Origin of the sequence: Sphingopyxis sp. MG, assembly GCF_002953155.1 — a bacterium.
GTDB lineage: Bacteria > Pseudomonadota > Alphaproteobacteria > Sphingomonadales > Sphingomonadaceae > Sphingopyxis > Sphingopyxis granuli.
Genome location: NZ_CP026381.1, coordinates 1 through 112424, shown reverse-complemented (window position 1 = coordinate 112424; position 112424 = coordinate 1). Strand labels below are relative to the sequence as shown.

105 protein-coding genes, 1 tRNA gene and 2 pseudogenes (1 of these 108 running past the window's edge) are annotated in these 112424 nt (G+C 67.4%); 67 read left to right on the top strand and 41 right to left on the bottom strand.

The window, feature by feature from the left end:
- On the top strand, nucleotides 1–893 hold the 3' portion of the coding sequence (locus C3E99_RS00540; protein WP_104959286.1) for an autotransporter domain-containing protein. It extends 3844 nt beyond the left edge of the window; 893 of the gene's 4737 nt are visible here — the last part of the coding sequence; its start codon lies off the left edge, out of view; the stop codon is at nucleotides 891–893.
- Nucleotides 894–914: 21 nt separating this feature from the next.
- Here C3E99_RS00540 and C3E99_RS00535 read toward each other — a convergent pair whose 3' ends face one another.
- Together C3E99_RS00535 and C3E99_RS00530 are read right to left on the bottom strand one after the other, a co-directional pair.
- A complete protein-coding gene (locus C3E99_RS00535; protein ID WP_104959285.1) occupies nucleotides 915–2567 on the bottom strand; it encodes a DUF885 family protein in 1653 nt (550 codons plus the stop codon).
- Between the two features lie 43 nt (nucleotides 2568–2610).
- Nucleotides 2611–3786, bottom strand: a complete 1176-nt coding sequence (locus C3E99_RS00530) for a pyridoxal phosphate-dependent aminotransferase (protein WP_234002545.1) — start codon at nucleotides 3784–3786, stop codon at nucleotides 2611–2613.
- 132 nt (nucleotides 3787–3918) lie between these two features.
- On the opposite strand from C3E99_RS00530, the gene C3E99_RS00525 reads away from it, so the two are divergent.
- The 7 genes from C3E99_RS00525 to C3E99_RS00495 are packed head-to-tail and all read left to right on the top strand — an operon-like array spanning nucleotide 3919 to nucleotide 10268.
- On the top strand, nucleotides 3919–6219 hold the full coding sequence (locus C3E99_RS00525) for a bifunctional salicylyl-CoA 5-hydroxylase/oxidoreductase (protein WP_076073700.1): 2301 nt from the start codon (nucleotides 3919–3921) through the stop codon (nucleotides 6217–6219).
- 16 nt (nucleotides 6220–6235) lie between these two features.
- Nucleotides 6236–6997: an SDR family NAD(P)-dependent oxidoreductase gene (locus tag C3E99_RS00520; RefSeq protein WP_076073697.1), complete on the top strand. Its 762-nt coding sequence runs from the start codon at nucleotides 6236–6238 to the stop codon at nucleotides 6995–6997.
- On the top strand, nucleotides 6994–7491 hold the full coding sequence (locus tag C3E99_RS00515) for a MarR family winged helix-turn-helix transcriptional regulator (protein ID WP_234002544.1): 498 nt from the start codon (nucleotides 6994–6996) through the stop codon (nucleotides 7489–7491). Before C3E99_RS00520 ends, C3E99_RS00515 begins: the two co-directional genes overlap by 4 nt.
- Nucleotides 7488–8297 carry an enoyl-CoA hydratase family protein gene (locus C3E99_RS00510; RefSeq protein WP_076073694.1) on the top strand — a complete coding sequence of 270 codons (810 nt, stop codon included), beginning with the start codon at nucleotides 7488–7490 and terminating at the stop codon, nucleotides 8295–8297. The genes C3E99_RS00515 and C3E99_RS00510 overlap by 4 nt, the downstream gene beginning before the upstream one ends.
- Nucleotides 8297–9463 (top strand): acyl-CoA dehydrogenase family protein, encoded by a 1167-nt coding sequence (locus C3E99_RS00505; protein WP_076073692.1) that lies wholly within the window; start codon nucleotides 8297–8299, stop codon nucleotides 9461–9463. Before C3E99_RS00510 ends, C3E99_RS00505 begins: the two co-directional genes overlap by 1 nt.
- Nucleotides 9463–9867, top strand: a complete 405-nt coding sequence (locus C3E99_RS00500) for an acyl-CoA thioesterase (protein WP_076073689.1) — start codon at nucleotides 9463–9465, stop codon at nucleotides 9865–9867. The genes C3E99_RS00505 and C3E99_RS00500 overlap by 1 nt, the downstream gene beginning before the upstream one ends.
- Nucleotides 9864–10268 (top strand): RidA family protein, encoded by a 405-nt coding sequence (locus C3E99_RS00495; RefSeq protein ID WP_076073687.1) that lies wholly within the window; start codon nucleotides 9864–9866, stop codon nucleotides 10266–10268. The genes C3E99_RS00500 and C3E99_RS00495 overlap by 4 nt, the downstream gene beginning before the upstream one ends.
- 40 nt (nucleotides 10269–10308) lie before the next feature.
- Here the strand turns inward: C3E99_RS00495 and C3E99_RS00490 are convergent, their stop codons facing one another.
- Entirely contained in the window at nucleotides 10309–11634 is a 1326-nt protein-coding gene (locus tag C3E99_RS00490) for a M24 family metallopeptidase (protein ID WP_199775048.1), read from the bottom strand.
- Nucleotides 11635–12041: 407 nt separating this feature from the next.
- Between C3E99_RS00490 and C3E99_RS00485 the strand changes: the two genes are divergently transcribed.
- Nucleotides 12042–12515: a MarR family winged helix-turn-helix transcriptional regulator gene (locus C3E99_RS00485; protein ID WP_067105366.1), complete on the top strand. Its 474-nt coding sequence runs from the start codon at nucleotides 12042–12044 to the stop codon at nucleotides 12513–12515.
- Between the two features lie 222 nt (nucleotides 12516–12737).
- Here C3E99_RS00485 and C3E99_RS00480 read toward each other — a convergent pair whose 3' ends face one another.
- Nucleotides 12738–14141: an amidohydrolase family protein gene (locus tag C3E99_RS00480; RefSeq protein ID WP_104959284.1), complete on the bottom strand. Its 1404-nt coding sequence runs from the start codon at nucleotides 14139–14141 to the stop codon at nucleotides 12738–12740.
- A gap of 78 nt (nucleotides 14142–14219) precedes the next feature.
- On the opposite strand from C3E99_RS00480, the gene C3E99_RS00475 reads away from it, so the two are divergent.
- The 4 genes from C3E99_RS00475 (at nucleotide 14220) to C3E99_RS00460 (ending at nucleotide 20494) form a co-directional block, all read left to right on the top strand.
- A complete protein-coding gene (locus C3E99_RS00475; protein WP_076073679.1) occupies nucleotides 14220–16082 on the top strand; it encodes a tetratricopeptide repeat protein in 1863 nt (620 codons plus the stop codon).
- A gap of 65 nt (nucleotides 16083–16147) precedes the next feature.
- Nucleotides 16148–16927 (top strand): cyclase family protein, encoded by a 780-nt coding sequence (locus C3E99_RS00470; protein WP_076073676.1) that lies wholly within the window; start codon nucleotides 16148–16150, stop codon nucleotides 16925–16927.
- A 7-nt stretch (nucleotides 16928–16934) separates the two neighbouring features.
- Nucleotides 16935–19058 carry an indolepyruvate ferredoxin oxidoreductase subunit alpha gene (locus tag C3E99_RS00465; protein ID WP_076073674.1) on the top strand — a complete coding sequence of 708 codons (2124 nt, stop codon included), beginning with the start codon at nucleotides 16935–16937 and terminating at the stop codon, nucleotides 19056–19058.
- A complete protein-coding gene (locus C3E99_RS00460) occupies nucleotides 19058–20494 on the top strand; it encodes an indolepyruvate oxidoreductase subunit beta family protein (RefSeq protein WP_104959283.1) in 1437 nt (478 codons plus the stop codon). Before C3E99_RS00465 ends, C3E99_RS00460 begins: the two co-directional genes overlap by 1 nt.
- Before the next feature lie 79 nt (nucleotides 20495–20573).
- Here C3E99_RS00460 and C3E99_RS00455 read toward each other — a convergent pair whose 3' ends face one another.
- Complete coding sequence (locus C3E99_RS00455) at nucleotides 20574–22313, bottom strand: DUF885 domain-containing protein (protein ID WP_076073671.1); 1740 nt, start codon at nucleotides 22311–22313, stop codon at nucleotides 20574–20576.
- An 81-nt stretch (nucleotides 22314–22394) separates the two neighbouring features.
- Between C3E99_RS00455 and C3E99_RS00450 the strand changes: the two genes are divergently transcribed.
- Entirely contained in the window at nucleotides 22395–22865 is a 471-nt protein-coding gene (locus tag C3E99_RS00450; RefSeq protein WP_076073668.1) for a MarR family winged helix-turn-helix transcriptional regulator, read from the top strand.
- A gap of 123 nt (nucleotides 22866–22988) precedes the next feature.
- Here the strand turns inward: C3E99_RS00450 and C3E99_RS00445 are convergent, their stop codons facing one another.
- The 6 genes from C3E99_RS00445 to C3E99_RS00420 form a co-directional block, all read right to left on the bottom strand.
- Entirely contained in the window at nucleotides 22989–24293 is a 1305-nt protein-coding gene (locus tag C3E99_RS00445) for an NAD(P)/FAD-dependent oxidoreductase (protein WP_076073666.1), read from the bottom strand.
- Nucleotides 24294–24432: 139 nt separating this feature from the next.
- Nucleotides 24433–25332: a bile acid:sodium symporter family protein gene (locus C3E99_RS00440; RefSeq protein ID WP_067180816.1), complete on the bottom strand. Its 900-nt coding sequence runs from the start codon at nucleotides 25330–25332 to the stop codon at nucleotides 24433–24435.
- 12 nt (nucleotides 25333–25344) lie between these two features.
- Nucleotides 25345–25824: a DUF3830 family protein gene (locus tag C3E99_RS00435; RefSeq protein ID WP_067105356.1), complete on the bottom strand. Its 480-nt coding sequence runs from the start codon at nucleotides 25822–25824 to the stop codon at nucleotides 25345–25347.
- 8 nt (nucleotides 25825–25832) lie between these two features.
- Nucleotides 25833–27506: a DUF885 family protein gene (locus tag C3E99_RS00430; RefSeq protein WP_083674962.1), complete on the bottom strand. Its 1674-nt coding sequence runs from the start codon at nucleotides 27504–27506 to the stop codon at nucleotides 25833–25835.
- A gap of 1 nt (nucleotide 27507) precedes the next feature.
- Nucleotides 27508–29745 (bottom strand): S9 family peptidase, encoded by a 2238-nt coding sequence (locus C3E99_RS00425; RefSeq protein ID WP_076073662.1) that lies wholly within the window; start codon nucleotides 29743–29745, stop codon nucleotides 27508–27510.
- An 83-nt stretch (nucleotides 29746–29828) separates the two neighbouring features.
- Nucleotides 29829–32672 carry a TonB-dependent receptor domain-containing protein gene (locus tag C3E99_RS00420; protein ID WP_158682036.1) on the bottom strand — a complete coding sequence of 948 codons (2844 nt, stop codon included), beginning with the start codon at nucleotides 32670–32672 and terminating at the stop codon, nucleotides 29829–29831.
- A 461-nt stretch (nucleotides 32673–33133) separates the two neighbouring features.
- Between C3E99_RS00420 and C3E99_RS00415 the strand changes: the two genes are divergently transcribed.
- Complete coding sequence (locus C3E99_RS00415) at nucleotides 33134–34834, top strand: DUF885 family protein (protein ID WP_076073656.1); 1701 nt, start codon at nucleotides 33134–33136, stop codon at nucleotides 34832–34834.
- A 117-nt stretch (nucleotides 34835–34951) separates the two neighbouring features.
- Nucleotides 34952–35623 carry an alpha/beta fold hydrolase gene (locus C3E99_RS00410; protein ID WP_076073654.1) on the top strand — a complete coding sequence of 224 codons (672 nt, stop codon included), beginning with the start codon at nucleotides 34952–34954 and terminating at the stop codon, nucleotides 35621–35623.
- 179 nt (nucleotides 35624–35802) lie between these two features.
- Here C3E99_RS00410 and C3E99_RS00405 read toward each other — a convergent pair.
- Nucleotides 35803–35879 (bottom strand) — tRNA-Arg (locus C3E99_RS00405).
- 72 nt (nucleotides 35880–35951) lie between these two features.
- On the opposite strand from C3E99_RS00405, the gene C3E99_RS00400 reads away from it, so the two are divergent.
- Complete coding sequence (locus C3E99_RS00400) at nucleotides 35952–36713, top strand: queuosine precursor transporter (RefSeq protein WP_076073651.1); 762 nt, start codon at nucleotides 35952–35954, stop codon at nucleotides 36711–36713.
- Between the two features lie 6 nt (nucleotides 36714–36719).
- A complete protein-coding gene (locus tag C3E99_RS00395; RefSeq protein ID WP_076073648.1) occupies nucleotides 36720–37118 on the top strand; it encodes a hypothetical protein in 399 nt (132 codons plus the stop codon).
- Here the strand turns inward: C3E99_RS00395 and purQ are convergent.
- Both purQ and purS read right to left on the bottom strand, forming a co-directional pair.
- A complete protein-coding gene (purQ, locus tag C3E99_RS00390; protein ID WP_067105326.1) occupies nucleotides 37080–37745 on the bottom strand; it encodes a phosphoribosylformylglycinamidine synthase subunit PurQ in 666 nt (221 codons plus the stop codon). The two genes, C3E99_RS00395 and purQ, sit on opposite strands and share 39 nt — an antisense overlap.
- A gap of 27 nt (nucleotides 37746–37772) precedes the next feature.
- On the bottom strand, nucleotides 37773–38003 hold the full coding sequence (gene purS, locus C3E99_RS00385) for a phosphoribosylformylglycinamidine synthase subunit PurS (protein WP_067105325.1): 231 nt from the start codon (nucleotides 38001–38003) through the stop codon (nucleotides 37773–37775).
- Nucleotides 38004–38207: 204 nt separating this feature from the next.
- Here purS and C3E99_RS00380 point away from each other — a divergent pair, with 204 nt between their 5' ends.
- From C3E99_RS00380 to C3E99_RS00370, 3 genes are all read left to right on the top strand, one after another.
- On the top strand, nucleotides 38208–38381 hold the full coding sequence (locus C3E99_RS00380; protein WP_067105324.1) for a (2Fe-2S)-binding protein: 174 nt from the start codon (nucleotides 38208–38210) through the stop codon (nucleotides 38379–38381).
- 99 nt (nucleotides 38382–38480) lie between these two features.
- A complete protein-coding gene (gene bfr / locus C3E99_RS00375; RefSeq protein ID WP_067105323.1) occupies nucleotides 38481–38963 on the top strand; it encodes a bacterioferritin in 483 nt (160 codons plus the stop codon).
- A gap of 222 nt (nucleotides 38964–39185) precedes the next feature.
- Nucleotides 39186–39614 carry an addiction module antidote protein gene (locus tag C3E99_RS00370; RefSeq protein ID WP_067105322.1) on the top strand — a complete coding sequence of 143 codons (429 nt, stop codon included), beginning with the start codon at nucleotides 39186–39188 and terminating at the stop codon, nucleotides 39612–39614.
- 298 nt (nucleotides 39615–39912) lie between these two features.
- Here the strand turns inward: C3E99_RS00370 and C3E99_RS00365 are convergent, their stop codons facing one another.
- Both C3E99_RS00365 and purC read right to left on the bottom strand, forming a co-directional pair.
- Entirely contained in the window at nucleotides 39913–42807 is a 2895-nt protein-coding gene (locus C3E99_RS00365; protein ID WP_104959282.1) for a M16 family metallopeptidase, read from the bottom strand.
- 100 nt (nucleotides 42808–42907) lie between these two features.
- Nucleotides 42908–43684: a phosphoribosylaminoimidazolesuccinocarboxamide synthase gene (gene purC, locus C3E99_RS00360; RefSeq protein ID WP_067105320.1), complete on the bottom strand. Its 777-nt coding sequence runs from the start codon at nucleotides 43682–43684 to the stop codon at nucleotides 42908–42910.
- Between the two features lie 431 nt (nucleotides 43685–44115).
- Between purC and C3E99_RS00355 the strand changes: the two genes are divergently transcribed.
- Nucleotides 44116–45039 (top strand): crotonase/enoyl-CoA hydratase family protein, encoded by a 924-nt coding sequence (locus C3E99_RS00355; RefSeq protein ID WP_076073643.1) that lies wholly within the window; start codon nucleotides 44116–44118, stop codon nucleotides 45037–45039.
- A gap of 105 nt (nucleotides 45040–45144) precedes the next feature.
- Here the strand turns inward: C3E99_RS00355 and C3E99_RS00350 are convergent, their stop codons facing one another.
- Together C3E99_RS00350 and C3E99_RS00345 are read right to left on the bottom strand one after the other, a co-directional pair.
- Nucleotides 45145–45465, bottom strand: coding sequence for a DUF1801 domain-containing protein (locus C3E99_RS00350; protein ID WP_156482931.1), 321 nt, complete (start codon nucleotides 45463–45465; stop codon nucleotides 45145–45147).
- A gap of 91 nt (nucleotides 45466–45556) precedes the next feature.
- A complete protein-coding gene (locus C3E99_RS00345; protein ID WP_076073638.1) occupies nucleotides 45557–46681 on the bottom strand; it encodes a DUF3667 domain-containing protein in 1125 nt (374 codons plus the stop codon).
- A 77-nt stretch (nucleotides 46682–46758) separates the two neighbouring features.
- On the opposite strand from C3E99_RS00345, the gene C3E99_RS00340 reads away from it, so the two are divergent.
- The 10 genes from C3E99_RS00340 to C3E99_RS00300 all read left to right on the top strand — a co-directional run bounded on the left by C3E99_RS00340 (nucleotide 46759) and on the right by C3E99_RS00300 (nucleotide 54700).
- Nucleotides 46759–48042: a glutamate-5-semialdehyde dehydrogenase gene (locus C3E99_RS00340; RefSeq protein WP_104959281.1), complete on the top strand. Its 1284-nt coding sequence runs from the start codon at nucleotides 46759–46761 to the stop codon at nucleotides 48040–48042.
- Nucleotides 48039–48671, top strand: coding sequence for a hypothetical protein (locus tag C3E99_RS19570; protein ID WP_158682035.1), 633 nt, complete (start codon nucleotides 48039–48041; stop codon nucleotides 48669–48671). Before C3E99_RS00340 ends, C3E99_RS19570 begins: the two co-directional genes overlap by 4 nt.
- The gene (locus C3E99_RS00335; RefSeq protein WP_076073633.1) at nucleotides 48668–49321 is read left to right on the top strand and encodes a nicotinate-nucleotide adenylyltransferase; all 654 of its coding nucleotides are present in this window, start codon (nucleotides 48668–48670) and stop codon (nucleotides 49319–49321) included. The genes C3E99_RS19570 and C3E99_RS00335 overlap by 4 nt, the downstream gene beginning before the upstream one ends.
- Nucleotides 49318–49728: a ribosome silencing factor gene (gene rsfS, locus C3E99_RS00330; protein WP_104959280.1), complete on the top strand. Its 411-nt coding sequence runs from the start codon at nucleotides 49318–49320 to the stop codon at nucleotides 49726–49728. The genes C3E99_RS00335 and rsfS overlap by 4 nt, the downstream gene beginning before the upstream one ends.
- Before the next feature lie 143 nt (nucleotides 49729–49871).
- Complete coding sequence (locus tag C3E99_RS00325) at nucleotides 49872–50300, top strand: 23S rRNA (pseudouridine(1915)-N(3))-methyltransferase RlmH (RefSeq protein WP_076073630.1); 429 nt, start codon at nucleotides 49872–49874, stop codon at nucleotides 50298–50300.
- Nucleotides 50297–51511, top strand: a complete 1215-nt coding sequence (locus tag C3E99_RS00320) for a murein hydrolase activator EnvC family protein (RefSeq protein WP_076073627.1) — start codon at nucleotides 50297–50299, stop codon at nucleotides 51509–51511. The genes C3E99_RS00325 and C3E99_RS00320 overlap by 4 nt, the downstream gene beginning before the upstream one ends.
- 86 nt (nucleotides 51512–51597) lie before the next feature.
- Entirely contained in the window at nucleotides 51598–52986 is a 1389-nt protein-coding gene (locus C3E99_RS00315; RefSeq protein ID WP_067112776.1) for a S41 family peptidase, read from the top strand.
- A 21-nt stretch (nucleotides 52987–53007) separates the two neighbouring features.
- Nucleotides 53008–53490 (top strand): disulfide bond formation protein B, encoded by a 483-nt coding sequence (locus C3E99_RS00310; protein ID WP_067112779.1) that lies wholly within the window; start codon nucleotides 53008–53010, stop codon nucleotides 53488–53490.
- A 26-nt stretch (nucleotides 53491–53516) separates the two neighbouring features.
- On the top strand, nucleotides 53517–54008 hold the full coding sequence (locus C3E99_RS00305; RefSeq protein ID WP_199775047.1) for a demethoxyubiquinone hydroxylase family protein: 492 nt from the start codon (nucleotides 53517–53519) through the stop codon (nucleotides 54006–54008).
- A 77-nt stretch (nucleotides 54009–54085) separates the two neighbouring features.
- Nucleotides 54086–54700, top strand: coding sequence for a hypothetical protein (locus C3E99_RS00300; RefSeq protein ID WP_076073622.1), 615 nt, complete (start codon nucleotides 54086–54088; stop codon nucleotides 54698–54700).
- Nucleotides 54701–54728: 28 nt separating this feature from the next.
- On the opposite strand, the gene C3E99_RS00295 is transcribed toward C3E99_RS00300, so the two are convergent.
- The gene (locus C3E99_RS00295) at nucleotides 54729–55355 is read right to left on the bottom strand and encodes a DUF937 domain-containing protein (protein WP_104960272.1); all 627 of its coding nucleotides are present in this window, start codon (nucleotides 55353–55355) and stop codon (nucleotides 54729–54731) included.
- A 181-nt stretch (nucleotides 55356–55536) separates the two neighbouring features.
- Here C3E99_RS00295 and C3E99_RS00290 point away from each other — a divergent pair, with 181 nt between their 5' ends.
- The 3 genes from C3E99_RS00290 (at nucleotide 55537) to C3E99_RS00280 (ending at nucleotide 58838) form a co-directional block, all read left to right on the top strand.
- Nucleotides 55537–55944, top strand: coding sequence for a DUF3597 domain-containing protein (locus C3E99_RS00290; protein WP_067112792.1), 408 nt, complete (start codon nucleotides 55537–55539; stop codon nucleotides 55942–55944).
- 123 nt (nucleotides 55945–56067) lie between these two features.
- Nucleotides 56068–57918, top strand: a complete 1851-nt coding sequence (locus C3E99_RS00285; protein WP_076073617.1) for a DUF885 domain-containing protein — start codon at nucleotides 56068–56070, stop codon at nucleotides 57916–57918.
- Nucleotides 57918–58838, top strand: a complete 921-nt coding sequence (locus tag C3E99_RS00280) for a DUF2268 domain-containing putative Zn-dependent protease (RefSeq protein WP_104959279.1) — start codon at nucleotides 57918–57920, stop codon at nucleotides 58836–58838. Before C3E99_RS00285 ends, C3E99_RS00280 begins: the two co-directional genes overlap by 1 nt.
- Before the next feature lie 218 nt (nucleotides 58839–59056).
- On the opposite strand, the gene nudC is transcribed toward C3E99_RS00280, so the two are convergent.
- From nudC to C3E99_RS00265, 3 genes are read right to left on the bottom strand one after another with little or no spacing between them, the layout of a single operon-like run.
- Complete coding sequence (nudC, locus tag C3E99_RS00275; RefSeq protein WP_076073615.1) at nucleotides 59057–59929, bottom strand: NAD(+) diphosphatase; 873 nt, start codon at nucleotides 59927–59929, stop codon at nucleotides 59057–59059.
- Nucleotides 59929–61215, bottom strand: coding sequence for a serine hydrolase domain-containing protein (locus tag C3E99_RS00270; RefSeq protein WP_076073612.1), 1287 nt, complete (start codon nucleotides 61213–61215; stop codon nucleotides 59929–59931). The genes nudC and C3E99_RS00270 overlap by 1 nt, the downstream gene beginning before the upstream one ends.
- Complete coding sequence (locus tag C3E99_RS00265) at nucleotides 61212–62267, bottom strand: A/G-specific adenine glycosylase (RefSeq protein WP_442800476.1); 1056 nt, start codon at nucleotides 62265–62267, stop codon at nucleotides 61212–61214. Before C3E99_RS00265 ends, C3E99_RS00270 begins: the two co-directional genes overlap by 4 nt.
- A gap of 26 nt (nucleotides 62268–62293) precedes the next feature.
- On the opposite strand from C3E99_RS00265, the gene C3E99_RS00260 reads away from it, so the two are divergent.
- The 4 genes from C3E99_RS00260 (at nucleotide 62294) to smc (ending at nucleotide 67979) form a co-directional block, all read left to right on the top strand.
- Nucleotides 62294–62860: a DUF721 domain-containing protein gene (locus C3E99_RS00260; protein WP_067113561.1), complete on the top strand. Its 567-nt coding sequence runs from the start codon at nucleotides 62294–62296 to the stop codon at nucleotides 62858–62860.
- A gap of 18 nt (nucleotides 62861–62878) precedes the next feature.
- Complete coding sequence (locus C3E99_RS00255; RefSeq protein WP_076073608.1) at nucleotides 62879–63604, top strand: DsbA family protein; 726 nt, start codon at nucleotides 62879–62881, stop codon at nucleotides 63602–63604.
- A gap of 34 nt (nucleotides 63605–63638) precedes the next feature.
- Nucleotides 63639–64385 (top strand): thioredoxin domain-containing protein, encoded by a 747-nt coding sequence (locus C3E99_RS00250; protein WP_067113556.1) that lies wholly within the window; start codon nucleotides 63639–63641, stop codon nucleotides 64383–64385.
- 150 nt (nucleotides 64386–64535) lie between these two features.
- On the top strand, nucleotides 64536–67979 hold the full coding sequence (gene smc, locus C3E99_RS00245; RefSeq protein WP_076073606.1) for a chromosome segregation protein SMC: 3444 nt from the start codon (nucleotides 64536–64538) through the stop codon (nucleotides 67977–67979).
- Between the two features lie 9 nt (nucleotides 67980–67988).
- Here smc and ubiA read toward each other — a convergent pair whose 3' ends face one another.
- From ubiA to C3E99_RS00225, 4 genes are all read right to left on the bottom strand, one after another.
- Nucleotides 67989–68897, bottom strand: a complete 909-nt coding sequence (gene ubiA / locus C3E99_RS00240) for a 4-hydroxybenzoate octaprenyltransferase (protein ID WP_076073603.1) — start codon at nucleotides 68895–68897, stop codon at nucleotides 67989–67991.
- A gap of 66 nt (nucleotides 68898–68963) precedes the next feature.
- Nucleotides 68964–69647, bottom strand: coding sequence for a TadE/TadG family type IV pilus assembly protein (locus tag C3E99_RS00235; RefSeq protein WP_104959278.1), 684 nt, complete (start codon nucleotides 69645–69647; stop codon nucleotides 68964–68966).
- A complete protein-coding gene (locus C3E99_RS00230; RefSeq protein WP_076073598.1) occupies nucleotides 69644–70213 on the bottom strand; it encodes a TadE/TadG family type IV pilus assembly protein in 570 nt (189 codons plus the stop codon). Before C3E99_RS00230 ends, C3E99_RS00235 begins: the two co-directional genes overlap by 4 nt.
- A complete protein-coding gene (locus C3E99_RS00225) occupies nucleotides 70210–72171 on the bottom strand; it encodes a TadE/TadG family type IV pilus assembly protein (protein WP_104959277.1) in 1962 nt (653 codons plus the stop codon). The genes C3E99_RS00230 and C3E99_RS00225 overlap by 4 nt, the downstream gene beginning before the upstream one ends.
- Nucleotides 72172–72375: 204 nt before the next feature.
- On the opposite strand from C3E99_RS00225, the gene C3E99_RS00220 reads away from it, so the two are divergent.
- On the top strand, nucleotides 72376–73146 hold the full coding sequence (locus tag C3E99_RS00220; protein WP_076073595.1) for a 16S rRNA (uracil(1498)-N(3))-methyltransferase: 771 nt from the start codon (nucleotides 72376–72378) through the stop codon (nucleotides 73144–73146).
- A 3-nt stretch (nucleotides 73147–73149) separates the two neighbouring features.
- Here C3E99_RS00220 and C3E99_RS00215 read toward each other — a convergent pair whose 3' ends face one another.
- Complete coding sequence (locus C3E99_RS00215) at nucleotides 73150–75096, bottom strand: CshA/CshB family fibrillar adhesin-related protein (protein ID WP_234002543.1); 1947 nt, start codon at nucleotides 75094–75096, stop codon at nucleotides 73150–73152.
- Between the two features lie 118 nt (nucleotides 75097–75214).
- On the opposite strand from C3E99_RS00215, the gene C3E99_RS00210 reads away from it, so the two are divergent.
- Entirely contained in the window at nucleotides 75215–76588 is a 1374-nt protein-coding gene (locus tag C3E99_RS00210; RefSeq protein ID WP_104959275.1) for a glutamate--cysteine ligase, read from the top strand.
- A 128-nt stretch (nucleotides 76589–76716) separates the two neighbouring features.
- Here the strand turns inward: C3E99_RS00210 and C3E99_RS00205 are convergent, their stop codons facing one another.
- Nucleotides 76717–78114, bottom strand: coding sequence for a methyltransferase family protein (locus tag C3E99_RS00205; RefSeq protein ID WP_076073587.1), 1398 nt, complete (start codon nucleotides 78112–78114; stop codon nucleotides 76717–76719).
- Between the two features lie 509 nt (nucleotides 78115–78623).
- Here C3E99_RS00205 and C3E99_RS00195 point away from each other — a divergent pair.
- Nucleotides 78624–79847 (top strand): M23 family metallopeptidase, encoded by a 1224-nt coding sequence (locus tag C3E99_RS00195; RefSeq protein WP_104959273.1) that lies wholly within the window; start codon nucleotides 78624–78626, stop codon nucleotides 79845–79847.
- A 1-nt stretch (nucleotide 79848) separates the two neighbouring features.
- Nucleotides 79849–80247 (top strand): bactofilin family protein, encoded by a 399-nt coding sequence (locus C3E99_RS00190; protein WP_067180702.1) that lies wholly within the window; start codon nucleotides 79849–79851, stop codon nucleotides 80245–80247.
- Between the two features lie 12 nt (nucleotides 80248–80259).
- Here C3E99_RS00190 and C3E99_RS00185 read toward each other — a convergent pair whose 3' ends face one another.
- The 3 genes and pseudogenes from C3E99_RS00185 to C3E99_RS00175 form a co-directional block, all read right to left on the bottom strand.
- Nucleotides 80260–80631 carry an STAS/SEC14 domain-containing protein gene (locus C3E99_RS00185; RefSeq protein WP_076073584.1) on the bottom strand — a complete coding sequence of 124 codons (372 nt, stop codon included), beginning with the start codon at nucleotides 80629–80631 and terminating at the stop codon, nucleotides 80260–80262.
- Nucleotides 80632–80652: 21 nt separating this feature from the next.
- Nucleotides 80653–81126 carry a GFA family protein gene (locus tag C3E99_RS00180; protein WP_158682034.1) on the bottom strand — a complete coding sequence of 158 codons (474 nt, stop codon included), beginning with the start codon at nucleotides 81124–81126 and terminating at the stop codon, nucleotides 80653–80655.
- 140 nt (nucleotides 81127–81266) lie between these two features.
- Nucleotides 81267–82148 (bottom strand): annotated as a pseudogene (locus C3E99_RS00175) (YifB family Mg chelatase-like AAA ATPase); the annotation flags it as partial.
- Between the two features lie 1183 nt (nucleotides 82149–83331).
- Between C3E99_RS00175 and C3E99_RS19565 the strand changes: the two are divergent.
- Complete coding sequence (locus tag C3E99_RS19565; protein ID WP_158682033.1) at nucleotides 83332–84267, top strand: hypothetical protein; 936 nt, start codon at nucleotides 83332–83334, stop codon at nucleotides 84265–84267.
- A gap of 21 nt (nucleotides 84268–84288) precedes the next feature.
- On the opposite strand, the gene C3E99_RS00165 is transcribed toward C3E99_RS19565, so the two are convergent.
- The 5 genes and pseudogenes from C3E99_RS00165 to C3E99_RS00145 all read right to left on the bottom strand — a co-directional run.
- Nucleotides 84289–85436, bottom strand: a protein-coding gene (locus C3E99_RS00165) for an IS3 family transposase (protein ID WP_104959270.1) whose coding sequence is annotated in 2 segments (ribosomal slippage) — nucleotides 84289–85178 and nucleotides 85178–85436 — 1149 coding nt in all. Because the reading frame shifts where the segments join, the coding sequence is not laid out codon by codon here.
- 27 nt (nucleotides 85437–85463) lie between these two features.
- Nucleotides 85464–86030 carry a recombinase family protein gene (locus C3E99_RS00160; protein WP_104959269.1) on the bottom strand — a complete coding sequence of 189 codons (567 nt, stop codon included), beginning with the start codon at nucleotides 86028–86030 and terminating at the stop codon, nucleotides 85464–85466.
- A 161-nt stretch (nucleotides 86031–86191) separates the two neighbouring features.
- On the bottom strand, nucleotides 86192–86380 hold the full coding sequence (locus C3E99_RS00155; RefSeq protein ID WP_104959268.1) for an H-NS family nucleoid-associated regulatory protein: 189 nt from the start codon (nucleotides 86378–86380) through the stop codon (nucleotides 86192–86194).
- 34 nt (nucleotides 86381–86414) lie between these two features.
- Complete coding sequence (locus C3E99_RS00150; RefSeq protein WP_104959267.1) at nucleotides 86415–89291, bottom strand: type ISP restriction/modification enzyme; 2877 nt, start codon at nucleotides 89289–89291, stop codon at nucleotides 86415–86417.
- 54 nt (nucleotides 89292–89345) lie between these two features.
- Nucleotides 89346–89984 (bottom strand): annotated as a pseudogene (locus C3E99_RS00145) (magnesium chelatase domain-containing protein); the annotation flags it as partial.
- 325 nt (nucleotides 89985–90309) lie between these two features.
- Here C3E99_RS00145 and C3E99_RS00140 point away from each other — a divergent pair.
- The 18 genes from C3E99_RS00140 (at nucleotide 90310) to C3E99_RS00055 (ending at nucleotide 101795) form a co-directional block, all read left to right on the top strand.
- Nucleotides 90310–90951 carry a TetR/AcrR family transcriptional regulator gene (locus tag C3E99_RS00140; protein WP_076073579.1) on the top strand — a complete coding sequence of 214 codons (642 nt, stop codon included), beginning with the start codon at nucleotides 90310–90312 and terminating at the stop codon, nucleotides 90949–90951.
- A 49-nt stretch (nucleotides 90952–91000) separates the two neighbouring features.
- Nucleotides 91001–91432 carry a VOC family protein gene (locus C3E99_RS00135; protein ID WP_083674953.1) on the top strand — a complete coding sequence of 144 codons (432 nt, stop codon included), beginning with the start codon at nucleotides 91001–91003 and terminating at the stop codon, nucleotides 91430–91432.
- Between the two features lie 21 nt (nucleotides 91433–91453).
- Nucleotides 91454–92128 (top strand): glutathione S-transferase family protein, encoded by a 675-nt coding sequence (locus C3E99_RS00130; protein ID WP_076073574.1) that lies wholly within the window; start codon nucleotides 91454–91456, stop codon nucleotides 92126–92128.
- A gap of 53 nt (nucleotides 92129–92181) precedes the next feature.
- A complete protein-coding gene (locus tag C3E99_RS20310) occupies nucleotides 92182–92901 on the top strand; it encodes a DUF1428 domain-containing protein (RefSeq protein ID WP_067110563.1) in 720 nt (239 codons plus the stop codon).
- Between the two features lie 36 nt (nucleotides 92902–92937).
- Nucleotides 92938–93735, top strand: coding sequence for a VOC family protein (locus C3E99_RS00120; protein ID WP_076073572.1), 798 nt, complete (start codon nucleotides 92938–92940; stop codon nucleotides 93733–93735).
- Nucleotides 93736–93785: 50 nt separating this feature from the next.
- A complete protein-coding gene (locus C3E99_RS00115) occupies nucleotides 93786–94211 on the top strand; it encodes a VOC family protein (RefSeq protein ID WP_076073570.1) in 426 nt (141 codons plus the stop codon).
- On the top strand, nucleotides 94208–94693 hold the full coding sequence (locus C3E99_RS00110; RefSeq protein WP_104959265.1) for a VOC family protein: 486 nt from the start codon (nucleotides 94208–94210) through the stop codon (nucleotides 94691–94693). The genes C3E99_RS00115 and C3E99_RS00110 overlap by 4 nt, the downstream gene beginning before the upstream one ends.
- A gap of 4 nt (nucleotides 94694–94697) precedes the next feature.
- Nucleotides 94698–95150, top strand: coding sequence for a hypothetical protein (locus C3E99_RS00105; RefSeq protein WP_104960270.1), 453 nt, complete (start codon nucleotides 94698–94700; stop codon nucleotides 95148–95150).
- The gene (locus C3E99_RS00100; RefSeq protein ID WP_199775046.1) at nucleotides 95150–95803 is read left to right on the top strand and encodes a glutathione S-transferase family protein; all 654 of its coding nucleotides are present in this window, start codon (nucleotides 95150–95152) and stop codon (nucleotides 95801–95803) included. Before C3E99_RS00105 ends, C3E99_RS00100 begins: the two co-directional genes overlap by 1 nt.
- Before the next feature lie 19 nt (nucleotides 95804–95822).
- A complete protein-coding gene (locus C3E99_RS00095; RefSeq protein WP_076073564.1) occupies nucleotides 95823–96287 on the top strand; it encodes an SRPBCC domain-containing protein in 465 nt (154 codons plus the stop codon).
- 83 nt (nucleotides 96288–96370) lie between these two features.
- Nucleotides 96371–97171 carry an alpha/beta hydrolase gene (locus C3E99_RS00090; protein WP_076073562.1) on the top strand — a complete coding sequence of 267 codons (801 nt, stop codon included), beginning with the start codon at nucleotides 96371–96373 and terminating at the stop codon, nucleotides 97169–97171.
- Between the two features lie 93 nt (nucleotides 97172–97264).
- Nucleotides 97265–97573 carry a hypothetical protein gene (locus C3E99_RS00085; protein WP_067110582.1) on the top strand — a complete coding sequence of 103 codons (309 nt, stop codon included), beginning with the start codon at nucleotides 97265–97267 and terminating at the stop codon, nucleotides 97571–97573.
- 101 nt (nucleotides 97574–97674) lie between these two features.
- Nucleotides 97675–97809, top strand: a complete 135-nt coding sequence (gene rpmH / locus C3E99_RS00080) for a 50S ribosomal protein L34 (RefSeq protein ID WP_003046693.1) — start codon at nucleotides 97675–97677, stop codon at nucleotides 97807–97809.
- A gap of 41 nt (nucleotides 97810–97850) precedes the next feature.
- Complete coding sequence (rnpA, locus tag C3E99_RS00075) at nucleotides 97851–98189, top strand: ribonuclease P protein component (protein WP_067110584.1); 339 nt, start codon at nucleotides 97851–97853, stop codon at nucleotides 98187–98189.
- Nucleotides 98190–98352: 163 nt separating this feature from the next.
- A complete protein-coding gene (yidD, locus tag C3E99_RS00070; protein WP_054586362.1) occupies nucleotides 98353–98565 on the top strand; it encodes a membrane protein insertion efficiency factor YidD in 213 nt (70 codons plus the stop codon).
- Between the two features lie 47 nt (nucleotides 98566–98612).
- Nucleotides 98613–100361: a membrane protein insertase YidC gene (yidC, locus tag C3E99_RS00065; protein ID WP_076073560.1), complete on the top strand. Its 1749-nt coding sequence runs from the start codon at nucleotides 98613–98615 to the stop codon at nucleotides 100359–100361.
- Nucleotides 100358–100999, top strand: a complete 642-nt coding sequence (yihA, locus tag C3E99_RS00060; protein ID WP_067110590.1) for a ribosome biogenesis GTP-binding protein YihA/YsxC — start codon at nucleotides 100358–100360, stop codon at nucleotides 100997–100999. Before yidC ends, yihA begins: the two co-directional genes overlap by 4 nt.
- A gap of 124 nt (nucleotides 101000–101123) precedes the next feature.
- Nucleotides 101124–101795: a glutathione S-transferase family protein gene (locus tag C3E99_RS00055; protein ID WP_067112534.1), complete on the top strand. Its 672-nt coding sequence runs from the start codon at nucleotides 101124–101126 to the stop codon at nucleotides 101793–101795.
- 24 nt (nucleotides 101796–101819) lie between these two features.
- Here the strand turns inward: C3E99_RS00055 and C3E99_RS00050 are convergent, their stop codons facing one another.
- Nucleotides 101820–102287 carry a cupin domain-containing protein gene (locus tag C3E99_RS00050; RefSeq protein WP_067112537.1) on the bottom strand — a complete coding sequence of 156 codons (468 nt, stop codon included), beginning with the start codon at nucleotides 102285–102287 and terminating at the stop codon, nucleotides 101820–101822.
- A 120-nt stretch (nucleotides 102288–102407) separates the two neighbouring features.
- Here C3E99_RS00050 and dapE point away from each other — a divergent pair, with 120 nt between their 5' ends.
- A complete protein-coding gene (dapE, locus tag C3E99_RS00045; RefSeq protein ID WP_420894030.1) occupies nucleotides 102408–103541 on the top strand; it encodes a succinyl-diaminopimelate desuccinylase in 1134 nt (377 codons plus the stop codon).
- A 2-nt stretch (nucleotides 103542–103543) separates the two neighbouring features.
- On the opposite strand, the gene C3E99_RS00040 is transcribed toward dapE, so the two are convergent.
- The 3 genes from C3E99_RS00040 to C3E99_RS00030 form a co-directional block, all read right to left on the bottom strand.
- Nucleotides 103544–104119, bottom strand: coding sequence for a Smr/MutS family protein (locus tag C3E99_RS00040; protein WP_076073558.1), 576 nt, complete (start codon nucleotides 104117–104119; stop codon nucleotides 103544–103546).
- Nucleotides 104120–104124: 5 nt separating this feature from the next.
- Entirely contained in the window at nucleotides 104125–105426 is a 1302-nt protein-coding gene (gene mltA, locus C3E99_RS00035) for a murein transglycosylase A (RefSeq protein WP_324787696.1), read from the bottom strand.
- 119 nt (nucleotides 105427–105545) lie between these two features.
- Complete coding sequence (locus C3E99_RS00030) at nucleotides 105546–106214, bottom strand: Tim44/TimA family putative adaptor protein (protein ID WP_082797202.1); 669 nt, start codon at nucleotides 106212–106214, stop codon at nucleotides 105546–105548.
- Nucleotides 106215–106459: 245 nt separating this feature from the next.
- Between C3E99_RS00030 and secB the strand changes: the two genes are divergently transcribed.
- The 4 genes from secB (at nucleotide 106460) to C3E99_RS00010 (ending at nucleotide 110510) form a co-directional block, all read left to right on the top strand.
- Nucleotides 106460–106975 (top strand): protein-export chaperone SecB, encoded by a 516-nt coding sequence (secB, locus tag C3E99_RS00025; protein WP_067112542.1) that lies wholly within the window; start codon nucleotides 106460–106462, stop codon nucleotides 106973–106975.
- 94 nt (nucleotides 106976–107069) lie between these two features.
- Nucleotides 107070–108677, top strand: a complete 1608-nt coding sequence (gene murJ, locus C3E99_RS00020; protein WP_076073556.1) for a murein biosynthesis integral membrane protein MurJ — start codon at nucleotides 107070–107072, stop codon at nucleotides 108675–108677.
- A 3-nt stretch (nucleotides 108678–108680) separates the two neighbouring features.
- Nucleotides 108681–109697, top strand: coding sequence for a tryptophan--tRNA ligase (trpS, locus tag C3E99_RS00015; RefSeq protein WP_076073554.1), 1017 nt, complete (start codon nucleotides 108681–108683; stop codon nucleotides 109695–109697).
- Between the two features lie 114 nt (nucleotides 109698–109811).
- Nucleotides 109812–110510, top strand: coding sequence for a DUF4136 domain-containing protein (locus C3E99_RS00010; RefSeq protein ID WP_076073552.1), 699 nt, complete (start codon nucleotides 109812–109814; stop codon nucleotides 110508–110510).
- Nucleotides 110511–110564: 54 nt separating this feature from the next.
- Here C3E99_RS00010 and dnaA read toward each other — a convergent pair whose 3' ends face one another.
- A complete protein-coding gene (gene dnaA / locus C3E99_RS00005) occupies nucleotides 110565–111926 on the bottom strand; it encodes a chromosomal replication initiator protein DnaA (RefSeq protein WP_083674952.1) in 1362 nt (453 codons plus the stop codon).
- Nucleotides 111927–112424: the final 498 nt, after the last annotated feature.

Below are 112424 nucleotides of genomic sequence, written 5' to 3'. Positions count from 1 at the left end.
GCGCGGTCAGCGGGCTGACCGACGAGAGCCGCCATCTGCGCGGCGCCCTGCTCGGCCTTCCCGTCCCGGACGAAAGCGGCCTGTTCGTGTGGGGATCGGCCTTCGGCGGCTGGGGCGATTTCGATGCCCGCGGCGGCCAGCGCGCGATGGACACCGATCACAAGGGGCTGGTCGCCGGCGTCGGCATCGGCGGCAACGGCTTCGCGGCGGCGCTCTCCGCGGGCATCGGCAACTCCGATTTCCGGCAGGGCGGCCGCGGCGACCATGCGGACGTCGACAGCAAATATCTGGCGCTCCATGCCCGCTACGGCACCGGCGCGGGCTTCGGCGGCGCGCTCGGGGTCAGCTATGGCTGGCACGCCATCGACACCAGCCGCACCGTCACCGTCGCGCCGCTCGCCCAGACGCTGACCTCCGGCCGCGACGCCGACACGCTCCAGCTCTTCGGCGAAATGGGATATGATCTGGCGGCGGGCAGCGCCGCGATCACGCCCTTCGCGCGCCTCGCCCATGTCCGCATCCGCAGCGACGATTTCGCGGAGACGGGCGGCAGCGGCGCGCTCGCCGTCGCCGACGCGGGGCAGGACAGCAGCTTCCTCAGCCTCGGCGTCCGCGGGCGCCTCAACGCCGACGCGCCGGGCTTTCAGCCCTATGCGTCGCTGGCGTGGAACCGCGCGTTCGGCGACCGCGCCGCGCTGGCGAACGGCCGGTTCGTCGCGGGCGGACCATCGTTCGCGATCCGCGGCAGCGCGATCCCGAAGAATGCGGCGGAGGTCGAGGCCGGCTTCGACTATCGCGCGGGCGGCTTCCACATCGGCGCGGCCTACAGCGGCGCCCTCGCGTCGGGCCGCCAGAGCCACGGCGCGCGGATCACGGCGCGGGTCGCCTTCTGACGGGGGTGGCCGCGCGGCGGCTTACCGCAGCGCCCGGATCTCGTCGTCGCGGCCGGTCATTTCCCAGCGGATGAGCGAGATCGGGATCGACCCGGCGGCGCGGAAACGGTCGTGGAAGGATTTGATGTCGAACCTGTCGCCTTCCTGCATCGCGACGTCGGCGAGCAGTTTCTCGAGCTCGACCTTCCCCATGTAATAGCCGATGCCATAGCCGGGCTGGCGCAGATAAAGCTCGATATCGAACTGCGCCACCGCGTCGCCGGGCTCCATCCACTTCGGCGTGCGCGCGATCAGCGAGGCGTTGGCCTGCTTCCAGGTCCATTCGTTCGCCTGCATCTTCAGCTCGGGCAGGATGCGCGCGGCGCGCTTCGCGCCCAGGATATAGTCGATCTCGCGCGTCTTGGGCCGGTCCTCGAGCAGCCCGGCCTGCAGGATCATCTCTTCCAGGTAAAAGGCCCAGCCCTCGTTGCGCAGGCCGTTGACGAAGAACAGGCGCGGCTTGCCGCGGATCGGCCGCGTGTCGCGCGCCGCCTGCAGCGCGTCGAAGGCGTGGCCGGGCAGGTTGTGCGCGCGCAGCGGGCGCCCGTCGCGGAACTCCGCCTGGAAGAAGAAATGGAGATGCAGCGGCGGATCGAACAGCCCCGGCTTGGCCGGGTCCTTCTCGAACGGGAACTGATACGGCCCCTCCTCGGGATCGTGCTGCACATAATCGGGGATCGTCACCCAGTCGCCGTCGCGCAGGAATTTCAGCAGATCCTCGTCCTCGGCCTTGCGCTTGGCGTCGAATTCGGCGCGCGTCTGCACCGGCTCGGGCATCGCGATGTGGCGGTTGCGATGCTCCTCGATCTTCAGGAAGGCCACCTGCCGCTGATATTCGCGCTCGCCGATCACGGCGATGTCCTCGGGCGTATAGGGCAGCAGCAGGACGTTCTTCAGATACCAGGCATAATTGTCCCGGCCGACGCCGCCGTGCGCCGGAAGCCCCGCCTCGATGCTTTCGAGCCACGCCTTGAACTCCGCGGCGGCGGCCTGCGCCCGCTTCGCCGGTGCGACCAGCGCGGGCTGCACCTGCGCCGCCCGCGCCGCGAGTTCGCCATAGACGTTCATCTCGACCTGCTTCTGCGCGATTCCCAGCCGGGCGAGGTCGCCGCGCGGCTCGGTCAGGTTGACGCGCGCCTGGCGCAACGCTTCGGGCACGGCGTTCAGCCGCGCCGTGAACTCGGCCAGCTTGTCCTTGGGCAGCGGCAGTTTCGGGATCGCGATCGCGCCGTGCATCTTCGGCCCGAAGCCGAGGTTGGTGGTGCTGTAGAAAGCGGGGTCGCGCTTCCACGGCTGAACGACGCGGTGCTGGAATTCCAGCCCGCGCATTTCCGCGAGCACGACCATGTAATCGACGCGCTCGGACACCGGCCAGCCGCTGTCGTCGATCGCCGCGAGCCGGGCCTGGAACCGCTTCAGCTCCTCATATTGCTTCGCCATCGCCGGCGGCGAATAATCGGGGACGCCCTTCACCATCGGCGGCGGCACGAAGGCGCGGAACGCGTCGTAGAGCGCGACGAGCGCCCCATGGTCCGGGCGCGCGGCCTGTTCCTGCGCGGCGAGCGGCGCCGCCGCGGCAAGCGACAGCAGCGGCATCGCGGTCAGCGCGGCGGCGAGGTGGAGCGTCTTTCTCATGGCATTTCCCTTTCGTCCTTCCGTCGCGGCGCGCACGGCCGGGCTACAGCGTGTTGAAGAAGCGGGTGAGCCGGTCCATCGCCTCGCTTACGCGCGCCTCCGATTCCGATCCGAAACAGATGCGCAGGTGGCCTTCGCCGCTCGGTCCGTAAAAGCTGCCCGATTCGACGACGACATGCGCCTCCTGCAGGATCGCCATCGCCAGCTCCTGCGAACCGCGCCCGGTGCCGCTGATGTCGGGAAAGGCATAGATGGTGCCTTCGGGCTCGGCGCAGGTCACGCCCGGCATCTGGTTGAGCGCCTGGACGACGATGTCGCGCTTGCGCCGGTCGGCCTCGACCAGCGCGTGCATCGCGTCCTGCGGCCCCTCGACGGCGGCGCGCGCGCCCTCCTGGACGAAGACGTTGACATGCGTCACGTCGGTCATGGTGATGCGCAGGATCGCGGGCATCAGGCGGGCATCGGCGGTCAGATAGCCGACCCGCCAGCCGTCCATCGAATAGGCCTTGGTGAAGGCGAAGCAGGTGATGGTGCGCTCGCGCATCCCCGGCAGGCTCGCGATGCTGACATGCGGCGCCTGGCCATAGGTGATATATTCATAGACCTCGTCCGACAGCACGAGCAGGTCGTGCGCGATCGCCAGGTCGGCGACCGCCTGAAGCTCGGCGCGGCTATAGACGCGGCCGGTCGGGTTGGCGGGGTTGATCAGCACGATCATCCGGGTCCTGTCGGTGATCTTCGCCGCGATCTTCTCCTTCGAGATCGCGAAATTGTCGGCCTTGTCGAGCTCGGCGATCACTACCTTGCCGCCGGCGAGTTCGGCCTTGCCGACATGCTGCGGATAATAGGGATCGAGCAGGATGACCTCGTCGCCCGGGTCGAGCGCCGCCATGAACGCGGCGAACGACGCATGCGTCAGCCCGTTCGTCACCAGCACCTCGTCGACGCCGTAATCGAGGCCGTTGAAGCTGCGCAGCTTTTCGACCAGCGCCTGCCGGAACGACAGCGTGCCGCGGAAATCGCCATAGTGGACGATGCCCGCGTCGAGCGCCGCCTTCGCCGCTTCCTTGATATGCACCGGCGTGTCGGCGTGCGGCCGTCCGAATTCGAGGTGGATCAGGTCGGCGCCCTGCGCATCGAGCTTCGCCGCCTCGTCATACATGCCGAAGCTTTTCTTCGATCCCGTCGTCAGACGCTGTGCCGGCCACTTCATCATCATGCCTCCAATGCTGTCCATACACGTGAATAATTGCATGATATATGATATTTCAAGCTTAAAATTTTAGGCTTGAAGCTTTTCCGGCATGGGCTTAGGAATCGCCGCATCGTCAACGGTAGGGAGTCGTTCGCAGTGAAGATCGCATGCGTGGGCGGCGGCCCGGCCGGCCTCTATTTCGCCATCTCGATGAAGCTGCGCGACCCCGCGCACCAGGTCGACGTGTTCGAGCGCAACCGCGCCGACGACACCTTCGGCTGGGGCGTGGTCTTTTCCGACCAGACGGTCGAGAATCTGATGGCGAACGATCCCGTCAGCGGGGCGACGATCCGCGACGAATTCGCGCATTGGGACGACATCGACGTCCATATCCACGGCGAATGCATCCGGTCGACCGGGCACGGCTTCATCGGCATCGGCCGCAAGCGGCTGCTCCGCATCCTGCAGGACCGCGCCCGCGAACTGGGCGTCCGTTTCCATTTCGAAACCGAGATGGGGCCCGATCTCGCCGACTGGGTCGATTACGACCTCGTCATCGCCGCCGATGGCGCCAACAGCCGCATCCGCGACGCCTATGCCGAGCATTTCGACGTCGACATCCAGACCCGCCGCAACCGCTATATCTGGCTCGGCACGCACAAGACGTTCGACGCCTTCACCTTCGCCTTCGAGCAGCTCGAAGAAGGCTGGGTGTGGGCGCATGCCTATCGCTTCGACGACAATCTCTCGACCTTTATTGTCGAGATGGCGCCCGAAACGTGGGAAAAGCTGGGCCTCGACCGGCAAGGCCCCGACGAGGCGATCGCGTGGAGCGAGCGCGTGTTCGCCAAATATCTCGACGGCAACAAGCTGATGTCGAACGCGTCGCATCTGCGCGGCTCGGCCGCGTGGCTCAACTTCCGGCGCATCATCACCGGCCAATGGTCGCACGACAAGTTCGTCCTGCTCGGCGACGCGGCGCACACCGCGCATTTCTCGATCGGATCGGGAACCAAGCTGGCGCTCGAGGACGCGATCAAGCTTGCCGAGGTGCTCAACCGCCCGGGTCTCGCCCGCGCCCAGGCGCTGGAGGAATATCAGGCCGAACGCAGCATCGAGGTGCTGAAGCTGCAGAACAGCGCGCGCAACTCGACCGAATGGTTCGAGACGCTCGACCGCTACCTGCCCTTCCAGCCGATCCAGTTCGCTTACTCGCTGCTCACCCGCTCGCAGCGCGTCAGCCACGAAAATCTGCGCCTGCGCGACAAGCGCTGGCTCGAAAGCGTCGAACGCTGGTTCCAGGCGCAGGCGCCCGGCGGCCGCGACGCCGGCGCGCCGCCGATGTTCGCCCCCTACAAGCTGCGCGACATGCAACTCGAAAATCGCATCGTCGTGTCGCCGATGGCGATGTATTCGGCGGTCGACGGCACGCCGGGCGATTTCCATTTCGTCCACTATGGCGTTCGCGCGCAGGGCGGCGCGGGGCTGGTCTATACCGAGATGACCTGCGTCTCGCCCGAGGCGCGGATCACCCCGGGCTGCCCCGGCATGTACACGCCCGAACACGCCGCCGCGTGGCGCCGCATCACCGAGTTCGTCCACCGCGACAGCAAGGCGAAGCTATGCCTCCAGCTCGGCCATTCGGGCGCCAAGGGATCGACGAAGATCGGCTGGGAAGGGATGGACGAGCCGCTCGACGAGGGCAACTGGCCGCTGATCGCCGCGTCCGACGTGCCGTGGAGCGGATCGAACCAGACGCCCCGTCCGATGACGCGCGCCGACATGGACATGGTGCGCGACCAGTTCGTCGCGGCGACGCGCATGGCGATCTACGCCGGCTTCGACATGGTCGAGATGCACGCCGCGCACGGCTATCTCCTGTCGAGCTTCATCACGCCGCTCCAGAACCGGCGCACCGACGAATATGGCGGCAGCCTCGAAAACCGGCTGCGCTTCCCGCTCGAGGTCTTCGCCGCGATGCGCGAGGCGTGGCCCGCCGAACGGCCGATGTCGGTCCGCATCTCCGCCACCGACTGGATGGGCGATGCCGGGGTGACGCCCGACGAGGCAGTGCTGATCGCCGAGGCATTTCGCGCCGCGGGCGCCGACCTGATCGACGTGTCCGCCGGCCAGACCTGGGCCGATTGCAAGCCCGTTTATGGCCGCATGTTCCAGACTCCCTTCGCCGACCAGGTCCGCAACGAGGCGCGCGTGTCGACGATGGCGGTCGGCAACATCTTCGAACCCGACCATGTCAATTCGATCCTCGCCGCCGGCCGCGCCGACCTCGTCGCGCTCGGGCGCCCGCACATGATCGATCCGATGTGGACGCTGCGCGCCGCGGCGCAGCACGACTATCGCGGCGCCGCGGTGCCCTCCCCCTATCTGAACGGGATGAGCCAGCTCGCGCGCAACATGAAGCGTGCGGCCGAACAGGAAGCCGCCCTGCGGGGCTGAGGCGGGAGGAGTCCCAATGCGTTTGCAGGACGTGCATGCCGTCATCACCGGGGGCGGATCGGGAATCGGTGCCGCCATCGCACGGGCGCTCGCGGCCGAAGGTGCGCGGCTGACGCTGATCGGGCGCAGGCGCGACGCCCTCGAAGCGACGGCGGCCTCGCTGCCTCACGCGCATGTCGCCCCCGCCGACGTCGCCGATCGCGCGGCGGTGGAGGCGGCGTTCGATAGCGCGCGCAGCGCCCATGGACCGATTTCCATTCTCGTCAACAACGCCGGGATCGCGCCGAGCGCGCCATTCGCCCGCGTCACGGCCGAAGCATGGCGCGGCGCGATGGCGATCAATCTCGACGCCCTCTTTCATTGCTGCCAGGCGGCGCTGCCCGACCTGCTGGCGGCGCCCGCCGGACGCATCGTCACCGTCGCATCGACCGCGGGGGTGAAGGGCTATGCCTATACCGCGCCCTATGTCGCGTCGAAGCATGGCGCGATCGGGCTGATGCGCGCGCTCGCGACCGAATATGCCGCGACGCCGCTGACCGCCAACGCCGTCTGCCCCGGCTTTACCGACACCGACATCGTCGGGCGGGCTGTCGCCAATATCCGGGCGAAGACCGGCCGCAGCGAAACCGAGGCGCTGGCCGAACTGACGCGCTTCAACCCGCAGCGGCGGCTCATCGACCCCGTTGAGGTCGCGGAGGCGGTGCTGTGGCTCTGCCTGCCCGCCAGCCGGTCGGTGACCGGGCAGGCGGTGATGGTCGCGGGCGGAGAGGTGATGTGACCGCCCCCGCCGCGATCCGCGAAAAGCACGACGGCGCGATGGGCGCGCACGGCAACGTCCGCCTCTGGCTGCGGCTGCTCACCTGCGCGACGGTGATCGAAAAGCGCATCAAGCGCCGTTTCGCCGACCGGTTCGGCGTCACCCTGCCGCGTTTCGATGTCATGGCCGCGCTCGACCGCCACCCCGAAGGCATGACGATGGGGCAGTTGTCGCAGGCGCTGCTGGTTTCGAACGGCAATGTCACCGGCGTCGTCCAGACGCTCGCCCGCGACCGCTATGTCAGCATCGCCCCGTCGCCGACCGACGGCCGCGCGTCGATCGTCCGCCTGACGCAGCAGGGGCGCGAATGCTTCGCCGGTCTCGCCGACGCGCACCACGACTGGATCGACGCGATGCTCGCGGGGCTCAGCCGCGACCAGCGCACGGCGCTCTATGATCTGCTCGGCGCGCTCAAGCACTCGCTGGCCGCCGACACTGGAAAGGAAGACGCATGAATCCCGAAAGCTTTTCGCCCCAACATTTCGGCTGGCGGTTCGACGCCGGCGTCGCCACGGTCACGCTCAACCGCCCCGACCGCAAGAACCCGTTGACCTTCGAAAGCTACGCGGAACTGCGCGACACCTTCCGCGCGCTCGTCTACGCGCCCGCGGTCAAGGCGGTGGTCGTCATCGGCGCCGGCGGCAATTTCTCGTCGGGCGGCGACGTGCACGAAATCATCGGGCCGCTGACTGAAATGCGGATGCCCGAACTGCTCAATTTCACGCGCATGACAGGCGATCTCGTCAAGGCGATGCGCGCATGCCCGCAACCGATCATTGCCGCGATTGACGGCATCTGCGTCGGTGCCGGCGCGATCATGGCGATGGCGTCGGACATGCGCATCGCGACCCCGGCGGCAAAGACCGCCTTCCTGTTCACGCGCGTCGGCCTCGCCGGGTGCGACATGGGCGCCTGCGCGATCCTGCCGCGCATCATCGGCCAGGGCCGCGCGTCGGACCTGCTCTACACCGGCCGGATGATGGGTGCCGAGGAAGGCGAACGCTGGGGCTTCCACAACCGTCTCGTCGAACCCGACGCGCTGCTCGACGAGGCGCTCGGCCTCGCCCGCTCGCTCGCCAGCGGCCCCACCTTCGCGCACGGCATCACCAAGACGCAGCTCAACACCGAATGGGCGGTCTCGGTCGAGACCGCGATCGAGATGGAGGCGCAGGCGCAGGCGATCTGCATGGCGACCAACGATTTCCGCCGCGCCTTCGAGGCGTTCGCGGACAAGCGCAGCCCCGAATTCGCGGGCGACTGATGGCCGACCGCAGCTTCCTCGACTGGCCGTTCCTCGACGACGGCCACCGCCGCCTCGGCCGCGAGCTCGACGACTGGTGCGCGGCGAACGTCGCGCACGCCCATTCGGAAGATGTCGACGGCGAATGCCGCGCGCTGGTCCGAGCGCTCGGCGACGCCGGCTGGCTGCGCTACTGCGTCCCCACCGCCTATGGCGGGATGCACGACACGCTCGACATCCGCTCGCTCGCGCTGATCCGCGAAACGCTGGCGCGCCATTCGGGCCTCGCCGACTTCGCCTTCGCGATGCAGGGGCTCGGGTCGGGCACGATCAGCCTGTTCGGGACCGAGGCGCAGAAGCGCGCCTATCTGCCCGACGTCGCGGCGGGGCGGAAGATTGCGGCCTTCGCGCTCACCGAGCCCGCCTCAGGCTCCGATGTCGCGTCGATGGAGACAACCGCGACCCGCACCGGCGACGGCTATCGCGTCGACGGCGCCAAGACCTATATCTCGAACGGCGGCATCGCTGACTATTATGTCCTGTTCGCCCGCACCGGCGAGGCGCCCGGCGCAAAGGGCGTGTCGGCCTTCATCGTCGATGCCGATACCCCCGGCCTCGCGGTGACCGAGCGCATCGCCGTCATCGCGCCGCATCCGCTCGCCACCCTGACCTTTACCGGCATGGCACTGCCCGAAACCGCGCTGCTCGGCGAATCGGGGCGCGGCTTCGCCGCCGCGATGGCGACGCTCGACATCTTCCGCACCACCGTCGGCGCCGCCGCGCTCGGCTTCGCGCGCCGCGCGCTCGACGAGGCGACCGCGCGCGCGCGGGTCCGCAAGCTGGGCGCAGGCACGCTCGCCGACAATGCGGTGACGCAGGCGAAGCTCGCCGAAATGGTGCTCGACGTCGACACCTCAGCGCTACTCATCTACCGCGCCGGCTGGCTCCGCGACGTGCGCGGCGAGCGCAACACGCGCGAGGCGGCGCTCGCCAAGCTGCACGCGACCGACAGCGCGCAGCAGGTGATCGACAAGGCGGTGCAGATGTTCGGTGGCCTCGGTGTCACCGTCGGCACGCCGGTCGAGGCGCTCTATCGCGAGGTGCGGGCGCTGCGCATCTACGAGGGCGCGTCGGAGGTGCAGAAGGTCGTGATCGCGCGCCAGCATCTCGCCCAGAGCGCGCCCTGATGTTCCACACCAGCCTGCCGCTGCGCTTCGCGCACTGCGACCCCGCGGGCATCGCTTTCTATCCGCGCTATTTTGAGCTGTGCGATGCGGCGATCGAGGACTGGACCGCAGCGGTGCTGGGGATCGACCGCCGCACGCTGCATCTCGACATGGGGCTCGGCCTGCCGACGGTCAGCCTGCACGCCGAATTCGCGACGCCGAGCCGCCTCGGCGACCGGCTCGATTTCACCGTCGCGGTCACGCGGGCGGGTCGCAGTTCGGTCGATCTGGCCGTCGCCATCGCCTGCGCGGGCCAGCCCCGCTTCTCCGTCCGCTACACCCAGGTGCTCATCGATCTGGCGCAGGGCCGCTCGCGCCCCTGGCCGCCAGAGCTTCTCGACCGTCTGAACAAGGAAATATCATGACCGCTCATCAAACATTGCTCCCCCCCGGCTGGAAACGACCGCGCGGCTACGCCAACGGCGTCGCGGCGACCGGCCGCATGGTCTTCACCGCCGGCGTGGTCGGCTGGGATGACGAGGAGCGCTTCGTCAGCCCCGACCTCGCGGGCCAGTTCCGCCAGGTCCTGGTCAACACGCTGGCGATCCTCGCAGAGGCTGGCGCGGGCCCCGAGCATATCGTGCGCATGACCTGGTATGTGACGAGCCGCGACGAATATCTCGCCAGCCTGCCCGCGATCGGCGAAGCCTATCGCGATCTGATCGGCCGCAACTTCCCCGCGATGGCGGTGGCCGAGGTCGTGGCGCTGGTCGAGGCCGAGGCGAAGATCGAGATCGAAACGATCGCGGTCGTCCCCGAAGTGTGAATCGAGCCCCTCCCCCTTCTGGGGAGGGCTGAATGGGACGCTATTTCACCAGCAGGATACGGCTCGCCGGGGGCGCGGTCCACTCGAAGCCGCGCGCGATCACCACGCCATTGTCTTCGAGCGGGATCTTGATCTTGCGCCCGCCCCATTCGGGAACGGGGGTATAGAGAAACAGTTCGATTGACAGGAAATTGCCGGGCCGCAAGGCATAGGTCATGCGCAGCGGGTTGAAATCCGCCATCGACGGCCCCGATCCATGCCCCCAGTCGCCGACCGAATGGCTGCCGATCACCACGTCCGAATATTTCGGGTCGGGACTCGGATCGTCGTAGCGGCCGAGCGCAAGCCCCGGCGTCTGCGCGACGCGGCGGTTGACCGCCGCCAGCGCCTCGCCCGCGGTCACGCCCGGGCGGATCGCGTCGAGGATCATCCGCCGTATCTCCATCGCCTTGTCGAAGGCGCGCTGCACGCCCGGCGGCGGCGCATTCTCGCCGGGCTTCAACACATAGGCCATGCGCTTCATGTCGGTATAGGCGAGCAGATAGTTGACGCCCCAGTCCATGGTGATGAGGTCGCCCGGTTGGATCACATGATCGCCCGACGTCGGCCCGCGTTCGCCCGGCCCCAGCACATAGATGCTGGGCAGGCCGAAGCTATTGCCCAGCCCCTGCCGGTGCAATTCCTCCATCATCCACCAGGCGACATCGCCGGTCGTCGTGTGGCCCGGCCGGATCACCTCGTTCGATAGCGCCCGTTCGGCGATGGTCCGCGAATATTCGCCGGCGCGCGCAAAGGCCGCGATCTCGGTGGCGCTGTGCCGCGAGCGGAAATCGGAAACGAGCTTTTCGGCGGAGACCAGCCGCGCCGCCAGATCGGGACCCAGCGCCGCGCGAAGCGCCTCGTAAAGCGAACGGCTGAGCCCGTCGGCGGTGCCGATCTCGGTCGCGACGTTGATGCCGATGCGCGCGGGCGCCCGCGCCTCGACAAAGGCGCGCAGGTCCGACGGCGGCCCCTTGATATCATAGAGCGGACACTGTTCGAAGGCCGCGCCGCCGATGCCCAGCGCCGCCCGCTCGATCCGCCCGCCGCCGCGGTCGGTGAAGATATAATAGCCGATGTCGCCGACATAGCCGCCGCCCAGCATCGCCGCATTGGGATCGTCATGCCCCTCGCGCGACGCGACGATCCACATGTCGATGCCGTTCTCGCGCATCGCCTCCGGCAGGATCAGGTCGAGCTTGTCCTTGCGGATCTGGCATAGCTGGTCCCAGCGCTGTTTCGCTTCCTGCGCCGGGGCGGGAACCGCGATCACCGCCGACAGCATCGTCAGCATTCCCATCGTCCGCACCAGCCGATTCGCCCGCATCGCCACCCTCCTCCTGTATTGCGTGCCGTCCCGCGGAAGCGGCCGGTCGGCTCAGCGCGACTTATATATTCATATTCACGCGATTAGTGTCAATTTATCCACCACGGAAAGGACCACGTGATGCCGTGGCGGGCGTCACTAACCACTATGGGGAAAAAGAACGGCAGTCGTAACGGCAAGGGAGGAGATCGAGGGCCGTCTCGCAATCCTTCCCGGCACCGGCGCGAGCACCCGGCAGACGATTTCGGAACCGCCCCCTCATAACCAAGTGCAAATACATATGTTTTCGGCTAATTCGAGCGCCATGAGCGTTTCGCCATGACGGAACGGCTTGATCCTACAGGGCATTTGGGGAACACATGAACGCAAGGTCGACGAGGAAATCGACGGACAAATTGGGGGGCGAAATGGAAAATCGTGGTGATTACGACCCGAGCAGTCCGACATTTCGCCTGGAGAATTCGCCATTCTATCTGATGGCGCACGCCGATTTCAAATATCATGAGGACATGGACAAGGTGCTGCACAAGCACGGCGTGTCCAAGCCCGTCTATCGCGTCATGACGGTGCTGCGTGAGCGTCAGCCCGCTAGCATCGGCGCGATCGCGGAAGCCGCCCTGACCAAGCGGTCGACGATCAGCCGGATCATCGACCGGATGATCGAACAGGGGCTCGTGACGACCGAGCCCAATCCCGAGGATAACCGCGTCACCGAAGTCACGCTGACGCCCGCGGGCCAGCAGACGCTGCGCAAGCTGACCCCGATCGTCGGACGCCAGTTCACGCGCGCGATGGACGGCATCAGCAACCGCGACCTCGCCCACCTGCTGCGCACGCTTCAGAAGATCAGCGCCAACCTCAGCAAACTGCCAATCGAATAGCGCCGCGTGGGCGGACGATGACATCGTACGGACGCGCCACCCGCAAGCGGCAAGAACCTGTTCCCCGGCGAAAGCCCGGGTCCAGGGCACAGTACTGTCCTGCGTGAACCCCGGCTTTCGCCGGGAATGGTTCCTTGTCGAAAAGGGATAATTCCCGACTTGAGCAGCGGAAGCGCGAAAAACCGCCATTTGCAGGTCGCCAGAGCGGAATGTCGGTCCGGCCTAACGCGCCGGCCCGTCGACGACCACCTTGCCGTCCGCGACGACGTAGCGGACGTCGCGCAGATTCTTGAGCGAATCGAGCGGGTTCGCGCCGACGATCAATATGTCCGCGATCTTGCCCTTTTCGATCGTGCCCAGCTTGTCGCCCATCCGCATGATCTGCGCGCCGACGCGGGTCGCCGATGCAAGGATGTCGGCGTTGCTCATCCCCGCCTGGCTCAGATAATCGAGTTCATGGAAATAGGCGTCGGGATAGCGTTCGTCGTTTTCGAACGGAATGTCGGTCCCGACGCCGATCGGCACGCCGGCGCGATAGGCTTCGGTCACGCGCTTCAGATGGTCCCGCTGGTCGATCACGAAACGGCGCGAATGGGTGTTATAGAAACCGCCGCTCGGAATGCCGGCGGTCGGATAGCCGCCGTTGAGCAGATTGTCGAAGGCGATGATCGTCGGGACGAACGCCGTCCCGTGCTTCTTCATCAGCGGCACCGCATTGTCGCTCATCGCCAGCGGATGTTCGAGCGTGTCGACCCCGGCCTCGATCGCCCAGTCGGTATATTTGCCGAAGCTGTCGATCGCGACCGGCACGCCCAGCGAGTGCGCCTCGTCGATCGCCGCCGCCAGTTCCTCCTTATCGGCCGGCGCGCCGAGCTTGATCCAGTCGGCAAGGTTGCGGATCTGCTCGCGCACCGCGGTGCGCCATTCCCACGGGCCGTTGGCGCCCTTCGACGGCCCGCCCAGTGCTGGCTTCTGCCGCCCGGTCGCCGTCGACGTCACCTCGTCGCCGTGGCCGCCGGTGGTCGCGATGATGCGCCCGCTCCACAGGACGCGCGGCCCGCGGATGATGCCGCGGTCGACCCCTTCCTTGATGCGCAGCGCGACATCGTCGACGGTACCCACGTCGCGTGCCGCGGTGATGCCAGCGTTGATCAGTTGCTCGGCCAGCGCGACGCCGCGGATCGCGGCGCCTGCCGGGCTGTCAGAATATTTGCCGAAATCGTCGCAGCGCTGCTGGGTGAAGTGGATGTGCAGATCGATCAGGCCCGGCATCACGTACAGGCCGGAGGCGTCGATCGTGCGCGCGGCATCGGCCGGCACTGCCACCGACCCGGCGGGTCCCGCGGCGAGAATCCGGTCGCCCTGAGTCACCACCACCGCATTGGAGATCGGCGCGCCGCCGCGTCCGTCGATCAGCGTGCCGCCGGCGATCACGACGATCGGTTCGTGGCTGCGATCAATCGGGGGAATCGGCACGCGCCGCACGTCGTCGGTCGTTTCGGGAATCGGGCGCTCGGCCGCCTGTACAACCGGCGACAAGGCGGCGAGCGATGTCAGCAGGCCGACGCCCAGCGCCGCGTGCTTCCAGCGATCGCCCCCTCGACGACGTGCGATATGATCCGGCATGGCAACCTCCCCTGAAATGTGAATTTACACATGATTTAAAGCGCGATTCTCTTGACGACACAAGAGGGATTTGCTTCGATGCGCGGCGGCCGGATCGGCGGGCGATCGCGGCCGCCGGAGCACGACATGCCGCTGGCGCAACCGCAGGCAGGCCTCGAACAGGCGCTTGGTCAGGCGATGGTGCTTGCCCGCTCGGGGCGTTTCGATGCCGCGGAAGCCGGCCTGCAAGCCATATTGGCCCAGAGCCCCGATCAGCCCGACGCGCTGCAATTGCTGGGGATGGTCGCGCGGCGGCGCGGCGATCACACCGCGGCGACGGCGCTGTTCCGCCGTTCGCTGGCCGCCCGTCCCGGCCAGCCGCACGTGCTCAACAATCTGGGCAGCAGCCTTTCCGATCTCGGACGGCACGCCGAGGCCGCCGCCGCCTATCAGGAAGCGCTGGCTCTTGCGCCCAGCTACGACGACGCGCGGATCAACCTCGCGCTGGCGCGGATCGCGCTCGGCGATCCGGGCGCGGCACGCGACGGGCTCGCTCCGCTCGTCCGCGCGCGCCCCGACCATGCGCGCGCATGGGCCGTGCTCGGTCAGGCGCTGAACGCGCTGAACGACGGAAAGCAGGCCGTCGACGCCTACCGCACCGCGCTGCGCCTGCGCCCCGACCATGCGCCCTGGCAGCACAATCTCGCGGTGGCGCTGCGGCTCGTCGGGCGCCCCGAAGAGGCTTTGCCGCTCTTCGAGGAATGCGCCGCGCAGGCACCCGGCGAAGCGAAAATCCGGTACAACCTCGGGCATTGCCTGCAGGATCTTGGCCGCATCGACGAAGCCGCCGCCGCCTATCGCGCGGCGATCCGCCTGACGCCAGCCGACGCTGCGATGCACGATTCGCTCAGCCGACTGCTCTGGGAGCATCGCCGCGCCGATCGCCATCTCGACAGCTATCGCGAGGCGCTGCGCCGTCATCCCGACGACGCCGGGTTGCTCGCGGGGCTTGCCAACCGCCTGACGCTCGGCGGCGAGCCCAGCGAAGCGGCGGCGCTGCTCGCCCCGGCGGTCGCACGCGGCGTCGGCGGCGCCGACCTGCAACATCGGCTGGGGCAGGCGCTCTGGTCGAGCGGCCGGTCGGAAGAGGCGCTCGCCGCCTTCGACGCCGCGCTGGACGGCGACCCGGAGCATGCAGCCGCCCTGCGTGAATCCGCCCGCTCGCTCCTGATCCTCGACCGGCCGGCGGAGGCGATGCCGCGCATCGCGCGCCGCCTCGATACCGATCCCCGCGATCAGCAGGCACTCGCCCTCCAGGGTATCGCGTGGCGGTTCACCGGCGATGCCCTCGCCGAATGGCTGAACGATGTGGCGCTGATCGGCACACTGGCCCTCAGTCCCGCAGACGGCGACGTCGCCGGTTTCAATCGCCGGCTCGACGAAGCGCTTGGCGCGCTGCACCTCGGGCAGCGGCATCCGCTCGAACAGACGCTGCGCGGCGGGACGCAGACGGCCGATGACCTGTTCGGCCGCGACGTGCCGGAGGTTGCGGCGGTCCGGGCGCTGATCGAGGAAGGCGTCCGCCGCTATATCGCCGCGCTGCCCGACGATGCCGCTCACCCCTTCCTCAACCGCAAGGCATCCCGCTTCGCCTTTTCGGGCTCCTGGTCGGTGCGGCTGCACGACGGCGGCCACCACACCAACCATATCCACCCCGAAGGCTGGATCAGCGCGGTCTATTATGTCGCCCTCCCCGCGGCGGTCGCCGAAGGCGAACAGGGGTGGCTCAAGTTCGGCGAAACCGGCCTGCGCCTCGGCGCCCGCGAACGGATCGTCCGCACGGTGCGTCCGGAACCGGGGCGCCTCGTCCTGTTCCCGTCCTATTTCTACCACGGCACCATCCCCTTCGCCGACGAGGGGCACCGCACGACGATCGCGTTCGACGTCGTGCCGGCGGACTAGGGGATCATCAATTTACTTGCATATGCAAGTTTTTCGACGCACAATCCGGCTCGGGAGAAAAGATCATGACTGCAAACATTATCCAGCAATTCGCCGCGGGCGTCGCATCGGGCGCGATCCGCACCATCGACCTGACCCAGACGCTGTCGCCCGAGACGCCGACGCTCGTCCTGCCGCCCGAATTCGGCCAGTGCGCCGCCTTCAGCCAGGAAGAGATTTCGCGCTACGACGAGCGCGGAGTCGCCTGGTACTGGAACAATTTTACGGTCAGCGAGCACACCGGCACCCATTTCGACGCGCCGATCCACTGGATCACGGGCAAGGACCTGCCCAACAATTCGGTCGACACGGTGGCGCCCGCCGATTTCATCGCGCCCGCCGTCGTCATCGACATCTCGCAGAAGGCGGCGGCCGATCCCGACTATCTGCTGACGGTCGAGGATATAAAGGCATGGGAAGCGACGCACGGCCGCATCCCGCCGCGCAGCTGGGTCATGCTGCGCACCGACTGGTCGAAGCGCGACGTCGACGCCTATACCAACCGGCGCGAGGACGGGGCGCACACACCGGGGCCGTCGGCGGAGGCGGTGCGTTTCCTGGTCGACGAACGCGACGCACACGGGCTGGGCGTCGAGACGATCGGCACCGACGCGGGGCAGGCGCATCTGCTCGATCCGGCCTATCCGGCGCACACGCTGTTCCACGCGGCGGGCCGCTATGGGCTCCAGTGTCTCGAGAATCTGGACCTGCTGCCGCCGACGGGCAGCGTGGTCGTCGCCGCGCCGCTCAAGATCAAGGGCGGTTCGGGCAGCCCGCTGCGCGTGCTCGCGCTCGTCGCGGACTGACGCGGCAATGGCGGAACGTTCCTTCAAGGCGGAGGTCGAGCAGCTCAAGCTCGGCGACGGCGAGTCCTTCCACGGCGAAGGCATCCTCGCGGTCACCAAGGCGCTGCTCCAGGCGGGCGTCGCCTATGTCGGCGGCTACCAGGGATCGCCGATCAGCCACCTGATGGACGTGTTTTCCGACGCCAGCGACCTGATGGCCGGGCTCGGCGTGCATTTCGAAAGCTCGGCCAGCGAGGCGACCGCCGCGGCGATGCTCGCCGCGTCGGTCAACTATCCGCTGCGCGGCGCAGTCGCGTGGAAATCGGTGGTCGGCACCAACGTCGCGTCGGACGCGCTGTCGAACGTCGCCTCGGGAGGCGTCACCGGGGGGGCGTTGATCATCCTTGGCGAGGATTATGGCGAAGGCTCCTCGATCATGCAGGAGCGCACCCACGCCTTCGCGATGAAATCGCAGATGTGGCTGCTCGACCCGCGGCCCAGCCTGCCGCTGATCGTCGACATGGTCGAAAAGGGGTTCGAGCTGTCCGAAGCGTCGAACACCCCGGTCATGCTCGAACTCAGGGTGCGGGCCTGCCATGTCACGGGCAGCTTCACGGCGCGCGACAACCGGCGGCCGCCGCTGACCGTCGCCGAAGCCGCGGCGGCACCGACGCGCGACACCAACCGCATCGTCCTGCCGCCCGCCAATTTCCTGCACGAGGTCGAGAAGATCGAGAAGCGCTGGCCCGCCGGCATCGATTTCGTCAGGCAGCACAGGCTGAACGAGCATTTCGGCACCGAGCGCGACGAGATCGGCATCATCGTCCAGGGCGGGCTGTTCAATTCGCTCAACCGCGCGCTCGAACTGCTCGACCTGTCCGACGCCTTCGGCAATGCGGCGCTGCCCGTCTATGTGCTCAACGTCACCTATCCGCTGATCCCCGACGAAGTGCAGGCCTTCTGCGCCGGCAAGCGCGCGGTGCTGGTGGTCGAGGAAGGCCAGCCCGAATTCATCGAGCACGAACTCAACACGCTCGTTCGCCGCGCCGACCTGCAGACGCGCATCGTCGGCAAGGATGTGCTGCCGCGCGCGGGCGAATATACGGCCGCGGTCATCAAGGACGGCATCGCCCGCTTCCTGCGCGCCCACGCCCCCGACCGCGCACCGGCCGAGGAGCCTGCCCAGCCGTCCGCGCTGCCGCCGGGCGCAGTGCCGCAGCGGCCCGCGGGCTTCTGCACCGGCTGTCCTGAGCGGCCGATCTTCTCGGCGATGAAGCTGGTCCAGAAAGAGGTTGGGGAACTGCACGTCTCCGCCGACATCGGCTGCCACCTCTTCTCGATCCTGCCGCCCTTTCACATCGGCAACACGACGATGGGCTATGGCCTCGGCACCGCGGGCGCCTCCGCGTTCAAGCCCGAGGGCAAGCGCGCGGTCGCGATCATGGGCGACGGCGGCTTCTGGCACAACGGCCTGACGTCGGGCATCGGCAACGCGGTCTTCAACCAGGACGACAATCTGACGATCATCGTCGACAACGGCTATTCGGCCGCGACCGGCGGACAGGACATCCCCTCGTCGCGCGCACGGCCGCCGCACCGCCAGACCAACAACCCGATCGAGCGCGCGGTGCGCGGCGTCGGCATCGGCTGGGCGCAGACGCGGACGCGCACCTATGACGTGGCGGGGATGCGCGATGCGATCCGCGACGCGCTGACCTCGCCCGAAAAGGGCCCGAAGGTGCTCGTCGCCCAGTCCGAATGCCAGCTTAACCGCCAGCGGCGCATCAAGCCCCAGATGGCGAAGGCTCTGCGCGCCGGCGAGCGGGTGGTGCGCGAACGCTTCGGGGTCGACCCCGACACCTGCACCGGCGACCACAGCTGCATCCGCCTGTCGGGCTGTCCGTCGCTGACGATCCGGACGAACCCCGATCCGCTGCGCCAGGACCCGATTGCGCATGTCGAGAACAGCTGCGTCGGATGCGGGGTGTGCGGAGAGGTCAGCCACGCGGCCGTCCTCTGCCCGTCCTTCTACAAGGCGCGGATCATCGCCAATCCCGATCGGCGCGATCGGCTGCGCCATCGGCTGCGCGGCTGGGTGATCGGCGCGCTCCAGCGGCGATCGGCGCGCCGGCTGGCCGCGAGGGCTTTCTGATGGCCGGGCGCGAACGCATCACCATCGCCGCCCTCGGGCTCGGCGGGCAAGGCGGCGGCGTCCTCGCCGACTGGATCGTCCAGCTCGGCGAGGCGAACAATTATGTCGCGCAGGGCACTTCGGTCCCCGGCGTCGCGCAGCGCACCGGCGCCACCGTCTATTATATCGAGATGTTCCCGGCCGGCTGCGCCAGCGCACCACCCGTGCTCGCACTCATGCCGGTGCCCGGCGACGTCGATGTCGTCCTCGCGTCGGAACTGATGGAGGCCGGCCGCGCGATCCTGCGCGGCTTCGTGTCGAAGGACACGCTGCTGATCGGCTCGACCCACCGCGTCTACGCGATCGACGAGAAATCGGCGATGGGCGACGGCCGCGCCAGCGGCGAGCGCATCCTGGCCGCCGCGCAGGAGCGGGCCCGCCGCTTCATCGGCTTCGACATGGACGATGCCGCCGCGCGCACGGGCAGCGTCATCAGTTCGATCATGTTCGGCGCGCTCGCGGGCAGCGGCGTCCTGCCCTTTCCCCGCGCGGCCTTCGAGGATGCGATCCGCGCGGGCGGCAAGGCGATCGAAACCAATCTGCAAGGCTTCGCGGCCGGCTTCGACGCCGCGCAGGGCAAGGGCGGAACGCCGCAGGAAACGCCGCGCGCCACTGCGCCGACCACCGCGGCCGGGCGCGCGCTGCTGGCGCGCATCGAAGCGAATCTGCCGCGCGAGGCGCATGATTTCGCGGTCGAGGGCGTGAAACGGCTGATGGACTATCAGGACGCGGCCTATGCTGCCCTCTACCTCGACCGGCTCGAAGCGCTCGGGACCGATCCCGCGCTGCTGACCGAAGCCGCGCGTCACCTGGCGCTGTGGATGTCCTATGAGGACACGATCCGCGTCGCGGCCCTGAAGGTCCGGGCGAGCCGCTTCGCCCGCGTCCGCGCCGAGGTGAAGGCGAAGGACGACCAGATCGTCGAGCTCACCGAATATATGCATCCGCGGCTTGAAGAGGTCTGCGAGACGCTGCCCGCGCCGATCGGGCGCCGCATTCTTGCCAGTCCCTGGCTGACGCGGCGGCTGAAGCCGCTGTTCGCGAAGGGTCGCCATGTCGAGACGACCAGCTTGCGCTGGTTCCTGATGCTGTCGCTGCTCGCCGGCTGGCGGCGCTGGCGGCGCGGCACGCTGCGCTACCGGATCGAGCAGGAGCGGATCGAGGCATGGCTGGCGCTCGCCCGCGCCGCCGCGCCCGATGTCGCGGTCGAGATCGTGAAATGCCAGCGGCTGATCAAGGGCTATGGCGACACGTTCGAGCGCGGCCTCGGCAATTACGAGCGGATCGTCGAGCGGTATCGCAAGGGCAACCTCGCCGCCGCGGACATCGCCCGCCTGCGCGAGGCGGCGCTGGCGGACGAGGAAGGCCAGGCACTCGACCAAGCCCTGGCCTCCTGATCGCTGGCGCGAAGCAGACTCTGTCCCGCTTGGCTCGCATCAAGGGCTGATATGCCGCATCTACCGGAATGGGACGACCCTAACGTTTCGCCGCGATCCAGGCGTCGACCTTCGCCTCCAGCATCGTCATCGGCAGTTGCCCCTGCGCGAGGATCAGGTCGTGAAAGGCGCGGATGTCGAAGCGGTCGCCCAGCGCCTGTTCGGCGCGGCGGCGCAGCTCGACGATCTTGAGTTCGCCGACCTTGTAGGCGACCGCGCCCCCCGGCGCACCGATATAGCGCGCGAGTTCGGTGTCGATGTTGATGTCGGCCAGCGCCGTATTCTCGGCAAAGCACTGTCGCGCCCGGTCATAGCTCCAGCCCATCACGTGGATGCCGGTATCGACGACCATGCGGCACGCGCGCCACATCTCGGTCGAGAGGCTGCCAAAGGTCTCATAGGCATCGCGATAGACGCCCATCTCGTGCCCAAGCCGTTCGGCATAGAGCGCCCATCCCTCGCGGAAGGCCAGCAGATCGCGGGCGCGGCGGAAGCCGGGGAGCGCCTTGTTCTCGTTGTTGAGCGCGCCGTGCGTGTGGTGCCCCGGCGCTGCCTCGTGCAGGCTGAGCGCCGGGACCTCGTACAGCGGCCGCTGGTCGAGATGCGAGGTGTTGACGACGAAGGTCCCGGCAAAGCCCTTTTCGAAATCGCCGCCGCCGCCGCCGCGCGCGGTCGTATAGCCTTCTTCCAGCTCGCGCGGCACCGGCACGATCGTGAAGGGCTGGCGCGGCAGAACCGAAAAATAGCGCGGCAGCACGCCGTCGATGCGCTTGGCCGCCGCAGCATATTTCTCGATCAGGCCTTCGCGGCTCGTCGCATAGAAGCGCGGGTCGGTGCGCAGGAAGCGCAGCCAGTCGGCGAAGCTCCCCTCGAAGCCGGTCGAGGCGATGACCTTGTCCATCTCGGCGCGGATCCGGCGTACCTCCGCCAGCCCCATTTCGTGGATCTGCTCGGCGGTCAGGTCGGTCGTCGTATAATAGCGCAGCAGGAAGTCGTAATAGGCCCGCCCGCCCGGCACGGCCGCGATACCCAGTTCCTTGCGCGCCTTCGCGCGATAGGGGCCGTCGATATAGGCTAGCGCCTCGCGCTGCGCCGGCCGGATGTCCGTTTCGATCAATCGCTGCGCCTCGGCCGCGATCGCCGGATAGGGCTTGAGCGGCTCCAGCATCGGGTCCTCGGCCACGGGCTGCGCGATCTGGTTGCGCAGGATCGCCACCCCCACGTCGATCACGACCGCGGGGTGCGTCCAGCCCGACGCCACCCCGCGCGCGAGGTTGGCGCGCTGCTCGGCGAAATAGCGCGGAATGCCGCGCATCCGCTCCACCCACGCGCGCGCATCGGCTTCGCTGCGCAGGGTCAGGCCGCGCGCGAGCGAATAGGGCGTGTTGTAGAAGCCTTCATGCGCGACGAAGGCGAAGCGCCGTTCGTCGAAGTCTATCCCTTCGACCCGCCAGGCGATGAGCTGGCGCAGATAGGCACGATCGACGCGCGTTTCGTCGGTCAGCGCCGCATCGTCGAGCGCATCGAGCGCTGCGGCAATCCGCTGGAGCTCGGCCTTGCGCCCCGCCATGCCCGCCGGCGTCTCGTCGGGCCAGCCGACCCGCGCCCGCGACGGATCGGAGCGCCCCGCCTCCATCGGATAGTCTTCCGCGAAATGCTCGTAACGATCGATCAGGTCGGGCAGGTCGGGTGTCGCGGCCCCGCCCAGCAGCAGGGCTCCTCCGCACAGCGCTACGACGCGGCACCAGCGCCGGATCGGGGTGGGGATTGCAGGAGCCATGGCGAATTCCTTTCAGGGGAACGGCGCCGCACCGGGACGCGGCGGATTGAAACCGAAGAGCTTTGAGCTAAAGCGGCGGTCATGGACGTCTTTCAGTCGGGGAACCCCGGCGACACCGCCTTTCGGGTCGATCGATACCCCTTCTATCTGCTCAACCGGCTGGTCAGCCGGTACAACAGCATCATCGATGCGCGGCTGCGCGCGATCGGCCTCGATATTCCAGGCTGGCGCGTCCTGATGATCCTCGGCGAGGAATCGCCGCGCGGCGCGCGCGAGATCGCGCAGGCGGCGGTCATCAACCTGTCGACGATGACACGGATCATCCAGCGGATGACCGCGGCCGGACTGGTGACCGCCACGCCGAGCCGCGAGGACGCCCGCGTGACGCTGGTCGCGCTCGCCCCGGGTGGCGAAGCGCGGCTGGCCGAGGCGCGGCTGGCGACCGCACCCATCTATGCCCATCTGATCGCGGGGCTGAAGGCCGAGGAATTCGAGCAGTTGATCGCGCTGCTCGGCCGGCTTCACGACAATCTGGAACCGCTGGCGCCCTAGGGGCGGGCGCAGTTCAAGCGAGGCGGAAATGGCGACTTTGCCGGTGCCGGAGTTCAGCATTCCGATGGCGCCGCTGTTTGCGGGCCAGAGCTGAACGTCGATCGACCCCGGATCGCCCATGCCTCAGTTCGACAGATAGGCCATCGACATCAGCAGCTTCGGCAGCCACGCCGCGCCGGCATGGAAGCGCACCGGCGCCGGCGCGCGCGGCTGCACCGAAAGCGCCGTGCGATCGCCCGTCGCCAGCATGGCAGCCACCTCCGCCCCCAGCACGCTGTTGGTCGCGATCCCGCGGCCGTTGCAGGCCTGAATGGCGATCGCCCCCTCGCCGAGATCATAGACCTCGGGAAGGAAGGAGGTGTTCACCCACGCCAGGCCGCGCCACAGGAAATCGATCTGCGGATCGGGCATCGCCGCGAAATGCTGCGCCAGCCGCCGCCGGGCCTCGCGATAGAGCGCGGCATCGCTGCGGATCAGGAAGGACGCGGGAAAGGCCGAGACCAGATGCCCCTGCCCGTCGAGCCGCGCGGTGAACAGATAGGGGACCTTGTCGGTGAAGGCGCCCCCTTCGGTCAGGATCGCCCGACGCTGCGCTTCGTCGAGCGGCGCGCTCGCGAACTGGAAGACGTGCAGCGGCAGGGTCGTCCGCCGCATCGCCGGGTGCAGCGCACCGTTGCCGCCGTTGGCAGCCAGAACGACGCGGTCCGCGCGCACCGTCCCGCCGGGCGTGCGGCAAAGCCAGCCGTCCGTCGTCCGCTCGAGCGCGGCGACCGGGCTGTTCGCGAACAGGCGCGCGCCTTCGCGCTCGGCCGCGCGGGCAAGGCCGCGGACATAGCCGAGCGGGTTGAGGCTGCCGCCGTCGCCGAAGCGTAGCGCGCCGCAATAGCGGTCGGTGCCGAACAGCCGCCGGACCTCTGCGCCCTCGACGAAATCGACGGCATAGCCGCGCGACCGCCACTGGTCGGCGGAGCGGCGCTGATTGTCGGCGAGCGCCTCGGTGTGCGCGGGCGTGTAGAAGCCGTCCGGGCGCGCATCGCAATCGATCGCGTGCCGCGCGATAAGGTCGAAGACGAAGCGGCCCGAGGCGCCGATCATCCGGTTCAGCCGTTCGCCGTCCTCCGCGCCGAACGCCTGTCGCGCCGAATCGGGCGAATGGCGGATATAGTCGGGTGCGACGAGTCCGCCGCTCTGCCCGGTCGCGCCGTCGCCCGGCTGGCCCGCCTCGACCAGCACGACCGGGACACCCTTTTCGGCCAGATGGAGCGCCGTCGCGGTTCCGGCGATGCCGCCGCCGACGACCAGCACGTCGCTCTCGACATGGCCCGACAACGGCGCCAGCGCGGGCCCCGGGGCGGCGGTCGCCGTCCACAGCGGGCTCGTGACACTATCCTTGCGAGCGGCGCGGGAGATCGATCGATGCTGCATCATCGCTCCGTCGAAGCGACGAAGAGGGTGCCCATCGCGACGAGCGGGAGAGACCCCGTCGCGACGCCCACAACTCGGGACACTGTCATAACTGCGAACTTTCCTGCTCGCCCGTTTGCCGGGCGCTCTATCTTGCTATGGTTCAGATCGTGGCTGGAACGCCCTGCTCCGACCGCCCCGTCCGCCGCGCGATGGCAACGAAGAGCAGCACGAAACAAAGCGCCACGGGTGTGTTCATGATCATCGGCAACGACATCTCGTTGTTGCCGACGATCGAAACGGCGATGAAGATCGCGGTGCCTTCCTGTCGCATCAGATGCTCGATCCCGATCGCGACATTCTCGCGCCGCGAGAAGCCGGCGAAGCGGACGATGGTCATCACGACGACGACCATGGTCAGGTTGAGCGCGACCGTGATCCAGAACAGCGCCCCCAGATTCTCGCGCAGCACCGGAACCTGGTCGTAGAGTATCACGCCGAAGGAGCTGAACAGGACGATCGTCGCTGCATTCTTCAGGTAGCGCTTGAACCAGATCGCGAAATCGGGCCGCCACGCGCGGATCGCGAAGCCCACCGTCGCGGGCAGCACCGTGATCGAGAAGATGTCCCAGAAGAAGGAGGCGAGCGGCACCTGCACGTCCGCCTCCAGCCCCATGAAATGGAGCAGCGCGAAATGCGCGTAGAAGGGGACCACGAAGATATAGATCATGCTGAGGATCAGCGTCATCGACATCGACAGCGCCAGATCGCCCTTCGCCATGTCGGTGAACAGGTTCGACAACATGCCGCCGGGGGTCGTCGCGAGCAGGACGAAGCCGACCGCGAGCGCCGCGGTGGGCACCACCGTCAGCGCGAGCGTGAGCCCGATCAGCGGCGGCACGACCAGCATCGAGCAGACGCCGAAGATCAGCGCGCGCTTGTTCCGGAATACCTGCCGAAAATCGTCGGCGGTCAGCGACAGGCCCATCGACACCATGATCGCTACCAGCGATCCCGGGAGCAGCCAGTTGCCCAGCAAGGACATCAGATCGTCATAGGTCATGGGCGGGCGTCCTCAGGCGGTTTCAATCGTCAGGGTGCAGGCGCCGTTGCGCCGGATGGCGCGGCAGTCGGCCTGCGCCTTGGCCAGATCCTCGTCGAGGATGCGGGCACAGACATTCGCCTGGATCCACCCGAAGGGCATCAGCAGGCGCCCGCCGCCGCCATAGAAGAGGCCGATGTCGTAGAAGGGTCCCGGCGGCAGCCCCTTGGTGCTGCCCGCGGCGAGATAGGCGAGGACGATGTCGCCCGCCTCGGGATAGGAGGTCGCGTTCTCGGCCGGGATGGCGGGCTGCGCCATCCCGGCCGGCAGCGTGCTGGCCGGCATCGGGACGGAGATCTCGGGGCCGGTCCAGATCGCATGCATGGCTTCGAACGCCGCGCGGCGTTCGGCGAGGTCCCACAGGAAGGCCGCCGATTCGGGCGCCGCATCCTCGATCAGGCGGCAGCGCGCGGACAGGCCGGACTGCGGTTCGGTCAGTCGGATAATACGCATGGCGCTCCCTATTTCCCGTCCACCATCGCCAGATACTCCTGCTTCTGGAGCGCGATGGGCACATTGCCGTTGAGCCAGAGATAATCGTGGAAGCGCTTGAGGTCGAAATCCTTGCCCTCGCGCACCCGCGCCTCGGCCAGGAATTCCGCCGTCTGCATCTTGCCGATCTGATAGCTGATCGCCTGTCCCGGCGCGGCGGCGAAGAAGACCGCTTCCTCTTCCGCCGTGGCGCGGTCCATCGGCACCATCTTTTCCAGATAGTCCGCCGCCTCGGCGATGCTGAAGTCGCCAAGCGCCAGCTTCACGTCGACCTCGACCCGCAGCGCGCGCAGCCGGGCGAAATTGTAGATGATCTCGCGCGTCCGGGGCGCGCCGGCCCATAGGCCCGCCTGAAGCATCATCTCCTCGGCATAGAAGCCCGTCCCCTCGTTCGCGCCGCTGTCGTAATAGTGGCGGCGCAGCGGGTTCGGATGCTTCCAGCCCAGGCTGAGCTGGAAGAAATGGCCGGGCACGCCTTCGTGCACGATGATCGGGCGCGGATCGCGGGTGATCGACAGGTTGAAATAGCCGAGCCCGGGCGACGGTTCGGGAAGATAGACGGTCGCATTCTGTCCGACACGCGTCCGGCTCGTCAGGTCGAAGGTCCGCCCCAGCCAGCCGATCGGCGCCAGATAGGCCGGAAAGGGTTGGGCGTTATAATGGCCCACCCATTCGGGCACGGTCAGCAGCTTGCGGTCGCGCAGAAAGGCCCGGACCTTGCGTTCGTCGGCGTCGAGCTTCGCCGTCACCGCGTCGATCGATGCGCCGATCGGCAGTTCGGGCAGCCCCGCGTTGCGGTTGCGCTCGAGTTCCTCGAACAATACCGAGCGCGCCCATTCCTGCCGCCCCATCACCTGCAGTTCCTCGGGCGAATAGGGATAGAGGGCAACGCTGCCGAGGAAATAGCGATAGCTGTCGCGGCCGACCGCGGTCGCATCGGACAAGCCGGCGCGCCGGGCGTTCAGGAAGGCTTCGAAATCGGCGAAGGCCGCGATCGCCTTGTCGGCCGCGGTGCGGAGCTGCCGGCGCTGGCCCGGCGTCGCGTGCGGATCGATGCCGGCGACCATGCCGTTCAGGCTGGACGGGACCTGCGCGACCTGCGCGAGCGCGGCGTCGACGAACGGCCCGCGCATGTCGGTGAGATTGGTCTTGCCCGCAGCAAGAGTCGCCGGCGCGTGGCCGAGCAGCCGGATGACGTCGTCGATCCGCGCCCGTTCGAGCGGCGGCGGCGGCAACAGCAGTTCGAAGATCGGGTTCAGCGCCTGCGCAACATAGAAATGCGGCTGGCGCCGCCACGCGGCGACATGGTCGAGTTCCCAGCGCACGCGCGCCAGCGCCGATCCGACCAGCCGGTAATCGACCGTCTCGCCGACCGACTGCGGCGCCTGCGCGAGCGCCTTCCACCGCGTTTCGAACGCCGCGAGCTGCCGCTTCTGGGCGTCGACGGCGGCGGGCGACCAGTCGGGCGTCCATTTTTCGGGGCGCACGATCCGCGGAATGTCGTCGCTCGTCGCCGGCTGGGTCGTGGCGCGCCACGCCCAGAAGTCGGCGCCCAGCGCCTGCACCTCGGCCTGCGCCGCGGCGCCCGTTGCCGACAGCAGCGCCGCGCCGCCGATCATCAGGGAAATCGCACGCCGCAGCATGTCACTCCCTGTTCTTCACATTGCGGTCGAAGAAATCGACCATCTTCTTGAAGGCGAAACGCGCCTGCGGCAGGTTGTCGCTGGCCCAGGCATGGTTGGCGCCGGGCAGGGTGACGAGTTCGAACATCTGCTCGCGCTGGATCATCCCCTCGATCAGCGCGATCGTGTCGGAATAGAGCACGACCGGGTCGCGCGTTCCGTGGATGATCATCAGCCGGTCCTTGATGCCCTTGGCCTGATAGAGCGCCGATTGCGCTTCGTAGCGGGCCGGCATGTCGGCGCCGTCGGGCGGCCCCATGATCCACATCTGCGACGGATAGGCGTGCCAGACGTTCGTCGCGGGCGCCCCGGCGATGCCGGCGGCATAGACGCCGGGCTTCTTCGCCAGCGACATGATCGTCATCAGCCCGCCATAGCTCGACCCCCAGATGCCGATCCGCCTGGGATCGGCATAGCCCTTCTCGACCAGATAGCGGACGCCGCTTTCCAGGTCGTTGATGTCGGTCTCGCCATAGCTTTGATATTGCGTCTGGTTGTGGTCGCGTCCCTGCCCCCACGATCCGCGGATATTGACGTTGAGGACGATATAGCCTTGCGCGACGAAATATTGGTCGAGACCCCAGGTCGGGTGCGCGCGGCGGCCGCCCCACTGGTTGCGCACCGCATCCGAATAGACCGAGCCGACGATCACCGGATAGCGTTTCGCGGGGTCGTAGTTGGCGGGCAGGCTCAGCCGCGCGACAAGGTTGGTGCCGTCGACATGGCTCGGAAACTCGACATAGCCGATGTTCGCCCAGGTCTGGGTATAGAATTCGGGTTGCGGCGACTTGGTGACCTGCACCGCTTTGCCCGGCTTCGCCGTGTCGATCAGGAAAAGCTCGGGCGGCGTGGTGTCGTTGCTGTACCAGTCGGCGATATGGCGGAAATCGGGTGAATAGACCGGCTGGTGCGTTCCGGCCGCGGCGCCGCTCAACCGCTCGATCGCACCGCCCGCGACCGGCACGCGATAGAGCTGGCGGTCGGGGATGTAGGATTCGTTCGCGGTGAAATAGAGCTGGCCGCGCTTGCCGTCGACCGCGAAGGATTCGATCTCCCACCGGCCGCTCGTGATCTGGCGCGGCGCTTCGCCCGCGGCGCGCTGGTGATAGAGGTGCAGCCAGCCGTCACGGTCGGTCAGGATGATCAGCCCGTCGTCGCGCGGCGCCCATGCGACCTTCCAGTCGGGACGCAGATGCTTCGCCTCGCGCAGCTGATAGAAGGTTTCGCGCGTCCCGCTCGCGACGTCGAAGACATAGATGCTGTGTTCCTTCGCCTCCATGTCGGAGCCGCTGACGAACAGGCGCTTGCCGTCGTTCGACACGCCATAGTCCCAGATATGATCCTTGGCGTTCGGGCGGTCGAAAAAGCGCACGTCGCCCGACGCGAGGGTGACGACGCCGACCGTGGCCTTCGTTGTCTCGTCGCCCGGAAAGGCCCGGATGACGCGATTGTTCTGCAAGCCGCCCTTGGCGTAATAATAGATGTCGCGCTCGGGCATGGCGCGGTCGTCGGATTGCTCGAAGGCGATCGCCTTGCCGTCGGCCGACCACTGGAAATCGCCGATATAGACCTTGGGATCGTCGTCCCCCGCGACGCGGCGCGCGGCATTGCCGCCCTTCGCCGCGACGTCGCGGACCCAGAGCACGCCGCCCAGCGTCACGCGATTGCGCGTATCGACGGGGTTGCCCGAAATGAAGGCCAGCCGCGTGCCGTCGGGCGACACGGCAAGCTTGCGAACCGCTTGCTTGTCGGTTTCGACCGGCGTGACCGTGCCGTTCGCCTCGCGGATATGAAGCTGTCCGCCCAGCGTGAACGCCACCCGCCCCCGGTCGAGCGCGACCGCCTGCGCGATCCCTTTCTGCTCGGCCTCGGGCTTGCTGTCGCGGCCCAGGAAGGTGAGCCGCGTCTTCTTCCCCGTCCGGACCGAATAGGACCAGATGTCGCGGAAGCTATAACCTTCGTCGTTCCACAGGAACAACACCGTGTCACCGTCCGCCGCCCAGCTATAGCCTTCGGGCGTCGTTCCGATCAGGCTCTTGGTGCGATAGAGTTCGTCGATCGACAGCGACGTCCCCGCCACCTTCGCGCCGCCGTGGACGGGGGCATGCGGTGCGGGACGATCCTGCGCGCTTGCCGCCGTCGAGGAAAGAGCCAACGCCAGCGCAACGCCGACCGACCGGAACAGACCCATCTCGTTCATCTATCGCAACCCCAGCTTGAACGCACTTCGCACGGCGGCCCGGCCGCGACGGAATGATGCCGCCGCGGCCGGTGCCTTTCCACTCAGAAGTTCGCCCGGAACCCGATCGTGAACCGGCGACCGATGGCGTCGTAGGTTTCACGCTCGTAGAGGTAGTAGGGCGGATCACGGTCGAACAGATTGTCGACCGCCGCGAAGAAGCTGAAATTGTCCATCACGTCATAGTTGGCGCTGAGGTCGAAGTAATGGACGTCGCCGGTTTCGGGCACGGCGAGCAAGGGAATCGCCGCGCCCGAAGCCTTTGCTCCCGCGATTCGACCATCCTTCGCGGAACCGATGAAGCGGTGGCGGAGCGAAAGCTGCAGCTTGTCGACTTCCCAGGTCAGGCGCTGCGTGAAGCGCCACTTGGGGTTGGCCGTCGAACAGCTGCCGCCGCCGATGAAGCCGGCACAATTGACCGGGTTCGCAATCGGGCTGCCCTGCGTGATCGAATCGATCAGATAGGTGCCCGCCAGATAGTAGCTGAGGCTACCCGAACCCAGGCTGTGCCGGTAGTCGATACGATAGTCGATGCCCGACGCCTTCATGTTGGCGATGTTCGCGTTGAGCAGCGCAACGTCATAGAGCTGACCGTCGGGGGTCCGCTTGCTGAGCGGCTGACAGAAGATGTTGCTCATCGACATGTTGGCATTGCACGCGTTGATCACCGACTGCAGGCCGCCGCCGAACGATCCGATCGCGTCCTTGATGCGGATATTGTAATAATCCACCGTCAACTGAAGGTTCGGGACGAAGTCGGGACGAACCACCGCGCCGACCGACCAAGTGTCCGAGGTTTCTTCCTGAAGGTTCGGATTGCCGCCGGTGATCGCGCGGATCTGCTGGTTTTCCTGCTGGAACACGTCGATGACGGCCCCCGGAACGCCCAGCGAGTTGACGCAGAAGTCGCGCTCCGCCGCCGTGCGCTCGGGCGTCGCGTTGCAGAAGTCGACCGCCTGCGGCGCCGTGTTCGTCGCACCCGAATAGAGTTCGACGACGTTCGGCGCACGCACCGCGCGCTGATAGAGGCCGCGCAGCTTCAGGCCGCGGAACGGCGAATATTCACCGCCCAGCTTGTACGACCAGACCCCGCCCGCGGTCGAATAGTCGGAGTAGCGCAGGCCGCCCTCGAACGCGAGCAGCTGGATCCCCGGCATGTCGGCGAGGATCGGCACATAGAGCTCGCCATAGAGTTCGGAGACGTCGAACGATCCCGCGGTCGGGCTGAGCCCCGCCGCACGCGACAGCGCCTTGCCCTGCACATAGAGCTGATCGGGATCGAAGGCGGAGCTTTCCTTGCGATATTCCGCGCCCAGCGCGATGCCGACGTCGCCGGCGGGCAGCGAGAAGAGCGACCCCGTCACGCTCGCGCCGGCCTGCTTCTGCCGGATCGTCGTGATGTTGGTGAGGTCGGTGTAGATATAGTTCATCATCTCCGGCGTCAGCGAATTGAGGCCGAAGGGATTGAGAACGACGCACTTCGGATCGGCGACCGCGCACTTGTAGGGATCGGTCGGATCGGTCAGGAAGCCGTTGGCGAAATTGTCGATGAGCACGCCGCCGCCCTGGACGTCGGTCACCTTGGTCTCGCCCTGGTTGTAGAAGACCTCCCACTTCAGCCGGTCGGTCAGATTGCCGCGCAGGCCGACGACGAAGCGATAGAAATCGCGCGTCTGGTCGCTGGTGCGCGACCCGCCATCGAGCAGACGCCGGTTGATGTTCACGGGAACCAGATTATCCCCGTCGGCATCCATGTTGGCGCTCAGGAAATCGCGCAGAGTCGGCGCGAGATAGGGATTGCGCAGGTCGAGCTGGAACCCGGGGATGAAGCCCGAGCTGCTCATCGGCACGGCGCCCAGCGTCGAGTTGATCTTGCTGTGGACGTACGACCCTTCCCAGAAGGCCGTGACATCGTCGGTCACGTCGTAATGACCGATGACCGACCCCTGCCAGCGCTGCATCGGCATCTGCAGATTGGTATAGGGACGGTCGTTGAACCCGTCGCTCGCGCGATAGGCGCGCCATCCCTCGGGCGCGAAGAAGATGCCCGCGGTGCCGATGGTGTTGCCATAGGGATCGGTGAGGCCGACCAGCTGCGGGCTGAAAATCGTGCCCTGCGGCGTCACGCCGTTGCCCGACGGGATCAGCACCGGCTTTCCGTCGACGATGGCGTCGGCCAGATAGACGACCGCATGATCGCGGGCCGCGCCCTTGACCATCGCACGATCGTAATAGCTGCCGTGGAAGACGATATTGCCGCGGCCGTCGGCGAAATTGCCGCCGACGGTCAGGTCGACGTTGTAGCGCTGCGCGTCACCCTCGTCGCTGATGCCGTAGGAGCCGCCGATCTCGAGTCCCTCGAAATCGTCCTTGGTGACGAAGTTGACGACGCCCGCCATCGCGTCCGAACCGTACACGGCCGAAGCGCCGCCGGTGACGACCTCGACCCGCGACACCAGCGAGGGCGGGATCATGTTGAGGTCGACGACGCCGTCCTGCGACGCGCCGACGATGCGGCGGCCGTTCTGGAGGACCAGCGTGCGCACGGCGCCGAGGTTGCGAAGGTTGACCGTCGCCGACCCGTTGCCGGAGTTGGACTGCGCGCCCGACCCCGAGACGGCCTGCGGCAGCGCGTTGAGGAGCTGCTCGCTCTCGACCGTCGCCGCCAGCTTGATCTCGCTCTCGCCGACCACGTTGACCGGGCTGTTCGAATCGACGTCGGGGCGCGGAATGCGCGACCCGGTGACGACGATGCCCGCGCTGTCGTCGGCGATGCCGTCATTTTCGGAAACCGGGGTCTGGGCCATGGCCGTCCCCATTACCGCCATCGACAGGAAGAGCGCCGATCCGCCCCGCAATCCCGCCCGAATGCCTGCAACCCGCTTCATATCCATGCTCCTAAACTCCCCGAACTGGAAACCCGTCTGTGACTTCCACGGTCGCCGGCATTGATTACCGCCATTCCCGTGAACAGTTGCGTGATTTTGAGCATAATGTGAAGCGACAGTCAATTCCGCGCCATAAAAAAATGTGAAAACTGTCACTTTTGAAGCAAGCAGCCTTCCCGGACGAGAGACCCTTTTCACTCTGCCGAAGGGTGAGAAGCAGATAATATGCTGATATATAAAGATGTATTGGAAAGATCGCTCTGTCCATGCCACGATCGCGGTCGCCCGCTGCCTGCTGCGGCGTCTGCAATTCGCCGGCCGCCGCCGATGCCGTCGCCCAGCAGAAAATGGTCTCTTGACCTCGCGCCACAAGCATTACATCATAACCAAATTCACGCGTTTTTAGAACTAAATTGAAACTGCCGGCCCGGTCACGGCAGATACACGGGAGGAGACGATCCATGCGCAAGGCATCCATCCTGGCCATCGCGGCGCTGCTGGCGGGCGCGAGCAGCCCGATCCCCGTAGCCGCGGCGGCCACCCAGCAGGCGGCGCCCGGTCCCGACGGCCCGCCCGACGGCCAGGGCAGCTACGACGATCTCGTCACGCTGTTCGCCGCCTTCACCGAATGGAAGACGCCCACAGCCGTGAACGGCGTGGTGGATTACAGCCCCGCCACCGTCGAGAAGCGCCGCGCCGAGCTGCGCGCCTTTCAGGCGAAGCTGCACGATTTCGGGGTCGCGCGCTGGGACCGCCACCGGCAGGTCGATTATCTGGCCGTCCGCGCGCAGATGGACCTGATGGACTTCACGCTCAACGTCACCAAGCCGTGGGCGCGCGATCCGGGCATGTATGTCGACGAGCTGCAGCGCCTCGCCTATACCGACCTGCCGCTGAAGGGCGACGCTCTGACGGCGTTCCGGGCGCGGCTGCGGACCATTCCCGCCTATCTGGCGCAGGCGCGGGTCAATCTCGATTCGGTCGCCGCCGATTATGCCGACCTGGCGATCCACAGCCTGTCGCATGGCGACGGCGTCGGTCACGGCATGCCCTATCGCGCGGTGGAGCCCGAGGGGCTGATCGGCTGGTTCGCCGACCTGCGCGGACGCGCCGCGACGCAGCAGCCCGCACTGGTGGGGGACATCGACGCGGCGCAAAAGGCGATCGCGGGCTTTCGCGACTGGCTCGTCGCATCGCGGCCGACGATGACCGCGCAGGCCGGCGTCGGCAAGCCCGCCTATGACTGGTTCCTGAAGAACGTCCGGCTGATGCCCTATGATTCGGACCAGATCGTCACGCTCGCCGAGCGCGAGCTCGAGCGGCACTGGGCGAACTACACGACCGAGCGGCACCGCAACCGCAATCTGCCCGAGCTGCAGTTGCCCGGATCGGCCGAGGAATATGAGGCTCAGCTCGCCGGGACCGACGCCAAGATCCGCAAATGGCTGCGCGACGAGGAGATCATCTCGATCCCCGACTATATTCCGGATAGCTATCAGGAGGTCGGCTTCAACGCCCCATGGATCGTCCGGCCGAACGGCCCGATGTTCTGGGAACAGGTGCAGTTCCGCGACGCCTCGCCCGACCATCTTCACGCCACCTTCCCGGGGCACCGGTTCGACGGCATGACGGGCAAACGCGTGACGCACCCGATCCGCCGCCTCGTCAGCGACAGCGGGCGGACCGAGGGGTGGGGCTTCTACCTCGAGGAAACCGCGCTCCAGCTCGGGTTGTTCGACGACCGGCCGCGGACGCGCGAGCTCATCTACATCTTTGGCCTGTTCCGCGCCGCGCGCACGATCGGCGACGTGAAGATGCAGCGCAACGAGATGAGCGTCGAGCAGACGATGAATTTCTGGAAGGAATGGACGCCCTATCTCGACGACAATGTCGCGCGCGTCGACGCGGGCATCTATATCCGCCGTCCCCCCGGCTATGGGATGACCTACACGATCGGGGCGATGCAGTTGCAGAAGCTGCTCGTCGACCGCAAGCGGCAGCTCGGCGACAAATTCTCGATCCGCGACTATCACGATTATCTGATGAACACCGGCCGCCTGCCGGTCTCGCTGCTGCGGTACGACCTCACCGGCCACGACGACGAGATTCGCCAGCTCTGGCGGCACGTCCCGCTGTCGACGCTGAGTGGCAGCGCACACTGACGGCCGCACCACCCGCGCAGCGGAGGGCGCAGCCGAAACCGCGCCCCCGGGGCGTGGTAATGGGGTACTGCGCGTCGCGCTGGTGACGAAGGGCATCGGCCGTGCCAAAGCGGGCCGATGGATATTCTTCTCGTTCCCGGCTTCATGCTCGACGCCGACCTGTGGAGCGATATGCGTCCCGGCCTTGCACGGCTCGGCCATATCGTCGATGCCGATACGACGCAGGACGGTTCGATCGAGGCGATGGCGGACCGCGCCGTTCGGTCGATGACCGAACCCACCCTGCTGGTCGGCTTTTCGATGGGTGGATATGTTGCCCGGCAGATCGCGTATCGGGCGCCGGAACGGGTCCTTGGCCTTGCGTTGATCGCGACATCGTCCCGCAGCAGCGCCCCGCGCGCGCCCGCGCAGCTGGGCCGGACGGGCTTTCGCGAACTCAGCCGCGGCGCGGTCAGCCGCTCCCTTCATCCGGCGCATCGCAGCGACGAACTGATCGCGCGCGTCCAGCAGATGAGCAGCCGCCTGGGCGGCGACGTCTTCGATCGCCAGTCCCGGCTCCGCCGCGACGACGACACCGCGCGCCTCGGCGAGATCAGGTGCCCAACGCTCGTCGTCGCCGCAGCCAATGACGAGCTGAGGTCCGTCGAGGAAAGCGTGACGCTGCACGAGCATATCCCGCAATCGACGATGACGATCATCGATCGGACCGGCCATCTGATACCTCTGGAACGGCCGGCGCGGCTCATGGCGGCGCTCGAGGCGGCGTTCCGGCACCTCGCGAATGGTTGAACCGCAGCGCTTGGGGATCGCTGACCGGCAAAGGGGATCGGCTCGACACGAACAGGCGCACGGTCGATACGCGCCAGCGCGTCGACGCCACCATCGGTCCGGCCCAGCCAGGCGAGGTCGCGCGAATATTCGAAGTCGCGACAGAACCCACGGCAGGGGGATCGACGGCCAAGAGAATGTGGCGCGCCCGGCAGGATTCGAACCTGCGACCACCCGCTTAGAAGGCGGGTGCTCTATCCAGCTGAGCTACGGGCGCGCGGCGCGGTCGGCGCCCGCTGGCGCATAGCGTGGTTTGCGCATCGCGCAAAGCAGGTTAAGCAGCAACGCCATGCCCGACTCCCCCGTCGCCCCTTCGGCCGCTTCGGCCCGGCCCGCCCAGGTCAGCGCCGCCAGCGTCCGGCACTTCCGCTATTACGACCTGGTGATGGCGGCCTTCGTCGCCATCCTGCTGCTGTCGAACATCATCGGCGCCTCGAAACCCAGCTACATCCCGATGCCCGACGGCAGCCAGTGGGCGTTCGGCGCCGGCGTCCTCTTCTTTCCGATCAGCTACATCATCGGCGACGTGCTGACCGAGGTCTATGGCTATGCACGCGCGCGGCGGGTGATCTGGACGGGCTTCGCCGCGCTCGCCTTCATGGCCTTCATGGCGTGGGTCGTCGTCGCGCTGCCCCCCGCCGACGGCTGGCCCGGCCAGGCGAGCTACGAATTCGTCTTCGGCAACAGCTGGCGCATCGTCATCGCCTCGATGACCGCCTTCTGGGCCGGCGAATTCGCCAACTCCTATGTTCTCGCGCGGATGAAGCTGTGGACCGGCGGGCGCTTCCTGTGGATGCGCACCATCGGGTCGACGATCGTCGGCCAGGGTCTCGACAGCCTGATTTTCTACCCGCTCGCCTTTTACGGGCTTGCCGGATGGCCGCCCGACCAGTTGATGCAGGTCGTGCTGTCGCAATGGCTGATCAAGACGGGCTGGGAAGCCGCGCTGACCCCCCTCACCTATTGGGTGGTCGGAACGCTGAAGCGCCGCGAGGGCGTCGACGTCTTCGACGAAGGCACCGATTTCAATCCCTTCGGCGCCAGAGGCTGAACCGGCATGACGCTGATCGAACTGGCCTCGCTGTTCGAGGCGCGGAAGGTCTCGGTCATCGAGGCGACCGGGCTCGACAAGGATGCGCTGCACATCTATTTCGGCCTCGCGCTCTTCCTGCTCGTCCGGCTGATCTGGCGCTGGCGCGGCGGCTGGTTCGTCGCCTGGCTGGCGGTGCTCGCGATGGCGTGCGGCGGCGAATGGCTCGACATGACGGTCGAGGCGAGCGACGCCGCGGTCCAGCCCGACGCGGCGCACTGGCACGACATCTGGAACACGATGTTCTGGCCGACGATCCTGCTGCTCGTCGGGCGCTGGCTGCACCCGCCACGCGGCGATGCGCCCGAAGCGCTCGATCCGGTTGCCTCAGGCGAGGACGCCGAGCGCGGCCTCGAACAGCCTTAGGCCGTCGGTGCCGCCGTGCGCGGGGTCGATCGCGCGCTCGGGGTGCGGCATCATGCCCAGCACATTGCCGGCATCGTTGAGCACCCCGGCGATCCGCCGCGCCGATCCGTTGACCGCATCGGCATAGCGGAAGGCGACGCGCCCCTCGCCCTCGAGCCGGTCGAGCGTCGCATCGTCGGCGAAATAATTGCCGTCGTGGTGCGCCACCGGGATCGTGATCGTCTCGCCCGCGCGATAGCCGGCGGTGAACAGCGACTGGCTGTTCTCGACGGTCAGCCGCACGCTGCGGCAGACGAAATTCAGTCCCGCGTTGCGCATCAGCGCGCCGGGCAGCAACTGTGCCTCGGTCAGCACCTGGAAGCCGTTGCAGACGCCCAGCACCGGAACGCCGCGCCCCGCGGCCTCGGCGACGGCGCGCAGGATCGGCGAGCGCGCCGCCATCGCGCCCGACCGCAGATAGTCGCCATAGGAAAAGCCGCCCGGTAGCGCGATGAAATCGGTGCCCGCGGGCAGTTCGCTCTCGCGGTGCCAGACCATCGCCGGCGCGCGGCCGGTCACGGTTTCGAGCGCGACCGCCATGTCGCGGTCGCAGTTGGAGCCCGGAAAGACGATGACGGCGGTCTTCATGGGCGTGGCTCCTTCGATATCGGCCGGTCAGGCGCGGGTGATGCGGTAGTTTTCGATCACGGTATTGGCGAGCAGCTTCGCGCACATCGCGTCGAGGTCGGCGTCGGTCACGTCGTCGGCGACGTCGAGTTCGATGAAGCGGCCGGCGCGAACGTCCTCGACGCCCGCAAAGCCCAGCCCTTCGAGCGCGTGGTGGATCGCCTTGCCCTGCGGGTCGAGCACCCCGGGCTTGAGCGTCACATGAACCTGGACTTTCATGGCGGCGGACCTTTGCGAAGCAGCGTGGGAGAAGGACCGCGCCTATGCCCGCGAATCGCCGCGCGGGCAAGGGGCGGCGAAAGAGGGCGGCGAGCGAAAGAACCGCGGCGCGCCACGAACCGGGATTGCGAACCAGTCGCATCTTTGCTGTTGCGAATCCTTCGCACTATCTCTAGAGGGAGAGTTGTTGAGAGGGATTCGCACATGGTCGTCTGTGTCTGCAACGCAATAAGGGAACGCGAACTGCGCGATGTGGCGCGGAGCGGCGAGTTGCGCAGCGCCAAGGCCGCCTATGCGCAATTGGGTCGCAAACCCAAGTGCGGCCAGTGCCTGTCATTCGCTCGCAATATCATCAGCGACGCTGCGGCGACTGCCTGATTTTCCTTGGATTTCCGTCCTTTTTAGCCTTGGCCTGACCGGGTCCGGGCGGCTATGATGCCGCCCGCCATCCCACCCGGACAATGACAGGACAAGAAAATGAAGGGCGACGAAAAGGTCATCGATTTCCTCAACGAGGCGCTCAAGAACGAGCTGACCGCGATCAACCAATATTGGCTGCACTATCGCATGCTCGACAATTGGGGCGTCGCGCGGCTCGCGCATTTCGAGCGCGAGGAATCGATCGACGAAATGAAACACGCCGACAAGCTGGCCGACCGCATCCTCTTCCTCGGCGGCCTGCCCAACTTCCAGATGCTCGGCCGGCTGCGCGTCGGCGAAACGGTCGAGGAGATACTGAGGGCCGACCTCGCGCTCGAGGAGGAGGCGATCCCGCTACTCAAGGACGCGATCGCCCATGCCGAGGGCGTGCGCGACTATGTCAGCCGCGACCTGTTCGCCGACATCCTCGAAAGCGAGGAGCATCATGTCGACGAACTCGAGAAGCAGTTCGAGATGATCGAGCGGATGGGGATGGAAAATTACGTCCAACTCCAGTCGAAGCCCGCCGGCGACGATTGACGCATCCCGCAAGGAGGCGCCGCGAAGGCGCCTCCGGCACGGATTTCCGCGAGAATCGGAGGCACCTTCATGGTGCCTCTTTTTTTGCTTGTATTTGCGATTAATTCTCAATAGCACGGTGAGGCAGTCACCTCCTGCCGGCTGCTGCGAAAGCGGCAGCCGGCACCTTTTTCGGACCCGGCGGGAGGACTGCAAGGCGACCGGGCCGCGACGGGAGGCACCATGGAAAGCAGCACGCTGGTTCGCCGGCTTACCGCGCAACCGCTGGTCCGCGACCTGCCCGTCGACGCCGCGCAGGCCGTGCTCGCGCTGCGCTATTGCATTCTCTGCCGCCGCAGCGAGCGCGATCCGATGCCCGAACTCGAACGGCGCTGGGGCAATGTGCTCGCCGCGCGGCGTTACCGGCTGGTGGTCGAGGCGATTGGCCAGATCTGGCCCGATCCCTTCGCGGTTGCCCCGCCCTGCTGCCCGCGCGTCAGCTTCGACGAGGCGCTGCTCGCGACGATGATCGGCGCCGTGGCGCGCGGCAACCGCGCGCAGTTCGACTGGCTGAGCGGCGAGATGCTCGGCGGCGACGCCCGCGAAATGCTGTTCGTCGCACTCGGCAATTTCCTGCGCGCCAGAGCGCCGGGAAGCGTCGGGGGAGGCTGAATCGAACTCCCACGCTTGCGAGCGGGACAGCAAGAGTTGCGAACCTTGCTCGCTACCCGCGGCGGGGTGGGCAGACGCAGGGGCGTATATATCCTTCACACACGTAAGGGCCTGTTCCCCGGCGAAAGCCGGGGTCCAGATGGCATTGCGTTGCCCCGCGTGGACCCCGGCTTTCGCCGGGGAACAGCTACTTGTCGAAAGGGGATGCCAACCGACGCAAGGCCGCCGGCCCTCCCCCCCACCCCTCCCGCAAGCGGGAAGGGAGGCGATCGGCGCCCGATTCGAACCAGTCCCCCGATCAGGACCCCGCCTTGTCGCTCACCGCCCGGATCACCAGCGCCTTGTCGTCGACCAGATAACGCCGCGCGAGCGCCTGCAGATCGACGGGGGTCGCGGCCTCGACTTCCGCGATTCCGTTGCGGCTACGGTCGAGGCGGTCGGCGCGGCTCGTCGCCTCGGCGACATAGGCGAGCCAATAGCTGTTCTCGCGTCGCGCCCTGGTCATCGCCTCGACCAGCGGACGGCGCGCGCGGTCGAGCATGTCGGCGTCGACCGGCTTGTCGCGCAGCGCCTTCGCAATGGCGAAGATCGCGGCGCGCGTCGTCGCGAGATCCTTGAAATCAACATTGCCGGCCGCGACCAGATAGCCGAATCCCGGATATTCGTCCGACAGGCTGGCGCCGGCCCCCGGGCTATAGGTCTCGCCCAGCCGCTCGCGAAGCTCCTCGACCAGTTCGAGCTGCATCACGCGCGCGAGCAGGTTGAGCCGCATCGCCTCGGCCAGGTCGCTGTCGTCGCGGGCGGGCCAATAGACGCGCAGCTCGGCCTGCTCGGCGGGGCCCTTGTGGATCAGCGTGCGTTCGCTGCGGTCGGTGGCGAAATGCCGCACCCGCGCCGTGGTGCGCGGATCGAAGGCGGCGCGGCGGTCGGGCAGCGCGCCGAAGGTCGCCGCGATCGCGTCGATCGCCGCCTGTTCGTCGATGTCGCCGACGACGCCGATCTCGATCGCGCCGTGGGCCAGGCTGTCGGCGATCGCGGGTTCGAGCTGCGACCAGTCGAGCCTCATCAGCCGGTCGAGCGGCGGCGTCTGCGCACGCGGATCGTCGTCGGCGACGATGCCCGCGGCGTCGCGCGCGATCACCGCCGCGGCGGTCGCATCGTTCGCGGCATATTGCTGCGGCAGGTAGCGGCGGATCAGCGCGAGCCCGTCGGCGCGATAGCCGGGATGTGTCACGAAAGCCGCCATCAGCTTCGCCTGCAGCGCGAAATCCTCCGCCGAGGTCAGTGCGCTGCCGCCAAAAGCGTCGGTGCCACTGCCGAAGCTGGGGCTGACCGTCCGGCCGGCGAGGATGCTGCGCAGTTCGTCGAGGCTGTGCGCGGCGAGCCCGCCGAGCGAGAGCGACCCGGCAAGCGCCACCTTCGTCGGGTCGTCGCGCGTCGCGAGCAGGTCGCCGCCGTCGACGCGCACCGACAGATAGACGCGATCCTTCTGGAAATCGGTCCGCTTGATGTTCAGCATCACATGGTTGGCGAAGCGGACGCGGCGGATGCCGAGATCCTCGACGCGGTCGTCGGCGACCACCGTCCCCGGCGTGCCGAAATGCTGATAGGCGAAGGCGGCGGTCGCCGCCTCGGCCGGCGGGGCCACCGCGACCTGCTGCGAGGCGCGCAGTTCGGCGAGGATCGCATCGGTTCCCCCCTCGATCGCCGTCTTCGACGTCACGCGCGCGAGCGGCGCGCTCATCCCCGCGACGCGCCCCCGGAAGGCGTCGGCGACCGCCGCGGCCGACAGCGTCGGTGCGACCTGTTCGAACAAGGCCTGCGAGGTTTCGGGGCGGACGAAGACGAAATCGCCCTTCGCCGCCTTGATCAGCGTGTCGGCGAGCGTAGCGCTGCGCCGCGTGTCGACGCCGGCCACCGCGTTGCGCAGCGCAGTGCGGCGAATCGCGACCTGTTCGTCGACCTCGGCCTGAGTGAAGCCGTGCTCGACCGCGCGGCGATATTCCTGTTCGAGGATGGCGAGCGCCTCGCGCCACGCGCCTTCCTTCGCGACCGCGCTCAGCGTGATCTGGTCGAAGACCTTCCAGCCCGCTGCCTCGCTGAACGAGCCGCCGACGATCGGCGAATCCTCACGCAGCGCGATCTTCGACAGCCGGCGGCCGACGATCGCCTCGCCCACCGATTCGGCGAGCGAGCGGGCACGCTTCGCCCGCGTATCGGCCTCTTCGACCCACGGCTTGAACATCGCCAGCGTCACGGTATCGGCGACCGCCGGGTCGACGAAATCGTCGGCGGCGGACGGCCGCGCATAGTCGATCGTGCCGATATCGGGATCGGGCCCGGCGGGGCCGCGCCCCGCCCAGTCCGAAAAGCGCGCCTCGATCTTCGCCGCGACTGCCGCCGGGTCGAAATCGCCGACCATCACCAGCGTCGCGCGCTCGGGCCGGTAATAGCGGTCGTAGAGGTCGCGGATGCGCGCCGCGGTGGCGGTGCGGATCACCGCCTCGGTTCCGATCGGGAAGCGGTCGGCGATCGTCATGCCCGGCGCGAGGAAGGCGAAATGATCGAGCGTGTTGCGCCGCTGGTAATTGTCGCCGGCGCGCCGTTCGGACTGGATGACGCCGCGTTCGCGGTCGACCGCCGCCGGGTCGATCGTCAGTTCGCTCGCCGTCTCGCGCATCAGCATCAGCCCGGTGTCGATCAGATCGTCCGAGGCGCCCGGCAGGTCGAGCTTGTAGATCGTCTCGTCGAACCCGGTCGAGGCGTTGGTATCGGCGCCGAACGCCAGCCCCTTGCGCTCGAGCAGCTTGACCATCTCTCCCTCGGGCACATGGGTCGATCCGTTGAACGCCATATGCTCGAGGAAATGGGCGAGCCCGCGCTGGTCGTCGGCCTCGGCGAAGCTGCCGACGTCGAAGCGCAGGCGCATCACGACGCTGTCCTTCGGCGTCGTGTTGCGCAGCAGCGCATATTTCATCCCGTTCGGCAGCACGCCAAAGACAATGTTCGGATCGACCGCTATGTCGCTCGCCGCGAAATTCCACGCGCGCGCTGCGTCGGTGTGCGGATTGACGGCGGCGGAGGCGGCGGGCGGCGCGCCATCGGCGCGCGCGAAAGTCGGCGGCGCGAGAGCGACAAGCAGGAGAAGGGGCGACAGCGCGGCCGAAGCGCGCCGGATCAGGCGAAGCGTCATGCGTCCGTTCTGGCCGCGATTTCCCGCCCGTCAAGCCGCGGAAGCGCCGGCCGCGCGATCCTTCGACGAACGGCGTCCGCCGCCCGCCGCGAACCGCGGACTATCCCTTTTTCTTGCGATGGCTTTCCAGGTCGAGCACCGCGGTATCTCCGCCCTCGGGCATCAGCCCCAGCCGCCGCGCGACCTCCTGATACGCCTCGACCTCGCCGCCGAGGTCGCGGCGGAAGCGGTCCTTGTCGAGCTTCTCGTTCGTCGTCATGTCCCACAGGCGACAGCCATCGGGGCTGATCTCGTCGGCCAGGATGATGCGGCTGTAGTCGCCGTCCCACAGGCGCCCGAACTCCAGCTTGAAGTCGATCAGGCGGATGCCGACCGCCGCGAACATGCCGCTCATGAAATCATTGATGCGGATCGCCAGGTCCTGGATGTCGTGCAGTTCGTCCTGGCTGCACCAGTTGAAGCAGGCGATATGCTCCTCCGCGACCAGCGGATCGCCGAGCGCGTCGTCCTTGAAGCAATATTCGATCAGCGTGCGGGGAAGCTGCGTCCCCTCCTCGATCCCCAGCCGCTTCGACAGCGAACCCGCAGCGACGTTGCGCACGACGACCTCGATCGGCACGATCTCGACCTGGCGGATCAGCTGTTCGCGCATGTTGAGCCGGCGGATGAAGTGATGCGGCACGCCGATATTGCCGAGCAGCGTGAAGACATGCTCCGAAATCCGGTTGTTGAGCACGCCCTTGCCGTTGATCGTCCCGCGCTTCTGCGCGTTGAAAGCGGTCGCGTCGTCCTTGAAATACTGGATCAGCGTGCCCGGTTCGGGGCCTTCGTAGAGGATCTTCGCTTTGCCTTCGTAGATCTGGCGGCGACGGGCCATGGCGCAAACACTTTCTGCCGGAACCAAAAGAATGACCCCGGCGACAAGCGACTCAGGCGAGGCGCGGCGCCGGGGCGACGAGGCGGCCTATAGCGGCAAAGTCGCGGCGCGTCATCCCTCGCGTCGCCGGGGCGGAAAGGTAGAAAGATGCGTGCCTCGCGCCCGTCACCCCGAACGCATCAGGTCCGTATGCCGCTCAGGCAGGCCCGACCTGCTCCCCGGCGAAAGCCGGGGTCCACGCGGGGCAGCGCCGCACCATCTGGACCCCGGCTTTCGCCGGGGAACGGTTCCTTGTCGAAGAAAAGGATGAGCCCGGTCCCGAACCGGCCGCGCAGGCAGGCTGCACGGGTTTACGCTTACGTCCACGTCAACTAGCGCTTGCCTTCACCCGTCCCGCTTGCAACCATGTCCCGAGCCCCAAGGAGAGTGATATGAGCTTCGACCAGATTCGCCTCGACAAGCAGGACGGCATCGCGCTGCTGACGCTGCACCGGCCCGACCGGATGAACGCCTTCACCACCCAGATGATGCTGGAGATCGTCGCCGCGCTCGACGAGTGCGACGCCGACGACGCGGTGCGCGCGGTGATCTTCACCGGGTCGGGCGACCGCGCCTATTGCGCGGGGGCCGACCTTGGCCAGGGGGCCGCGACCTTCGATTACGACAAGCGCACCGACAAGGCGGCGACGCTGCCCGACGGGGTAGCGGCAAGCCCGGTCGCCGAAGACGGCACGATCGATTGGTCGCACCCGCTGATCCGCGATTCGGGCGGGCGCGTGTCGATGCGCATCTTCGACAGCAGGAAGCCGGTGCTCGGCGCGATCAACGGCGCCGCGGTCGGCATCGGCGCGACGATGACGCTGGCGATGGATGCGCGCCTCGCCAGCGAGACGGCGCGCTACGGCTTCGTCTTCGCGCGGCGCGGCATCGTCCCCGAAGCCGCGTCGAGCTGGTTCCTGCCGCGCCTCGTCGGCATCCAGACCGCGGTCGACTGGTGCTTTTCGGGGCGGCTGATCGGTGCCGCGGAGGCGCGGGAAAAAGGGCTGGTCCAGTCGGTCCACGCGCCCGGCGACCTGATCGACGCCGCGATCGCCAAGGCGCGCGAGATGACCGCCGACAGTGCGCCGGTGTCGGTCGCGCTGACCCGCCATATGCTGTGGCGCATGCTCGGCGCGCCGCATCCGATGAGCGCGCACCGCTGGGACAGCCGCGCCATCTTCGCGCGCGGCCGCAGCCCCGACGCGGCCGAAGGCGTGACCAGCTTCCTCGAAAAGCGCCCGCCGAACTTCACCGCCAGCGTCGCGAACGACTATCCGTGGTTCGCCGAGTTCGAGGACGCGCCGCCGTATAGCTAGACGCGGTTGGAAGGCCTCGTCATTGCCGCGCGGCTTCGCCGCTCGCAATGACGAACCGGTCAATCCAGAGCCATCGAAGTCAGGGCCTTGCCCACCGGTCGACTATCACCCCCGCGGTTTCTTCGCCGCATTGGCGGCCACGGCCTCGCGCACCAGCGCCCTGAACGCCGCCGCGTCGATCGAATCGCCCTCGAACAGGTCGATCGCGCGGCGCGTGTTGCCGTCGAGGCTGGCGTTGAACAGCCGCGCCGGATCGTCGAGCGATGCCCCCTTCGCGAAGGTCAGCTTGACCTTGTCCTTATAGACTTCACCGGTGCACAGGATGCCGCCGCGCTCCCAGACCGGTACCCCGAGCGGGTTCGACGGCTTGCGCCATTTCACCGTTTCGACCACCTCGGGCTCTGCTTCGGCGATCAGGGCGCGCATGCGCGCCAGCGCCGCGCCAGCCGCCGAGGGCGGCGATCCGGGCGTCGATCAGGTCCGACGCGCTGCTGTCCTCATTCTCCATGCCCCGATCCTAGCCCATCAGCCCGAGCGCGAGCAGCAGTAAAATGAAGTTGATTGCCGCGAACAAGCTGAAGAAGAGCAGCAGCGCCGTGCGCAGGAGCGCACCGGCGGTCGGCAGGCGATAGGCGCCGCGAAGCTGCCGGTACATGTGGAAGGGCAGATAGAGCATCGCGCCGAGCGTCGCGACCTCGCCGATCAGCGTCAGGTTGAGCAGCCGCACGACGACGAACAGCAGCAGCACGAAGCTGATCGAATAGGTCACGAAGACGAAATGATCGTACATGTGGAAGCGGCGGCTGAACGGGAACAGCGTCCACATGAAGGGCAGCGACAGCGGGATCAGCGCCCAGGCGAACTTGTAAGCATTGGCCTGCAATTTGTAGAAGAGCAGTCCAGGGTTCGCGATCGCCTTATCCAGGCCGTGATCGATGGCGGGAATCCCGGTATCGGCCTTCGTGCGCGTCGCGAAACTGGCGCTGGTCGCGACCTGCTGCACCGGATCGGCGAGGACGGGCGGGCCGGCCGCGCGCTCCTCGCGGGTCAGGCTGCGCGCCACGCCCAGATAGTCGGCGCTTTTCTGGAGCGTGTCGCGTTCGCTCTCCAACTTCCGCCGTTCGGCGGCGGGCAAGCTCTTGTCCGTGAGGCGCGTCTCGACCCGTTCGACCTCGTCCTGCAGGCTCGAACGGATCGCGTTGGAGCGCGTCTGTTCGGCGGCCGCGCGCGCGATCTCTTCGCCGACGCCGCCGCCCGCGCCGACCATCGACAGCACCGCATAGGTCAGGAAGACCGCGAACAGGAACAGCGCGAGCGGCGAGATGAAGCGCGCGCGCTCGCCGTGGATATAGCGGCGCGTCAGGTCGCCCGGCCGCCAGGCGAGCAAAGGCAGCGTATTCCACAGCTTGCCCTCGAAATGAAAGATGGCGTGGACGAGGTCGTGCCCGATCGCGCCGAAGCTGCGGTGGACGTCGGCCTTCTGCCCGCAGCGATGGCAATGCGACCCGACGAGCGTCGTGCCGCAATTGAGGCAGCGCGTGCCTTCGTGACCGCCGCCTGCGCCGCCGTGCCGCGGCTCGATCGCGCGGCTCGCCAGCCCCGCCGTCACCGCCGCCCCGATGCCTTCGATATCCCCGCTCATCGCGCCTTCGTAGCAGCGCAGGCGGGCGGCGCAACGGGGCTTTCGCCGCCGCGCCAAAGCGTGATAGGAGCCGCGCGATGACCGCCGAAGCCCCGAAATCCCCGCCCTTTGCCGATGCCGACGCGCTGGTCGCCACCCTGGGCGCGCGCGCGCGCGCTGCGGCGAAGCGGCTCGCCGCCGCGACGACCGGCGCCAAGGCGGCCGCGCTGCGCGCCGCCGCGCGGCAATTGCGCGCGCAGGCCCCCGCGATCCTCGACGCCAATGCGCGCGACATGGCGGCGGGCACGGCGGGCGGTCTCGGCCCGGCGATGCTCGACCGGCTGCGGCTCGACGCCGCGCGGCTCGGCGGAATCGCCGACGCGGTCGAGGCGGTGGCCGCGCTGCCCGACCCGGTCGGCGCCGAGATCGACCGCGCCGAGCGGCCCAACGGGCTGGTGCTCAGCCGGGTGCGCGTGCCGCTGGGGGTCGTCGGCATCATCTATGAAAGCCGCCCCAACGTCACCGCCGACGCCGCCGCGCTCGGCCTGATGGCGGGCAATGCCGTGATCCTGCGCGGGGGCAGCGAGGCGGCGCATTCGAACCGCGCAATTCATGCGGCGCTCGCCGCCGGCCTCGCCGAAAGCGGCCTGCCCGAAGACGCAGTGCAGCTCGTCCCGACGCAGGACCGTGCGGCGGTCGGCGCGCTGCTGCGCGCGCAGGGGCTGATCGACATCATCATCCCGCGCGGCGGCAAGGGACTCGTCGCCCGCGTGCAGGACGAGGCGCGCGTCCCCGTCCTCGCCCACCTCGACGGGATCAACCATCTCTACATCGACGCCGCCGCCGATCCGGCGCAGGCGGTCGAGCTGGCGGTCAACGCCAAGATGCGCCGCACCGGCATCTGCGGCGCGACCGAGACGATCCTGATCGACCGCGCCTATCCGGCGCCGCTCGCCATCGTCGACGCGCTGGTCCGCGCGGGCTGCGAGGTGCGCGGCGACGCCCGCATCGCGGCGCTGAGCCCCCATATCGCGCGCGCGGGGGACAGCGACTGGGACTGCGAATATCTCGACGCGATCGTCTCTATCGCGACGGTCGACGGCCTCGACGGCGCGCTCGCGCATATCGACGCGCATTCGAGCCATCACACCGACGCGATCGTCACCGAGGACGCGCCAACCGCCGAGCGCTTCCTGTCCGCAGTCGACAGCGCGATCGTCATGCACAATGCCTCGACCCAGTTCGCCGACGGCGGCGAATTCGGCCTTGGCGCCGAAATCGGCATCGCGACGGGGCGGCTCCACGCAAGGGGGCCGGTGGCGCTCGAAGGCCTCACCACCTATAAATGGCTGGTGCGGGGGACGGGACAGGTGCGGCCTTGATAAAGCGGCCGCATTCATTTTCCTGTTCTATCCTGCTGATCTTTGTCGTCGCGGTGACGCCCTTCTGCTGGCTAATTGGCAGAGACATGGTGAGTATATCGTTCACCAGTAACAAGAAGATGATAGAGGAACGAAAACGCCTGATTTTTGCGGGTCTTGTAGATGAAGTTCAACGCCATCGGGACCTTAAACATATACCGAGCCGAACCATGGCATCTACTGTTCTGAACTATTCTGCCTGTGAGACGATAATCGGCGGCAAAGTCAGAATTGACCATCAAACAACACGGAGCAAATCGGATCCGGTCTATCGAAATCCCGCAGAGGTTTTGGGATTTTTCCGATCCGTCGCGCCTGATCGGTTGGCGATGCGAGGCTATAAAATCAGCCAGACGTCAAGAGCATTGGGGCACTTCCAAGCATCCTTTCTTCGCGCCTGTATCGCTTCGACTCCTTTTCAGAATGCTTGCCTCGATCGTTATGAAGGGGCCGTTGCGAAGACGGGTTCAAGCTTTGAAGAAGCCCTCTTGGAACTGGGTTTCCTAAAAGCTGTCGACGGCCCGGCAGGCGCTTCGCCTCGCTATTGCTACAGCCTACCGATCGTTGAGACGGCGGGCGAACGCCCATGATCCGCACCGGCCTTCTCGGCGGCAGCTTCAATCCCGCGCACGGCGGACATCGCGCGATCAGCCTGAACGCTATCGACGCGCTCGGGCTCGACGACCTGTGGTGGCTGGTGTCGCCCGGCAATCCGCTGAAGGACGCGAAGGGCATGGCGCCGCTTCCGGCCCGCCTCGCCTCGGCGCAGCGCATGGCGCGGCGCTCGCCGATCCGCGCCACCGGACTCGAGGCCGAACTCGGCACGCGCTACACCGTCGACACGCTCCGAAAGCTCGTCCGCCGCTATCCGAACCGGCGCTTCATCTGGATCATGGGGGCCGACAATCTGGCCCAGTTGCCCCGCTGGCGCGACTGGCGCGACATCGCGCGACTGATGCCGATTGCGGTGATCGCGCGCCCGGGCTATAATGGCCGCACCCACGCCGCGCAGGCGATGGGCTGGCTGCGGCGCTTCGTCCGGCCCGCAGGCCAGAAGCTTCATTGGACGGACTGGAGACCGCCTGCCCTCGTGTTCCTGCGATTTTCGCCCGATGTGCGATCCGCAACTGCGATACGGCAGGCCGACCCCCGCTGGTTCGAACGTCATGAAGGCCGCGCCCCGCGCGACCCGATCACCCGTTCGCGCCTCGGGGTCTCCGAAAGGAAAGGAACCGCTTGATAGCCGCCAGCAAGGATGCCGCGCCCGGCGCCGCACCCGCTCCCCAGCCTTCGGGCGACAGCGTGGACGCGCTCCACGCCCTGATCCTCCACCAGCTCGAAGAGGACCAGGCCCAGGATACCATCTCCATCCCGCTTGCCGGCAAGAGCAGCATCGCCGACCATATGGTGATCGCCAGCGGCCGTTCGACGCGCCACGTCTCGGCGATCGCCGACAAGCTGGCGCAGCGCATCAAGCAGGAAGCGGGCCGCACCGTCCGCGTCGAGGGACTGCCCAACGCCGACTGGGTGCTGATCGACGCCGGCGACGTGATCGTCCACCTGTTCCGGCCGGAGGTGCGGAGCTTCTACAACCTCGAACGCATGTGGTCGTTCGGCGACGCCCCGCCCGCCGCCGCCGCGAATTGACCCTTTTGTTCCGTTCGGCCTAAAGTCCGAACGGGGACGGCACCAGCCCGCTCCCCTCCCGGCCTCCCATGGGCCTTGATCGTCAGGGAGGCTGGGAGGGGAGCGGGTTGGTGCCGCTTTCACCGAAGGTGAACGATAACGCCATGCTGCTGCACATCATCGCGCGCGGGCGCATCGGGCGCGGGCCCGAGGCCGAACTGGTCGAGCGTTACATGAAGCGCCTGACCTGGCCGCACCGGATTTCGGAACTGCCAGACACCGGCGGCCGCATGCCCGCCGTCGCCGCGGGCAGCCGCACCGTGCTGCTCGACGAGGGCGGCGAACAGATGGCGTCGCTCGAATTCGCGCGGCTGCTCGAAACATGGCGCGACGGCGGGGTGCGCGAGGCGCGCTTCTGCCTCGGCGCCGCCGACGGCTTCACGCCCGCGGAGCGGCAGGGCGCCGACAGGGTAATCGCCTTCGGCCGCGCGACCTGGCCGCACCTGATGGCGCGCGCGATGCTCGCCGAGCAATTGTGGCGCGCGACCAGCATCGTCGCGGGCCACCCCTATCATCGCGAGGGCCGGCAATGAGGCGGACGATCGCGCTGGCCGCAGGCTGCGCCGCGATCGCGGGAGGCGCGCTGGCTCTTGCGCAGGGCGATGTCTTCGATCCGCAGGCGCTCGTCGCGCACGAACGGCAGCAGCTCGTGACCGCGAAGCAGCAATCGGCCGACGCGATGGCGCGCAGCAACGCGCTCGAGGCGCAGGCACGCGCCGCGCGGAGCGAGGCCGACCGCCTGAAGAAGCGCAGCGCGGCGCTCGCCGCGCGCATCCAGTCGGCAGAGGCCGACATCAGCGCCGGCGAAGCGCGCGTCGCGCTTGTCGGCCGCCGCCTCGCAGAGCGGCAGGCGCGCCTCGCCGAACAACAGCAGCCGCTGCTCGAACTGACCGCCACCTTGCAGCAGCTTTCGCGCCAGCCGCCGGTGAGCGTCCTCGCGCAGCCCGGATCGCTGACCGACATGGTCCACGCACGCGCGGTGCTCGACGCGGTGATGCCGGTGATCCGCCGCCGCACCGCCGGGGTGCGGCACGAACTGGCGGATCTTCAGACGACGCGGCGCCAGCAGCGCATCGCGCTCGACACGCTCTCCGAAAGCCGGGCGCAGCTCGCGACGCGCCGCGACGAACTGACGCGGCTCGAGAACGAGGGCCGGCTCCACGCGCGCGACCTGATGAGCAGCGCACGGCTGGAGGCCGACCGCGCGCTCGGGCTGGGCGAGAAGGCACGCGATATCGTCGAACTGATGGACGCGCTCGAAGCCGACGGGCTGGTGCGCGCCGAGCTGGCGCAGCTGGCCGGCCCCCTGCCGCGTCCGCGCGACCCGGCAAGCGCCGCTCCGGCCGCCGCACCGCCGCCTGCCAGCGATGCCTCGCTGAGCGACGGCGCTTATCGCCTGCCCGTCGTCGGCCGCATCGTCGCGGGGCTGGGCGAGGTCAATGACAGCGGCGTCCGCTCGCGCGGGCTGACCATCGCGGCGCAGCCCGGCGGACAGGTCGTCGCGCCCGCCGCGGGGCATGTCGGCTTCGCCGGCGACTACAAGGGCTATGGCAAGATCGTCATCATCGATCACGGCGGCGGCTGGACCTCGCTGATCACCGGGATGATCGCGCTGTCGGTCGGCGTCGGCGATACGCTGGGCGCCGGGGCGCCGGTCGGCCGCGCCGGGTCCGACGACGCCCGCATCACCGTGGAGCTGCGCCGCGCCGGGCGCCCGGTCGACATCGTCGCGATGATCGGGTGACCGCGCATCGCCTCCAGAAAGGCATAGGCGGATGGCGCCGCGGCCATTATAAGGCAAAGTCACGCCTGCGCGATTGAAAGACGACCATGACCGAATCGACCAAGCCTTCTCCCTCCCCCCGGCGCCGCTTCGCCCTGTGGCAGGGGGCGGCCGCGCTCAGCACGCTGGCGCTCGTCCCGCTCGCCACCGGCGCGATGGCGAGCGTCGACGCCTCGACGCAGGAAGAGATTGCCCGCTTCATGGACGTCTTCCTCGAAGTGAAATCCAACTATGTCGAGCCGGTCAGCGACGACAAGCTGATCGAGGGTGCGATCAACGGTATGCTTGCCAGCCTCGATCCGCACTCGGGCTATCTCGATGCGCGCGGCTTCTCCAACCTTCGCACCCAGACCGATGGCGAATATGGCGGCCTTGGTCTGTCGGTGACGATGGAGGACGGCGTGGTGAAGGTGATCGCGCCGACCGCCGACACGCCCGCCGCGCGTGCCGGGATCAAGGCCGGCGACTATATCACGCACATCAACAAGGAACTGATCTTCGGCCTGACGCTCGACGAGGCGGTCGAACAGATGCGCGGCCGCCCCGGCACCCAGATCGAGATCACCGTGGTGCGCGAGGGGCAGGACAAGCCGATGGAGCTGACGCTGACGCGCGAGATCATCGACCTGAAACCCGTGAAGTGGGAGGTGAAGGACGACGTCGGGGTGCTGACCGTCACCAACTTCTCGGCCGATGCGACCCGCGACCTCAAGGCGGCGATGCTCGCGGTCGAGAAATCGCTGGGCCGCAAGCCGCGCGGCTGGGTGCTCGACCTGCGCTCGAACCCCGGCGGGCTGCTCGACGAGGCGGTCGGGATCAGCGACATCTTCCTCGAACGCGGCGAGATCGTGTCGCAGCGCGGCCGCAAGAAGAGCGACATCGAACGCTATTTCGCCGAGCCGGGCGACCTCGCGCAGGGCGCGCCGGTGATCGTGCTGATCGACGCGGGCTCCGCCTCGGCGTCGGAGATCGTCGCGGGCGCGCTGCAGGACCAGCACCGCGCGCTCGTCATGGGCGAGCGCAGCTTCGGCAAGGGATCGGTGCAGACGGTGCTGCCGCTGACCGACACGACCGCGCTGCGCCTGACCACCGCGCGCTATTACACGCCGTCGGGGCGCAGCGTGCAGGAAGGCGGCATCGAGCCCGACATCCGCGTGCCGCAGCTTTCGGACCCCGATTACAAGAACCGCCCACGCTTCCGCGAAAGCGACCTGCGCCGCCACCTGATCAACGAGAAGAAGGTCGACGACGGTCTGCTCGAAAAGGACGAAAAGGATGATCCGCGCTTCGCCGCGACCGCCGAGGAGCTGAAGGCGAAGGGCATCGAGGATTATCAGCTCCACTATGCGCTGCAGACGATCGGCCGCATCGGCCCGGCGACGCCGCAGATGGCGCAGGGCAAGGCGCCCGCCGCCCGGCCGGCGCGGCGCAACTGATCCGAAATCGGGGGGCCAGCCATGCCGAACAACCGCTACGCCGCGCCGCTCCTCGCGCTGATCGCGCCGCTGCTCCTTTATGGCGGCGCGCTGGTGTCGCAATATGGCTTCGGCCTCCACCCGTGCGAGATGTGCTATTGGCAGCGCTGGCCGCACCAGGTGGCGATGGTGCTGGCGGCGCTCGCGCTGCTGCTGCGCCGCAGCGACGCCGCGATGCGCGCGCTGACGCTGCTTTCCGCCGTCGCCATCGCGGTCAGCGGCGCGATCGGCGTCTTCCACGCCGGGGTCGAATACGGCCTTTGGGAAGGGCTGACGACGTGCAGCACCGCGGCGACCGGCCCCGTCTCGCTCGACAGCATCCTGGCGGCGCCGATCACCCGCTGCGACGTGCCGCAATGGACGCTGTTCGGCGTCTCGCTCGCGGGGTTCAACGCGATCTTCTCCTTCGCCGCCGCGGCGCTCGTCTTGACCTTGCTGCGCCGCCGGCCCACATCGGCGGCATGATGAAGGCGGACCGAAAGACGGCGTCGATGATCCGGGTCGACCAGGCGGGCGAATATGGTGCGACGCGCATCTACGCCGGCCAGCTCGCGGTGATGGGCGACCGGCATCCGATGGCGCGCGAGATCGCGCATATGGCGGAGCAGGAGGAGCGGCACCGCGCCTTCTTCGACGGGCTGATCGCTCGCCGCGGCGTGCGACCGACCGCGCTTCAGCCGCTGTGGAACGTCGCGGGCTTCGCGCTCGGCGCCGCGACCGCCGCGCTGGGGCCGCGCGCGGCGATGGCCTGCACCGCGGCGGTGGAGACCGAGATCGACCGCCACTATCGCGACCAGATCGCCGAGCTGGGCGACAGCGACCCCGAACTGGGCGACGCGGTCGCCGAGTTCCGTGCCGAAGAGCTGGAGCACCGCGATGCCGCGCTCGCCGCGGGCGCCGAAAGCGCGCCGGGCTATCCGCTGCTCAGCTTCGCGATCCGTGCCGGCTGCCGCGCCGCCATCGCACTGGCGAAGCGCATCTGACGCGGTGCCCGGCGGTGGCGTTCAGGCCGCATGCAGGCTATCCATGGCAGTCCGTCCGGACAGATGAAGGAAAACCGATGACCCGCCTCCCCCTCTTCGCGCTGATCCTTGCCGCCGGCGCGGCCGCGGCGCCCGCGCAGGCGCAGGAAACCGTCGTCGACGGCGAAAAGATCAACCAGGTCATCGTCTATGGCGACGACAAGTGCGAGCAGAGCAGCCCCGACGAGATCGTCGTGTGCAGCCGCCTGCCCGAAACCGAGCGCTACCGCGTCCCGCAGATCTTCCGCGGCGGCAGCCCGCTCGACCCGCGCAACGAGGCGTGGGCGAACAAGGTGGTCGCGCTCGAACGCGTCGGCCGTTTCGGCACCGACAGCTGCTCGCCCACCGGCCTCGGCGGCTTCACCGGCTGCACCCAGCAGCTTGTCGCCGGCGCCAAGGCCGAGCGCCGCGCCGCCGACAAGACCGACTGGCAGACGATGATCGCCGACGAACGCGCCAAGCGCATCGCCGGCATCGACGCCGCGGCGGACGAGGTCGAGGCGGCGGTCGTCGCCGAGGAAAAGGCGCTCGAGGAACGCCAGCGCGCCGCCGAGGAGCTCGAACGCCAGGCCAGCGGCGTCGCGCCCGCGCCCGCAGCACCGACCCCGAACGATCCGAACGAAGAACCGCTGCCCTCGCCCGGACCGCGATAAAGGCTGCCCGCCCGGATCGGGAATCCGGCTACCCCTTCAGCTTCCCGGCCATGCCGAGGATGTCGTCGAGCGGGTTGCCGTCGCCGTTGCGGTCGATCAGCTTGCCGAGGCTGCCCAGCGCGCCCGATCCGCCGCCACCGCCGAGCATGCCGCCCAACAGGCCACCCAGCCCGCCGCCGCCCGATCCGCCCGCAGCGCCGCCCAGCGCGCCGCCGATCAGGTCGCCCAGACCGCCGCCGTCGACTCCGCCGCCGTCCTTGGTGTCACCCTTCGCCATCGCGCCGGCGACCAGCATCGCGAGCAGCGGCAGCATCTTCTTGAGCAGCCCGGCGTCGAGCCCGGTCTGCCCGGCGGCATGACCGGCGACGGTGCGGCTGACATCCTTCGACCCGAAGATCTGGCCCAATATGTCGTTGCCCTGCCCGACCGGGGTCGGCTGCGACCCGAGCACCGCGTCGAGCAGGCCGCCGCCGCCCAGCCCGGCGATCAGCCCGCCCAGTCCCTCGCCGCCGCCCTGTGCCTGCTTCTGGAAGCCGCCGAGGATCGCGGGCAGCAGCGCTTCGGCGCCCTGCTGCGCGATCGCGGGCGAAACGCCCAGTTCCTTCGCCATCGATTCGATGCCGCCGGCCTGACCGAGGATGTCGCTGAGGTTCATGTCGTCAATCTCCCACAAGGCGCGGATCGAAAAGCGCCGATGCGGGTTCTTATAGCAGCGCACCGGCGTGGGGCGAGCCGTTCATTCTGCTGTCATTTCGCCGTGCCTAATCCTATCCTGCGGCCCTGCGACTGCCCCGGCCGCGGGGTTAGGCCGTCTCAACGAGTGGGAGCATTGCAAAATGGGTATTTTCAGCAGCATCAAGGACGCGATTTTCGGCAAGAAGGCGGAGGCCGCCGAGCCCGCTCCCGCCACCCCGTCGGCGCTTCCGATCGGCGCGGCGGTCGAGGCCGCGTCGAGCGCCATGGCCGCCGCGTCGACCGCCGTCAGCGAGGTCGATGTCGAGGCGATCCTGTCGGCCGAGGCCGCGAAGGCAGGCCAGCCGCTCAACTGGCGCACCTCGATCGTCGACCTGATGAAACTGCTCGGCATCGATTCGAGCCTCGACAACCGCAAGGCGCTTGCGCAGGAGCTCGGCTATACCGGCGAACTCAACGGCAGCGCCGAGATGAACATTTGGCTGCACAAGGCGGTGATGCGCGAACTCGCCGCGAACGGCGGCAAGGTGCCCGCCGACCTGACCGACTGACGGACGGTCGATTTTCTTCGACGAAGGGGCCGGAACGCAGCGCCGTTCCCGGCCCCTTTTCATTGACCCCCGCGCGCCGCGGCTCCAGACAGGTTTCACAGGAAACAAACGGGGAGCCCGCACGTGCACGACAGACTGTCCACTTCGATCAGCCGCCGCCGGACGCTCGCCGCGCTCGGCGCCGGAACCGCGAGCCTCGCGCTGGCCGCGCGCGCGCCCGCGCTGGCGGCAGCCGCTCCGCAGCAGGACGGCGCGCAGGCGCTGCTCGACTCGATCGCCGACAATCTGCTCGCCCGGTCGCCCGAAAGCGCGACGAGCCTCGGCATCGACACCGGCGCGCGCGCCGCGCTGCGCGCGCAGCTCGCCGACCGCTCGGCGGCGGGACAACAGGCGCTCGCCGACACGCTCAAGGCCGATCTCGCGCGCGTCCGCGCGGTCGACAGGAGCAAGCTCGACCATGGCACGCGCACCAGCCTGGCGGTGATCGAAAGCGCCTATGGCGTCGCGCTCGACGGCTTCGCGCTGCCCTATGGCGACGTGTCGGTCGGCGGATGGCGCAACACCCCCTATGTCGTGATCCAGAATGTCGGCGCCTATCTCGATATCCCGAAATTCCTCGATAGCGACCATCCGGTCAAAAGCGCCGCCGACGCCGAGGCCTATCTGGCCCGACTCAACGCCTATCCCGGCGTGCTCGACGGCGAGACGGAGCGGCTGAAGGCCACGGGCGCGCAGGGCGTGGTCGCGCCCGCCTTCCTGCTCGACAAGGCGATCAGGCAGATGGAGGCGAGCCTCGCTGGCGCCCGCGGCGGCGGCGGGCTGGTCGACAGCCTCGTCCGCCGCACCGCGGAGGCGAAGATCGCGGGCGACTGGGGCCGGCGCGCCGGGGCCATCGCCACGGGGCCGGTCGTCGCCGCGCTCGAACGCCAGCTTGCCGAATTGCAGGCGCAGCGCACGAAGGCGACGATGGACGCCGGCATCTGGGCGCGCCCCGGCGGCGACGAATTCTACGCCTGGGCGCTGCGCGCCTCGACGACGACGCGGATGACGCCCGAGGAAATTCACCACATGGGGGTCGAGCAGCTCGCCGAGCTGCACGGGCGGATGGACCCCATTCTCAAGCAGCTCGGCTATACGCAGGGTTCGGTCGGCGACCGGATGAACGCACTCGCGAAAGACCCGGCGTATAAATTCCCCGACAATGATCAGGGCCGCGCCGAGGTCGTCGCCTATATCCAGACGTGGCTCGACCGGATTCGCGCCGAACTGCCGCGCGCCTTCCGCACCCTCGCCAAGGGCAATGTCGAGGTGAAGCGTCTGCCGCCCGAGGAAGAGCCCGGCGCGCCCGCTGCCTATGGCGGCGCGGGGTCGATCGACGGTTCGACGCCGGGGCGGATGTGGATCAACCTGCGCACGACTGACCTGCACAGCAAATATTCGCTGCCCGACCTCGCGATGCACGAGGCGATTCCCGGCCATGCGTGGCAGGGCGAATATGCGAACCAGATGCCGCTGATCCGTTCGATGCTCGCCTTCAACGCCTATTCGGAAGGCTGGGGCCTCTATGCCGAACAGCTCGCCGACGAGCTCGGCCTCTACGACGATTTCCCGGTCGGGCGCCTCGGCTATCTCCAGTCGATCGCTTTCCGCGCTTGCCGCCTCGTCGTCGATACCGGCATCCACACCAAGCGCTGGACGCGCGAGCAGGGGGTGCAGTTCTTCGTCGAGCGCAACGGGTCGAACCCGCTCGAGGTCGCGAGCGAGGTCGACCGCTATTGCAGCTGGGTCGGGCAGGCGTGCGGCTACAAGGTCGGACACAGCGAGATCAACCGCCAGCGCAACCGCGCGCAGGCCGCCCTCGGCGCGCGCTACGACCTGCGCGACTTCGACAATGTCGTGCTCGAAGGCGGTAATGTCCCGCTCGACGTGCTCGCGCAGAATGTCGACGAATATATCGCGGAGACGAAGGCGTGATGCGCCGCCTCGCCCTGCTGGCCGCGGCGACGTTCGCCGCGGCCGGCGGTGGCGCGATGGCGCAGGAAGCGCGGGACAGCTCGCGCGTCGCCATCGTGACGAGCGACGTCGACCGCTTCTTCGCGCTCTATGACGACCCGGCGCTGGCGGCGGACCCCGATGCGCTCGCGGCGCGCTACCTCGCCACGCCGTCGCCCGGTCTCGTCGAATTCATGGCGCTGCGCCGGATCACGCCCGACCGGCTGGCGGCGGCGCTGCGCGCCAAGCCAGCCGTCTATCGCGACGCGCGCGGCTGCGCGGCGAAGCTGGACAAGGTTCGCGGCCGTCTGGTCGCGGCGACCGACCGGCTCGCGGCGCTCTATCCGAAGGCGGTCTTCCCGCCGATCACCATCGCCATCGGCCGCGCGTCGAGCGCGGGAACAGCGAATGCGAAGGGGCTCTATATCGGCCTCGAAATGCTGTGCGCGGCGAAATTCATCGAGGCCGACGACGAGGATCGCATGGTACATGTCATCGCGCACGAATATGCGCATGTGCAGCAGCCGCTCGCGCAGGTCGATGACGAGAATGCCACTGTCCTCCACGCCGCGCTGGTCGAAGGCGCCGCCGAATTCGTCACCGAGCGGATGACCGGATCGGTCGCCTATCCGCTGCTCCACCAATGGGCGGCGGAACGAACGACGGAGCTCGAAACCGCCTTCCTCGCCGAAAAGGACGAAAAGGCGCTCGGTTCGCGCTGGCTCTACAACCAGCAGGGCGATGGCGAATGGCCCGGCGACCTCGGCTATTGGGCGGGTTACCGCATCGTCCGGGCCTATTACGACCGCGCGCCCGACAAGACGCAGGCGCTGCGCGAGATCATCGAGATGCGCGACCCCGCCGCCTTCCTCGCGGCGAGCGGCTGGGCACCGGGCGCATAGAGCGGTTTCAAGTCGGGCGGAACCGCATGACGACCCGGAAAACGCGGTGAAACTACGACCTGGAGCATGACGACATGAGTTGGAATCGTCACCCGCGAGGAGCGAAGTGACGCGTCGATCCAGAGTGTGCGCAAACCGCTCTGGATTGCTTCGCTCCGCTCGCAATGACGAAGGGGGTCAATCCAAAGTCATCAGAGTCTAGCGCCGACGCGCGCTTCCTACGCCGCCCAGTCCTCCAGCAGGTGGCGCGCGATCGCCAGCGGCGGCGGCGCAAGGAAGGGGGCGTCCATGTCGCCCGCCAGCGCCGCGCGCACCTCGGCGCGATCGACCCAGATCGCCGCCTCTATCTCAGTCTCGTCGAGCGTCAGCGCGCTGCCCTCGGCGCGCGCGCGGCATCCGATCATCAGCGACGAAGGGAAAGGCCAGGGCTGGCTCGCCACATAGGCGACGTCCGACACGCGGATTCCCGCTTCCTCGAACAATTCGCGCGCCACCGCCTCCTCGAGCGATTCGCCGGGCTCGACGAATCCCGCGAGCGCCGAGAACATCCCCGGCGCGAACTGCCGCTGGCGCCCGACGAGCACGCGCCCGTCATATTCGGCGAGCATGATCACCACCGGGTCGACGCGCGGAAAATGCTCGGCGCGGCACTGGCCGCAGCGGCGCCCCCAGCCGGCACGGAACAGCTCGGTCGGCGACCCGCAGGTGGCGCAGAACCGATGCCGCGCGTGCCAGTCGACGAGGCTGCGCGCGCCGCCGTAAAGCGCGAGGTCCTGCGCGCTGAGCAGCGGCAGCAGCCGCATCACGGTGCGCGAGCGCGCGTCGATGCGCTGCGCCGGGTGCGGTTCGCGGACGAAATAGGGAATGCCGCGCTCGTCGCGTCCCAGCAGCATCGGCGCGCGTGCGTCGGCGGGGTCGAGCAGTTCCCAGCGCAGGCCCGTGCCATCGTCGCCGGGCACGAAATCGATGCCGTCGAGCGTCAGGCAGCGCGCGCGCGGATCGGCCTTTGCGGCGGCGAAGGCCTCCGGGTCGGTGCGAAGCTGGTCGGCGCGGTCGAGCCACGCCCCGGTGAAGCCGAGCGGCGCCGGCATCAGCGCAGCGCGTCCTTGTAGAAAGCCTCGCCGAACTTCGCCTGAAAGGGCAGCGCCTCGGCCGGCATATATTGGGTGTAGCCGCCGACGCGGTAGCCGCGGGCGCGGTCGACGAAGCCGATCGTCCCCGCCGCGCCGCCCCAGCCATAGACGCCCTCGCCGGTGGGCGAATCGGCGAGCGAGACGCGCCCGCCCGCGCCGAAGCCTTCGCCCTCGATGAACGTGCCCTTGCGGTCGACCGAATCGGTCAGCAGGTTCGACATCGCTAGCCGCGCGGTTTCGGGCTTCATGATCCGCACCCCGCCGGTCTCGCCCTCGCCGAGCAGCATGGCGAGGAAGCGGTCGTAATCGCGCGCGCTCGAAACCAGGCCGCCGCCGCCATAGGGCATCGGCGGCGGATCGAGATAGATCGAGCTGGTCGCCGGATCGACCGGCAGCAGCACCGGCCCCATCGGGAAATAATTGGTCGACAGCCGTCCCACCTCGCTCGCCGGCACCTGGAAGAAGGTGCTGGTCATCCCCAGCGGGTCGAACAGCCGCGCCTTCAGAAAGGCGTCGAACGGCTGGCCCGCCGCCACCTCGATCACCCGCCCCATCAGGTCGAGCCCGACCGAATAGCTCCAGCGCGTGCCGGGTTCGTAGACGAGCGGCAGCTTCGCGAGCCGGTCGGCGAAGGCCGCGAGGCTGGGCGCGGGCGTGATTGGTGGCAGGCCGGGGATCGGCAGGCGGCTGACCTGCCCGCCGACCAGTCCGGCCTCGTTATAGGCGTCGCGCAGCGGCCCCTTCTGGATGATGTTGTAGCCGAGCCCGGCGGTGTGAGTGAGCAGCTGGCGCACCGTGATCGGTCCCTTGGCCGGACGCACGTCGGTGATCGAGCCATCGGGCGTATTCTGCACCGTCATGTTCGCGAAGGCGGGCAATATGTCGGCGATCGGCTGGTCGAGGCCGAGCCGGCCTTCCTCGATCAGCAGCATCGCCGCCATCGCGGTGACCGGCTTGGTCATCGAATAGAGGCGCCACAGCGTGTCGGGACCGACGGGCTTGCTCGAATCCATCGCCTGCCGCCCGGCGCCGAAGCTGACCGCCGCCGCCTGCCCCTTGCCGATACAGGCAAGCGTGCCGGCGAGCTGCCCACGCTCGACGAAGCCCGTGACGAAGGCGTCGGTCGCGGGATAGAGCGCCGCGCCGTCGGCTTTCCATGCAAGGGCGCTGCGCGGCAGCAGCGTCGCCGCGCCGCCGAACGCCAGGCCGCCGAGCAGCGCCCGGCGCGACACCATCATGTTCATCCGTCCTTCTCCCGCATCTGGTCGACGAGCTTGCGATAGAGCGTCGGCAGCCCGGCCTCGTCAAGCGCCGAAAGCGGCCACCATTCGCCTTCCCCTGCGGCAAGCGCGGCTTCGCCGGGCATCAGCGTCAGCCGCAGATCGAAATGCGTGAAGCCATGATCGACCTCGGCGACCCCCGACTCGGCGGGCGGTATCGCGCTCCACTCGCCGCCGGGCAGCGCGCGCATGCCGCCGAGCATCCCCTTGCCCGGCCGGCGGACCAGCCAGATGCGGCCCTTGTCCTCGATCCACCAGGCGATGCCATGGCGCTGCGGCTTCGCCTTCTTCGCGGGCTTGACCGGCAGCCGCTCGATGTCGGCACGGCCGCGCGCGCGGCAATCGGCCATCAGCGGGCAGATCGCGCAGGCGGGGCCGCGCGGCGTGCAGATGCCTGCACCCAGGTCCATCAGCGCCTGCGCGAAATCGCCCGGCCGGTCGGCGGGCACCAGCGGTTCGAGCGCGGTGCGGATGGCGCGCTTGGCGGCGGGCAGCGGGGTCTCGATCAGCCGATGGCGCGTGATCACCCGCTCGATATTGGCGTCGATCACCACCGCGCGCCGTCCGAAGGCGATCGCCGCGACCGACGCCGCCGTATAGTCGCCGATGCCGGGGAGCGCGCGCAGGTCGGCTTCGCTGTCGGGAAATTGCCCGCCGTGCTCGGCGACCACCGCGCGCGCGCAGGCGAGCAGGTTGCGCGCGCGCGCATAATAGCCGAGCCCCGCCCACGCCGCCATGACGTCGGCGTCGGCGGCTGCGGCCAGATCGGCGACCGTCGGCCAGCGCGTGGTGAAGCGCTCGAAATAGCCTGCCACCGCCGCGACCGTCGTCTGCTGGAGCATGACCTCGGCGAGCCAGACGCGATAGGGATCGGGCACCGCGTCGCTTCCCGGCGGCACGCGCCACGGCAGCACCCGCGCCGAGCGGTCGTACCAGCCGAGCAGGCGCGCGGCGAAATCGGCGGGCGCGGCTTCAGTCTTGTCGCGATCGGTTCTGTCGGAAGTCTGGACGCTCACCCCCCGCCTATGGCATGGCGGCGCGCATGGCGAAAGCACAGAGCGGAGAAACGCCCGCCCGAAAGGCGAAGGACGCAAAGGCGAAGAAGACGCCTGCCCGCAGCTACGAACGCCCGCGCGGCGGGGAAGCGCGCGCGATCGCCGACCTCGTCCCCGAAATCGGCCGCACCGCCTTCCGCAAGTTCGGCTTCATCCAGTCGTCGGTCGTCAGCCGCTGGCGCGAGATCGTCGGCGACCGCCTCGCCGACGTCACCCAGCCCGCGATGATCCGCTTTCCCGCCGGGCAGAAGGCGGGGGGCACGCTGCATCTGACGATCAACGGCGCGCACGCCCCGATGCTCCAGCATGTCGCGCCCGACATCATCGGCGCGGTCAACCGCTTCTTCGGCTATGCCGCGATCGCGCAGGTGCGGATGACGCACGGGCAGGTCGCGCCCGCCGCGCCGCCCGTTCAGCCGCCAGCCATGCTGAAGCCCGTACCCGCCGAACTGGGGGACAGCCTGCGCGACATCGGCGACCCGGAACTGCGCACCGTGCTCGAACGCATGGCGGCAGGGCTGGCCGCGCCGCCGAAGCTTCCCCGCATCAGTTGAACGAAGGACCGGCCGCCCATGCCCAGACATATCCCGTCCCTATCGACCCGCCGCCTCGCGATCGGAACACTCGCCGGCGTCGCCCTGACCGCGCTGGTCGCGGCTGCCCCCGCGAAACCGGCCGCTGAGCGCTGGTCGGCGACCATCTCGACCAGCCCGATCGGCGCGCTTCTGGTCGGCAAGCCCGGTGCCAAGGTGAAGCTGGTCGAATATTTCAGCTATACGTGCAGCCATTGCGCCGATTTCGCGAAACAGTCGGCGGTGCTGCTGAAGACGCTCTACATCGACACCGGGCTGGTGCAGTTCGAATATCGCAATCTGGTGCGCGATCCGCTCGATCTGACCGCCGCGCTGCTCGCGCGGTGCGGCGGCGCCAGGGCGTTCGTCGGCAATCATCAGGCGATCATGCTCGCGCAGCCCACTTGGCTCGGCAAGGCGGCGAAAATGACCAAGGAGCAGCTCGCGCCCTGGTATCAGGGCAGCGAAGGCGAACGCACCCGGCGCATCGCCGCCGATACCGGGCTCGACACGCTGATGCGCGGCCGCGGTTACACCAAGGCACAGATCGACGCCTGCCTCGACAGCGACGTCGCGTCGGCCGAGATATTGGGGATGACCAATATCGGCCAGAACGCCGACCGCGTCGCCGCGACCCCGAGCTTCTTCATCAACGGCAAGAATGCGGAGGTCAGCGATTGGCCGAAGCTCAAAACGCGCCTCGACCTCGCGCTCAAGGGCGCTTAAGAACGCCTCGACACGATTTTTCGGAGACCAAAGGATGACCCTTCCCCCGCTGCGCATCGCCCTGCTCTGTTCGCTCGGCGCGCTCGCGCTCGCCGGCTGCGGCGAAAGCAAGACCGACCAGAATCAGGAGCAGGCGGTGATCGCGAAGGTCGCCGCGCCCGCGGGCAAGAGCTGGTCCGACACCGTCACCGTCACCCCCGACGGCGGCTATCTGATGGGCAATCCCGACGCGCCGGTGAAGGTCATCGAATTCGCTTCGCTCACCTGCTCGCACTGCGCCGATTTCTCGGAGGAAAGCCACGAGGAACTGAAGCGCGACTTCATCGACACCGGCCGCGTCAGCCTGGAACTGCGCAACTTCATCCGCGATCCGCTCGACGCATCGGCCGCGGCGATCATCCGCTGCGCGCCGACCGAGCGCTATTTCCCGCTGATGGCGAACGTCTTCGCCTCGCAGGCCGATCTGTTCGCGGGCGCGCAGGCCAATCCCGATGGCGGCGAAAAGGCGATGTCGCTGCCCCCCGCGCAGCGTTTCCCGGCGCTCGCCAAGGCGTGGAAGCTCGACACCTTCTTCCAGTCGCGCGGCATGACCGCCGACCAGGTCAACGCCTGCCTGTCGAACCTTCCCAACATCGAAAAGCTCGAACAGAGCACCAATGCCGCGATGGAGACCTATCGGATCTCGGGCACCCCCAGCTTCATCATCAACGGCCAGCTGGCCGAGGGCATCGCGGCCTGGGGCCCGCTGCGCGACCGGCTGCGCACGATGGGCGTGCGCTGACCGTCGCGCTTCCCGCCCCGCGACCGGCGGCGCGGGCGGAATCGTCCCCCTTGCGACTCCCCCGCCCGCGCGGCATGACGGCGGGCAAGGGGGATATGTGACCCAAGCGTTGCACAGCCTGCGATTCGACCGACTGCACGGGGACCGTCCGTGCAGATAAAGCGGCTGCGCCTGACCGGTTTCAAGAGCTTCGTCGAACCCACCGAGCTGCGCATCGAGCCGGGGCTGACCGGCGTCGTCGGTCCGAACGGCTGCGGCAAGTCGAACCTGCTCGAGGCGATCCGCTGGGTGATGGGCGAATCCAGCCCCAAGTCGATGCGCGGCGGCGGGATGGAGGACGTCATCTTCGCCGGCACCGCGTCGCGCCCGCCGCGCGATTTCGCCGAGGTCGCGATCCATTGCGATACGGGCGGCGCGGTGGTCGCCGGGCTTTCCGACGCGGCCGACGGGCACGAACTGGAGGTGATCCGCCGCATCGAGCGCGGCGCGGGAAGCGCCTATCGCGCCAACGGCCGCGACGTACGCGCCAAGGACGTCGCGCTGATCTTCGCCGATGCCGCGACCGGGGCGCACAGCCCGGCGCTGGTCAGCCAGGGCAAGATCGCGAACGTCATCGCCGCCAAGCCGACCGACCGCCGCGCGATGCTGGAGGAGGCGGCGGGCATCGCCGGCCTTCACGTCCGCCGCAAGGACGCCGAGCAGAAGCTGCGCGCGACCGAAACCAACCTGACCCGCCTGTCGGAGATCGTCGCCGACATGGAGGTGCGCGCGAACGCGCTGCGCCGACAGGCGCGCGCGGCAGAGAAATACCAGCGGCTGAGCGAAGAAATCCGCGTTGCCGAGGCGCGGCTGATCTATGCCCGCTGGCGCGACGCCGCCGCCGCCGCCGATCAGGCGCGCCGCGACGCCGACGCGGCCGAGGCCGCGGTGAAGGCGGCGCAGGACGAACTTGAAGCCGTTTCGAACGCGCAGACAGAGGTCGCCGCGCGCGTCGCCGATGCGCGCGGCGACGCGCAGGCGCAGCGCGATGCGCTTGCCGAAGCGACCGCAACGCAGGTCCGCCTTGCCGGCGAGGAGCGCGCGGCGCGCCAGCGCCTCGACGACCTGGGCACGCAGCAGGCGCGGCTCGCCGAGGATCGCGCGCGCGAGGGCGATCTGGCACGCGACGCCCATGCCGCGCTGACCGCGCTCGACACCGAGGCGAAGCAACTCGCGCAGCAGATCGGCGCGCATGACAATGGCAAGGCGGCGCTCGTCGAGGCGAATCAGGCGGCGCAGGCACGGCTGCGCGATGCCGAGGTGGCGCTGGCACAGGCGCGCGCGCGCGCCGCGAGCGAAGCCGCCGACCGCCGCATCGCGCTCAGCGCGCGCGACGGCGCCGAAACCGCGGTGCGCCGCATCGCGGGCGAACAGCAGCGTCTCGAAGCCGAGATCGCCGCACTCGGCGACAGCGCGGCGCTGGCCCGGACGGTCGAGGAGAGCGCGGCGGCCGCCGAGCAGGCGGAGGCCGCGATCGCCGCAGCCGAAGCCGCGATTGGCGACGCCGAAGCCGACCGCGAGGCGGCGACGGCGGACCTCGCGGCGGTCGAGGCCGCGCTCGCCGAGGCGCGCGCGGCGCTCGCCGCGCTCGAAGGCGAGGCGGCGACGCTCGAACGCGCGCTCGCCGCTGCGCGCAGCGATGCGATGCGCATCCTCGACCGCATCAGGGTCGCGCCGGGCTACGAGGCCGCGCTCGCCGCGGCGCTCGGCGACGATCTCGACGCTGGCACCGACGGCGACGCGGCGCGAAGCTGGCGCGGCGCCGACGCGCGCGCCGACGATCCCGCGCTTCCCGCCGGGACCCGCGCGCTCGCCGATCTCGTCGAGGCGCCCGCCGCGCTGTCGCGCCGTCTCGCGCAGGTCGCGGTCGCCGACGACGATGCGGGCCAGACGCTCGCGGTCGGGCAGCGGCTGGTGACGATGGGCGGGGTGATGCGCCGCTGGGACGGTTTCGTGACGCGCGGCGACGGCGCGACCGCGAGCGAGCGGCTGATGCGCCAGAATCGCCTCGACGCGCTCGCCGCGCAGCGCCCGCAGGTCGAGCTGGGGGTGCAGGAATTGCGCGACCGCCGCGAGGCCGCGGCGGCGACGCTCGCCGCGCGGACCGAGGCGGCCGCGGCCGCCCGCAAGCGGCTCGCCGACGCCGACGAGGCGCGCCGCGCTGCCTTGCGCGCCGCCGACCAGGCGCAGGGCGCGCTCGACCGCCACCACGCCGCCGCCGCGCTGTTCGAACGCCGGCGCGCCGAGATCGCCGGTGCGGCGAAGGACGCCGCCGAACAACTCGCAGCACAGGAAGCCGCGCTCACCGCGCTGCCCGACGAGCGGCTGGCGCGCGCGGCGCTCGATGCCGTGGAGCAGACCGCCGATCGCGCCCGCACCACCGCGACCGACGCGCAAGGCACGCTCGCCGCGCATGAGCGCACCCTCGCCGCGCTGAGCGAGCGGCAGGCGGTGGTCGGCGCCGAGATTCGGAGCTGGAAGGCGCGAGCGGGCGAGGCCGCACGGCGCGTCACCGACATGGACAAGCGCGCCGATGCGCTCGCCGCCGAAGCCGCGAAGCTCGTCGACCTGCCCGAGCGGCTCGCCGCCGACCGCGCCGTTGCCGAGGCGCGGCAGGCCGAACTGCGCGAGAAACTCAACGAGGCCGAGACGCGCGAGCGGGCGGCCGAAGCAGCGCTGCGCGAGGCAGAGGCGGCGCTGACGACGATCCGCGAGCGCGTCGCCGCGGCGCGCGAAACGCGCGCCGGCGCGGTCGCGCGCTCGGAAAACGCCGAACTGCGCCGCGTCGAGATGGGCCGCCTGTCGGGCGAGCGTTTCGAATGCCCGCCGCCGCTGCTGCCGCAAAAGGCCGGTTTCGACAGCGCTGCGGTCGGCGACGCGGCCACCGAGTCGGCGGCGCACGACCGACTGATCGCCGACCGCGAGCGGCTGGGGCCGGTCAACCTCGTCGCCGCCGACGAACTCGCCGAGCTCGACGCCGAGCGCGAGCGGAGCGTCGCCGAGATCGAGGAACTGCAGCAGGCGGTGAACCGGCTGCGCGGCTCGATCGGCAACCTCAACCGCGAAGGCCGCGTCCGCCTGCTCGCGGCGTTCGAGGCGGTGAACGCGCATTTCCAGCGCCTGTTCACGACCCTGTTCAACGGCGGTCAGGCGCATCTCGAACTCGTCGATTCGGACGACCCGCTCGAAGCGGGACTCGAGATCATGGCGCAGCCGCCGGGCAAGCGGCTCGGCACGTTGACGCTGCTGTCGGGGGGCGAGCAGGCGCTGACCGCCGTGGCATTGATCTTCGGCCTTTTCCTCACCAACCCGGCGCCGATCTGCGTTCTCGACGAGGTCGACGCGCCGCTCGACGACGCGAATATCGAGCGCTTCTGCGACCTGCTTGACCGGATGAGCCGCGAGACCGACACGCGCTACCTGATCGTCACCCACAATGCGGTGACGATGGCGCGCATGCACCGGCTGTTCGGGGTAACGATGATCGAACGCGGGGTCAGCCGCCTCGTCTCGGTAGACCTCGGCGGCGCCGAGGAACTGCTCGCGGCCGAATAAGCCGATCGGTCAGGGCGCGCTGCCCACCACCAGCATCGCGGCGAAGACGAGCAGCCCGGCGAAGCGGTTGCTGCGGAACTTGGCGAGCGCGTCGGCGCCGTTCGCGGGGTCGAGCGTCGCCACCTGCCCCGCCAGATGCACCGCCACCGGCACCAGCGCAACGAAGACCAGCGGATCGGGTCGCACGATCCACAGCGCCCCCGCCCACAGCGCGAGCGCGGTCGCATAGCACAGGCCGACGCCGCCGCGCACCTGGTCACCCAGCGCGCGCGCACTCGACTTGACGCCGACCAGCGCATCGTCCTCGATGTCCTGGAGCGCATAGATGGTGTCGTAACCGATCACCCAGGCGATGCATCCGGCATAGAGCAGCGGCAGCGCGAGGCCGTCGCTGCCCCCGGCCGCGATCCAGCCGACGAGCGCCCCCCACGAAAAGACCAGCCCCAGCCACGCCTGCGGCCACCAGGTGATGCGCTTCATGAACGGATAGGCGGCGACGAGCAGCAGGCTCGCCACCGCGACGACCTGCGCGCGCAGCGGCAGTTGCACCAGCACGACCAGCCCGACGAGCGACAGCGCGAGCATCCACAGCGCCGCGCCGCGCACCGAAACCGCGCCGCTCGCGACGGGGCGCGACGCGGTGCGCGCGACCTTCGCGTCGAGGTTGCGGTCGACGATGTCGTTATAGACGCAGCCCGCGCCGCGCATCGCGATCGCGCCGGCGAGCATCCACAGGAACAGCGGCCAGTGATCGCGCGCGCCGCCCGCCAGCGCGATCCCCCACGCGCAGGGCCAATAGAGCAGCCACCAGCCGATCGGCCGGTCGAACCGCGCGAGCAGCGCATAGGGGCGCAACCCCGCGGGCAGGAGCGCCAGGAAGCCGCGAAGCTGGCTGTCGGGAGGAGGGGCGGTGGTCATGCGTGCCGGGGCGATAGCAGAGCGCGCCGACGAGATAAATGCCGGACCGGGCGCGGCGTGCGCCGATCAGCAGGCGGACTTGGTGGCCGCCGGAGAGGGGTTGTAGACGCCGTCGCCGTCCTTCGGCCCATCCAGATCGCGCGGCTCGCGGATATTGAAGGCCGCCGTCGTGGAGATTCGCCGCGCGCCCAGCCACTTGCCATAGAGCAGCGGCTGATAGTCGTAGCTGATCTCGACGAACATCACCGCCGTCCCCGCCGCGGCCGTGACCTCCTTGCCTTTCAGCCCCATGCCCGGAAAACTCGTTCCGGTCTTGCCGGTGCCCTGCGCGCCATAGGCCGAGGACACCGCGAGATCGCCATAGCAGCGCTGCCAGTGAATCCACTGGCCGCCATCCTTGTTGCGTTCGAGGCTCGACAGGATGATCCGCCCGTGCCGCTTGAAATCGAGCGCGTCGGCCTGCTTTTCCGCCCCGATGAACAACTCGTTGATATCGATCTCGCGGATCGGCGGCAGCGACAGATTGCTGCCCGCTGCGATGCGCGAGGCGTTGTCGGCGGTGTTGAGGCCGATCTGGCTGATCCGCGTGTGAGTCAGCGCAAGGTTCGCGATCTCCAGTCCGGCGAATCCCACCAGCACCAGAAAGGGAATGGCGAAGGCCATCTCGATCAGCACCGTGGCGCGAATGTTGCGCGCCAGGCGCCGCGCGGTGATCGCCAGGCGGCGGCAAGGGCGGGAAAGAAGCATCATTTCAGGCAGCTATCCGGTGTAATGTCGCTACCGTTCGCAAAGGGCTGGTTGCGCAGGATCGTGACCGCCGACAGCGTCGAATAGGGGGACTGCCCCAGCATCTTCCACACCGGCAGCACGCGGTCGAAGCGCATCGTCACCGTATAGAGGACGACGTCGTCGGCGCCGCCGTTGCCGGCCTTGCCGCCATCCTCGAAACAATCCTCGGCATCCAGATAGCCGTTCTTGTTCGTATCATAATAGCGCCGAGGGACGTTGAGCTTGCTGAACTCGTCATAGGCGCGCCGCGTGAATTTCACATCGGCGCCCGCGAACACCTGCTGGACCTGCTCCTTGACGCGGGCATCGAGCGCCGATTGGTCGCTGGAATAAAGCTCCAGCGTCGAATCGCGCCCCGCCTTGGCGACGGCGCCTTGCAGGACCTGCTGCGCGTACATCTGCCAGCAGAAATCGAAGATCCCCATCAGGATCAGCAGGAACAGCGGCGCGGTGAGCGCGAATTCGACCAGCGCGACGCCGCGACGGTCGCGGCGAAGCCGGCGGATCAGGGCGCGGCGACGGCTCATTGCGACAGCCTGAGCTTCGAGATCTGGCGGGCGATCGCCTGGAACTGCGCGTTGAGCTGCGCCGCATTGTCGGCCTCGAACGCCTGCCCCGTCGAGGCGCAGCTGTTGAGGTTGCTGTTGCTGCCGACGCCGAACGAGATCACCCAGATCGTCAGGCCCTTGCGCTTCGCGCTTTCGCACAGCTGCCGGAAGCGGTTGTTGTGCCGGTCGATCGCATCATTGTCGCTGGTCGCGCCGATGCGCGGCATCGACCGCTCCTGCCCTTGGTGCGACAGGTTGGCGCGCGGCGTCATCATGTCGCCGTCGGTCATGAACACGATATGCCGGCTGACCGGCCGCCCGTTATAGGGCCCGTTGTCGGCCGCGAACAGCCCGGTCGGAGAGATCAGGCGCGCACCCCACGCCATGCCGGCGTCGTGATAGGTATAGCCCTTGGGTTGCAGCGTCTTGATATATTTATCGAAGTCGTCGTGATCCGCCTTGGTCATCGTCGTCAGGTTCATCGCCGCGACCGGGCAGGCGGCATAGTCGCCGCCCTTGTCGACGAAATTCTGGTAATTGGTCGTCACCCCGGTGCGTTCGGTCACCCGCTCGCGGTCGTAGGTGACGTCGGGCAGGAACATCTTCCATTGCGTCTCGGCATCGCTGGCGGACGGGACCATGTCGATGTCCATGTCATAAGCGTCCGACGGCGCGGACTGGCTCGACCCGAATTGCGTCGTCGCCCGCTCGATGATGCACCCCGCCCAGCTGGTCGTGACCGTCGTCCCCTGATAGCCGGTGTCGGTCTCGATCGTCGATCCGCTCTTCAACGGGCCGGTGTCGAACTTGCGGTCGAAATAGGTGTATTTGCCGTCGAAGACCGTAGTCAGCGTCTCGGTCTTCGTCACCTTGTAGGTGCGCGTGAACGTCCAGCGGAGCCTGTCGATCTTGCAACTCCTGGAACTCCATGTTCCCTTGTAGCTGTAATATTCGTAGGTCCGCTTCGAATCGGATGTGGTGATGCGCGTAGTGCCGTCGACAACCGGATTCGAGACATTCTGATCCTTGCTCTCGATCATCTTGGCCGAGGCGCTGTCGTCCCAGGTCGTGCATTCGTCTCTGGTCTTGTCCGCCGTCCCCGCGCTCTTCCAATCCTCCTGCCCGTTCTTCTTCTTGTCAGAAACGGGATCGGTCGCGGTATAATCGTCGGACACCACCGTCCGGGCGTCGCCCCAGACCTCCTTGGTCACCGGCTTGCGGGACGGGAGCCAGACGGTGTCGGCGAGCCAGTTGGAATTCTTCGCCACCAGAATCTGGCCGACATTGACCGACGAGCTGTAGGGAACGACGCCGAAGCGCAGCCGTCCGTCGCCGATGTCGGCGTTGGTCAGCGTGTCGAAGAAATCGACCGCCGCCTTGCGCAGCGCCTCGATCTTGGTGTCGTCGTCCGAAGAGGAGGCCTTGCGCGCCATCGACCCGGTGACGTCGAGCACCAGCATCACGTCGACGTTCGAGATTTCGAGCTTGGCGGTGCAGTTCACGCCGAGGTCGAACTTGTCCTTGCCGAAAATGTACATGATCGCCGTCGGCAGCTTGACGCTGGCGGTGCCGACGACATCGGCGGCGCTCGTCGACTGCGAGGAAAAGTTCACCGCCTCGCTGCCATAGATGCCGTTCGGAAAGTTGAAGGCGAACATCTTGTTCGCCTCGGCCTTGTGGTCGTCGCCATAGACGCCCGCCGCCATCGCGCGCCGCCCCGCGAGCACGCCGGCGTCGCACGCCTGTTGCAGGCGAAGCTGCGTCATATAGGCGCGGCCGATGTCGACCGCCGACCCGACGATGCCGATCACCGGCACGATCGCGGCCGCGGTCAGCATCAGCGCGTTGCCGCGCTGGTCGCGGATCAGGCGTCCGGCGCCCTGCCGGAGGCGGCACCCAAGACGGCGCCCGATATGTCGGATGTCGGTCCCACCCATGGTCTCAAACCCCTCGATCGACCCGCGTACGCCCCACAGATGCGCGGCGGGTATCCTGCCTCTATCGGAAAACTGCTTACCAAAATGCTAAGCCGCACTGCCCGCATGGCCCGGAAAACCGCGCCTCCTGCCCCGCAACGGGACAGTCCGCGCGCAGGGATGAGCGCGGGTGCGCGCCGCCGCCGCCCATGCTATGGCCCCGCGATGCCCGCGACTCCCGCCTGGCCCCCCGCCAGCACGCCCCGCCTGTTCGTCGACACGCCGCTCGGCCCCGACGCCGCACCGGTCGTCGACGGCGCGGCGGCGCATTATCTGCTGCACGTCATGCGGCTGAAGCCCGGAGACCCGCTGCTGCTGTTCGACAATCGCAGCGGCGAGTGGCTCGCCACGGTCGCCGATGCGGGCAAGCGCGCGCTGACCGTCCGCATCGAGCGCCGGACGCGCGCGATCGAGGCGGTGCCCGACCTCTGGCTGTGCTTCGCGCCGGTCAAGAAGGCGCGGCTCGACTGGATCATCGAGAAGGCGACCGAACTGGGCGTCGCGCGGCTGCAGCCGGTCATCACCGAGCGCACGATCGTCGAGCGCGTCAAGCGCGAGCGGCTGGAGGCGCAGATCGTCGAGGCGTGCGAGCAATGCGGCCGCACCGCGCTGCCGACGCTGGCCGAGCCGGTGAAGCTGCCCGCGCTGCTGCGCGACTGGCCACAGAGCCGCGCGCTGCTGTTCGCCGACGAAGCGGGGGGTTCGCCGTTCGGAACGGTCGATGCGCCCGCGCCCGCCGCAATCCTGACCGGCCCCGAGGGCGGCTTCACCGAGCGCGAGCGCGCCGCGCTGCTCGCCTGCCCCGCCGTCCGCCGTATCGCGCTCGGCCCGCGCATCCTGCGCGCCGAGACCGCCGCCGTCGCCGCGACCGCCCTGTGGATGGCGCAGCACGGCGACTGGGGGGCAGCGGCGGGCGCGGTCTCCCCCGAAGCGTGACGATCAGTCGATGCGGGCGCGAAAGCGGATGGTGAAGCTGGGGCGGCTCGTCGCGCTGGTCGCGTGGCTCATATTGCCCGAGGGCGCGATCCGCAGCCCCCGCACCGCCGGGTCGTAGGTCCCCGTCGGCGTGTAGCTATAGGGTGCGCCGCCGCCCGGCTGGTTCGAATAGCCGACGTTCGACGCGCTGAATCCCAGGCCGCTCGCCGGCGATCCGTTGCTGAAACTGACCGAGCCGGTCTGGAAGGTGACGCCCGGCGGCAGCGGATCGACGAGCACGATCGCATTCGCCCGGTTGCTGTTGCTTCCGGTCCCGATGCTGGTCACGGTGATCGCATATTCGACGATCGCGCCGGGGATCAGCTTGGGATTGGTCGTGCCGTTGACGGGGTCCGAAATCGGCGTCGAGCTTTTCGCGATGACCAGCACGCCGCCGGTCGCGCGCGTGTTGGTGACGATGCAGGTGACGACGTCGCCGAGCTGCGGCGTGATCGTCCCCGGCGCCACACCCGGCAGCACGGTCGAGGAGCCGGCGGCGGCGTTGGTGCAGCCAAGCACCGCATCGTAGCGCGCGAGGTCAGCGGTCCCCGCCGCGATCTCGTCGAGCGTATAGGCGGTGCCGGGGGTCAGCCGCACCATGCCGGTGTCGCCGCCGCCGACCGTGGTGCCGGTGCCGCTGGTGGTCGCGTTCGCCACCGCCACCGCGCCATCGAGAATGCGGACGGTGAACTGGTCGCCGCTGTAGCGCCGCCCTCCGCTGCCCAGCGCCTTGCGGAGGCGCAGGTGCGGATAGGGGGTGTTGGTGAAGGTGCAGGCGATCGCATCGCCGAATTGCAGCGGCGGCAGGGTGAACGATGTCGCGACCACCCCGACGGGCAGCGGCGTCGCCGATCCGCTGTTGCCGTTGGTGCAGCTGATCGTCGAGCGATAGGCGGACAGCGCGCTGGCGCTGCCCGCCGCCATCTCCTCGCTCAGCGTCACCGAAAGGCTGGAGGCGAGGCTGACCGGCATCGCGTTGAACGGGCCGTTGCCGCTGCCGCTCGTCGTCCCCTGCCCCAGCAGCGCGCCGCCGCTCGCCGCGCGGATGCGGAAGAGGAACTGGTCGCTGGCGTCGATTCGCACCCCCGCGATCTGCTTCGACAGCCGGACCGAGGCGAAACGCACCGCAAGCATGATGCCCTGCAGCCCGCCCGAGGTGATCTGGGCGGTGACGGTCGTCGGGCTGTTCGACCCGACGATATAGGCGCCGACCGTCCCGGCGGTGCCGGTGACGGTGACGGTCGAGGTGCCGATGCCCGATCGGGCCGGATAGGTCGTTCCGCTGGTCGGCGGCACCTGGTCGAGCAGCTGCCACGCGCCGCCGTTGGTCGTGAACACTAGAGATTCAGTCTCGTTCGACGATTCGGCGTCGGCGACGACGAAGGAATAGGCAGATGCGGCCGCCCCTGCGGGCGGGGTGATCGCGATGCCTCCGATCGTGACGGTGCGCGTTCCCGATGCCGTCGAATAGAGCACCGGGCGGCCCGGTATCCCGAGGAAGGCCGAGTTGCCGACCGCGGCGCCGGTCCACGACGGCGCGGCGACGGCGGAGAAGGCGCTGCCCGATGTCGGCGTCACGCGCAGGTTGAAGCGCAGGACCGAACCGTCGGTCAGCGTGAAGCTCATATTCTGGCCCGCCGCGCTGCGCGCGGTCGCGTCGCTATATTGGCTGAGGTCGAGCCAGCAATAGGTCTCCCACCCCGCGGGCGCGGTCCCCTGGCTCGTCGCGGGGGCGCAGCTTTGGGCATACGCCGGCGCGGCGGCGAGCAGCAACGCCATCAGCAACGCGAAACAGGCCAGCAGCAGCGGGCGGAAGACGCCGCGCGCGCACGCTCGCATCGACGAGGCGCACGGCGGTGGGCTCGCGGTCCGCCACCCACCGGCCCGCGACGCAATCTGGTCCCTGGTCATGCCCGCGCTTGTGGCAGCGAAAGGTTAATTCGCGGTCAACCTGTCCCCTCCTTTACCCCCTGCGCGGGGCCCGTCCTTTTTGCTGGTGCAAGCCGCGGCGCCTGCCTAAAGCGGCGCGATGAGCACGCGTACGGTTTCAGATCGAAACGATCCCATCATCGAGAGCCGCGACCAGCTCGCGGCGCCCATGATCAAAGGCGAGAAGCCGAAGGACCGCTGGCGAATCGGCACCGAGCACGAGAAATTCGTCTATCGCACCGCCGATCATCGCGCGCCCTCCTATGACGAGCCGGGCGGCATCCGCGACCTGCTGACCGCGCTGACCCGCTATGGCTGGGAACCGGTCGAGGAAGGGGGGAACGTCATCGCCCTGTCGGGCAGTGACCGCGCGATCAGTCTCGAACCGGCGGGGCAGCTCGAACTGTCGGGCGCGCCGCTCGAGAATCTCCACCAGACCTGCGCCGAGACCGGCCGCCACCTGAAGCAGGTGAAGGAGGTCGGCGCCGAACTCGGCCTCGGTTTCCTCGGCCTCGGCATGTGGCCCGACAAGACGCGCGACGAACTGCCGCGCATGCCGAAGGGACGCTATGCGATCATGCTCGACCACATGCCGCGCGTCGGCGGCATGGGGCTCGACATGATGCTGCGCACCTGCACCATCCAGACCAACCTCGACTATGCGAGCGAGGCCGACATGGTGCAGAAATTCCGCGTCTCGCTCGCGCTCCAGCCGCTGGCGACCGCGCTGTTCGCGGCGTCGCCCTTCACCGACGGCCGGCCCAACGGCTATCTGTCCTATCGCAGCCACATCTGGACCGACACCGACCCCGCGCGCACCGGCATGCTGCCCTTCGTGTTCGAGGACGGCTTCGGCTACGACCGCTATGTCGACTATATGCTCGACGTGCCGATGTATTTCGTGTTCCGCGACGGGCGCTACATCGACGCGGCGGGACAGAGCTTCCGCGATTTCCTGAAGGGCCGGCTTCCGGCGCTGCCCGGCGAGCTCCCGCGCCTTTCCGACTGGGCCGACCATCTGTCGACCGCCTTTCCCGAGGTGCGGCTCAAGAGCTTCCTCGAAATGCGCGGCGCCGACGGCGGACCGTGGAATCGCATCTGCGCGCTGCCCGCGCTGTGGGTCGGGCTGCTCTACGACCAGGGCGCGCTCGACGCGGCGTGGGACCTCGTCAAGGACTGGAGCATCGCCGACCAGCAGGCGCTGCGCGACGCGGTGCCGCGCGAGGGGCTGGACGCGGCGGCGCCGGGCGGCGGCACCGTCGGCGACCTCGCGCACCGCGTTCTCGATATCGCGGCGCAGGGGCTGGCAGCGCGCGACGAGGTCAATTCGATGGGCGACAACGAGGTCGGCTTCCTAGAACCGCTGCGACAGATCGCCAAGAGCGGCAAGTCGCCCGCGCACGACCTGCTCGACCGCTACGAAGGCGCATGGGGCCGCGACCTGTCCAGGATTTATGGCGAGTTGAGCTTCTGAATACGATTCTCCCCTCCCGCTTGCGGGAGGGGCAGCGAGACTTGGGAGCTTGCTCCCTAGTCGCAGCGGGGTGGGCAATCACACCGTCGCCAGTCCCTTCCCCCCGCAAGCGGAAGGGAGAATAAGGATCACGCCACCGGCCCCACCCGCGGGTCGGGCTCCAGCCGGATCAGCGGGCGCGCCCGGCCCGTCAGCCGCGTGAACAGGCGCGGCACCAGCGCGTGCCGCTGGGCCCAGTTCCAATAGGCGACATAGGCGGGATCGGCGAGCAGATGCTTTTCCTCTGTCTTGGCGCGCCAGTAATAGACCCCGCTGACCAGCCCGAGGATGACCATGTTGCGCGCGCCTTCGACCCAGCCTCCGGCAGTGACCAGAAAGGGCAGCGAGCCGACCCACCAGCTCAGATTCTTGGACACATAGGCGGGGTGGCGGGTCAGCGCATAGGGACCGTGGGTGATGACGCCGCGATGCGTGAGGTTCGAGAAGCGGATGCCGAACGCCATCGTCGCCCAGGCATAGACCGCGACCAGCGCGACGAGCACGACGCCCCACAGCATCATCAGCGTCTCGTGCCCCTCCAGCCAATAGCCCCAGTCGGACCCGTTCACCGTATAGTCGAGCGGGCCGCCGTTCATCAGGATGAAGGGTGGGTAGCAGACGAGCGCCGCGACCCACGCCATACCATAAGGGTTGGCGGTGCGGATGTGCGAGTCGAGCGGCTTCAGCGTCAGGATATAGCCGACCGTCGCGACATGGACGTCGACCAGATAGAGCAGATTGATCGTCCACAGCGCGATCATGTAGGGATTGGCGAGCGCCTCGCTCACCGGCACGGTGACCAGCGCCGCGAAATTGCCCGGCACGATCGACAGCATGAAGGCGGTGAAGAAGCCCTTCACCGCCCAGGCGCGGAAATGATGGCCGATCGCGCGGCCGTCGACGGGTTGGCCGGGAGCAATCAGCCAGCGGCCGAACTGGTAGCAGCCGTCGCGCGGTTCGACCATGCGGCGGTCGAGCCACAGCATATAGGGCACGGAGACGAGCAGCAGCCACGGCGCTACCCGCTCCAGCAGGTCCATCGCGAAGGCATAATTGCCCTCCCAATAATAGCGCATCGTCGCATAGAAGAGCGCGATCAGCCCCCAGGTCGCCCACAGGCCGGCGATCTTGGTCAGGCTGATGTCGACCGTTTCGCGCCACGGCCGGCGCTGCGACCAGTCGATGCCGGTCGAGGGGTTGCGATGCACCTTGTCGACGAACAGCGACCACAGCACCATCGGGATGCCGCAGGCGAGCACGCTGGCGATTGCCGAATTGGGGCCGTCCATCGGGCCGCGCGTACCCCAGTCGATGCCGAACGCGGCCGCGATCTGCGGCGCGTGGCGCGCGATCAGCAGGTAGGAGAATAGTCCGGCGATACCGACGATGCCGACCCCGGCGCTGACCGCCGAACGCGGCCGCGAATCGGCGGCGGGCGCGTCTTCGGCCGCAGCGCCGGTCGCGGGGGAGAGCGGAAGATCGGACATGGCGGTCACGCTTTTCCCATAGGGTCAGGACCCATGGATTGCACGTTCGAGGCGTCGAAATGGCGAAGATATCGGGTTTGGGCGGATGCAGCGGGTAGCATCGCTACCCGCAAGGCCGCGCGGGCCTGAGATCGAAGCCATTTCGGCGTCGCTTCGCGATTTGACCGATTTTGCCCATGGCTTCGTCGGCAAGTCTGGAAATATCGACATATTCCTACGCCTTGCCTCCTCGCCCTGAGCAAAATCGCTTCAAACCTCGAGCGCGCAATCCATGGGTCCTGCCCCTAGCCCGAAATGGTAAGCAAGCCGTCAACGATGCGGGCGAGTCGCGCGCCCTCGCCGCGTCAGAAAGCAACCATTTTGGCCGTTTTCCACCGTTCATCGTGCCATCGGTTCGATTCAGCCCGACTCGCGGCGTGCGGATTCGCGCTGGCGGGGAGTCGCTGGTAAGGCGCCGTTCCAGTCGGGGGCGGAGGGCTCCAAGCAGAACAACAAGACGGGGTCGTGACTTGTCTTCCCAATCGACGGGCCTGCGCCCATGGCGCCAGCGCTGGAATGCGCTGTTTCAGGACCATGAAATCTTCATCCGCACCCACGGCCATGTCCGGTTCGTGCGGGTCAGTGCGGTCTGGCAGAAGCGCGTCGCGCTGATCGCCGCGGCGGTACTGCTCGCCTGGGCGGCGGTCACCGTCGCGATTTTTGTCAACCAGCTTCTTTCCGCCGACGAACGGGCCGAGGTCGCGCGCAAGCAGGCCGCCGCAACTGCCGCCGAGGCGCGCATCGCCCAGTATCGCGACCGTGTCGGCGAAATCGCGGCCGACCTCGACGAGCGCCAGGCGCAACTCGAGGAATGGCAAAAGACCTATTTCGGCGCCGAGGCGCTGCCCGCCGCCGCCGATGACGACAAGACCGGGGCCGCCGCGGACAAGCCGCCCGAAACAAATCCCCTCAAGACGAGCGCGGTCGATCCGCGCCTGCCGCCCGAGGCGCAGGCGCTCGCGCGCATCGAGGCGCGGCAGGAGGTCTTTTCGGCGCGGCTGCTCGCCGCGGTCGGCGCGCGCGCCGCAAAGGCCGAGGGCGCGGTGGCGAAGCTGGGGCTCGACCCCGCGTCGCTGGTCCGCAACGCAGCGGCCGGCCGCGGCGGTCCCTTCATCCCCTTCCGCGGCCGCATCGGCGCTGCGGGCGCGCTGGGCAAGAGTTTCGCGGCGCTCGAAGGCGCGCTGTTCCGCATGGAGGTGCTCGAACGCACGCTCGTCGCCATCCCCTCGGGCCAGCCCGCGCATGTGCTGATGCTCTCGTCGAGCTACGGCTATCGCAGCGATCCCTTCACCGGCGCGAGCGCGATGCATTCGGGGCTCGATTTCCCCGGTCCGCTCGGCACCCCGATCCTCGCCGCGGCGCCGGGCAAGGTGGTGTACGTCGGCCAGCGCGCGGGCTATGGCAATGTCATCGAGGTCGATCACGGCCAGGGGATCATGACCCGCTATGCTCACCTGTCGGGTTTCACGACGCGGGCGGGAGCGCAGGTCTCCGCCGGGCAGCAGATCGCCAAGATGGGCTCGACCGGGCGTTCGACCGGCAGCCACCTGCATTTCGAAGTCCGTCTGAACGGCGTCGCGGTCAACCCGCGCCGGTTCCTGGAGGCCAAAGCCGATGTTCTTGAAGTCAAAGACGACGCCCGACAGCGAGTCGGCGCCCTCGCTTCCGCCACCCCCGGCCGGGGCGCCCGCTAGGATGGCGACCGGCGCGCGCCATACGACCTTCTCGATCCTCGGATCGGATGTCGTCGTCACCGGCAACGTATCGGCCAGCGTCGACCTGCACGTCGACGGCAAGATCGAGGGCGACCTGAAATGCGCCAACCTCGTCCAGGGCGAGGCGAGCGAGATCAAGGGCGCCGTGGCCGCCGAAACCGCGAAGATCGCCGGGCTGGTTGACGGCTCGATCGAGGCGAAGACGCTGATCGTCCACGCGACCGCGCGGATCACCGGCGACGTGACCTACGAAACGATCACGATCGAGAATGGCGGCCGGGTCGACGGCAAGCTGTCGCACCGCCGCCACGGCGCCGCGGCGCCGGGCGCGGCCAAGGCGCCGCCGCCGCTGGAAATCGTCGAGACCCGCACCGCGTAACGGCGCGCGCGCTCACCCGCCGCCGACGACCCACGCCAGCGCTTCGTCGCGCGCGCCGGGCTCGAAGACGCGGTAGCTGATGCGCGGCAGCAACGCGCTCTCGATCTTCGTCGCCGCGCGGATCCAGCCCTGATCGGCAACCACCGCGACGCGGCCGAAGCGATCCAGCTTGCCGAACAGCGGCAGCGCGCGCTTCATATAGGCGCCCAGTCCCGCGATCTCGATGCCGTCGATCGCCTGCGTCTCGACGAAGACGTGCACCTTGTCATGGCGCGCCATCGCGCCGTCGAGGCGGTCCATGATCGCATCGAGTTCGCTGCCGCTGATCCGGTCCGATACCTTGAGCGCGATCACATCGTCCGCGCTGTCGATCATGTCGAGCATGGCCTTTCTCCTGCTTCGTCCCTACGCGCCGCTGCGCCCGGCCGTTCCATTGGGGCGCGGCTTTCCGTCCCGCACCAGCGGCGAGCCGAAACCCTCGGTATATTGCGGGGCGTCGTCGGTGATCCGCACCCACGGCGCCTTCGATTCGACGAAGATATGCGCCGCATAGCCCCGGAACCCCGGATCGTCGTCGAGCAGGCCCGCCGGCACGAAATAGATTTTGCCGCCGGGGTCGGCATGCGGCGCGGGGCTCCCGCATGTCGGGCAGAAGCTCGACGTCCAGCCGTCGCTTTCCGGCACCACGAAGCGGGCGACCTCGGCCTCGCCGCGCAGCCAGCGGAAACTACCCACCGCAGTGTAGAAGACGGCATTGCCGTCGGTCCCCGACACCTTGCGGCATTTCGAGCAATGGCACTGCCCGGCCGGGCCGATCTTTCCCTCGATCGCGAACGCCACCGCCCCGCACAAGCACGATCCGGTGATTGGCTTGGACATGGAACCCTCCTCCCGCATCCGATCCGGCGAAGATAGGCGGATCGGGGCCGACCGCAATCGCATAAAGCGGGGTCTGCTCCTGTCTGCTTCCCGGCGGTCGCTGGGGCCCAGAGGCTTGCCGGAAAGCGCGGAACCCGCCCTCAGTTCCGCGGCGCCTGCCGGCGATAGCTCAGCGCCTCGGCGATATGGATGCGGCCGATCGTCTCCGCCCCGGCAAGGTCAGCGATCGTCCGCGCCACGCGCAGCATCCGCGTATAGCCGCGCGCCGACAACCGCATCGCCTCGGCCGCCTGCGCGAGCAGATGGCGCCCCGGCTCGTCGGGGGTGGCGACGGCTTCGAGCAGCTCGCCGTCGATCTCGGCATTGGTGCGCGCCTTGTGCCCGGCGTAGCGCGCCGTCTGGACCGCACGCGCCGCCGCGACGCGCGCCGCGACCTCGGCGCTGCCCTCGGCGGGCGGCGGCAGGACGAGGTCGGCGGCGCTCACCGCACGCACTTCGACATGCAGGTCGATACGGTCGAGCAGCGGCCCCGACAGCTTCGCCTGATAGTCAGCGGCGCAGCGCGGCGCGCGGCTGCACGCGAGCGCCGGATCACCCAAATGGCCGCAGCGGCACGGATTCATCGCGGCGATCAGCTGCACCCGCGCCGGGAAGGTGACATGCGCATTGGCGCGCGCGACGCTGACCTCGCCCGTCTCCAGCGGCTGGCGCAGGCTGTCGAGCACCCCGCGCTGGAATTCGGGCAGCTCGTCGAGGAACAGCACCCCCAGATGCGCGAGGCTGACCTCGCCCGGCCGCACGCGCAGCCCGCCGCCGATCAGCGCCGGCATCGACGCCGAATGATGCGGGCTGCGGAACGGCCGCGCGCGGACCAGCCGCCCACCTTCCAGCCCGCCCGCGACCGAGGCGATCATCGACACCTCCAGCGCTTCTGCGGGGGTCAGTTCGGGCAGGATGCCGGGCAGGCAAGCGGCCATCAGCGACTTGCCCGCCCCCGGCGGCCCGACCATCAGCCTGTTGTAAAGGGTTGTATAGCGCTTGAAACCCGTAGATTTCTGCGATTTCAGCGCAATTGCCAAAGCCAGCGACCAATCGAAACGATAAGCTGAACAAAGCCAAGCAGCGTAAGTCCGCCCACAACACAAACTTCAATCCAAAACAGCGCTCGCCTCATAGCCCAACGCTATAGCCATCGTTCCAGCCTGCCCAATGCTAAATACGATATGCGCTTTTATGAATTCCAAACCCACAAGCCACGCAAGCCTAAGTTGCCGCGCAAGCCGCTAACACCTGAGCAATCTCTCGTCGCAGCCAAAAAACGTCAAGTGGACGTTGCCAAGCAAGCCCTTCAAAGCGTCAAAGACCACCAGAAGCAACGCAAAAAATTGGAACGCGCTCGCAAAGCCACCTAAGCCGCCGCCCTTCAAATTCCACGCACCTGCTAACCCAATCTGCTGCCACACCCCTACGTGCCGCCGCAATCTTACGTGCAACCAAGCGCCCTACCAAAAATTATCTACATAGTAAATTTCGTTGCCAGCAGCGCCACACCGCCCGCTCTCCGTTAATGCAAGCGAAGCTAATGCTCTAATGATTTCCAGGTGGCGAGCAAATTAACGAGCGAAGTTTTAAGCGAAGCTCGTTAATGCGAGTAATTTAACTTCATTAAGGAGTGATGATAAATTTAATGAAAATAGGTAATTAACTTATAACTCTCCGCAAGTCGCGCAAGCGCCGCTTGCTAATTAACAAAAAATCGGAAATAAATGGAGCGCAATTGCGCGACTATTATTATATATTCTATCTATATTATTCTATATTATAGGCGTCGAAAACCACGCATTTCCAACGTTTTCAAGAGCAGTTCTACGGGTAACTGACTGGTTCGCTGCTGGTAGGAAACGGGTTCCTTGCGGGTAAAAACCGGGTTTGCTGCTGGTTTTCTGCTTGTTTGTTAACCCGTTGTGGATGCCTCACGTGCAAGCTTCACGATCATCGCATCCAAAGGCCAAGCTGCCACGCACGACACAGAATTCAAATCGACAGTGACTAAATAAATCGTGACGGGGTTTTGTTCAACCCATCGTTGCTGACCACGGTTTCTATGTTGCCCCGTCACATTGATCCCCAGCAACGCAATTGAGCAAGCGCGCTGACAGCAACCAGCGGAAAACGATAAAAAGAACAACAAACAGGACACACCATATGACAAAAGCAACACCGTGGCTTTCACTCGCAAGCAAGGTCATTCATCAACAGAACCAGCAAACCAAGCGTGGCAAGATGACCGCGAACGTTATGCAGCAATTCTTCGATATTCTCGTTTCAAAACGCTCGCTGACGCCTAAGCAGCAAATCCACTTTATCACCAACATCAATATGCATCTGCAAATGACCTTGCCCGTCAACCAGCCCCCAATCGTGCTAACACGCAACGCTTTGGAATATTGGCGCAGCAAGATAAAACCAAGTGCTGTAGATGCAAATTGGGCCGCGCTGGTTTCACACTATGGCACGCTTGAAGCCGTCGCCATTGAAGCTGCGAACCGCGCTGGTCTTGTAATCGCCACCAGTTCGCCAGCGCCAGCAATTCAGCCAAGCCACGTTCAATCGCCAGTCGTGCAGACCATCGTGCCACAAGCACTATCTCGTCAAGGCACTACCACGCTCAGCCTTTGGCAGAAAGGATCCGCGCTAAGTGGAAATTTGGATTATGGCGATAGCAGCGAAAAAGAGCGTGTCGTCTTTGAAAGTGACTGGTTCGCCGCGAAAGTAAAATTGGATAGAGCAACAGACCTAACTAACAATGCTGCTCTTCTCGCAAACGTGGAAAACATCAGGAAGCAGCTCAAGCCGCAAGATATGTCGCTTCGCTATGGCCTTCTGTACCACGAAAACGATCCCAAGGGATTAAAAGCGCCAACTCTTGGTGGAGTAATCGTGCTCACCGTGCATCAGAAGTCAGACGATAGCCTGTATCTCGCTATGCTCGTTTCCGCTGACTTTGATCCTCGCCCATTTGACCATCAAGAGCAAACGCCAAAAGGCAATCAGCCAAACATCAAAGCTACCCTTGGTTCAGCGTTTAATGACCTGCTGTCCGTTAGCAGCGCTGCAAAGAATGGCCTGCTGCCGGTTTGATGGACACCGAGATAGGTTCATTCAGGCTACCCCAGCTTCGCGTTCGAAGTCGATAGGACTGAGGTAACCCAGGGTCGAGTGACGCCGGGTCGGGTTGTAGAAGCATTCGATATAATCGAACACGTCGGCCTTCGCCTGCGCCCTCGTGCGGTAGACCTTCTTCCCGATCCGCTCGGTCTTGAGCGAGGAGAAGAAGCTCTCCATGGCGGCATTATCCCATACATTGCCGGACCGGCTCATCGAGCAGGTGACCCCATTATCGGCCATGAGCCGCTGGAACTGCTCGCTGGTATATTGGCTTCCCTGATCCGAGTGATGCAGCAGCGCGTCGGGCTTGCCGCGCCGCCAGATCGCCATGATCAGCGCGTCGGTGACGAGCTGTGCCGTCATGTTGACGCTCATCGACCATCCGACCACCCGGCGCGAGAACAGGTCGATCACCGCGGCGACATAGAGCCATCCCTCGGCTGTCCAGATATAGGTGAAGTCGGCCACCCACTTCTGGTTCGGCCTGTCGGCCGTGAACTGGCGATCGAGCACGTTGCCGGCGATGACCGAGCGATCGCCATGATCCTTGGGAAGCCCGCGTCGCCGCGGCCTGGCTCGCAGACCCTGTGCCCGCATGAGCCGTTCGATCCGGTGCAGGCCGCAGGATATCCCGTCGGCCAGCAGGTCGTGCCAGACACGGCGCGCACCATAGGTGCGATAGCTTCCTACATGGCTGGCGCGGACCTTCGCACCGATCACCTCGTCGTCGCGGGCACGCTGCGACGGCGGGCGGATCAGCCAGGCATGGAAGCCGCTTCGCGAGACACCGAGCGCCCCGCACATCCATGCCACCGGCCAGATCCCTCGGTGCTTCGCGATGAACTGGAACTTCATATCGAGTCCCTCGCGAAGTAGGCGGCGGCTTTTTTTAGGATGTCGCGCTCCGCCTTCAGCTTGGCCAGCTCGCGCCGCAGGCGATCGATCTCCATCTGCTCCGGCTTCATCTGACCGTGACCGGGAAAGGCATGACCCGGATCGGCGGCAAGCTCCCGAACCCATTTACGCAGCACGTTCGCATGCACATCCAGATCGCGCGATGCCTGGGCGATCGTCACCCCGCGTTCGCGGATCATCCTCACCGCCTCAAGCTTGAACTCGCGGCTGAACTTCCTTCTTTGCATTGTGGACCTCCGATAGGTGGAAACACCCTATCTCGGTGTCCACCAAACCGGCAGCAGGCCAGAATCCTTCAAGCGATAAACCGTTTGACGATGACAACCAAGCTGTCGTGCGATCTCGCTGATCGTCGTTCCGCTCGCCATCAAATCTTTCACACGCTCCGCGCTCACCGCTGCTCTGCGTCCCTTGTAAACGCCATTGGACTTTGCTTTCGCAATGCCTTCGCGCTGTCGCTCGCGCCGCAGGTCATTTTCAAATTCCGCCACAGCGCCCAAGATCGCCAGCGTCAGCTTTCCCGTGCTACTGCTCGTGTCTATGTTTTGATGGATGCACTGAAACGCAACGCCTTTGGCCGCAAGCTGGTCTAGCAACTGGAATAGATCGCTCAGCGACCGTGCAAAACGATCAAGCCTGCTAACGATAATGGTATCGCCTTCGCGCACGAAGCCCATCATCTCTATCAGCCCAGCGCGTTCGCAATTCGTGCCTGTTGCCTTGTCCTCAAAGATGCGTTCGCATCCCTGTGCAGCAAGTTCGCCCAACTGCACATCCAAGCTTTGGCCTGTTGTGCTGACACGTGCATAACCAACGATCATATTCCCTCGTCACATTAGCCTCTAAAACCCAAACTGTCTGCTGTCGCAAAAACTGGAAATCGACCTAAATGTGACATTCGTTGCACGGTTTTTCCCCGTCACGTTAGCGTTTACCCAAATGCGCGCTGTCCGTCGTTCCCAGCGCCAACGCCTTCTTGCCGTTATGCAGCTTCGCCCTTCTTTTTGCGTGGTCTTGTCATATGTGGTTTGAGATCAGCAAATTTAATGCCGTGCTCTTTGCACTTCGCTACGATATCCTTGATCACACCTGCACGCTCTGCCGTCTGTGCAGCCGCAATCTGCTTATCCAAATCTTCCTTCTGCTTAAGCAGTTCCGCAAGGGTTGCCATATTATGCTCCTTCCTGTTTGCGCCCGTTAATCCGTCAATCAATTTCAAGCTTTGGCAGCGAACGAACGATTTTCATCGTCTCCAGGCTTACCGTGATGACCCGTTGAAACAATTCCAATGGATAAGCAGGATTGTGCATCGTCTCGTTCGCGTAATCGTTCGCGTCGTTCACGATGCCGCTCGCCTTGTCCTTTTTCACGCACTGCCGCTCCATCACCCAATCCAGCGCGCTCTTGCCGTTCACCACGTAATCGTAAGCTTCCAACGGAATGTTCGTCATCGTGATGTTGGAATTGTAGATGACCGTCGTTTTGTCCAGATTTGGCCGCTTGCCCGCAAACTTCATCTGCTCAACGCGGTAGAAAGCCACTGGGTCAGCAACATTTGCTAAGCGCAGATCGCCTTCCTTGTAGGTCACAGCGTATGGCTCAACGTTTTCGTAGTTCACGTGTAGATCGCCAAGCTTGCGGCCAGCCTCCACAAATGCCCAGAAATCCGCTTCCTGCTTAACCGCAGGAATGCGTGGTAGCTGCTTGCTCAGATTGTCCGCAAAGCGCTCACGATATTCCTCGCTGTGCAGCAACCCATAGACATAATAGAAAATGTCATCCTTCGTGATTGTCGCGTTGGGATATGCAGCTTGGAAATGCTGCAAACCGTAATCTGTTATGCCGTCTCTCTGCGTGAATTCTGTGGCCGCGCCATCGCCTGAAAAAAGATCGACATTAGAGCTATCTGTGCGCTCAAGAACTTTGAGTGGAAAAAACTGCCCTTTCTCCACACAATCCAAGCACGGGACGATGTCAACCATTAGCGCTGAAAAGCTACGCGCGCCTACGCCAGTCAGCGCTATCGCGGCATTCTGCACAGGAAAGATCTTTCCTGTGGCGCTCAATTCATCACTAAATGTTCTATCGAAATATAAATGCTGGTTGAAAAATGGCCTATACACGGAACGCCTGATTGCGTTTTCCTTAAGCTCAACAGGCCGCTTTTTCTCGAACGAATTTTTTAATCCTCTACTCCAACTGATGCTTGCATCCTCATCAGGTGCAAAATCCTCAAAACTGTCGCCACCTGATGCGATAAAACGCTCCAAGCATCCGTTGTAGAACTTCACAGAGCGCGAGATATTTTCTACAATCTTAGAAGCGCTGGAATTGTATGACCAAGCATCACGCTTTGTTTTCACACCTGTTGTAAAAGTGGAAAACAGAGTGCTTCTGCTGTCTGTTCCGCGTTCGCCAACAACGATATATTTTTCAAACGTGCTATCTCGTTGCGTGATCCAGTCATTGTGCTCATCAGGCACAATGGTTGACCATTTCCCAGCATCGCACATTCCAGAGACAGACTTAAATGCAGCTACCTTTTGCAGCTTTTGCTCGCGTGTAAGATAGTCGCCAATGTCGTGATATAAAATTTGCCCTGTAGCTGCTGCACTTGGATTTTTGACCAGGAACGAGATAGCCACTGGTGCCCTACTACCCTGCCCAAAAATCTTACCGCCTTCGCGTTTGGAAAGCTCGCCGCTTGTGCGCTGATTACCACGAAGATTGAACACGTAGATGCTGCTGAACTCGTCACGCAGACATTTGCGCAGACCGTTCATCGCATTGCCATCAAGCCAACCGCCATTCGTGACAAAACCAATTACGCCACTATCACCAATCCTGTCGCTCGCCCAACGAATAGCCCTTACATAGCTATCGTATAGCGAGTTCTTGTTCGTCGCAGTTGTTTCCTTTGCATATGTGTCTGCGATGCGCTTGTTGAAATGGGGATAGTCTGCGCCCGTGTCGCTCACATTATATGGTGGATTGCCAAGCACCACGCGAATGTCCAAGGCCTTCTGTCGCGTGCGTCGTGCGCTGTTGTAAGATGTCGCAATGCTGTTAGGCCTACGTTTGTCTTTTCCCTTTGCCAGATATGCCATTGTGCCGCCGCACTCGTCGCACTTGGCAATTCCTGAGAACAGATTGCTCGCTGCGTTTTGTGTCGCACCGCCTGTCCGTTGTCGTGATGCGCGAACTAGCTGCGCCTTGTTGAACTTTTCTGCCGTTATCGCTTGTGGATAGAAGCTTGAATGCAAAACGTCGCCGCGACGTTCGATGTCGTGTCGCGGATGAATAATATATTCACCAAGCACCCTGCGATTTACCAAGCACTTGTGAATATAGCTTCTGTGCCACCCATTTCCTCGCCCCCAATTTTCCTCCTTTCTATCGTTGAGTTTTTTTGTGATATAATGCTCGCCCAATCCGCCTATGTAGTCGTCGTAAATTTCGTTCAGGATTTCTACACGACGCTCAACAAGCGCATATTTTCCTTCCTTAATGCAAATCCATTCAGGTGTTTTTCGTGAAATTGGAGTGCTTTCGCCGTTTATCACAGCGCGATGCTTTGCACTCCAAACTGCGGTAATTCGTTTGGACTTTTTCAGACTTTCTTCGTAAGCTAACTGCGCTTTCACGATTATCGAAAACAGGTCCATTAAATCTGCTTCATCGCCAGATTTATAAACGTGTCCGTCCTGAAATGTTGCAACGTCAACGCCGTTTTCGTTGAGCATCCATATCAAGCGTGCAGCAGCTTTCGCGCCTTGTCGTGATAGCCTATCAATGTTCTCGATGACCAAAACCGCGCCTTGCTTAAATTCTCCCTCACGCGCTCGCTTTTCAAAATCAAAAAGCGAAGAACCATCTTCTCGATTTGCGCCGTGAAACGCAGACTTGCCTTCGTCGCTAAACGTTTCGTCCAACCGCCAGCCGTTTTGCTCCACGAACGCCGTGGCCAACGAAATTTGCCGTTCTAGCGAATGCCCTTTCGCTTGCTCCATCGTGGAAAAGCGCGCGTAAATATATGCTGGCTTTACGTCTGCTGGAACTGTGATTGCTGTGTGAATGGTCATACGATAGGCCTTAATCGCAACAAGTTAATGTTGCGATACGACCTACTACAACGTTAGCAGGTTGTGGCCGCCCGCCGCCGCGATTTCGAGCGCGCGCTTCGCCGTTTCCTGCCCCTTCACCTGCGCCAGATCGGCGGTTCGCGCCGGCGCCGCGACCTCGCCCGGCACCGGCGCGGGCAGCAGCGCGGCGCCCTTGAAATGCCCGAGCAGCGACAGGAGGTCGGGCGCCGCGAGCACCTCGACATGCCCCGCCCACGCCGCCTCCGGCCCCTGCGCGGCGGGGCAGACGAGCCCGCGCTCGACGCTGCCCGCGTGCAGCGCGGCAAGCAGCACGCCTGGCGACGGCGCGACGCGCCCGTCGAGGCCGAGTTCGCCGACGACGACATAGGCGGCGAGCGTTTCGGGATCGACGACCCCCATCGCGCCGAGCAGAGCGAGCGCGATCGGCAGGTCGTAGTGCGAGCCTTCCTTGGGCAGGTCGGCGGGCGACAGGTTGACCGTGATCCGCTTCGGCGGCAGCGCGAGGCCGATCGCCGACAGCGCCGCGCGCACCCGCTCGCGGCTTTCGGCGACCGCCTTGTCGGGCAGGCCGACGACCGCGAAGGCGGGCATCCCGGGCGCGATCTGGCACTGCACCTCGACCCCGCGCGCCTCGAGCCCGAGATAGGCGACGGTCGAAACGATCGCGACCAATGATACCCCCTTGCAGCCGGCCCCCATTTGTTCCCCATCCTTCATAGGCGGGAGGCGCCGGGCGTCGAGTCCCTTTTTGTCGGGGACAGGAATCGCGCGGGAATGACGGAGACAAAAAGGGAGGAATTTCGCGCAGAGGCGCAGAGTCCGCAGAGATTTTTGTTCGCGCGGAGGCGCGGAGGCGCGGAGAAGAAAGAAGAAAATGGCGGCTTTGCCGCCTTCCCCTTTTCTTTGCGATCTCTGCGCCTCTGCACGAAATCCTGTCCCAAGACCGTCATCGCCGTCCAATTTGACATCATACCAACCAGTCGGTATGTAAATCTCCATGACGCCGACTCACCCCTCCCCTCCTTCGACGCCGCCCCGCCGCGCACCGCGGGGCAGCGCGCGGGCGAAGCTGATTGCCGCCGCGCATCAGGAGGTGCGGCGGCACGGCTATGCCGCGACCACGGTCGACCAGATCTGCGCCGCCGCCGGGGTGACCAAGGGCGCCTTCTTCCACCATTTCGAATCGAAGGAGGCGCTGGCGGTCGCCGCCGCCGAAGCGTGGACCGAGCGCGCGCGGCCGATGTTCGACATGCTGCCGCACACGAAGCTGGAGGACCCGCTCGACCGGCTGCTCGGCCATATCGATTTCCGCTTTTCGCTGCTGCACGGCCCGGTCGACGGCTTCACCTGCTTCATCGGCACGATGGTGCAGGACGCCTATGCGACCAGCGAGCCGATCCGCCTTGCCTGCGAAGCGAGCATCGCCGCCTATTGCGAAGCGCTCTCCCCCGACATCGAGGCGACGATGGCGCAATATGGCGCGCCCGACGGGATGACCGCGATCGATCTCGCGCGCCATATCCAGTCGGTGCTGCAGGGCGGCTTCGTTCTGGCGAAAACCACCAACGACCCGGCGATTGCCAGGGAAAGCGTCGTCCATCTGACGCGTTACGTCCGCATGCTGTTCGGACGGACGTGACCGCCGCGAAACCATCCCCTGAAGCCTTCCGACGAGAGAGGAATTTCCGATGCCCACCCCCAGGATGATTTTCGTCAACCTGCCGGTCCGCGACCTCGACCGGTCGATCGCCTTCTACGAGGCGCTCGGCTTCGCCAACGAGCCGCGCTTCACCGACGAGACCGCCGCCTGCATGGTCTGGTCCGACGCGATCTTCGTGATGATCCTGACGCACGACAAGTGGCGCAGCTTCACCGACCGGCCGATCCCGCCGACGGCATCGAGCGAGGCGATGCTCGCGCTGGCCCTCGACAGCCGCGAGGCGGTCGATGCGATGGTCGCGGCCGCCGCCGCCCACGGCGGCACCGCCGACGTCAACCCGGTGCAGGAACATGGCTTCATGTACGGCCGCGACATTCTGGATCCCGACGGCCATGTCTGGGAACCGTTCTGGATGGACCCGGCGGTCGCGAACGGCGACGCACCCCCACCCGCCGCCTGAGGCGACGAAAGGAGCGGCATCATGCCCGTGAATCCCGCCGCCATAATCGAGATCACCGCCTTCGACTGGGTGCCCGATTTCGCGCGCGGTTTCGTCCGCGACCTGCGTCCGCGCTGGGCGTGCGAGGAAGTCGGGCTCGACTATGCCGAGCGGCTGATCAGCGCGGTCGACCGTCCGTCCGAACATTTCCGCGACCAGCCATGGGGGCAGGTGCCGGTGCTGCGCGACGGCGACGTGCATCTGTTCGAAAGCGGCGCCATCCTGCTGCATCTGGCGGAAAAGGACGAGCGGCTGCTGCCGCGCGACCCGCAGGGCCGCGCGACCGTGACGAGCTGGCTGTTCGCCGCCTACAACAGCGTCGAACCGGCGATGTTCGAACTGTCGACCGTCGACCTGTTCGCGGCGGGCGAACCATGGGCGAAGCTGCGCCGGCCCGGCCTGATAGACTTCATCCATACCCGCTTCGGCAAGCTCGCCGAGGCGCTGGGCGACCGGCCGTATCTCGCGGGCGTTTTCAGCGTCGCCGACATCGCGATGGCGACGGTGCTGCGCGAGGGTATCGAATCGGGTGCGGTCGCCGAGCATCCGCAGCTCGAGGCCTATCTTGCCCGCTGCCTCGAACGCCCCGCCTTCGACCGCGCGCTCAAGGCGCAGCTCGCCGCCTTCCGCGAAGAGGCGGGACCGGCGGAAAGATAAGCATGAGCCCCTCCTCTTCAGAAGGAGGGGGAAGACAGAGCAGGAGAGAGACGATGACCTATGTCGAAGGCTTCGTGCTTGCGGTTCCGACCGCCGAGCAGGACAGATATCGCGACCTTGCCGCCCGATCGGTGCCGCTGTTCAAGGAGTTCGGCGTGCGTCGCCACGTCGAATGCTGGGGCGACGACATTCCCGTCGGCAAGCTCAACGACTTCCGCACCGCGGTGCAGGCGAAGGACGGGGAGACGGTCGTCTTCAGCTGGTTCGAATATCCCGACCGCGCGACGCGCGACGCCGCGAACGAGAAGATTCGCACCGATCCGCGCATGGCGGAGATGGGCACCGACATGCCCGGCGACGGCCAGCGCATGATCGTCGGCGGCTTCGCGCCGATCGTCGAGGAAGGGCTCGGCGGATCGATGGGCTATACCGACGGCTTCGTGTTCGCGGTGCCCGACGCCAACAAGGAGGCCTATCGCGCGCTCGCCGCCCGCGCCTCGCTTGTCTTCCTCGATCATGGCGCGACGCGCGTCCTCGAATGCTGGGGCGACGACGTGCCCGACGGCAAGGTCACCGACTATCGGCGCGCGACGCATGCAAAGCCCGGCGAGACCCCCGCCTTCAGCTGGATCGAATGGCCCGACAAGGCGGCGCGCGTCGCGGGCTGGGAAAAGGTCATGGCCGACGAGCGGATGCGGCACGATCCGAACGACCAGAGCTTCGACGGCGCCCGCATGATCTATGGCGGCTTCGTTCCGATCGTCGACGCCTGACACCTCCCACCGCCGGGACGCACAAGGAGAAGGACGATGACGAATCCCAAGGGCAGCTTCATCTGGTACGAGCTGATGACGAGCGATCCCGACGGCGCGGCGCGCTTCTACGGCGCCGTGGTCGGCTGGACGATCGCGGCGCACGGCGACCCCGCGGACGGCGGCGTCGATTATCGCATGATCGGCCGCAGCGACGGCGGCCAGGCCGGCGGTGTGCTGGCGCTGAACGCCGACATGCTGGCGGGCGGCGCGCGGCCGGCGTGGCTCGGCTATCTCTATACCCCCGATGTCGACGCCACGGTCGCGGCGATCGGGGCCGACGGCGGCAGCGTCCACATGCCGCCGACCGACCTGCCCGTCGGGCGCATCGCGATGCTGGCGGACCCGCAGGGCGCGCCCTTCTACGTCATGAACCCGATCCCGCCCGCGGGGCAGGAGGACATGGACAGCGACGCCTTCTCGGTCACCGAGGCGCAGCACGTCCGCTGGAACGAACTGATGACGAGCGACCCCGACGCCGCGATCGCCTTCTACCGCAGGCATTTCGGCTGGGGTCAGGAAGGCGCGATGGATATGGGGGCGCTGGGCGCCTACCGCTTCCTTCAGGTCGGCGACGTCGGCATCGGCGCGGTAATGCCGCTGATGCCCGAAACCCCGGCGTCGACCTGGACCTTCTACATCGGGGTCGACGACATCGACCGCGCCGCGGCGACAGTCGCGGCGGCCGGCGGCACGGTGACCAACGGCCCGATGGAAATCCCCGGCGGCGAATATGCGATGAACGGCGTCGACCCGCAGGGTGCCGCCTTCGGGCTGGTGGGGCCGCGGCGCTGACAGACAAGTCCCTCCCCCAAAGGGAGGGACGTTGGAAGAGGAGAGAAGCCATGACCACCCCCGCCAACCAGGCGCCGACCGGCGGCCTGACCCCGCACCTGACGATCCGCGACAGGCGCGCGGTCGAAGCGATCACCTTCTACACCGCCGCCTTCGGCGCGAGCGAGGTCGTGCGCGTCCCCGCTGACGACGGCGTGCGGCTGATGCACGCGCACCTGCATCTCAACGGCGCATCGCTGATGATCCACGACGATTTCCCCGAATATACGGGCGGTCCGGCGCCCGCGCCGGCCAGCGTCGTGCTGCACCTGCAGGTCGACGACACCGACGCCTGGTACGACCGCGCCGTCGCCGCCGGCGCCGAAAGCGTGATGGCGCCCGACAACATGTTCTGGGGCGACCGTTATGCGCAGGTGCGCGACCCGTTCGGCCACCTCTGGTCGCTCGGCACCCCGCTGCAAGGAGAGGAAGGATGACCCGCGATCCCGTCACGCTGTGCCTGTGGTACGATAAGGATGCCGAGGAAGCCGCGGCTTTCTATGCCGCCACCTTCCCCGAAAGCCGCGTCGGCGCGGTCCACCGCGCCCCCGGCGACAACCCGAGCGGCAGAGAGGGCGACGTGCTGACCGTCGATTTCACCGTGCTCGGCATCCCGTGCGTCGGCCTCAACGGCGGCCCCGCCTTTCCGCACAGCGAGGCCTTTTCCTTCCAGGTCCATACCGGGACGCAGGAGGAAACCGACCGCTACTGGAACGCGATCGTCGGCAACGGCGGCCAGGAAAGCATGTGCGGCTGGTGCAAGGACAAATGGGGCGTCAACTGGCAGATCACCCCGCGCGCCCTGACCGATGCCGTGATGGGCGACGACAAGGCGGCGGCGAAACGCGCGTTCGAGGCGATGATGACGATGAAGAAGATCGACGTCGCGGCGATCGAGGCCGCGGTGCGGGGGGACTAGGGTGATGCGCCGCCCCTCGCCCCTGTCCGCCTGGCTGCTCTGCGGCACGCTCGACATCGTCTATGCCGCGCTCTGGAGCCTGTCGGCGGGCGGCACCGTCGGCGGCATGCTGCGCGGGGTCGCCAAGGGGCCGTTCGGCGACGCCGCGGTCGACTGGGGCCTCGGCGGCGCGCTGCTCGGCCTCGTCACCCATTATGCGATCATGGGCGCGATGGTCGCGGCCTTCGTCCTGCTGGCGCGCCATTGGGCGGGGCTGCGCCGCTGGCCGTGGGGATGGGTCGGCCTCGTCTATGGCCTGATCCTCTACGGCGTGATGAACGGCATCGTGCTGCCGCTGCGCTTCGGCACGCCTTTTCCGCCCGCCGACCTGTTCAAGGGCGCGGTCGCGCTCTTTCCCCACATCTTTTTCGTCGGACTGCCGCTCGCATGGCTGTTCGCGCGTCCGGAGGCCCGCTGATGCTGATCTATTACGGCCACCCCTTCTCCTCCTACACGTGGAAGGCGCTGATCGCGCTCTACGAGAAGGAGCTTCCCTTCGATTACCGCGTGATCGGCCCCGACACGCCGCAGCATGGCGACGAGTTGCGCGCGCACTGGCCGGTCGGCAAGTTCCCGCTGCTCGTCGACGGCGACACCGCGCTGTTCGAGGCGTCGATCATCATCGAGCATCTCGACGCACTCGCCCCCGAACCGCGCCTGATCCCGGCGGACCGCGACGCGGCGCTGCGCGTCCGGCTGCTCGACCGGATATTCGACAATCATGTGATGACCCCGATGCAGGAGGTGGTGGCCGACGCGCTGCGCGGGCCGGAACATCATCTCCAGATCATCGTCGACAAGGCGAGGGAGTCGCTCGAAACCGTCTACCGCTGGCTCGATACCGAACTGGCCGGCGGCGGCTGGGCGACCCCCCATGGCTTCACCCTCGCCGATTGCGCCGCGGCGCCCTCGCTCTTCTATGCCGACTGGATGCACGAAATCGCGCCCGCCTACGCCAATCTGCGCGCCTATCGCGCGCGGCTGCTCGCGCATCCGTCGGTCCGCCGCTGCGTCGAGGATGCGCGGCCCTATCGTCCCTTCTTCCCGCTCGGCGCCCCCGATCGCGACTGACCCGCAAAGGAGAAGCAGCATGTCCGACGATCCCCGCGAACTGTCGATCTCGATCCGCATCGCCGCGCCGCCCGACGCGGTCTGGCGGGTGATGACCGAGCGGATGGCCGAATGGTGGTGTCCGAAGCCGTGGACCGTCACGCTCGACGATGTCGACCTGCGCCCCGGCGGACGCTGCGCGATGACGATGCGCGGTCCCGACGGCGAGGTGCAGCCGACCGACGGCCTGTTCCTCGAGGTCGTGCCGGGGGTGCGCTTCGTGACCACCGATGCGGTGGTGCGCGGCGCCGACGGCCGCATCGCGCCGCGCGATCCGTTCATGATCGGCGGCTGGGAGATCGTGCCCGACGGCGCCGGCACCCGCTTCACCGGCTGGGCGCGCCACTGGAGCGACGAGGCGTGCCAGCAGCATCAGGACATGGGCTTCACCGCCGGCTGGACCGTCGTCGCCGAACAGCTCAAGGCGCTGTGCGAAGCCGCCTGATGGAACGTCCCGAAACGCGGTTAACGCCGCGCTGACTGCATGGCTTGACGCTCTGGTAGGCGCCCGCGCGCGAGAGCGGCGGGATGGCCCGCCCGTCCGCCTTGCCCCCCGCGCTGCTGCGTTCCGCGATCGTCGCCCTGCTGGCGGCGGTGCTCGCCTTCGCGCCCGCGCAGGCGCAGACGGTGGTGACCGTCACCACGACGATCGGCTGGACCTATGAAGAGGTGGACGGTCCGGCCGCCAATCTCGACCCGACCGCCCTCGACGAGGACGCGGCACTGCTCGACGATGCGGCGCTCGCCGATGCGGCCGACCTCGGCGCGACGCGGCGCTATGCGCCTGCCGCGACGCTCGCGACCCTCGGTCCCGCGAAGGCGCGCTTCGGTCCCTTCGCGGTGGTCGACGCCGGCACCGCGCGCATGGCGGGCGACGTCACCGCGGCGACGCCGCGCCAGTTCGCGGCGATGCTCGCGGCCTTTCCGGCGCTGCGGCGGATCGAGATGATCGACTGCCCCGGCAGCCTCGACGAAGAGGCGAACCTGATCCTCGCCCGCGCGATCCGCCGCGCGGGGCTGGAAACCGTCGTGCCGAGCGGCGGATCAGTGCGCTCGGGCGCGGTCGAGCTGTGGCTCGCCGGCGCCGTCCGCCGCGCCGCGCCCGACGCCGAATTCGGCGTCCACAGCTGGATCGACGAAGAAGGGCGCGAGGCGAACGACTATCCCGCCGACGATCCCGTCCACGCCGAATATCTGGGGCTCTATCGCGAACTGGGGATGGACGATTCGAAAGCGCGCGCCTTCTATGCGCTGACCAACAGCACGCCGTTCGACACCGTCCGCACCCTGACGCGCGCCGACATGGCCCGCTTCGTCGCGCTCGACTGACCCCGCCGCCGCATAGCGAGCCATCGCGCCGGCGCACCCGGCCGACGTGCCCTATCCTTGCAACACGCCGCCCGCCTTCCCACATCGCCGGGCATGGCGAAGCCGAATCTCTACCAGCGGTTGCGGGCGAATGCGCAGGTGCGCTACGCGCTGTTCGTGACCGGCGTGCTGCTGATGATCGTCGCAGCGCTGATCGGGCCGCTGCCCGGTCCCGGCTTCGTCATCCTCTTCCCGATTGGGCTGATGCTCGCGCTGCAGAACAGCCTGTGGGCAAAGCGCCGCTATGTCCGGTTCAAGATGCGCCACCCGCGCTACGGCGACTGGGCCGACCGGCTGATGCGGCGGGTCAGCGCCGCGCGGCGGCGCGCGCGCGCCGCGCTCGACCGGCTCGATGGCGATTGACTTTGCGCCGACTCTCGCCTATCCGCGCCCCCACTGGCGGCCGCCCGCGTTTGGCGGCCCTTTTTCGTTGCAACGATTGAAGAGATTTTGGGGATTTCGCGATGAAGCGCACCTATCAACCGAGCCGCCTCGTGCGCAAGCGCCGCCACGGCTTCCGCGCCCGCAAGGCCACCGTCGGCGGCCGCAAGGTCCTCGCCGCCCGCCGCGCCCGCGGCCGCAAGAAGCTGTCGGCCTAAGCGCCGTCGCTTCGCCGCCGAGCCTGGAAGGATCTGGGCTGGTGCGAACGCTCTCCAGACGCAGCGAGTTTCTGGCCGCGAATCGCGGCCTTCGCTTTCCCATGCCCGGCTTCGTCCTGCTCGTCCGCCCGCGCGGTGACGACGACGACGCGCCGGGCATCGGCTTCACGGTCAGCAAGAAGGTCGGCAACGCGGTCGTGCGCAACCGGATGAAGCGCCGCCTGCGCGCCCTCGCCCGCGCCGCCTTGCCCGAATCGGGGATCGCGGGCGCCGACCATGTGCTGATCGGTCGCCCCGGCGGCAACGCCATCGCCTTTGCCGAGCTGGCGGGGCACCTCGATTCGGCGCTGAAGCGCGCCGCGAAGAAGCTGGCTCAATGAGTGGCGTGAGCGTTTCCCCTTGTCGTCACCCCGGACTTGATCCGGGGTCCCGCTTTTCCACGTTGCTGAGCGGGACCCCGGATCAAGTCCGGGGTGACGATGATTTCAGCTGCGCGAAAACCCGAATCGCGTGTGAAGTTGCGCAGTTTCCGGGGGGTTCCGCATGATCGCCCGGTTGCTGATCCTGATCGCGCGCGGCTGGCAGCTCGGCCCGTCGCGCATCCTGCCGCCGACATGCCGCTACGCGCCGTCGTGCAGCGAATATGCGATCGTCGCGCTGAAACGCCATGGTGCGATCAAGGGTGGCTGGCTGGCGACAAAGCGGCTATTGCGCTGCCACCCCTGGGGCGGACACGGTTACGACCCGGTGCCATGAAACAGGCATTTCCCGACATTTGTTGAGATGAAGAGAGACCGAAAAGCGTGGATGACAAGCGGAACCTGATCGCGGCGATTTTACTGTCGGTCGCCATCCTGCTGGGCTGGAACTTCGTCGCGGAGAAATTCTTCCCGACTCCCGCCAAACCCGACGTGACCACCACGGTCGCCGGGGCCGACGCGAACGGCGCGCCCGCCGCGACGCCGCAGGGTCAGCCGAGCGGCCTGCCCACGCCCCCGGCCCAGGTCGCGCCCGCCGCCAAGGCGACCGTCCCGGTCGAGGCGGCGCTCGCCGCGGACAACCGCGTGGCGATCGAGACCCCGGCGCTGTCGGGTTCGATCAACCTCGTCGGCGCGCGCATCGACGACATCACGCTGACCCGCTACCGCCAGACGATCGAGAAGAACGCGCCGCCGGTGCGCCTGTTCGCGCCGGCGAACACCAAGGCCGCCTATTTCGCGAGCGTCGGCTGGTCGGCGCAGGGGATCGAGGTTCCCGGCCCCGCAACCGTGTGGACCGCGTCGGGCGCGAAGCTGACCCCGACGACGCCGGTGACGCTGAGCTGGGCGAACCCGACCGGCCAGACCTTCCGCATCGAATACAGCATCGACGCCAATTATCTGATCACTGCGAAGCAGACGATCGCCAACACCGGCGCCGCGCCGGTGACGGTCAGCAGCTATGCGCTGATCGACCGCCTCGGCAAGCCGACCGACCCGCACGAACAGGACAGCTGGACGATCCACGTCGGCCCGACCGGCTATTTGGGCGGCAAGTCGGTGTTCGACGTCGACTACAAGGACCTCGATAAGGACGGCGCGGTCAAGTATGATTCGGCGGCGTGGCTCGGCTTCACCGACAAATATTGGCTCGCCGCGATCATCCCGGCAAAGGGCGAGCGCGTCACCGCGTCGATGAGCGCCCCCGCGCCCGACAATTACCAGACCCTGTTCGCACGCGATTTCCGCCAGATCGCCCCCGGCACACAGGTCTCGACGACCAGCCGCATCTTCGCGGGCGCGAAGGAGGTGCGGACGCTGTCGGCCTATCAGGACGACCAGGGCATCACCCGCCTGTCGAACGCGATCGACTGGGGCTGGTTCGAATTCTTCGCGGTGCCGATCTTCAAGCTGCTCGACTGGCTGTTCCGCCAGATCGGCAATTTCGGCGTCGCGATCATGGTGCTGACCCTGATCATCCGCGGCGCGATGTTCCCGATCGCGCAGCGCCAGTTCCACTCGATGGCACAGATGCGCCTCGTCCAGCCGAAGATGAAGACGCTGCAGGAGCGGTTCAAGGACGACAAGCCGAAGATGCAGCAGGAGCTGATGAAGCTCTACAAGGACGAAAAGATCAATCCGCTCGCCGGCTGCCTGCCGATCGTCATCCAGATCCCGATCTTCTACGCGCTCTACAAGGTGCTGATGCTGACGATCGAGATGCGGCACCAGCCCTTCGCGCTGTGGATCAAGGATCTGTCGGCACCCGACCCGCTGCATTTCCTGAACCTGTTCGGCCTGCTGCCCTTCACCCCGCCGTCGCTGCTGGCGCTCGGGCCGCTCGCGCTGATGCTGGGCATCACCATGTTCCTGCAGTTCCGCCTGAACCCGCAGGCGACCGACCCGGTGCAGCAACAGGTGTTCAAGATCATGCCGTGGCTGTTCATGTTCATCATGGCGCCCTTCGCGGCGGGGCTGCTGCTCTACTGGATCACCAACAACGTGCTGTCGATCGCGCAGCAGCAGTGGATGTATCGCAAGTTCCCGCAGCTCAGGACCGCGGTGGCGAAGTGACGGATGGTGCCGACGACAGGAGCGAACGCGCGCGCAAGCTGTTCGCGGGCCCAATCGCCTTCCTGAAATCGGCGCCCGCGCTCCAGCATCTGCCGGCGCCGGGCGTGCCCGAGATCGCCTTTGCGGGCCGCTCGAACGTCGGCAAGTCGTCGCTGCTCAACGCGCTGACGGGACGGAACGGCCTTGCGCGCACCTCGGTGACGCCGGGGCGGACGCAGGAACTCAACTATTTCGACGTCGGCAGCCCGCTGGTCTTCCGCCTCGTCGACATGCCCGGCTACGGCTTCGCCAAGGCGCCGAAGGACGTGGTCAAAAAGTGGCGATTCCTGGTCAACGACTATCTGCGCGGGCGCGCGGTGCTCAAGCGCACGCTGGTGCTGATCGACAGCCGCCACGGCATCAAGGACGTCGACCGCGAGGTGCTGGCGATGCTCGACGTCGCGGCGGTCAGCTATCGCCTCGTCCTCACCAAGGCCGACAAGGTGAAGGCGAGCGACCTCGCCGCCGTCCACGCCGCGACCGAGGCCGAGGCGCGCAAACACCCCGCCGCGCATCCGGAGGTGATCGTGACGAGCAGCGAAAAGGGCATGGGAATCGCCGACCTGCGCACCGCGGTGCTGGAGGCGGTGGAGTCATAAATTCCCCCCGCCCGCTTGCGGGAGGGGTCGGGGGTGGGCATGAAGGCTGCAACCGCCGCCGCTCGCCTGCGGCTAGCCCCATCCCTAACCCCTCCCGCAAGCGGGAGGGGAATGAGAGTGACGCATGAAACTGGTCATCGGCAACAAAGCCTATTCGAGCTGGAGCCTGCGCGGCTGGCTGGCGGTGCGGCAGAGCGGCCTCGCCTTCGAGGAGGTCAACGTCCCGCTCTATGACGAGGATTGGTCGAACCGACGCGAGGGCGACGAGTTCGCTCCGTCGGGCGGCAAGGTGCCGATCCTGTGGGACGGCGCGGACATCGTCGTCTGGGACAGTCTGGCGATCATCGACTATCTCAATGAAAAGACCGGCGGCACGCGCGGCTATTGGCCCGAGGATTGGGCGGCGCGCGCGATGGCGCGGTCGATGGCGGCCGAAATGCACTCGGGCTTCGCGGCGCTGCGCCGCCATCACAGCATGAACATCCGCCGCATCTACCCTTCCGCCGACCTGCTGCCCGAGGTGCAGGCCGACGTCGTGCGCATCATGCAGATCTGGGCCGAGGCCCGCGCGCGCTTCGGCGGCGAGGGCGATTATCTGTTCGGCGAATGGTCGGCGGCCGACATGATGTTCGCGCCGGTGGTGACGCGCCTCATCACCTATTCGATCCCGCTGCCGCGCTTCGCCGTTCCCTATTGCCAGGCAGTGGTCAGCCACCCGCACATGCAGGAATGGATCGGCGGCGCGCAGGCCGAGGATTGGGTGATCGAACAGTTCGAGGGGCCGGCGGAAGGCTGACGCCCGTCGCGATCCTCCGGCGAATCAGGGGATGCGCTTCGTCGGATAGGGCGTCCCGTCCTTGTGGAAATAGCCGTCGGGCGTGAACAGCATGTCGATGTCCGAATAGCCGCCGCCGGTGTCGCACCGCTTGCCGCCGCCGAGCGCGACGAACACGCAGTCGGCGTCCGATTCGTTGATCAGGTGGTGGCCGTTGGTGCTGCCCTTGGGCCACACGGCGATATCGCCCGGCCGCATCGGCCAGCGGCCGTCATCCTCGACGAGCACCGCCTCGCCGGCGATCATCACCAGCATCTCGTCCTCGCCGTCGTGCCAGTGGCGCTGCGACGACCAGGCGCCGGGTTTCAGCACGACGTGGCTCGCGGCGAAATCGGTGAGCCCCGTAGGCGGCGCGAGGCGGCGATACCAGCGGCCCTGAACCGGCGCATCGTAGGGCGTGGGATAGCCGGTCGCGTTGGTCTGCGGGATCGCGTCGAGGTCGAGCTTGGGCATGGCGGTCCTCCTGCCCCCTTCTTGCCGCCCGCGCCGCGCGAAGTCGAGATGCTCCCCGGCAAGGTGCCCCCGACGATTGGTGTCTCGACTTCGCTCCGCCCGAACGGTTAAAAGCCGGCGATGATGACCATCGACCCCGTCGACCTCGCCAAGGCGCTGATCGCCGCGCCCAGCGTGACCCCCGCCACCGGCGCCGTGTTCGACGTGCTCGAAGCGGCGCTCATGCCGCTCGGCTTCACGGTCGAGCGCTTCATCGACGGGATCGAGCCCGACGGGCCGGTCGAGAATCTGCTCGCCGTCCGCAAGAGCGCGGGGCCGCGGCATTTCGGCTTTGCCGGGCATCTCGACGTCGTGCCGCCCGGCGTCGGCTGGACCGGCGACGCCTTCGACCCGCAGGTCCGCGGCGACCTGCTCTACGGCCGCGGCGCGGTCGACATGAAGGGAGCGATCGCCGCCTTCGTCGCCGCGGCGGCGACCACCCCGCCCGAAGCGGGCACGATCAGCCTGATCGTCACCGGCGACGAGGAAGGCCCGGCGGTCTTCGGTACCCGCGCGCTGATCGAGCATATAGACGCGCGCGCGCTGAAACCCGACCTGATCGTCGTCGGCGAGCCGACCTCGATGCAGCGGCTCGGCGACATGGTGAAGATCGGGCGGCGCGGCTCGGTCAACATCTGGATCGACGTGCCGGGGACGCAGGGGCACGTCGCCTATCCGCACCTCGCCGACAATCCGATCCCGAAGCTGGTGCGCATCCTCGCCGCCATCGACACGGTGACGCTCGACGAGGGCACGCGCTGGTTCCAGCGCTCGAACATCGAATTCACCGATATCGAGGTCGGCAACGGCGCGACCAACGTCATTCCCGCCTCGGCGCGGGCGAGGCTGTCGATCCGCTTCAACGACCAGCAGCGCGGCGCCGAACTGATCCAGATGGTCGAGCGCATCGCGCAGGATGTCGAACCGAATGCCAAGGTCGTCGGCAAGATCTCGGGCGAGGCCTTCCTGACCCCGCCGGGCGCGCTGTCGGCGCTGGTTTCCGACGCGATCCACGCCGAAACGGGCCTGACGCCCGAACTGTCGACCACCGGCGGCACCTCCGACGCGCGCTTTCTCCACACGCTCTGCCCGGTGGTCGAATTCGGCCTTATCAACGCGACGATGCACAAGCTCGACGAAGCGGTCGCTGTCGCGGACCTGCACACGCTCGCCGCCATCTATCGCGGGATATTGACGCGCGCGTTCGGCGCCTGACTCTATCCCTCGCGCCCCCGGCGCAGGATCACATAGACCGCGCCCGCCCCGCCGTGGCTGACATGCGCGGCGCGCAGCGCGACGATCCGGTCGGCGTGCGGGGAGGCGGCGAGCCAGTCGGCGAGCGAGGCGCGGATCGCGCCGCGCGGGCGCGGTCCGCCATGCATCTGCGGCAGGCGGTCGGCGCCCGGCCGCATCCGCCCCGCAACGACGAGCAGCACCCGCGCACCGCGCTGCAAGGCGTGGCCGATCGCCGTGTCGAGCAGCGCCTGCGCCGAGGCGAGGCTATGGCCGTGGAGGTCGATGCTGCTGTCGGGGCGGACCTGCCCCTTGCGCAGCCGCCGGTCCCAATGGCTGTCGAGCGTCGCCGCGGCGTGGGTGCGGCGCGACGGCGGCAGCGGAGACGGCGAGGGAGTCCGCGCGGCCGGCGGCGCGATGTTCCGCGGCGCGGGCTTCGGTGGCCGGACGGTGGGCGGGGCCTTGGGTTCGAGCGAAGGGACCGGCTTGCGGAGCGGCTCGACCGTCGCGGCGACCTTTTTCCAGAGCGCGCTTTCCTCCGGGGCGAGCCGCCGCGGCATCGCGGTCAGCGCCGCGCGGTCAGCCGCGCCACGGCGGCGCGCGGCAGCAGGATCAGCGCCGACCCGCGCGCCGCCATGCCGCCCGCGATCGCGCGCGCCTGATCGCCCGCGCCCCAGAAGCTGTCGAATCGGTTGGCGCCCTTGATCGCGCCGCCGGTGTCCTGCGCGATCCACAGCCCATTGGGCTCGGCCCGATCGAGCGACAGGATGACGGGGGCGCCGAGCGGCACATATTTGGGATCGGCGGCGACGCTGCTGCGCCCCGTCACCGGCACGCCGAGCGCGCCCAGCGGGCCGGGGCCGGTCAGTTCGCGAAAGAAGACCCAGCTCGGATTCTCGTTCATCACCGCGGCGCCGCGCACCGGATCGGCGCGTAGATAATCGAGGATGCCCTGCATCGAAGCCTGCCCCGGCTGAAGCTCGCCGCGATCGAGCAGCAGCTTGCCGATGCCGACATAGTCGCGCCCGTTCTGGCTGTCGTAACCGATGCGCATGATCGACCCGTCGGGCAGACGCAGCCGCCCCGATCCCTGCACCTGCAGGAAGAAGAATTCGGCGGCGTCGGCCGCCCAGGCGATTTCGAGCCCGCGTCCGTCCAGCGCGCCGCGCTCGATCGCCGTGCGGTCGTGATAGGGAACGAAGGCGTTGCCGTCGACGCGGCCGCGGATCTTCCTTCCCTGCAGCGCGTCGGAAAAGAGGCCGAGATCGACGTCGACCAGATCGGGCGGGCGGCGATAGATCGGCACGTCATAGCCCGGACGCCGGTCGCGCGATGCCGCGATCTCGGGCTCGAAATAGCCGGTGACGAAGGCGGTGCCCGCGCCGACCTGCACGGTGCCGAAATAGCGGCTGAAGAAATTGCCGGCGTCGCGGTCGGGCCAGCCCGCGGCGGCCTGGCAGCTTTCGGTCCATTCGCCATTCTGCGTGAGGCCGCTCGCGTCGGCACGGCGCTGCACCGAGGGGCAGCTCAGGCGGAAGGCCTTGAGCGCGGCGGTCGCCTGGTCGTGCGCGATGCCCAGTTCGGTATATTCGGGGCCCAGCACGACGCCCGCCTCGGCGGCGGTTGTCGCGGTCGCCGGCACCGCCGGCGCGGCGAGCGGCGCACGCGGCGTCGCGGGGATCGGCTTCGCGGCGGCGCCGGGGGGCGTCGACGGGCGCGGCTGATAGGGGCGCGTCGGCCCGCTCGGCGCGGGCGGCGGCTGTTGCGCTGTCGGCGGAGCGGATGGCGGCGCGGTGCCGGGGCGTGCGCCGCCGGCCTCGGGGATCACCGACGCGCAGGCCGACAGCAGCGGCAGCGCGGCGAACAACGCATAGCGGCCGATAGGCGATACCCTCGGTCGATGGCTTTTCCCACGCTTCGCACGCACGGCGGTCCGGACGGCAGCCGCCCCGTCGCCTGCCCCCCGCCCGCCACGCGGCATGCGGATCAGGCCGCCTCGGCTTCGTCGAGCAGCCAGTTGGGATCGCTGGCACCGATCGCGCGGCGGAAGGTCCACAGATCGTTCGTCTGCGCCGCGTCGCTCATCGATCCGGCGATCATCCGCCCGTCGGCGTCGCGCGTGATGGCGCTGATGTCGGCCTGATAGCGCACCGTGATGCGCGCCTCGCTGCGGTTCATCTCGACCGCGGTGATCTTCGCCGAATCGATGCCGATCAGGCGGTTCTCCAGCGTTTCGCCGCGCGCCGCGCGCGCATCGATCGCCGCGACGAAGGCCTCGTAGCTGTCATCGTCGCACAGGTCGCGCAGCGTGTCGCGGTCGCCCGCCCAATAGGCCTCGAGGATCATGCGATACGCCGCCTCGGCGCCCTCCATGAAGCGCCCGGCGTCGAAATTCCGATCGGCGGCGAGCAGCGCGCGCAGCCCCGCTTCGGCCGCGGGTTCGTAGACGAGGCCCGAGGTCGCCGGCGCGCCCGGCTGCGGTGCGGACTGCGCGTCGCTTTCGTCGAGGCGCACGGGTGCACGCGCCGTGCGCTCGTCGCGGCGCGGCAGCACCGGCTCCTGTTCATGCCCCGTGCGCTTGCCGAGGACCGAATAGAGCCGCATGCCCAGAAAGGCGGCGATCATGGCGAGCAGGACGATCGAAAAAGCGGTCACAGGCAGATATCCGATGCGGACGGTGAGGAAAGTCTCGATTCCAACATAGGCGATACGCCGCCATGTTTCAAATCTCCATGGCCGCAGCCGCGCGGCAGGTCAACGATTCGCCCGCCGCAAAAGCCGGTCCGGCGCCCATTGTGCTCGCCGCCCGCCGCTGCTAAGCGCCCGGCAACCGTCCGCCGCCTGCCCCCCGGGACAGGGGACCGGACCCTTCCCGACCAGAGAATGAAGGCATTTTGGACATGGCCGACGAGACCAGCAGCGACTTCACCCCCGAAACCCTGCCCAACGGCGAGGACAACAGCCCGGCGATCGGTCTGATCTCGCAATATGTGAAGGATCTGTCGTTCGAGAATCCGAACGCGCCTGCGGTCTATCAGTGGCAGGCCGCGCCGCAGATCGACGTCCAGTTCAACATCGGCGCCGACGGCGTCGGCGAGAATCTGTTCGAAGTGACGCTGAAGATCGACGTCACCTCGAAGGCCGACGAGGGAACCGCCTTCGTCATCGAGCTCAAATATGCCGGCCTGTTCGGGGTGCGCAACGTCCCCGAGGACCAGCTCCAGCCCTTCTTCCTCGCCGAAGCGCCGCGCATCCTCTTCCCCTTCGCGCGCCGCGTGGTCGCCGATGCGGTGCGCGACGGCGGTTTCCCGCCGCTGCTGCTCGAACCGATCGATTTCCACGGCCTGTTCCTGCAACAGGCCCAGGCGCAGGCCGAGGGCCAGGGCGACATCCCCACGCCGGTCGGTCAGGCCTGACCCGACCAACGGGGCGCGGCGGGGTGCGACCCTCGACCTTGCGCGACGCGGTCAATCGCCTCGACCTCTTCCCTGACGGGAAGGGGGTTTCAGGATGAGCAGCCTCGTCCGCAGCGTCGGGACGATCGGCGGGCTGACGCTGGTCAGCCGCATCTTCGGCTTCGTGCGCGACATGCTGCTCGCGCGCGTGCTCGGCGCCGGGCTCGCGGCCGACGCCTATCAGCTCGCCTTCACCCTGCCCAACACCTTCCGCCGCCTGTTCGCCGAGGGCGCCTTCTCGGTCGCCTTCGTGCCGATGTACAGCCGCGCGCTGCACGGCAGCGAGAGCGAGGGCGGCGGAGAGGGTGCGGCGGCGCGCTTCGCCGACGACGTGCTCGCGGTGTTCCTGTGGGTGCTGCTGGTCTTTTCGGCGGTCGCGATGATCGCGATGCCGGCCATCGTCTGGATTCTCGCGCGCGACTATCAGGACGTGCCCGGAAAATTCGAGCTCGCGGTGCTGCTGAGCCGCATCACCTTCCCCTATCTCGGTTTCATCAGCCTCGTCGCGATGCTGTCGGGGGTGCTCAACGCGCGCGCGCGCTTTGCGCCGGGGGCCTTCGCGCCGGTGCTGCTCAACATCGTGCTGATCGCCGGGATCATTATCGGCTGGAAACTGCGCGGCGACAGCGGCGACGACCGCATCGTGGCGCTCGCTCTCGCCATATCGGTCAGCGTCGCGGGGCTCGCGCAATTCGCCTATCTGTGGTGGGCGGTGCGGCGCGCCGGCTTGCGCCTGCACCTGCGGCTGCCGAAGCTGACGCCCGAGGTGCGGCGGCTCGGCATGCTGATCCTGCCCGCGACCTTCGGCGCCGGCATCTATCAGATCAGCCAGTTCGTCGACACATTCTTCGCCACCTCGCTCCCGCAGGGTTCGCTCACGCTGCTCAAGCTCGCCGACCGGCTCAACCAGATGCCGCTCGGCATCGTCGGCATCGCGCTCGGCACCGCGATCCTGCCGATGCTCGCGCGCCACATCCATGCGGGCGACGCGGCAGAGGCGCAGCGCCTGCAAAGCAACGCCTTCGAGATGGCGACGCTGCTCACCCTGCCCGCCGCCGCCGCGCTCGCCATCTGCGCGCCGGCCTTCACCACCGCCTTCTTCGTCGGCGGCAAGTTCACCGATGCCGACGGGGCGATCATGGCGAACATCGTCGTCGCGCTCGTCGCCGGCCTGCCCGCCTATGTCATCGTCAAGATATTGAACCCCGGCTTCTTCGCGCGCGAGGATACGCGGACGCCGGTATGGACCGCACTCGCCTCGCTGATCGTCAACATCGCGATCAACCTCTATGTCGTGCGCCGTTTCGGCATCGTCGGGCTGGCGGGTGCGACCGCGGCCTCGGCCAGCCTCAACTGCCTGCTCCTCTACATCGTCCTCCACCGGCGCGGCTGGTTCCATTTCACCGCGCGGCTTGCAAGCCGGATCGCGCGCCAGATCGTCGCGGTCGCGGCGATGGCGGCGCTGCTGTGGTGGATGATGCCGCGCCTCGCGCCTTATTATGCGGGCAGCGCGTTCGAGCGCGTCTGGTCGCTGAGCGCGCTCGTCGTCGCCGGCGGAGCGGTCTTCTTCGCCGCCGCTTTCCTGGTCGGCGCGCTTGACAAGGAGCTGCTCGCCATGTTGACGCGGCGCCGCCGCACTGGAGCGGCGACCACGAAGGAATAGGACATGCGGATCGTTTCGGGCATCCAGCCCACCGGAAATTTGCACCTCGGCAACTATCTGGGCGCGATCCGCAACTGGGTGCGGATGCAGGACGACGCGGCGGCACAGGGGGGCGACTGCCTCTTCTTCCTCGCCGACCTCCACGCGATCTCGATGCCGCACGTACCCGCCGAACTCACCGCGAACACGCGCGCGATGACTGCGGCGCTCGTCGCCTGCGGGATCGACCCCGACCGCTCGACCCTGTTCAACCAGGCGCGCGTTCCCGCGCATGCCGAACTCCAATGGCTGCTCAACGGGACCGCGCGGCTCGGCTGGCTCAACCGGATGACGCAGTTCAAGGACAAGTCGGGCAAGAATCGCGAAAGCGCCTCGGCGGCGCTCTACACCTATCCGGTGCTCCAGGCGGCCGACGTGCTGCTCTATCAGGCGACGCACGTCCCGGTCGGCGAGGACCAGAAGCAGCATCTCGAACTGGCGCGCGATATCGCGCAGAAGTTCAACAATGATTATGCCAGCGAGGAGGCGCCGGTCTTCACCCTGCCCGAACCGATCATCCCCGCCGATGCCGCGCGGATCATGAGCCTGCGCGACGGCAGCGCGAAGATGTCGAAATCCGACCCTTCGGACATGAGCCGGATCAACCTGACCGACGATGCCGACGCGATGATGCAGAAGGTGAAGAAGGCGAAGACCGATCCCGAGCCGCTGCCGTCCGAGGCGGCGGGGCTGGAAGGGCGGGCGGAGGCCCGCAACCTCGTCGGCATCTATGCGACGCTGGCCGACGTCGGCGTCGACGCCGTGCTGCGCGATTTCGGCGGCCAGGGCTTCGGCGCCTTCAAGCCCGCGCTTGGCGAACTGCTGGTCGAAAAGCTCGCGCCGATCAACGCGCGCTTCGTCGCGCTCAGGGACGATGTCGCGGCGCTCGACGCGATTCTCGAGCGCGGCGCGGCAAAGGCGCGCGCCCTTGCAAAGCCGACGCTCGACGCCACATATCATGTGTTGGGGCTTTGCCGGTAAATTCCGGGGATTTGTCGGAACGAAATCGCAGCGAGCCGGGTTCAACCAAGGTTAAGTCGCATCGGCATAGTCATGGGGTAAAGCGTGGAGTCATCCGCGCACCGAATACGGAGCATGACAATGAGCAAGACGAATCTCCGGCGGCTGGGTCTCGCTGCCATGACAGGGGCGGCGCTGGCGCTCGCCGGCTGCGCGACCCCGTTTCGCGCCGACGTCGCGCGCTTCCAGACGCAGCTTCCGGCGCCGCAGGGGCAGAGCTTCGCCATCGAGGCGGCCAATCCGGCGCTGCAGGGCGGCATCGAGTTCAGCCAGTACGCCGGCCTCGTTGCCGGCGAACTGACCCGCTACGGCTATCGCCCCGCCGCACCGGGCGAGAAGGCGGACCTCGTCGTCCGCATGGACTATGGCATCGACAAGGGCCGCGAACGCGTCGTGTCGAGCCCCGGTTTCGGCGATCCCTGGTATGGCGGCTACGGGTTCAACCGCGGCTTCTATCGCCCGATGGTGATCCGCGGCCCCAACGGCCGGCGCTATGTCCACGGCTGGTACGACCCTTGGTATTGGGGCGGTTTCGGGCCCGGCTGGGGCTATAACGACGTTCAGAGCTATACCGTCTACACCAGCGGCCTCGACCTGCAGATCGACCGCGCGGCCGACGGCCATCGCCTGTTCGAAGGTCACGCGCAGGCGCAATCGCGCAGCAACGATCTTCAGCAGCTGGTACCGAATCTCGTCGAGGCGATGTTCACCGGCTTCCCCGGCAATTCGGGCGAGCGGGTCCGCATCACGGTGGCCCCGCCCGAAAAGCGGTAAGCGCACGCGACCCCCGTCATTCTCCGGCGCGCGCCGCGCCGGAAAGGGAAAAGCCTAATTGTTGAGGCTGCGCCGGATCGCCGCGATCTCGGCGTCGAGTTCGCTGTCGGTGACGCGCAGCGCCTCGACCGTGCGCACCGCGTGGATCACCGTGGAGTGGTCGCGCCCGCCGAAGCGGCGCCCGATCTCGGGATAGGAGCGCGGCGTCAGTTCCTTCGCCAGATACATGGCGACCTGGCGCGGACGCGCGATCGCCCGCACCCGGCGCTTAGACGCCATCTCCGCCTTGTCGAGCCGGTAGTGCGCGCAGACCGCGCGCTGGATTTCGTCGATCGTGATTCGCGGCCGGGCGCTGCGCACATTCTCCGCCAGCCGGTCCTCGGCAAGCGCGAGATCGACATCGACGCCGGTCAGCGCGGCATAGGCGAGCAGCTTGTTGAGCGCGCCCTCGAGCTCGCGGATGTTGCGCGTGAAATGGCGGACCAGATAGGCGACGACGTCGTCGGGCACCGCGACCATCGGCATCGCGGCGAGCCGCTGGCGGATGATCCGCTCGCGCAGGTCGTCCTCGGGCGCCTCGATGTCGGCGACCAGCCCGCCCGACAGGCGCGACAGCAGGCGCGCCTCGACCCCGTCGAGCATCGCCGGCGGGCGGTCGGCGGTGACGACGAGCCGCTTGCCCGAGCACATCAGGTCGTCGATCGTGTGCAGCAGTTCTTCCTGCGTCGAATTCTTGCCGATCACGAACTGCAGATCGTCGAGCAGCAGCAGGTCGGCGGCGCGCAGCCGCGCCTTGAACGCCATCATGTCGCCGCCGCGCATCGCGCCGACGAATTCGAGCATGAACTTTTCCGCCGACATCAGGATGATGTTCGCGGTCGGCCGGATCGCCGCATAGGCCCGTGCGATCGCGTGCAGCAGGTGCGTCTTGCCCTGCCCGGTGCCCGAGCAGAGATAGAGCGGATTGAACTGCGGCGCCTCGGCCATCGCCATGCGCCGCGCGGCGTTGGCGGCGAGGATATTGCTGCGCGCCACCACGAAGCGGTCGAAGCACAGCCGCGCGTCGAACGGCGACGGCGCGGTCTGCGCGTCCGGGACCGGCGCCGCGTCGAAGGCGGGAAGCGGGGCGGTCGCCAGCGTCGCGGCGCGATCGCTCGCCGCCGCGCCGCCGCGCACGGTGACGCTGCGCACCGCCGGCAGATACTGGCGCCATGCCAGCAGCAGCCGCTCGCCGAAGCGGTCGTTGATCCAGTTGGCCGAAAAGCGGCTCGCGGTTTCGAGCGTGACGACCGCCGACAGGGTGCAGTAATCGGCGAAGCGCACGGGCTTCAGCCAATGGTCGAAGGTGCGGGCGCCCAGATCGCGGCGCAACCCTTCGGCAACGCGCGGCCAGAGCGCCGCGGCATCGCCGCTCATCGCTCCAAGGTCCGCATTGCCGTCATGCCGATCGCCACTCCCTGTCACGCCGTCCCGCCCCCTTTGAGTTCCGGTCGCCCCCGTCCGCCGCCGCGCCTGTCCGTCCCGACCCGGCGTTTCCAGCCGGGCGCATGCATCCGACCCCGGGCGCGCGGCCCGAAGGGGAATCGAATCATGTCGAGTGACGGCCGTCGGCGATGGCCAGCGACGCCCTTGTCTAGTCAGGCTCGGGCGAGTCGATCAAGGGCGCGGCCTGTAAAAATACTGAAATAAAAACCTTGACTCACCGGACCCCTCGGAAAATCGTCAAATGCCTGTTTTTTTCATATTTTTCAGTATCATAGACAGTCGCCAACGGGGCGTCGGCAACGAATCGCGGCAAATCCGCGACTTACCGCGATGCAACAGCATAGTCATCGACGCGTCATGATCGCGGGCACAAAAAAGAGCCCGCCGGAGGATATCCGGCGGGCCCTCTTGTCCCCTTTCGGGACATCG

Bases quoted from the DNA above. Each gene is read 5' to 3' on its own strand.
- C3E99_RS00535 (WP_104959285.1), bottom strand. From the start codon at position 2,567: ATGAGAAAGACGCTCCACCTCGCCGCCGCGCTGACCGCGATGCCGCTG.
- C3E99_RS00530 (WP_234002545.1), bottom strand. From the start codon at position 3,786: ATGATGATGAAGTGGCCGGCACAGCGTCTGACGACGGGATCGAAGAAA.
- C3E99_RS00520 (WP_076073697.1), top strand. From the start codon at position 6,236: ATGCGTTTGCAGGACGTGCATGCCGTCATCACCGGGGGCGGATCGGGA.
- C3E99_RS00510 (WP_076073694.1), top strand. From the start codon at position 7,488: ATGAATCCCGAAAGCTTTTCGCCCCAACATTTCGGCTGGCGGTTCGAC.
- C3E99_RS00505 (WP_076073692.1), top strand. From the start codon at position 8,297: ATGGCCGACCGCAGCTTCCTCGACTGGCCGTTCCTCGACGACGGCCAC.
- C3E99_RS00500 (WP_076073689.1), top strand. From the start codon at position 9,463: ATGTTCCACACCAGCCTGCCGCTGCGCTTCGCGCACTGCGACCCCGCG.
- C3E99_RS00495 (WP_076073687.1), top strand. From the start codon at position 9,864: ATGACCGCTCATCAAACATTGCTCCCCCCCGGCTGGAAACGACCGCGC.
- C3E99_RS00490 (WP_199775048.1), bottom strand. From the start codon at position 11,634: ATGCGGGCGAATCGGCTGGTGCGGACGATGGGAATGCTGACGATGCTG.
- C3E99_RS00485 (WP_067105366.1), top strand. From the start codon at position 12,042: ATGGAAAATCGTGGTGATTACGACCCGAGCAGTCCGACATTTCGCCTG.
- C3E99_RS00480 (WP_104959284.1), bottom strand. From the start codon at position 14,141: ATGCCGGATCATATCGCACGTCGTCGAGGGGGCGATCGCTGGAAGCAC.
- C3E99_RS00475 (WP_076073679.1), top strand. From the start codon at position 14,220: ATGCGCGGCGGCCGGATCGGCGGGCGATCGCGGCCGCCGGAGCACGAC.
- C3E99_RS00470 (WP_076073676.1), top strand. From the start codon at position 16,148: ATGACTGCAAACATTATCCAGCAATTCGCCGCGGGCGTCGCATCGGGC.
- C3E99_RS00465 (WP_076073674.1), top strand. From the start codon at position 16,935: ATGGCGGAACGTTCCTTCAAGGCGGAGGTCGAGCAGCTCAAGCTCGGC.
- C3E99_RS00460 (WP_104959283.1), top strand. From the start codon at position 19,058: ATGGCCGGGCGCGAACGCATCACCATCGCCGCCCTCGGGCTCGGCGGG.
- C3E99_RS00455 (WP_076073671.1), bottom strand. From the start codon at position 22,313: ATGGCTCCTGCAATCCCCACCCCGATCCGGCGCTGGTGCCGCGTCGTA.
- C3E99_RS00450 (WP_076073668.1), top strand. From the start codon at position 22,395: ATGGACGTCTTTCAGTCGGGGAACCCCGGCGACACCGCCTTTCGGGTC.
- C3E99_RS00445 (WP_076073666.1), bottom strand. From the start codon at position 24,293: ATGATGCAGCATCGATCGATCTCCCGCGCCGCTCGCAAGGATAGTGTC.
- C3E99_RS00440 (WP_067180816.1), bottom strand. From the start codon at position 25,332: ATGACCTATGACGATCTGATGTCCTTGCTGGGCAACTGGCTGCTCCCG.
- C3E99_RS00435 (WP_067105356.1), bottom strand. From the start codon at position 25,824: ATGCGTATTATCCGACTGACCGAACCGCAGTCCGGCCTGTCCGCGCGC.
- C3E99_RS00430 (WP_083674962.1), bottom strand. From the start codon at position 27,506: ATGCTGCGGCGTGCGATTTCCCTGATGATCGGCGGCGCGGCGCTGCTG.
- C3E99_RS00425 (WP_076073662.1), bottom strand. From the start codon at position 29,745: ATGAACGAGATGGGTCTGTTCCGGTCGGTCGGCGTTGCGCTGGCGTTG.
- C3E99_RS00420 (WP_158682036.1), bottom strand. From the start codon at position 32,672: ATGAAGCGGGTTGCAGGCATTCGGGCGGGATTGCGGGGCGGATCGGCG.
- C3E99_RS00415 (WP_076073656.1), top strand. From the start codon at position 33,134: ATGCGCAAGGCATCCATCCTGGCCATCGCGGCGCTGCTGGCGGGCGCG.
- C3E99_RS00410 (WP_076073654.1), top strand. From the start codon at position 34,952: ATGGATATTCTTCTCGTTCCCGGCTTCATGCTCGACGCCGACCTGTGG.
- C3E99_RS00400 (WP_076073651.1), top strand. From the start codon at position 35,952: ATGCCCGACTCCCCCGTCGCCCCTTCGGCCGCTTCGGCCCGGCCCGCC.
- C3E99_RS00395 (WP_076073648.1), top strand. From the start codon at position 36,720: ATGACGCTGATCGAACTGGCCTCGCTGTTCGAGGCGCGGAAGGTCTCG.
- purQ (WP_067105326.1), bottom strand. From the start codon at position 37,745: ATGAAGACCGCCGTCATCGTCTTTCCGGGCTCCAACTGCGACCGCGAC.
- purS (WP_067105325.1), bottom strand. From the start codon at position 38,003: ATGAAAGTCCAGGTTCATGTGACGCTCAAGCCCGGGGTGCTCGACCCG.
- C3E99_RS00380 (WP_067105324.1), top strand. From the start codon at position 38,208: ATGGTCGTCTGTGTCTGCAACGCAATAAGGGAACGCGAACTGCGCGAT.
- bfr (WP_067105323.1), top strand. From the start codon at position 38,481: ATGAAGGGCGACGAAAAGGTCATCGATTTCCTCAACGAGGCGCTCAAG.
- C3E99_RS00370 (WP_067105322.1), top strand. From the start codon at position 39,186: ATGGAAAGCAGCACGCTGGTTCGCCGGCTTACCGCGCAACCGCTGGTC.
- C3E99_RS00365 (WP_104959282.1), bottom strand. From the start codon at position 42,807: ATGACGCTTCGCCTGATCCGGCGCGCTTCGGCCGCGCTGTCGCCCCTT.
- purC (WP_067105320.1), bottom strand. From the start codon at position 43,684: ATGGCCCGTCGCCGCCAGATCTACGAAGGCAAAGCGAAGATCCTCTAC.
- C3E99_RS00355 (WP_076073643.1), top strand. From the start codon at position 44,116: ATGAGCTTCGACCAGATTCGCCTCGACAAGCAGGACGGCATCGCGCTG.
- C3E99_RS00350 (WP_156482931.1), bottom strand. From the start codon at position 45,465: ATGCGCGCCCTGATCGCCGAAGCAGAGCCCGAGGTGGTCGAAACGGTG.
- C3E99_RS00345 (WP_076073638.1), bottom strand. From the start codon at position 46,681: ATGAGCGGGGATATCGAAGGCATCGGGGCGGCGGTGACGGCGGGGCTG.
- C3E99_RS00340 (WP_104959281.1), top strand. From the start codon at position 46,759: ATGACCGCCGAAGCCCCGAAATCCCCGCCCTTTGCCGATGCCGACGCG.
- C3E99_RS00335 (WP_076073633.1), top strand. From the start codon at position 48,668: ATGATCCGCACCGGCCTTCTCGGCGGCAGCTTCAATCCCGCGCACGGC.
- C3E99_RS00325 (WP_076073630.1), top strand. From the start codon at position 49,872: ATGCTGCTGCACATCATCGCGCGCGGGCGCATCGGGCGCGGGCCCGAG.
- C3E99_RS00320 (WP_076073627.1), top strand. From the start codon at position 50,297: ATGAGGCGGACGATCGCGCTGGCCGCAGGCTGCGCCGCGATCGCGGGA.
- C3E99_RS00315 (WP_067112776.1), top strand. From the start codon at position 51,598: ATGACCGAATCGACCAAGCCTTCTCCCTCCCCCCGGCGCCGCTTCGCC.
- C3E99_RS00310 (WP_067112779.1), top strand. From the start codon at position 53,008: ATGCCGAACAACCGCTACGCCGCGCCGCTCCTCGCGCTGATCGCGCCG.
- C3E99_RS00305 (WP_199775047.1), top strand. From the start codon at position 53,517: ATGATCCGGGTCGACCAGGCGGGCGAATATGGTGCGACGCGCATCTAC.
- C3E99_RS00300 (WP_076073622.1), top strand. From the start codon at position 54,086: ATGACCCGCCTCCCCCTCTTCGCGCTGATCCTTGCCGCCGGCGCGGCC.
- C3E99_RS00295 (WP_104960272.1), bottom strand. From the start codon at position 55,355: ATGAACCTCAGCGACATCCTCGGTCAGGCCGGCGGCATCGAATCGATG.
- C3E99_RS00290 (WP_067112792.1), top strand. From the start codon at position 55,537: ATGGGTATTTTCAGCAGCATCAAGGACGCGATTTTCGGCAAGAAGGCG.
- C3E99_RS00280 (WP_104959279.1), top strand. From the start codon at position 57,918: ATGCGCCGCCTCGCCCTGCTGGCCGCGGCGACGTTCGCCGCGGCCGGC.
- nudC (WP_076073615.1), bottom strand. From the start codon at position 59,929: ATGCCGGCGCCGCTCGGCTTCACCGGGGCGTGGCTCGACCGCGCCGAC.
- C3E99_RS00270 (WP_076073612.1), bottom strand. From the start codon at position 61,215: ATGAACATGATGGTGTCGCGCCGGGCGCTGCTCGGCGGCCTGGCGTTC.
- C3E99_RS00260 (WP_067113561.1), top strand. From the start codon at position 62,294: ATGGCGAAAGCACAGAGCGGAGAAACGCCCGCCCGAAAGGCGAAGGAC.
- C3E99_RS00255 (WP_076073608.1), top strand. From the start codon at position 62,879: ATGCCCAGACATATCCCGTCCCTATCGACCCGCCGCCTCGCGATCGGA.
- C3E99_RS00250 (WP_067113556.1), top strand. From the start codon at position 63,639: ATGACCCTTCCCCCGCTGCGCATCGCCCTGCTCTGTTCGCTCGGCGCG.
- ubiA (WP_076073603.1), bottom strand. From the start codon at position 68,897: ATGACCACCGCCCCTCCTCCCGACAGCCAGCTTCGCGGCTTCCTGGCG.
- C3E99_RS00235 (WP_104959278.1), bottom strand. From the start codon at position 69,647: ATGATGCTTCTTTCCCGCCCTTGCCGCCGCCTGGCGATCACCGCGCGG.
- C3E99_RS00230 (WP_076073598.1), bottom strand. From the start codon at position 70,213: ATGAGCCGTCGCCGCGCCCTGATCCGCCGGCTTCGCCGCGACCGTCGC.
- C3E99_RS00225 (WP_104959277.1), bottom strand. From the start codon at position 72,171: ATGGGTGGGACCGACATCCGACATATCGGGCGCCGTCTTGGGTGCCGC.
- C3E99_RS00220 (WP_076073595.1), top strand. From the start codon at position 72,376: ATGCCCGCGACTCCCGCCTGGCCCCCCGCCAGCACGCCCCGCCTGTTC.
- C3E99_RS00215 (WP_234002543.1), bottom strand. From the start codon at position 75,096: ATGACCAGGGACCAGATTGCGTCGCGGGCCGGTGGGTGGCGGACCGCG.
- C3E99_RS00210 (WP_104959275.1), top strand. From the start codon at position 75,215: ATGAGCACGCGTACGGTTTCAGATCGAAACGATCCCATCATCGAGAGC.
- C3E99_RS00205 (WP_076073587.1), bottom strand. From the start codon at position 78,114: ATGTCCGATCTTCCGCTCTCCCCCGCGACCGGCGCTGCGGCCGAAGAC.
- C3E99_RS00190 (WP_067180702.1), top strand. From the start codon at position 79,849: ATGGCGACCGGCGCGCGCCATACGACCTTCTCGATCCTCGGATCGGAT.
- C3E99_RS00185 (WP_076073584.1), bottom strand. From the start codon at position 80,631: ATGCTCGACATGATCGACAGCGCGGACGATGTGATCGCGCTCAAGGTA.
- C3E99_RS00180 (WP_158682034.1), bottom strand. From the start codon at position 81,126: ATGTCCAAGCCAATCACCGGATCGTGCTTGTGCGGGGCGGTGGCGTTC.
- C3E99_RS19565 (WP_158682033.1), top strand. From the start codon at position 83,332: ATGACAAAAGCAACACCGTGGCTTTCACTCGCAAGCAAGGTCATTCAT.
- C3E99_RS00160 (WP_104959269.1), bottom strand. From the start codon at position 86,030: ATGATCGTTGGTTATGCACGTGTCAGCACAACAGGCCAAAGCTTGGAT.
- C3E99_RS00155 (WP_104959268.1), bottom strand. From the start codon at position 86,380: ATGGCAACCCTTGCGGAACTGCTTAAGCAGAAGGAAGATTTGGATAAG.
- C3E99_RS00150 (WP_104959267.1), bottom strand. From the start codon at position 89,291: ATGACCATTCACACAGCAATCACAGTTCCAGCAGACGTAAAGCCAGCA.
- C3E99_RS00140 (WP_076073579.1), top strand. From the start codon at position 90,310: ATGACGCCGACTCACCCCTCCCCTCCTTCGACGCCGCCCCGCCGCGCA.
- C3E99_RS00135 (WP_083674953.1), top strand. From the start codon at position 91,001: ATGCCCACCCCCAGGATGATTTTCGTCAACCTGCCGGTCCGCGACCTC.
- C3E99_RS00130 (WP_076073574.1), top strand. From the start codon at position 91,454: ATGCCCGTGAATCCCGCCGCCATAATCGAGATCACCGCCTTCGACTGG.
- C3E99_RS20310 (WP_067110563.1), top strand. From the start codon at position 92,182: ATGACCTATGTCGAAGGCTTCGTGCTTGCGGTTCCGACCGCCGAGCAG.
- C3E99_RS00120 (WP_076073572.1), top strand. From the start codon at position 92,938: ATGACGAATCCCAAGGGCAGCTTCATCTGGTACGAGCTGATGACGAGC.
- C3E99_RS00115 (WP_076073570.1), top strand. From the start codon at position 93,786: ATGACCACCCCCGCCAACCAGGCGCCGACCGGCGGCCTGACCCCGCAC.
- C3E99_RS00110 (WP_104959265.1), top strand. From the start codon at position 94,208: ATGACCCGCGATCCCGTCACGCTGTGCCTGTGGTACGATAAGGATGCC.
- C3E99_RS00105 (WP_104960270.1), top strand. From the start codon at position 94,698: ATGCGCCGCCCCTCGCCCCTGTCCGCCTGGCTGCTCTGCGGCACGCTC.
- C3E99_RS00100 (WP_199775046.1), top strand. From the start codon at position 95,150: ATGCTGATCTATTACGGCCACCCCTTCTCCTCCTACACGTGGAAGGCG.
- C3E99_RS00095 (WP_076073564.1), top strand. From the start codon at position 95,823: ATGTCCGACGATCCCCGCGAACTGTCGATCTCGATCCGCATCGCCGCG.
- C3E99_RS00090 (WP_076073562.1), top strand. From the start codon at position 96,371: ATGGCCCGCCCGTCCGCCTTGCCCCCCGCGCTGCTGCGTTCCGCGATC.
- C3E99_RS00085 (WP_067110582.1), top strand. From the start codon at position 97,265: ATGGCGAAGCCGAATCTCTACCAGCGGTTGCGGGCGAATGCGCAGGTG.
- rpmH (WP_003046693.1), top strand. From the start codon at position 97,675: ATGAAGCGCACCTATCAACCGAGCCGCCTCGTGCGCAAGCGCCGCCAC.
- yidD (WP_054586362.1), top strand. From the start codon at position 98,353: ATGATCGCCCGGTTGCTGATCCTGATCGCGCGCGGCTGGCAGCTCGGC.
- C3E99_RS00055 (WP_067112534.1), top strand. From the start codon at position 101,124: ATGAAACTGGTCATCGGCAACAAAGCCTATTCGAGCTGGAGCCTGCGC.
- C3E99_RS00050 (WP_067112537.1), bottom strand. From the start codon at position 102,287: ATGCCCAAGCTCGACCTCGACGCGATCCCGCAGACCAACGCGACCGGC.
- dapE (WP_420894030.1), top strand. From the start codon at position 102,408: ATGATGACCATCGACCCCGTCGACCTCGCCAAGGCGCTGATCGCCGCG.
- C3E99_RS00040 (WP_076073558.1), bottom strand. From the start codon at position 104,119: ATGCCGCGGCGGCTCGCCCCGGAGGAAAGCGCGCTCTGGAAAAAGGTC.
- secB (WP_067112542.1), top strand. From the start codon at position 106,460: ATGGCCGACGAGACCAGCAGCGACTTCACCCCCGAAACCCTGCCCAAC.
- murJ (WP_076073556.1), top strand. From the start codon at position 107,070: ATGAGCAGCCTCGTCCGCAGCGTCGGGACGATCGGCGGGCTGACGCTG.
- trpS (WP_076073554.1), top strand. From the start codon at position 108,681: ATGCGGATCGTTTCGGGCATCCAGCCCACCGGAAATTTGCACCTCGGC.
- C3E99_RS00010 (WP_076073552.1), top strand. From the start codon at position 109,812: ATGACAATGAGCAAGACGAATCTCCGGCGGCTGGGTCTCGCTGCCATG.
- dnaA (WP_083674952.1), bottom strand. From the start codon at position 111,926: ATGAGCGGCGATGCCGCGGCGCTCTGGCCGCGCGTTGCCGAAGGGTTG.